Below are 115343 nucleotides of genomic sequence, written 5' to 3' on the forward strand. Positions count from 1 at the left end.
ATTTTCATAAGGAATAAGGAAAATAAAAGAGAAAGGCAGCGGAATTTTGCCTTTGTATTCAGTCTGATAGGATATACCGCATTATTGATTTATGGAGCTGTCTTTAAAGTCTCTTCTGATATGACGGCTATATCTCTTACCTACTTTTTAACAGTTGTTATACTAACCCTGTTCAATAAGATATTTAAAATTAAAGCAAGCGGACATGCAGCCAGTTGTACGTCGCCGCTTATATTTTTCATATATTTCTGGGGATGGCCTCTTATATTTCCATGCGGGATAGCGTTCACTGCAATTTTATGGTCATCATTGGAGTTAAAACGGCATTCCCTTAAAGAGTTTTTTATAGGTGCAGGAATCTGTATACTTTCAGTAGACCTGTCGTTGTTTGGTGTATGGTTTATTTGAAAGTGTATCATTTTTTGATTTCAGATCAAAATCAGTTGGCAGTTTTTATACCCAATTAAAAAAGAGGTAAGCTGTACCCCGTAAGTTTAACTTACGGGGTACAGCTTACCTCTATAAATATATTCTATGATTAGTAACAAGAACCGAAACTGCAATATTTTAATAGTTGTCTGCATAATTCGCTAAAGTGGCAAGAACTGAAGTGACATGAACTGAAGTTGAAACACATATTTGATATCCTCCTTATAAGTTGCTGTCTCTTAGGAACAAATAAATTGTAACACTTTTGTAACAAATATGTAATATATAAGCAGTGGAAATACAGGAGGTTTATGGAAATTAACCTTGCTTATATCTTATAGATAAATCCTGCTGAATCGAGAAAAATACCGTAATTTTATAGGAGAAAGAAGAGGTTTATACCTATTTATGAAATAATATTTCAAAAAATAATAAAAAATTAAAAATAAAATTACAAAAACTATTGACTTTCTCATAGAGATAAATTATTATATAGAAAGAAGATAAAAAACAAACGAATAAAAACAATAAATTGTGCAATATTACTAAATGCATAATGAAAGCGTAGGTACATAATGAATGAATACTTATCGAGTTTAACAACAGAGCAGGTGAATCAGAATACGAAAGATATTGATGAGTGCAGTACAGAGCAAATATTAGAGCTGATTAACTTTGAAGACAGTCAGGTAACGAATATTGTTAAAAATGAGATACCAAAGATTGCACAGGCTGTTGAAATGATTTGTAAGGCTCTTAGTAACGGAGGACGGATGTTCTATCTGGGCGCAGGAACCTCAGGGAGGCTGGGGGTATTGGACGCTTCCGAATGTCCGCCGACCTTTGGATCGGATCCCTCATTAATTCAAGGCTATATCGCAGGAGGGGATATTGCCCTTAGAACAGCGGTAGAGGGCTGTGAAGACAGCGAAGAAGAGGGAAGGAATCAGGTTATTCAATGTGAGGTAACAGAGAAGGATGTTGTTGTCGGAATTACCGCAAGCGGGGGCGCAGCTTATGTACTGGGGGCGATAAAGCAGGCAAGAGAGCTTTCGGCAGCTACTATCGGCATTGTGAATAATCACAATACGAAATTGGAAGCCGTATGTGATATTTGTATATCAGCGGTTGTCGGGCCGGAAGTTATTATCGGTTCCACAAGGATGAAAGCCGGAACCGCACAAAAACTGATTTTGAATATGCTGACAACCACAACGATGATTAAACTTGGTAAAGTATACGGCAATATGATGGTTGATTTGAAGGCATCCAATATCAAGCTGAATGAGAGAGCTGTCAGGATTATCCGGGCTGTCACCGGTGTAAATGAGGAAACTGCCAGGAGATATCTGGAGGAAGCCAATCACAGTTCCAAAGCAGCAATTATGATGATACTCTCCGGGTACTCACTTAAGGAAGCACAAGACACACTGGATGCGAACCAGGGATACTTAAAGAAAGCATTAAAACAAGTCCAAGGAAACGATTAAATTTTTAGGGATATATATTTGCATATGCAAATTTATATAAAATTATAGGAGGAAAAAAAGTATGAAAAAGGGTTTAGCATTACTATTAGTAATCGTAATGTCATTGTCTGCATTAGTTGGATGCAAGAATAATGCAGCAAACGATACGGCAAAAGAAAACACAAAAGACGGTCAGAATGTTACGAATGCACCGGGTGACCAGAGTGCAGGGGATGCAGAGGATACGATTACAGTATTATTACCCCCGGTCAGCCCGACCTACCAGGATTATTTTGATGAGTGGACCAAAGGATTTCATGATCAGTATCCGAATTTGACACTTAAAATTGAGGCAGCAAGCTGGGAAGATGTTACACAGAAGCTTGATGTACAGGTTCAGGCAGGTTCACCCCCGGATATTGCTTTCGTTGGAGCAGGAACCATTGCAAAATACATTGATACCGGATTATTATTGGATATCAGTAATATAGCAACGTCGGATATGCTGAATGATTTTGACCAGAATATATTAAACTACTATAGAAACGGCGATGGTTTGTATGGTATGCCTGCTTATGCCGAGGTTCATGGTATTGGCGGTAACAGGGAAATGTTAGAAGCAGCGGGAGTGGACTGGAAGAAAGTTCAAAAGGAAGGCTGGACCTTTGAAGAATTCAGAGAAGCAATCAAGGCAGGCGTAATAAAGGATGGCAATACAGTGAAGACCTACGGTTTCGTATTTGCCTGCTCCGGCGTTGCCGCTGCGGACTATCTGAATATCTTTGTTAAAAATGCAGGTATGCCCGATCCCTTCACTAAGGATTTAAAATATGCTTATACCAGCCAGAATTTCTTAAAGCTTCTGGAAGACATGAGAACTCTTATTGATGACGGCTCCATGCCCAAGGAACTTAGCTCCATTGATGCCGGAAAGCGTTGGAATATGTTCCTGACAGGACAGACCATGATTACAGGAAAAGGCTTATCCGTATTTGAACGTTCCGCAAAATTAAACAATGACAAGATTGATGCAAAGGACGGAAGTGCAGTAGAAGGAAGTATTAAGGCTGATTACATTATCCTTCCGGTTCCTACCTTCCTTGGAAATAAGATGCAGGCAGCTGGTGCGATTGACGGTTATGTAATGTTCAGAGGAAAAGAAGAGCCGACCAGCGAACATTTATCCAATGTGGCTAAAGCAATGTATTATCTGGCAAGCGGAAAAATTGCCGCAGTTACCTGTAACGATTTATATATCTCCCCTGTTTGTGAAACAGGAAGGCAGGCAATGGCAAATGTAGAACAGCCGGAAGGCAAGAATGAAAATAATACAGAAGCAGCACAATTACTTGCATCCCAGATTTCCGAAGCACGCACGGATATTACGCCGGAGCTTGGTGCTGCAGCACAGAAGATTTCGGATGAGGTAATGGTACCTAAATTCCAGGCATTACTTGCAAATGAAATCACACCAAAGGAAATGTATGATGCCGTAAAAGCAGCAGCAATCGAAGCTTTCGGAAAAGATGGTGTCGTAGTTGACTAAGGCTTCAGAAAGTAATTATTTTGTAAAATAAAGCAGAATATAAAGGGCTGCTGCAAACTATCCGACTATAACTTTGGAGAAGGTTATGGGGTAAAAATTTTGCAGCAGCTTTGTTAATCGGAGGATGCTATGAATAAAGTCAAAAATACATCATTACACACAAGAAAAAAGAGAAGGTTAACGAATGAAAGCATCTGGGGATATATTTTTATTCTGGCTCCTTTTTTGGTATTTGCACTCTTTACCCTATATCCCATAATCGATGCATTTATTATCAGCTTTCAGAAGTTCAAGCCGCTGAAAACAGAATGGGTTGGCCTGGACAATTATACAAAAACCTTTAAAAGTTCCTTGTTTTATCAATCATTGGTGAATACGGCCGTTTATACTGGTATTACCGTACCGCTTTCCATGATGATTTCTTTTGTTATATCAATATTAATTGTACCCCTGACAAAAAGAAAACAGAATTTTTTTAAAGCTGCCTACTATCTGCCTGCAATTGCATCCGGTGTAGCCCTTTCCTTTGTGTGGAAGTGGATTTATGACCCGTTGCCGTCAGGTTTACTTAATAGATTGGTTTTATTTTTTGGAGTGGATAATCAGAATTGGCTGGGAAGTTCAAGTACAGCAATGTTTTCTCTGATTTTTATGGCTATGCTGTCCAGCCATGGAACCACAATTATTATTTACATTGCAGCACTGCTTGGCATTGATAATTCCTATTACGAATCTGCAGATATTGACGGAGCTACCTTCTTTCAAAAGTTAAGGTATATCGTTCTTCCGCTTGTAAAGCCTACCACGGTATTCCTATTAATCACCAGTGTAATCGGTTCATTTCAGGTATTCCAGAACGCCTTTTTGATGACCGGCGGCGGACCGGATAATAAAACGACCATGGTCGGCCTTCTGATTTTCAATAATGCCTTCAAATATTTTGAATATGGTCAGGCATCGGCACAGGCACTGGTTTTAACAGCTATTATAGGTATATTTACATTTATACAATTTAAATTGACTGGCGATAATGTGGAATATTAGAAAGGCGGATACCGATGGCTCTATATAAAAATTACAGTAAAAATGAAAAAGGCAAGCAATACTTCCGCAATGGCAGTATTATGCTTCTGCTGGTTATTTTAGTATTGGCTACCCTGTTCCCAATCTATTACATGATTATGTCATCCTTTGGGGCTCCGGTGGAATCAGGCGCAGCCAGTTACTCTTTAATTATGAAAAAACCTACAATTGCATCTTATCAGTTTTTCTTTGAATACAGTAAATATTCTTTCCGTTGGATTTTTAACTCCTTTGTCGTAGCAGGAGCAGTCACGGCATCGAATGTTATCTTTGCTACCGCTGCAGGATATGCATTCAGCAAGCTCCGTTTTCCCGGAAACAAAGTTTTATTTTCTGTCTTACTGGTTTCAATGATGATACCCTATCAGGTAACCCAGGTTCCTCTGTATATCCTGATAGTAAATGTGCTGAAGATGGATAATAGCTATTCAGCATTAATTGCTCCCGGACTGGTATCTGCCTATAATGTATTCCTGGCAAAGCAGTTTATCGGCTCGCTGCCGACGGAGATTATTGAGGCTTCAAAGATAGAAGGCTGCAGCCAGTTCAAGCTGCTGACTAAGATTATTATGCCCTTATCGAAGACCGTTATGGCGGTTATGGCAATCAATACCTTTATGAATAACTGGAATACCTTCTTCTGGCCTTTCCTTGTTACCAAGACAGAGCAGATGCAGACAATTCAGGTAGGCCTTAAAAACTTCAGTTTTGCAAATACTACCTATTTTTCGCCCATGATGGCCGGAGCAACGATATCGGCATTACCAATGTTTATCCTGTTCTTTGCTTTGCAGAAATATTTCCTGGAAGGCGTTACGGTCGGTGCGGTAAAAGGTTAAGATTTAAACTTGAGGCGTATAGAGGAAGGAATGGCGGTTAAAATGGAATTATTTAAGAGAAAAGAAATCAGAAAAGTGGTCGGACTGATGTCAGGAACTTCCGTGGACGGAATTGACGCTGCCCTGGTGGAAATCACCGGTGATCCTTATGACGGAAAGGTGAATTTGCTGGAATTTGAGAATAAACCCTTCCCGGAGGAAATCAGAGCCAAAATATTTGATTTATTTGATACCGGGCATGCTGCCGTGGATAAGGTTGGTTATATGAATGTGCTCTTAGGTGAGCTTTATGCACAGGCGGCAGTTTCTGTTGTAAAGAAGGCAGGGCTTGAGATGGCAGAGATAGACTGCATCGGTTCCCATGGGCAGACCATTTATCATCATCCGCAAATCTGCAGGGAAGATGGCTATCCAATCCGGTATACCGTACAAATCGGGGAAGGTGCGGTAATCGCAAACCGGACCGGCATTCCCTGTGTCAGTGATTTTCGCGTGGCGGACATGGCAGCCGGAGGTCAGGGAGCACCCCTCGTTCCCTTTACGGAGTATCTGCTATACAGAAGTGATAGCAAAACAATATTACTTCAGAATATCGGCGGCATTGGAAATATTACCGTATTGCCGGCGGACTGTGGCGCCGGTGAGGTGTATGCTTTTGATACCGGACCCGGAAACATGATTATCGATGGACTGATGTCCCGTTTTACCGGTGGAAAGAAAAAGATGGATGAAGGCGGCCGTATTGCAGCCGGCGGAAAGATACATACTTCCTTATTAAAGGAGCTGTGCAGCCATGATTATTTTAATGAAAAACCTCCGAAATCCACCGGCAGGGAGCTGTTTGGAGATACTTATATAAACCGGCTGTATGATACCATTCACGATTACAATATATCCCTTGAAGATGCTATGGCAACAGTAACAGATTTTACGGCATGGGCGATAGAAGATTCTTATCAGAGATATATCCTGCCGCACCATCCCGCAGATCAATTGCTGATTGGGGGCGGAGGCAGTTACAATGGTATATTGGTGGACAGAATACGGAAAAGATTAAATCAGTACAATGTAGAAGTGTTACTCCAGGAGGACCTGGGATTTAACAGTGATGCAAAGGAGGCAATTGCCTTTGCCCTGTTGGCGGATTGTACGATGCAGGGCAGATGCAATACCATCCCTTCCGTTACAGGTGCGAACAGGCCGGTGGTGATGGGAAAGATATCCTTATAAGCAGCGGATTTTGGAAAGTTTGGCATAACTTAGGGAAAGGAGCCAGGGTGCATTAAGGGGAGCAGCCTGTGAATAATACCATGATAGATACGTATAAAGAGGAATATAGGGACGGTATCTTAAAACTCTGGAATACGGCAGCCGTAAAGACGGGGTATAAGGAATTGGATACGGACTCATTTTCGAGAATTTTCACTGGTAATAAATATTTTAATGCAGAACAGGCCTTTGTTATGCGAAAGAATGACAGTATCACCGGGTTTGCCTGCGGATGTATGGGAGAAGATCTTCCCCTGGGTAAAACCAGCGGTTACATTACCTGTGTCATATTGCGGGAGGATGCAGAGAATACAGAGAATTATGAACAGCTGCTAAAACTGCTGGAGGAAACCTTTCAAAAGGCTGGCAAAACCCAATCGGAAGTTTTGTTCTTCAATCCGATGCTGCTGCCCTGGTACATCAAGGATACGGATCGTCATGAGCATAATAATGCGCCGGGTGTTTTTAAAGACAGCAGGTTTTATGACGAGCTTTTGCAGAACGGATATATTTTGCGTACGACAGAACAGGCAATGTATTTAAATCTTAAGGAGTTTGATATTCCCCGGACAATTGTAGAAAAGCAAGAAAAAGCAGCCAAGGAAGGCTATGAGGTTGCTCTGTTTGATAAAACCAGACACCGCAATGTGGAGCAGATGCTTAAAAAACTGGAAAATCCATTGTGGGAAAGGGAAATCACTCAGTGTACGAAAGAAGGGACGCCTGTACTGGTTGCTGCCAAGGATGGAGAGGTAGTAGGATTTGCTGGCCCTATGATCCGGCAGAAAAACGGACGGGGATATTTTACCGGTATTGGCGTTGTGAAGGAGCATGAGGGACACGGGCTGGGGACCGTTTTATTTTATAAGCTATGTGAAGAAGAGAAGAAGGTTCAGGCATCGTATATGTCATTATATACCGGTGCAGAAAATCCGGCGGCCCGGATATACAGCCAGGCGGGCTTTCGAACCGTACAGGAATTTGCTGTTATGAGAAAGATGCTTTAATCAGGCTGCAAAAAGCAGCAGAATGGAGGAAACTATGAATGACGGAAAATTAACTATATTGGCAGTAGGCGGACACATCGGAGATATGGAGCTTACAGCCGGAATGGCTTTAGCAAAGCATGCTCTGGAAGGGGCACACATCGTAACTCTGGCGTTAACGGCAGGTGAAAAGGGAGCCCCGGCAGGAAGAGACATTGCAGATTATAGAAAGCAGAAGGTACAGGAGGCAGAGACCTTTGCAGAAATGTTAAACGGAGAGGCAATTGTATTCGATTATCCCGACGGTGAATTGTCGGATAATGATGAGGTACGTTTTCAGGTATGTGATGTAATCCGTAAGGTTAAACCGGATATTCTGATTACACATTACAAGAGCTCCATGCATAAGGATCACAATAATACACATAAAATCGTAAATGATGCCCGTTTTTATGCTTCCCTGCCGGGTTTTATAAGAGAAAATCCGCCGCATTTTGCAGGACGCTTTTACTATGCGGAAAACTGGGAGGATGCAGTGGATTTTAAGCCTTATCTGTTTGTTGATACTACAGAGGGGTATGAATTATGGAAGAAGGCAGTTGCTGCCCATTGGTTTGTGACGGGCAGTACCTCCTTTCCTTACCTGGAGTATTACGATCATTTAAGCAGAGTCAGAGGAATAGAAGCCAGAAAGGGAAGAGCGGAATGCTTTATGATCCCTGCGGAAACCTACCGTGTTATCCGGGAAGGCTTATAAAAACCATTTCACATCCGGCATTGAGTGGCCTCACGGCCAAATGTCCGTTAGGGAGGAAATTAACGTGAAGGAATGGAAGCTTAGGGATAAAATCGGACAGATGATTATGACAGGATTTCCGACTGCCGATATTACACCGGAACTGATTGAATTAATTGAAGAATATAAGGTAGCCAATATTATTCTATTCTCCTATAATCTTTGCTCTGTAGGGCAGGTACAAGATACATGCATGGACTTGCACTTAAGAATTGAGCAAAGTACCGGTCATCCTGCATTTATTGCCGTAGACCAGGAAGGCGGAGTGGTCACCCGCCTTCCCAAGGGAGCGTGCAACGTACCGGGAGCAATGCTGATTGCAGCCGCCGGTAAAGAGGAATATGCCTATCAGGCAGGGGTGATTACAGGGACACAATTAAAAAAACTGGGAATCAACGTAAATCTGGCTCCGGTCCTGGATGTAAATTCCAACCCGGATAATCCCGTCATTGGTGTCAGATCCTATTCGAACGATCCATACCGGGTGGAACGTTATGGAATCAATATGATGAAGGGGCTGTTGTCCGAAGGAGTTATGCCTGCAGTAAAGCACTTCCCGGGACATGGCAATACGGCAGTGGATTCCCATATGGGTCTTCCGGTGGTTGAAAAAGACTTAGCTGAATTAATGGATCATGAACTGATTCCTTTCTTAAGTGCAATTAAGCACGGGGCACCTTGTGTTATGACCTCGCATATTCTTTTTCCGAAGCTGGAGAAGGAAAAGAAGCCGGCAACCATGTCAAAGGCAATATTAACCGGCCTTCTAAGGGAACAATTAGGCTTTCAGGGAATCATTATTACAGATTGTCTGGAAATGGGAGCAATCCAGTCTTTCTACGGTACGGCCGAAGGGGCAGTGGAAGCAGTGAAGGCAGGAGCGGAGCTGCTCTGTATTTCCCATACGCCGGAACTGGTTAAGGAAGCAATTCAGAAAATTGAAGAGGCAGTTGCAGCCGGTGAGATTCCGGTAGAATACATTGACCGGGCGGTAAGCAACCTATTAAAATGGAAAGAGAAGTACCGGATTGAACCTGCACGAAAGGACACCTCCTGTATTGGCAGTACGGAGCAAAAGGAGGCTGTTGCTAAGATGGCGTTAGCGGGCATAACCAAGGTATCGCCGATGGAATTGCCGGAGGTCACGAAGGATACAGTTGTGATTGGCAGTTATGCCTACCGGTCTACCCTTGCCAGCAGCTCGGTGGATATGGAACTGCATTTTGCAAAATATATGGCTGAAAAGTTCGGCTGCAGATATCTTGAACTTCCGGTGAATCCGGGCGAGGATGAGATTACGGCAGCAATGTCACAGCTAAAAGATGCATCCTTTGTAATCTATGGCTTATACAATGGACATCTGAACAGGGGACAGATTGATCTGGCTAATAAAATCAGCCGGGAAGGGAAAGAACTGCTGGCAGTTACCTTAAGAAACCCTTATGATTTTTCCCTGCTGGATGACAAAATCCATAAGCTGGCAGCATTTGAATATAATACAGTTGTATTCGATGCCTTGGAAAAGGTTATAAGAAAACAGCATAAAGCATCGGGGAAGCTTCCGGTAACTTTAAAATAGACAGAGTACTAGTCTGCGTGCCAGCACACTAGCCTTGAATTCAGGAGGGACAGACAGTGGAAAGATATGTAATCGGAATGGACGGCGGAGGAACAAAGACCGCCGTCTTGCTTGCGGATACCAATGGAAAGATACTAGAGGAGTTCACCGGTGGGACGATGAATTATAACGGAAGCAGTAAGGAATTTATTGATTCCAACCTGCAGAGCATCTTTCATATAATCACAGAGAAGGGCTTTCAGGCACAAGGGTGTGCTGCAATTTGTGTGGGAGCTGCCGGCATCAGTAATCTGACCGTAAAAGAACAACTGCTGGATAATATCAGAAAGGCAGGATACCTGTGTCCGGTCAGCCTCGTGGGTGATGTTGATACGGCCTTTGCCGGTGCTTTAGAAAACCAGGAAGGAATCATACTCATATCCGGTACCGGCTCCATCTGTTTGGGAAAGGATAAAGAGGGAAATTCCTGCCGCACCGGTGGCTATGGGCATTTAATCGATGATGTCGGAAGCGGCTATGCAATTGCAAGAGAGATCCTTTCAGCCGTTGTAAAGTCCAGTGATGGACGAAGGAGGCCGACCCTGTTAAAGCAGCTGGTCTTTGAATACTTAAACATTAGCAGGATAGAAGAACTAATCTCCTATGTTTATGCGCCAAACCGCAATAAAAAGGAAATTGCGGAGCTTTCTGTTTTAATCGAAAAAGCGGCGGAATGCGAGGATGCGGCAGCGGAAAGGATTATCGAGGGTTGTGTATCTGATCTGGTGGAATTAGCTGCACCGGTAGTCGGACAGTGGAAAGAAGCGCCGGTCCTGGCAGTCTCAGGGAGCGTATTGCTTCATAATGCGTTAATCTATGATAAATTCTGTGTGAGTATGCAAAAAGCTTACCCGGGGATTACAGTAACGAAAGCAAAAAAAACGGCAGTATACGGCGCAGTGCTGCTGGCCCTTAAGCTATGGGAGAATAACAGGACGGCTTAAATTCAGATTGGAGGCGATTTTTAAGTATGGTAAGGACAGGAATAGAAAATACCGGGGAATGGGCGGACTTTCTTAAAGGAAAAAGGGTTGGATTGATTACAAATCCAACCGGGGTAGATTTAAGCTTAAGAAGCACAATTGATATACTAAAAGAAAAAACAGCTTTAGTACGGTTGTTTTCCCCAGAGCACGGCGTCAGAGGGGATATACAGGCAGGTGATATGGTTAACTTTTATGTTGATGAGAAAACCAGTCTGCCTGTTTTTTCATTGTATGGGAAGAATAAGAAGCCTTCGGAGGAGATGTTAAAGGATATCGATGTCCTGGCCTTTGATATTCAGGATGTGGGCTCAAGGCTATATACCTATCTGTATACCATGTCCTATTGCATGCAGAGCTGTGCGGATTATAAAAAGACCTTCCTTGTCTTTGACCGTCCCAATCCTATCGGGGGCAGCAAGGTGGAGGGCAATCTTGTTAAGCCAGGCTTTACTTCTTTTGTCGGTTTGCATCCCATCCCTTACAGATACGGCTTGACCATAGGGGAAGCTGCACTTTTATTTAACCAGGAGTTTCACATTTCCTGTGATTTAAAGGTAATTCCGATGACAGGGTGGGAGAGAACTATGTATTATGAAGACACGGGACTTCCCTGGATTATGCCGTCTCCGAATATGCCTACGGTAGAAACGGCAGTTGTATATAACAGTACCTGTATTTTGGAAGGAACTAATATTTCGGAAGGAAGGGGAACGGCAAAGCCCTTTGAAATTGCAGGAGCACCATGGCTGGAAGCAGAGACATTGGCGGAGAACATGAATAAGAAGGGGCTTGCAGGTATATTATTCCGGCCGGTCTACTTTACTCCGACCTTTTCAAAGCATGTCGGTGCGCTTTGCCGGGGAGTGCAGCTGCATGTGACCGACAGGAAGAGCTTTTGTGCGGTAGAAACAGGGCTGCACCTTTTAGAGGAAATAAAAAGGTTATCCGGTGAAAAATTCTCCTATAACGCACCCTATTCATCCTCCGGAAAGCCGATGATTGACTATAATACCGGAGATGATTTTATCCGGACACATGACTTTTCTGCTAAGGAAGTATATGAAATGTGGGCAGTGGAAGCAGAAGAATTTGCAAAGAGAAAACAAAAATACCATTTGTATTAATCAGCTGTCGTTGCGGTGGGAATGAGTTGCCTGATAGCTGCTTTCCAGCATACCGGTCACATTCGTATAATCCCTGTTTGCAATAGCGGTAAAGAGAATATCGGCGATAATAAGCTGGGCTATTCTTGAGCTCATGGCACCGCTTCTTTTATAAATCTCCGGCGAACTGGTGTAAAGTACATAATCGACGGATTGTGCCAGGCTGCTTTTCCCATACTTCGTGATTGCCAGGGTAATGGCACCGTTTTTCTTCGCGATATCCAGGGTCTCCAGAATTTCTTTTGTTTCGCCGGTATAGGAGATGAAGATAGCAACGTCTCCGGCTGTTATTGTAGAGGCATAGGTGAGGCTGATATGGGAATCATGGCAGTAGGAAACATTATATCCGATGCGCAGCAGTTTATAATATAAATCGTCGGCAACCAGGCCGGAAGCACCGACGCCAAAGATACGGATGGCTTTTGCATTTATTATTTTGTCAACGATACCTGATAACATAACTTCATCAAATAGTTTTAAGGTGGCGTCAATTGCCTGAATGCTGCTAAGGCACACATTTTCAGCCATGGATATATAGGTGGAATGATCCTTGATATCGGTAAACTGCAGCTGTGGAGTGGAATTCTCGTTTTCTGTTATGGTCTCATTCAGTTCAACAAAAAGAGACTTTTTCAAATCCTTCATTCCGTCAAAGCCGATGGATTTGCAGAAACGGACCCAGGCTCCCTGGCTTGTACCGGAGAGATTTGCCAATTCGGCCAAGGGGTAACGAAATATATTGTCTATATTTTGAAGAATATAATCAGCTACCTTTTTCTCGGTTTTATTTAATTGGGAATACATATTTTTGGTTCTTATCTCGACAGTAGTCATGTTTACCTTGCCTCCGTAGGTTTTATGTTATTATTATACATTAATATGGGTTTTGTTACAACAAGGTCTTTGGTTCCCGCCATGACGAATGCATGAAAGAGATTTTGGAAAACTGACGATGATTTTGGCTTATATTTTTCCATTTTCTTGTTCAGCGGTCCAAATTCCACTAAAACACCAGCAACTGTTCCTGACAGGTGAAATTATGCCAAAATTATCTGGCTATTTACAATCGGTTCTTTCATGCGTTCGCCGTGTGGTTTCCATAGAAGAAGCTGCCACTGCGAGGCAGACGGGAAAAATTACGAAAAAGGAGTTCTAAGTTATGAGTAACTATATCTCGATGGATATTGGGGGTACATTTATTAAATACGGGCTTATGAATAATGAATTTTGCGAAGAAAATCCTCTGGTGCTGCCGACGGAAAAGAATCCGGAACGGTTTTTAAATCAGCTGATACAAATAATCAATGAGAGAAAGGCTGAAGCAGACGGTGTTGCCATAAGCATCGGAGGCTTTATCAATCCGGTGACCGGGCATAATTCCGATTATAGTGTAGGGAATAATTTTAAAGCCTATAATTTGAAAGAAGAATTAGTGAAACATACAGGACTTCGCGTGGCAATCGAAAATGACAGCAATTGTGCGGCTCTGGCAGAAATGCAGCTTGGTGCCGGAAGGAATTGTTCGGATTTTTGCATGGTAACTCTGGGTACGGGAATCGGCGGAGCAATTATCCATAATCGTCAATTGCTGCGTGGCAGGAACTTTAAGGCTGGTGAATTCGGATTTACCATAATCGGGCGCGAAGGTCATAATCGGGCATATGATTATAAGGCGGCATCCGCTACCGCAGTACTGGCAAAGCGGGTGTCTGACCTGTTGGGTCAGAGTGTGGACGGCAATTATGTATTTGACCATCTGGAGGATATGAGAGTAAAGGAAATCTATGAGGAATGGCTTGAGGATCTGGCAATGGTAATCGGAAATATAGCCGTGAGCTTTGATCCGGAGAAGGTAATTATCGGAGGCGGAATCAGTACCAGAGAGAGCTTTATTACGGATTTACAAAGCAGAGTATATCATATCTTTAAGCATCTTAAAGAGTATGTGACAATCGAGGCCTGCAGGCTGGGTAATAATGCCGGTAAGATTGGTGCCCTGATTAATTTTATGGAACAATATGAAAATAGTGGAAAGGAAAGGTGTTCTAAATGAGCGAAGGGATTAAAATTGTAACTATCGGCGGGGGCTCCAGCTATACACCGGAGTTGGTGGATGGCTTTATAAAAAGATATGACAGGCTTCCGGTACGTGAATTATGGCTGGTTGATATTGAGGAAGGAAAGCATAAGCTGGAAATCGTCGGAAATCTTGCCAGGCGAATGGTAGAAAAAGCCGGAATACCAATGAAGATATATACGACGCTGGACCGAAGAGAGGCTTTAAAGGATGCCGATTTTGTAACCACGCAGCTTCGGGTGGGACTGCTGGAAGCCAGGATAAAGGATGAAAGAATCCCCTTAAGCCATGGAATGCTGGGACAGGAAACCAATGGGGCCGGCGGATTATTCAAGGGACTGCGCACGATTCCTGTCATCCTTGATATCTGTAAGGACATGGATGAATTATGCAAGGATGCATGGCTGATAAACTTTACAAATCCGGTGGGCATGATAATGGAGGCAGTTAGCCGTTATTCCGGCAGAAAGAAAGCGGTCGGTTTATGTAATGTTCCGATTGATATGCAGAAAGCCATTGCCAGGATGTTAAACCGTCCCCTGGAGGAGGTTTATATTACCTTTGGCGGTCTTAATCATATGGTATTTGTGACGGGAGTATACGTTGACGGTAAGGATGTAATAGATGAAGTGATTGACCTTTGGGGAAATCAAAGCGTAAAGAATATCAAAGGAATTGAATGGAACAAAGGATTCTTAAAGCAGCTGGGCGTAATCCCCTGCTCCTACCACCGGTATTATTTTATGGGAAAGGAATATTTGGAGGAGGCAATCGAGCACTACAAAGAAAACGGTACAAGAGCAGAGAAGGTAAAGAAGATTGAGGAAGAGCTTTTTGAGCTGTATAAGGATGAAAACCTGAAGGAAAAACCCAAGCAGCTGGAGCAGCGCGGAGGGGCTTATTACAGTGATGCGGCCTGCAACCTGATCTGTTCGATTTATAATGATGTCCGGGATATCCAGGTGGTGAATACGGTAAACCGGGGAGTACTTAATGAGCTGGAATATGACGAGGTAGCGGAGATGAACTGCATCATCACAAAGAACGGGCCTATCCCTGTGTCTGTCGGAAAGCTTCCCAAAGCAGTCAATGGACTGATACAACAGATTAAGTCCTTTGAGATAGCAGGTGCCGAAGCAGCAGTTACCGGTGATTATGATAAGGCGCTGCTGGCTATGATGATTAATCCGCTGGTTTTCTCACAGAGCCATGCCATCACGGTACTGGATGAGTTATTTGAAGCTCATAAGGAGTATCTGCCGCAGTTTTATAAGAAGACAATGCAATAAGAAAGCCTATCTGCTGCCTGATATTAACTCCTTATAAAGGAAAACAAATCAATGATAATTTTCCAGTTGTATTTTAAACAAAATCGGCGTATATTGGGTGTGAGTTATATTGTCAGCAAAATACAAAGAAGGAAGGCGTTAAAATGGAACTGGTTTGGTTATTATGCATAATTTTAGGCGCAGTACTCGTTCTTTACCTCTTGATTTTCGTGATTCTCGGTCTTAGGGTCATTTCCTCGGACCAGGTAGCCGTAGTCGAAAAATGGTGGAGTTTTAAGGGGTCCTTAAAGGATTCCATCATTGCATTAAATGGTGAAGCTGGTTATGCACCCATGCTGCTTCGTGGTGGCATTCATTTTAAAACGGCATTAATGTATAAAGTTCACAAATATCCGCTGATTACAATTCCCCAGGGACAGATTGCTTACATATTCGCCCGTGACGGTAAACCCTTAGAGCCGATTCAGACTTTGGGCAAAGTAATCCCGGAGGCAAATAATTTTCAGGATGTAACCGGATTTTTAAGAAACGGCGGTCAGAGAGGTCCCCAAAGAGGTATTTTAAGAGAGGGTACTTACGCAATTAATCTGGCCCAGTTTATTGTTATTACTCCCACGGATATTAAGGCAGTCTTTAACAGCTCAAAGAATGAGCGTATGGAGCTGACCACCATGCAGAAGACACTTTTGGACCGCAATGCTTTCAGTCCGGTAATCATTATGGGACAGAGTTCAGATGCAAGCGATATGATGGGAATTGTTACGGTACATGACGGTCCTTCCCTTCAGGAAGGGGAAATTATCGCTCCTTATGTGGGAGAAGCCCATGCCAGCTTTCAGGACCCTGAAAAATTCCTGGAACTGGGAGGCAGACGAGGTAAGCAGATTCAGGTTTTAACAGACGGTACCTACTACATCAACCGCTTGTTTTCAACGGTGGAATTCCGTTCGAAAACTGTCGTTCCCATCGGCTTTGTCGGAGTTGTAGTTTCCTTCTTCGGGAAGGAAGGCAAGGATACCACCGGCGACAATTACAGGCACGGGGAGCTGGTTGGCGCTGGCTGCAAGGGTGTGCTGGAGAAACCTCTGATGCCAGGCAAATATGCCTTTAATACGGATGCAGGAAAGGTGGTTCTTGTACCTACCACCAATATTATTTTAAAATGGAATAAATCCGAAGTTGGTTCCCACAAATATGATGAGAATCTGACGGAGGTGGATATTATTACAAAGGATGCTTTTGAGCCGTCCCTGCCCCTGTCAGTGGTAATGCATATTGATTACAAGCAGGCACCCTGGGTTATCCAGCGCTTCGGCGATATCAGCATGTTAGTCAACCAGTCTCTTGACCCTCTGGTAAGTGCATATTTTAAGGATGTTGCCCAGACGAAGACATTAATCGAACTCATCCAGGAACGAAGTGAGATCCGTGAAAGAGCACTGGGAGAGATGATGGATAAATTCCAGAAATATAACCTTCAGTTGGAGGAAGTACTGATTGGTACGCCGAAATCACCGACTTCGGATATACAGATTGAAAATATTCTTACCCAGCTTAGGGAAAGGCAGATTGCAGAAGAAAAGAAGGTCACCTACCAGAAGCAGCAATCTGCAGCAGAAAGTGAGAAATCCCTGCGCGAAGCCCAGGCAGTTGCAGAACAGCAGAGCTACCTGACAAAATCCAAGATTCAGATTGAAATTGAGCGCAATAACGGTGCTGCGTTAGCAAGTAAGGCCGAGCAGGAAGCAAACCAGATTATCGCTCTTGCCAAGGCGAATTCTTCCAGAATTACTCTGGAAGGTGAGGCGGAAGCGTCAAAGGAAAGCAATGTCGGTCTGGCAAAGGCCAGAGCAATCGATGCACAGGTTAAGGCTTACGGCGGTGCACAGTTCCGTGTTATCCAGGAAATTACCGATAAGCTCTCTGATGCCATCAAGAATGCCACGGTGGACATTGTGCCTAATACCGTAGTGAATATGGGAGCTGGAGATGGAAACGGAGGCAGTATCATAGATACCCTGTTAAAGTTTGTCACAATGGAGAAACTGGGGGTATCCGTTGGCAATACCGCAGAGAAAGAGAAGCCCTGGAAGGAAGACATGGACGATGCGGCGACTGCAAAAGAAGTGATTGAAAAGAATGCAGCAACGCAAGAGAATGGCGCAGAAAAGAAAGAACTGGAAAACGGCGGTACAGTATAAAATTGATATGGTTAAGTAAAGGGATACCGGGCAACTAAAAAGATAAGTTGCCGGTATCCCCTTCTTCAATCCCGTAAAATCCTCGTGTGAGGGGCGGGGATTCAATCTATAACTTTGTAAAGAGACAGAATCTTTCTTGGCATTTTCTCTTTAAATATCAAAAGCAGGAGCCCCAGTAATCCCAAGAAGGCAACTGATGCAAATCCACCGGCAGTAAATCCGGAAATAGCATTGCTTAGTATATTGTTAGAAATTGATCTTTCGATAATACCGGTTATCATTCCAAATATAAAAATCAACCAGTAAATTAACATAGGTAAAGTTACTATTCTGCTGGCTACATTTGATATTAACTGCCTGTTTATATCAATTCGGTCAAACCAGACAAATTTACCAATTAGGATTGCCGCCCATTTTATAGCATACTGTAAGAAGGTATCACAGCGTGATATTAAATACAGAATCATCAAAGTTGCAACGATTATTACAATCACTGCAGAACAGGAATGTAAATATTGATTGTAAATGAGCGTGCCCCTTTCATCCATATGTTTTTCTTTATCACGCTTATTTACTGTTTTAGGTTCTTCATATGTAGATATTCTTTTACTCATACACATAATAAACTTATATGTTCCAAAGCTTAATATTCCCATAAGCGATATAAGTATCAATCCGCTCTCATTCAAATGTTCCATAAACGAATACGGCCATTCGATAGTTCGGAGCCAGAAGAAGTCAATACAGCCAATAATGAGGATACCCAATAGAGGAAACCCAGTGATATAAAATTGTTCCATCCCTGTTAAATCAATTACTTTACTCAATTCTTTTTGTTTCTTTGTTTTATTAATGTTTCTGTCATGTCTTGTAACAAATATCCATACCAATAAATTAATGAAAGCAAAAGTAACTATTGCGGAAATAATTTTAATTAGCATATAAATAACCATGCCCTTTCCTGGTAATATTTATTTAGACCATCAAAAAACATTATATCCCATAATATTACATTTTTCAATAAATAAAATAATTTGGATGTTGTTTGCAGTACAATACAGTTTATGGTAAAATAAAGCCCATTGGAGTTAATTAAAGGAGCAATTTACTCCTTTATGAAAGAAACCATTTTAACAGGAAATCAAAGAGTTTTGGAGGGGTTTATGAAAACAGAGGATAGGAAATTAGTGTTAAAGAAGGATATTATCGAAGGACTTCGAAAGGTTGGAATCACAGAAGGAGATTCGGTGATGGTACATACATCATTGGGCCAGATGGGATTTGTATGCGGAGGACCCCAGATTGTAATAGAGGCATTGTTAGAAGCCGTAGGGACAGACGGCACCATAATGATGCCAACCCAGTCCTGGAAGAATCTTGATCCAAAAGCCGGCGTTCACTGGGAAGAACCCAAAGAGTGGTGGCAGACAATACGGGAAAACTGGCCGGCTTATGATAAGAGAATCACTCCGACTAACACAATGGGGGCGGTTGCGGAGATGTTTCGCAGCTGGCCGGGAGCTTTTAGAAGTGACCATCCTGCCCGCTCTGTGGCAGCAGCCGGAAAGAATGCCGAATATCTTACAAAGGAGCATGATTTAAGCAATATCTTCGGTATAGGTTCACCCATTGATAAATTATACAGGCTGGATGGGAAAGTATTGTTGATTGGAGTAGGTTACGATAAGAATACATCACTTCATTTGGCAGACGCCAAGGCTTCCTATCCTTCCAAACACAATTCCAAAGAGAGCAGTGCCATTTTGGAAGACGGAAAAAGAAAGTGGGTTACTTATGAAACCTTGTACGTGGACGGTGAAGACTTTGAAGAAATAGGGAAAGCCTTTGAAAAGTGCCATCAGATAAAGGAAACATTGATTGGCAATGCAGCCGTAAAATCTATGAACCAGAGGGAGCTTGTTGATTTTGCAACGGCCTGGATTGAAGAAAACAGAAGATAAAAACAAGGGGCTGTTTCAAACAGCCCCATTTTTACCTATTATTCCTCATAGGCTTTTACATACACAAAGTTTTCATTATTTCTATTCATTCGGTAGTCTTTATTCAATATGGAATTTAAAAATTCCTGTCCGCCGGATTCTGTAGGAATGAGCTCTATGTTAAGCTCTTTTTCTACTTCTTCTGCGGTGGTATCATCAAGAAATACATTTTCACCGGTTCTTAGCATGCTTGATGGAATGAGAAGACAGTCGCCTAAATCAGTTCCCTTATCCTTTAATTCTTTTAGCTGTTTCATGAGATCCTGTCCTGTAATCAGTCCTGCCACGGTTATTGTCTCACCAAAGAAATCGTTCCTGATGCATACTACGTTTATCTTTATATCTGGAAATGCCTGCATGATTTCTTCGGAAAAGGAGCGGACAGTCTTATAGGCAAGTTTTCCGGTAGCCATTGTAAGGTTTCTGTGCAGGGATAGCTTTAAGCTTTTGTACTCCTTCGATTCAATCGTATTTTTCAATGCTTCATGAAATTCATTGATAAAGAGTCTCATCATGCCAACACCGTTCTCTAACTGTATATAACCGTCATAACGCTCCTCCTCCGGGAAGTCACGTTCAGCGGTAATGTAGAATTCATCACTGGCATGAATGAAATGAAGTCCGAATTTATCATAATACTCCTGCTGATGGCACTCAATCATGTCGATTACCAAACCAGCCTCTTCTTTATTAAATAACTCCAGCGGATACAGTCCTTTCCGGTATTTTGTGATTCCGGCAGGTACTACGGAAACACTCCGCATAAACGGAAGATATTTTGACAGGTCATTTATAGACCTTTCAAGCTCCGGGCCGTCATTGACATGCTTGCATAATACAATCTGTCCATTCATTTCGATACAGCCTTCATACAGCTTATCAAGATTTTCTAAGGCTCGTCCGGCAAAACGGTTGTGAAGCATCTTGCAGCGCAGCTCGGGATTGGTGGTCTGAACGGATATATTAATGGGAGCAAGATTGAACCGGATTATCCGGTTAATATCTTTTTCAGACATATTCGTTAAGGTAATATAATTACCCTGAAGGAAAGACAGCCTTGAGTCATCATCCTTAAAATATAGAGTTTCACGCATGCCCTCTGGCATCTGGTCAATAAAACAGAAAATACATTTGTTGTGACAGGACCGGTAATCACTCATCAGGCCGTTTTCAAAATCAATGCCCAGGTCCTCGTCATATTCCTTATCTATTTCAAGAATCCATTCTTCTCCGTTGCTTTTTCTGATAAGAATTTCAATATATTCATCTTTGATAAGATACTGATAATCAAATACATCATCTATCTCTTCTTCATTGATAGCAATGAGATAATCGCCAGGTTCTATTCCCATTTCCACAGCGATAGAATCCGGCATTACCGTTTTTATCAGATGTCCGTTTGATTTCTTTTTCATTCTAATATCCATGCCTTTCCTGTACCTGCAAACTTTGGGCCGCAGGCACAAATTTGCGTGTGAAATGTCTTTTATTTCACACTACTCCCCATGCATATCGCAAGCTTGCTTGCGATACTGCTTAAATAGAAAGTGAAAAATGCTTTCTATTTTTCACACTACTCCTTCTTTCGTGAAGATCAAATCTTTGATTGAAAAAATCTATTTTTCGACTTTTATTAAAAGCTATAAGCAACACAGTGTTTTCCTGACTATACGAAGCGGCGTAGTCTCTTAGCAAGAATCTCCGCTTCTAATCGCATGATTATTATACACATACGGCATATGTTTGTAAATGGCAGCATACAATCATTTCAGAGTTTGGACAAAATAAGGGATATAATACGACATGAAAATGAAAGCCGCTTTGTGTTGCATATAATTTGAAAAAAAGTTATGATAGAATAAATGTAAAAAGCACAAGTAAAGGAGGCAAGGCGATAAATGACATTACAGCAATTGAAATATGTAGTAACAGTGGCAGAAAAAGGAACCATCAGCGATGCCGCAAAAGAATTATTTATTTCCCAGCCAAGCCTTACCACTGCTATTAAAGAACTGGAAAATGAAATGCAGATTACCATATTTAACCGAACCAATAAAGGGATAGTAGTATCAAATATTGGAGATGAGTTTCTTTCCTATGCCAGACAGGTTCTTGAACAGGCGAATCTCTTAGAAGAAAAGTTTCTAAGTGCGAAGAAACAAAGTCCGAGATTTTCAGTCTCCGCACAGCATTATTCCTTTGCAGTAAATGCTTTTGTCGATGTGATCCGTGAATTTGGCGGGGATCAATATGATTTTACTCTTAGAGAGACTCAGACCTATGAGATTATCGAGGATGTAAGCAGACTGAAAAGCGAAATAGGAATTCTGTATACCTCTTCAAAGAATGAGGAAGTCATTATGAAGCTCATAAAGCAAAATAGTTTGGAATTTGAAGAGCTTTTTGTGGCAAAACCCCATGTATTTATTAGTTCAAAGCATCCTCTTGCCAAAAGAGAGGTAATTACGTTGGAAGAATTGGACGAGTATCCGTACCTTTCTTTTGAGCAGGGAGATTATAATTCTTTTTATTTCTCGGAAGAGATTCTTAGTACCATTGACCGCAACAAAAATATTAAGGTGAGAGACAGGGCAACACTTTTTAATCTTGCGGTGGGGTTGAATGGATATACCGTCAGTACGGGAGTGATCAGCAAAGAGTTAAACGGTGAGAACATCATTGCCAGGCCGCTGATGGTACAGGAGTTTATGCGTGTGGGAACAATAAAGCAGAAGAATATGCCTCTTAGCAGGTATGGAAAGGCATACATGGAGGCATTAAAAGGACATGTGCTAAATTGTGCTTCCCAGTGATGAATTACACAGGATTAAACTGTTTTTTAAAGCGTTGAAATATAAAAGTATGCTTGCTATAGCTTAAAACTATAGCAAACATACTTTTATTTGTATTTTTCAAGGTTGTAAATGTAATTTATACTACTATCAGAAAGAATATTCGAAAGAACCATTAATTTGGAGGTTAACCGTGAAAAGTGCAGTAATAGGTTTCCCGAGAGTGGGAAAATTGAGAGAATTAAAGTTTGCATCCGAAAAGTATTTTCGTGGTGAGATAACAAAAGAAAACCTGGAGGAAACAGCAAAAGAATTAAGGAAAGAACATTGGGAATTGCAGCGAAATGCCGGAATTGAATATATATCATCCAATGATTTTTCTTTTTATGACGGTATGCTGGATATGACTGTTTTGCTGGGAGTGATTCCGGAAGAATACAAAAGGTTGGGACTGGATGAGCATGGCACCTATTTTGCCATGGCAAGAGGATATCAGGGAAAAGAAGGTGATGTGAAAGCATTTGCAATGAAAAAATGGTTTAATACCAATTATCATTATCTGGTGCCGGAACTTAATGATGGGTCACAGATTCATCTTTCCGGCAAAAAACCATTTGAAGAATATGAAGAGGCTAGGGCCTTAGGAATTGAAACAAAACCGGTCATTATTGGTGCATTTACCTTTTTAAAGCTTGCAAAATACAATGGCAGCAGAACGGCTCTTGATTTTGCAGAGCAGACAGCCAGGGCATACATACAAATCCTTGCTAAATTAAATGAACTTGGTACAAAGTGGGTTCAGTTTGATGAGCCTGCGCTGGTAACAGATTTATCAAAAGAAGACATTGAGCTGTTTGTGTCACTGTATAAGATAATTCTAAAACAGAAAAATAATGTAAAGGTGCTGTTACAGACATATTTCGGGGATATCAGGGATTGCTGTAAGGAGGTACTGGCATTAGAATTTGACGGAGCCGGCCTTGACTTTCTGGAAGGAAAAAAGACTTTGGAACTGCTGAAAGAAAACGGTTTTCCGAAGGATAAAATTCTCTTTGCCGGACTTGTCAACGGAAAGAATATCTGGAAATGTGATTATGCAAAAACACTTGATTTGTTTTCAAAAGTCAAAAAATACGCGCAGAATGTGATTTTGTCCACCTCCTGTTCCCTGCTTCATGTTCCGTATACTCTTGAAAATGAGACAAACCTTAAGAGTGAGGTAAAGAAGCATTTTGCATTTGCCAAGGAAAAACTTTTAGAACTCCATGAACTTTCCATCATTGCAGACAGCAGTGATTTTGAAGCTTTTTCAGAATATAAGAATAACAAAGTGATTTTTAATGCAGAGAGGTTATATGAGGATAAAGCTGTTCGGGAAAAGGTAGCTGCACTTTCAGAAGCTGATTTTAAAAGGAAAACAGACAGAAAAGAACGGGAACAGATTCAGAAAGCCAAGTTTGGACTTCCGTTGCTTCCCACCACCACTATCGGTTCTTTCCCTCAAACCCAGGAGGTTAAAAAGAACAGGAGCAGTTACCGGAAAGGTGAAATTGATAGGGAAACCTATGACAGGCAGGTCTTTGCATTTATAGAAGAGTGTATCAGAGAGCAGGAGAAATTAGGATTGGATGTCCTGGTACATGGAGAATATGAACGTAATGATATGGTGGAATTCTTTGGAGAAAATCTTGCAGGTTATGTTTTCACAGAGAAAGCCTGGGTACAGTCCTACGGAACAAGATGTGTGAAACCTCCGATTATTTTTGGTGATGTAAAACGTATCAGTCCAATTACGGTCAAATACTCTGAATACGCCCAGAGCCTTACAAAGAGGCCGGTAAAGGGAATGCTTACCGGGCCTGTTACAATACTCAACTGGTCATTTCCAAGAGAGGATATAAGCCTTCAGGAGATGGCCTATCAGATAGGAATTGCCATTCGCGAAGAGGTGTGTGATTTGGAAAAAGCGGGAATCAGAATTGTCCAGATTGATGAGGCTGCGCTAAAGGAAAAGCTTCCAATCAGGAAGAATGAATGGTACAGCGAGTACTTAGACTGGGCGATTCCCGCATTCCGTCTTTGCCACAGCAGGGTAAGACCGGAGACACAGATTCATACACATATGTGCTACAGTGAGTTTGAAGAGATTATAAGGGATATTGATAATATGGATGCGGATGTTATTTCCTTTGAAGCATCACGCTCTAAGCTTACCCTGATTGATGCTTTGAAGGCAAATGGGTTCGAAACAGAGGTAGGGCCCGGGGTATATGATATTCACTCCCCAAGAGTTCCGGCCGTAGAAGAAATCACCCAGGCATTGCTGAAAATGCTTGAAAAGATCGATAAGAATAAATTATGGGTGAACCCGGATTGTGGTTTGAAGACAAGAGGAATACCAGAGACAATAGCCAGCCTTAAGAATCTGGTGGAAGCAGCAAAAGTTGTAAGAAACTGATTAGATATTCGCGAAAGGAGTTAGGTTGAAAAAACAAAACCAGTTTTTTCAACTACATATTCAGGAATATCAAATCAAAGATTTAATATTCGCGAAAGGAGTTAAAATGAGTGAGAATAAGAATGCACCTTTTAAATATGACATTGTTGGAAGTTTTTTAAGGCCTGATTATTTAAAACAGGCAAGAAGTGAATATGCGGAAGGAAAAATCAGCAGAGAAGAACTAAAAGCGGTAGAAGATAGAGCAATTACAGACTTAATTGCAAAGCAGAAGGCAGCAGGACTTATAGCTATTACAGATGGAGAATTCAGAAGAAGTTCCTGGCATCTTGATTTTATGTGGGCCTTTAACGGTGTGGGACATGAAAAGACAAAGCACGGAATTCTGTTTCATGGAGAGCCGGCATTGATTGATGATACATTTCTTACCGGAAAAATATCTCTTGACAGCCATCCTTTTGTAGAACATTTTAAGTTTGTAAAACAATTCGAAGAGGAGAATACTGTTGCACGTCAGACCATACCTGCTCCGGCACAGTTCCTCTTTCAGATGATCATACCGGATAACCTTGAGAGCACCAAAGCCATTTATCCGAATGAAGAAGAGCTGATTCAGGATATTGCGGCGGGTTACAAAAAAATAATTAAGGATTTATATGAAGCGGGCTGTAAAAACATCCAGTTTGATGATTGTACATGGGGCGTGTGCGTTGACCCCAATGCCTGCTTTATCTTAGGAACGGATGAAGCAGGTTTACAGCAGACGATTGAGAAATTGATTCATATCAATAATCTTGCTATTGAAGGTAAGCCGGAAGATCTTGTAATTAATACGCATATCTGCCGTGGGAATTTCCATTCCACATGGGCTTGCCAGGGAGGATATGACAGGGTAGCAAAAGATCTTTTTGAAAAAGAAAATGTAAGTGCCTTTTATCTGGAATTTGATGATGAACGTTCCGGTGATTTTGAACCTCTTAAATACGTGGGCAAAGATAAGAAGGTTGTGTTAGGACTTATTACAACAAAATCACCTGTGCTGGAGAAGAAAGAGGATATCATCAGACGTATTAACGAAGCTGCGAAATACATTCCGCTGGAACGCTTATGTCTTAGCCCGCAGTGCGGATTTGCATCTACGGAAGAAGGAAACAAACTGACGGAAGAAGAGCAGTGGGCAAAATTGAAGCTCATTCAGGAAATAGCCAAAGAGGTATGGAAATAGAGGTTGGAATCAGAAAGAACCAATGCAAAGTCAATCATTTGCATTGGTTTTTTCTGATTCTGCCAGTGTTTGCAGTATAATACAGTTTATGGTAGAATAAGTTTATATCTTTAGCGGAAAATCGGATAGTGTAAGATTTTGTGAAAATGCTTTCAAATAAAGTTTAGGGAAGTATATCTTATAAAGGAGATAATATTAACTAATGAAAAGACCTATTTTAACAAAAGCGAATAACAGAACAATCCCAGCACAATATCATCCTTATTCAGGTTCGCCGGAAAATTGGTTAAGCTCTGGAATTTCTTTTGATTTTTTTATTAATTGGAAAACATATGCGGTTCAGAATGAAATATGGGTGAAAAGATTACTGGACAAAGATGAGATGCCACCTAAATTGAACATTTATAATTATTTGAAAGATAATGATGGTGATTTTCTGGACTTGTACAATTTTGCATCAGGACATGGGTTTGATTTACACTATATGTTATTTGATGATACTCAAAATTGGGGTGATGATGATTCTATTCTTTTTGATTTGCATTGTGCCAATGGTAATTGGATTAACGAAAGGGTAGATTTGACTAATATTAAATCTAGAATTTGTGAGCTATCCGGCGGTAAAATGAGAATAGGAGAAAAGGGACTGTTTTTAAGTACCAGTAATTTGGAGACTACCTTATCAAAGACGGATTATCCTTGGCCAGGGGATGTGGATGCTATTGTTTTGCACAAAGATAATAAAGTGCCATTAGTTATGTTAGAATACCGGAAACACACGAGAGAGTCGGATTTTGAAAGTGTTTCTAATTACTATATAAATAAAGCGGATAAGAGAAAATATGACAGGCTGCAATTATTAAAGAATGCAATAAATCCGCAGCTGTCATTAATAGTTGTTACATATCCAACATCCGTTAATATTCATAAAGTTCTGCTGGAAAGCATTAAAGTGGAAGGCGGAAAGATGTTAATTGAGGATAGCATAACCTGCCAGCTTCCAAATGGGATTAACCAAAGCATGGAATATAAAAAAGCAATATACTATATTATAAAGAAATAAGAACAAAGGATAACTTTATACAATTTTCCAATAAGCTGCACTATAGGGAGGAAGGCTGATTTCATTATGAAAGCTTTCCTCCCTTTCGTTTAATAAATCCATGGCATTGCCGGTATCAGGGTTAAAATGGGCGGTAAATGGTATGCCCTCGGCATTGATTGCTATTATGATACGCTCTCCTTCATAGGCACGCTCAAAGATATATTGCCGGTTAGTAAGCAGTAATTTCTTAAAAGTGCCGTAGCGAAGGGCTTTTTCCTGCTTAAAAAGGGCAGCACATTTTGCAATAAAAGCTGTCAGGTCATTGTTTACCGAAGTATTAAAACAAGGGCGAAGGGTATTATCTCCTTCTTCCTTACGACCGGTGGCACCCCATTCACTGCCATAGTAAATGCAGGGGCTTCCCGGAATGGCAAAGAGCAAAGCATAAATCAGCGGAAGATGCTTAGGATTAGAAAGGATACTGGCTATACGGCTAACATCATGGTTGTCAACAAAATTAAAGGGATGGCATCCTATATATTTCTGGCAGAAGTGCTGTTCCAGTGTGTAATTTATCTCAAACATGTTCATGTCGTTAAAGCTTGACCACATTCCTTTATAGACCTGGTAATTGGTAACGCTATGTAACATTTCATCATTCATCAGCTGACTGTAATCGCCATGCAGCATCTCGCCTAACAGGTAGAAATCCGGTTTCAGCGTATTGCAGAATATATGCAGACGTTTAAGAAAATCATGGGGGAGGCTGTAAGCAACATCCAGTCTTAAGCCGTCTATGTCAAACTCCTTCACCCAGCCTTTAATACTTGTAAATATATGCTGTACTACTTCTTTATTGCTAAGGTTTAACTTTACCAGCTCATAATGCCCTTCCCAGCCTTCATAGGAGAGACCGTCATGATATCCGTTATCACTGTTAAGGTTAAGTCCGGCAAACCATCCGCAATAGGGAGAACTCTCACGGTTATTAAGTACATCTTGAAATGCCCAGAAACCACGTCCGACATGGTTGAATACGCCATCTAATACAATACGGATACCTGCTGCGTGAAGTTCTTTGCAGACACTGGCAAAATCTGCGTTTTCACCAAGACGGCAGTCAATTTGCTGAAAATCCCTGGTGTCATAGCCATGGGAATCGGAGGAGAATACAGGGCAAAAGTAGACAGCATTTGCACCGGTATTTCGAATTTGCCCAATCCAATCCGCCACTTTAAGGATGCGGTTTACGGTAATGCCATCATTTTGTGATGGTGCTCCACAAAAACCCAGCGGATAAATCTGATAAAATACACTGTCATATGCCCACATACAGCCACCTCGTAAAATAATTTTTTCTTTTTGAATATGTTCATGATAGTATGTTAAAAATGCAATGTCAATAGATATTGATAAATATAATCATTAGCAGAGTTGACGTTTATGGGATAAAAGTATAATATAGCAGTGATATATATCACTGCTATATTATACTTTATAAAGAACATGCTTTGGAATATTCTAACATATCAAAGAAAAGAGAGGCCTTAAAACATGGTTGAGATATTTACAAAGGAAAAATTTTTAGAGGAAGGGAAAAAAGAATTCCTGGTAAAAGGCTATAAGGAGACTTCTTTACGGCAGATATGCAAGAATTTAGGGCTTACTCTTGGAGCCTTTTATGGTTACTTTAGCGGTAAAGAAGATTTATTTGATGCTATTGTCTCTAAGTCTGCAAAGGAACTCTTTGATTTTTACACAAGATGCCATAAAGATTATATGGAACAAGACCCTAAAGCCCAATTTGACCATATTGGTGATATTTCTTCTACTGAATTACAAACTATGGTTGACTATATGTACCGGTACTATGATGAGTTTAAGCTGGTATTTTGCCGTTCATCGGGGACAAAATACGAGTTTTATTTGGAGCAGTTTATAGTGATTGAAGTAGCAGCTACCAGACAATTTCTTGACCTGATGGAGGCAAATGGATTTATGACGGCAGAAATTGATGACCAGCTCAGCCATAATCTGGCTAGTATGCTGTTTAAAGGGCTTATTGAAATATTTGAGCATGATATGCCCTATGAGCAGGCTGCAAAATATGTCCATAAGCTTGGCTTATTTTATACGGCAGGCTGGATGAAATTATTTGAAGGGTAATTTTTTTATTTGCTGGTTAGTTACTACTAACCAATTACATATAAGCTAATGTATTATACATAACATGGAGGGATAAGAGGATGGACAAGAAAAAAAGTACGTTATCCTGGCTGATGGAATGGGCAAAGCCCTATAAAACCAACTATATTTATTCAGTGGTTTTTGCAATAGCCGGGGTATTTTGCGGAATTGCACCGTATTACGGAATTACAAAAATCATTATAGGACTGCTGAATAATAACAGGGAACTGAATTATTATTATTTCTGGATAGGAATATGTGCGGCTTTATGGGTGCTTCGTTACCTGTTTCATGGGATATCCACATCTTTATCCCACCGGTCGACATTTGCAGTAATAGCAGAGGTGAGAAAGCGTCTTGCTGCCAAGCTTGTTAAGCTGCCGATGGGGTATCTGATGGATACGCCATCCGGAACGGTGAAGAATATCATTGTCGAAAAGGTTGACAGTATTGAGACAACATTGGCGCATGTTCTTCCGGAGATGACTGCCAATCTGCTGGGGCCTGTCTGCATTATTATATATCTTTTTGCAGTTGATTGGCGAATGGCATTGATTTCACTTATAACGGTGCCGATTGGGCTGTTCTGTTACATGTTCATGATGAAGGATTACGAGGTGAAATTCAAGCATTATGTAGATTCCAATAAGCATTTGAATGCAACAGCCGTTGAGTATATTAATGGAATTGAGGTTATAAAGGCATTTAACCAAAGTGCGGCCTCTTATAAAAAGTTTACGGATGCTGCCAAGGAGGCATCCGGTTCGGCAATAAACTGGATGAGGGGGACCCTGCCATATTTTTCGGCTGCAATGTCAGTATTTCCTGCTGTTCTAGTGGGTGTCCTCCCACTGGGCTCCTACTTTTACATGAAAGGAAGCCTGACTGCGGAGACTTTTGTTCTGATAATTATCCTTTCTTTGGGAATTATGACTCCTTTAATTACTGTCATGTCCTATTCCGATGATTTGGGAAAGATAACTACGGTTGTAAATGACATTACCTCTATATTAACCGAGGATGACCTGATTCGTCCGGAAATGCCGGTTAAATTAAACAGTTATGATATAGAACTGAAAAATCTATCCTTTGCTTATAAGGATAAGACAGTACTGCACAATGTAAACCTGCTGCTTCAGGAAGATTCTGTAACTGCTTTTGTCGGACCGTCAGGAGGCGGCAAATCAACCATTGCAAAGCTGATAGCTTCCTTGTGGGAAGTGCCGGAAGGAACTGTTTTTATCGGAAAGACAGATATCAGAAATATTCCGTTAGAACAGCTCAACACTATGATTGCCTATGTATCCCAGGACAATTATCTCTTTAATGATACCGTCCGGAATAACATCCGTATGGGAAATATGGCTGCAACGGATAAAGAGGTAGAGGAGGCTGCAAAGCAAAGCGGATGCCATGAATTTATTATGAAGCTGGAAAACGGATATGAGACAGTAGCAGGGGGAGCCGGAGGACATCTATCAGGCGGAGAGCGGCAGAGAATTGCCATTGCAAGAGCTATGCTAAAGAATGCACCTGTTATAATTCTGGATGAAGCGACGGCCTATACAGATCCTGAAAATGAAGCAGTAATCCAAAGCGCAGTAGCAAAGCTGGTACAGGGAAAAACCTTGCTGGTAATTGCCCACAGACTCTCTACTATAACGGATTCTGATAAGATTGTGGTAGTGAATCAAGGTACAATTGAAGCCCAGGGCAAGCATGAACAGCTGCTTGATTCCTGCAGACTGTACCGGGATATGTGGAATGCACATATGGAAGCAAAGGATTCAGAGGGGGAGTGCCAATTATCGAATATTCAATCAAAGACTGAATATTCAGGAAAGAGGTTAGAATGATAAAAATATTTAAAAAGTTCTTCGATTTTTCAGGAAAGCAAAAAAAGCGGTTCTATGTCTCACTTATTTTTTCACTGCTTCACTCTATCTTTGAAGCCAGCCGGATTGTGGCTATTGCAGTTGTTTTGAAAGCAGTTATCAAGGATACTATGTCACCGTCAGTTATATGGACCAGTCTTCTCATTATGCTGGTAAGTATTGCCGGCTGCGCGTGGACCAGAAAGGTAACTACCATGCAGCAGACCATTGCCGGCTATACCATGTGTGCGGATAAACGCGTGGAGATCGGTGAACGGATGAAATATATGCCCATGGGGTATTTTAACAATAACAATCTGGGGCATATTGCTTCCATCACTACCAATACCTGCGAAAATCTTCAGGATATAGCAACCCGTGTTATCCTGATGTATTTGCAGGGAATGCTGACTACAACTGTAATATCCATTCTTTTACTGGTATTTGATGTCCGTATAGGAATTACGGCAGTACTTGGAATCCTGGCCTTTCTGCTTTTGAATCACCAGATGCAGAAGGTATCCATTAAGATTTCTCCGAAGAAAACCATAGCAGATATTGCTCTTGTGGATGCTGTTTTGGAATATGTGCAGGGGATTACGGTTGTAAAATCCTATAATCTTGGGAAACAGGCAAATAAGAAGGTTGACCGTAAGATTGATGAGGCGAATGATATTTGCTATACTTTGGAAAAAAAGTTTATCCCATTTATGTGCGGACAGACGGTGGTGTTTAAATTATTTGCACTTCTTATGATAACGCTGTCCGTCGTGTTTTGCCTGAATGGAAGCATGAGTCTGATTAATGCACTCTTAATGATTATATCTTCTTTTATTGTATATGGCCAATTGGAATCTGCCGGAATGTATTCAGCCCTGCTTCGCGTTGTCGATCAATCCGTGGACCATATTGCGGAAATCTTTGATACGCCGGTAATGGATGTCAATGGTGTTAAGGTGGAGCCAAAGAATCATGATATTCGGGCAGAGCATGTTACTTTTTCCTATGATGACAGGAAAATCATAGATGATGTGAGCTTTACAATTCCGGAGAAGACAACAACGGCCATTGTAGGACCTTCCGGAGGAGGAAAAACAACCATATGCAGCTTGATATCCAGATTCTGGGATGTTAATTCCGGTTCTATCACAATAGGCGGACGGAATGTAAAGGAATATACCTTAGACAGTCTTTTAAACAATATCAGCATGGTATTTCAGAATGTATACCTGTTTCACGATACCATAGAAAACAATATCAAATTCGGAAAGCCGGATGCCACAAGAGAACAGGTCATAGAAGCGGCAAAAAAAGCCTGCTGTCATGAATTTATTGAAAATCTGCCGGATGGTTATCAAACTGTTATCGGGGAAGCCGGGGCAACTATATCAGGAGGGGAAAAGCAAAGAATATCCATAGCCCGTGCCATATTAAAGGATGCACCCATTATTATTCTGGATGAAGCGACTGCCAATGTAGACCCTGAAAATGAAAAGCACCTGCAGGATGCTATAGCAGAGCTGACAAAGGATAAAACAATTATCATGATAGCCCACCGACTGAAAACGGTACGCAGTGCCAGCCAGATTCTTGTGCTTTCAGGAGGGAATATTCTTCAGAGAGGGAATCACGAACAACTAATGAAAGAAGGCGGCATTTACGCTGATTTTGTTAATATGAGAAGCAAATCAATAGGCTGGAAGTTAGGTTGATTACAGCTCCGGCATAGCACACAATTAGAACATTGGCCTAAAAAGGCAAGGGAAAATTTGTATACTTATAATGACAATGGAGCGTACATTTGGAAAGAAGATAGTAACTATAATAGCAACTAATGGGGGATATACATGAATACTAATTCTTCAAATCGTATTGTTGGAGCAGTGTTTTTATTGATTTCTTGTATACTGTATTCGACTGATAAAATCTGTTTGACCCTTTTTGTACTATCAACTGCTACGCTGGGAACCGTTTTGGATGTAGATCCTTTCAACAGCGCGGTGACAATAGGTTTATCTGTTGTTTCCCTGATACTTGGGGTAATATTCCTATTAAAGAAACAAGAATGATTTAACTCTGTAAATTTAAAAACCGGCATATACCTGATATAGACGAAGAGGCTGTTTCAAGACTGAGACAGCCTTTTTTGTGCAGTAGCTTATAGCATTCTTTGCAAATATTAAAAAAAATTTTAATTACTATATTGCATTAAATAATAGTTGGTGATAATATATAGCATGTAATGCAATAGAAATTCGGAATGTGATTTTAATAGCAGAAGTACATATCAGATATACAGAAAGGAGTTGGCATATGAATGCACAATTCAAAAAAGGCGCGCTGGAATTATGTGTGCTTTCAAAGTTAGCAGAAGCAGATCAATATGGATATGAGTTGACGGAAGCAATATCGAGGCAGATGGTAATTTCTACAGGGACTCTTTATCTGATTTTAAAGCGTTTGAAAGATGATGCTCTTGTAGAAACCTATTTGGTGGAGTCAGGAGAGGGCCCCGCCAGAAAATACTATCATCTGACGGAAAAAGGAAAGCTTCATCAGACAGTCCAGAAAAAAGAGTGGCAGGATTTTGTAAAAGTCGTACAGGATATTATAGATAGGAGGATGGATGCATGAATAAGACGGAATACTTAAATGCATTAAAAGAAGCATTAAAGGATACAGATGAAAGTGTAATGGAAGAAATCGTATCAGATTACGAAGAGCACTTTCAGGTTGGTATGGAATACGGGAAAAGTGAAGAACAAATCTGCGAAGAGCTGGGAGCAATCGATGATTTGGCGAAGGAAATCAGAGAAGTCTATAGCGGCGAGAGGAAAGATGATAAAAAAACAAAGGATACGAACCAGAATGCCGGGAAAAATAAATCTCACGAAGAAGATTTTAATATTCATCATATAGATGGTGAAAAGATTGGTGAGGCAATCAATAGTGCTTTGGACATGGCAGGGGATGCCATCAGTAAAATTGATGTAAATGAAATCGGGCGCACAGTAAAAAGCACATTGGATCAGGTGACTTCTTCCATTAGTAATTTTACCTATAATTATCTGAAGGACCAGGGAACCGGCACGGCAGATGCAGGTAAGCGGAACGGGGAAGGTTACAGGGAAAATGTAACAAAAAGTTATGATAATTCCACGAAGGCAGACGAAGAAAAAAGTGATAAGGAGATCACAGCAAATACATATGCAGGATTAAACTTAATTGTAGACGGCATATGTGCGGATATCAACGTACAAAAATCCACCGATGGGAAAATAAATATCCGATATGAAAACAATGGGAATGAACGGCAATGGCAGATGTATGAGTTTTACAGCTACCAGAAAGGAAATACCGTTTATGCAGGAATCCGCAGGATTGGAAAAGCCGTATTTTTATTTAACTATAAACAGAGTTCGATTAATATAAACATAGAAGTGCCGGAAGATATGGGTGATGTTAACCTGAAAACGGCAAGCGGCAGCATTCAGGTGTCTGATGTGACTGTAGAACGTATGCTGGCTGGTACAGCAAGCGGGGACTTAAAGGCAGAAGATGTTACAGCGAAATTTCTTTCATTGAAAAGCGCAAGCGGTGATATCGAGGCAAGAAATATAACCGCCGACATAATAGACAATAGCTCTTTAAGCGGTGATTTGGAGTGCGAAAATATTAAAACAAGTGAATGCAAAATCAGCAGTACAAGCGGTGATGTCGAAATCAATGAATTTGCCATGAATCATGCGGATATCAGCAGCCTAAGCGGTGATATAGAAATTCCACATGTGACCGGTGAAGACTTAAGAGTTAGCAGTATTAGCGGCAGCGTATCACTGGGAGTGAATGTAAATCGGTGCTATATAAGCTCAAAAAGCGGAGATATTGAAGTGAAATGCAATGGTGACCTTATACTTGAGTCCGGCAATATAAGCGGAGATATCAGAGTTCATTTGAAAAACCATAACAACGGATATTGTATCAAGTCCAAAACCACCTCCGGTAAGTTTGATATTGATTATGATGCAATGCACCATAGAAATCTGAAGACCGGGACATATTCCTATGGCGGCAAGGGGAGTGAACTTAGTTTAAGCACTGTAAGCGGTGATATCCGCCTGTATGATTAATAAAGCAATATTTGTCAGGAAGTAAAAACCCCTATAACTCTCTTTCAGACAGTGGATGAAGGAAAGTTATGGGGGTTTTTCGCTTATACCAATAATCGCAGGCAGGAGCAAAGCTGCCAGCACAGGAAACTTTATAAGAAAAGACTTTCTGAATAATCTTATTGTGCATGTAAGGTGAATGAAATATAATAAAGGGTAGTCGTATAAGCAGAATATATAAGTGATGTATGAGGCATACAAGGCAGATTATCAAAGTATTCTTATACAATGAGAATGGAACCTTTCAAAGCACAGTTGGGGTAGAAAACCATGAGAAATATAGAAAGCGTACAATACAAAAACGGAAGCAAGGAAGAATTATTGCCAGGCATTACACCGGATTTTCCCTATATTGCTTCTTATGTTGAACTCGATAAATTCATAGGCCGTCAAGCGCCGTGGCATTGGCATAAAGAAGTCGAGTTATTCTATATCAAACAAGGTGTGCTGGAATACTACACGCCTAAAGGGAAAATGATTTTTCCGGCTGGTTCCGGCGGCCTTGTCAACTCGAATGTGCTCCATATGACAAAACTGCAGGACGGAGCCGAGGATACAACGCAAATACTCCATATATTTGATACTGCTTTCATCAGCGGCCAACAAGGGAGCCTTATCGAGCGGAAATACGTACTCCCTCTTGTTACTGCCGGACAGGTAGAAATGATTGGATTGTACCCGGAAAACCCGGAACAGGCACAGCTACTACGACTGCTCTATCAATCCTTTCAATATTCTAAAATGGATTGCGCTTATGAAATCAAGTTAAGAGCTGCACTTTCGGAAATATGGTGCGGGATCTTGAATATTTCCGAACCGCTATGGAGCGTGAAGGGTTCTTACAACAAAACCAGCGATAAAATAAAGCTCATGCTGATTTATATCCATGAACATTATGCGGATAAGATCACAATAGCGGAAATAGCTGCCGCCGCTTATATCAGTGAGCGTGAATGTTTCCGTGTATTTCATGACAGTTTGCGTATGACCCCTGTGGAATACCTGAAAAGCTACCGTATACAGAAAGCCTGTCACTTGTTGGCGGAAAGCAACGAATCACTTACCTATATCTGCAACGCCTGCGGGTTGGGAAGCAGCAGTTATTTTGGAAAGACATTCCGCGACTGTATGGGGTGTACCCCTATGGAGTATCGCAGCAAATGGCAGGATAGTGATATAAACAGGCAGAAATAATATATTTTTTAAAAAACGATTGCACTATAATGACATTTATAAAGTTGATTGTGCAATCAATAAACAAAGCTGGCAGTCATCTTTAACAGGTGGCTGCTTTTTGTATTTGAAGATGTCATTTCGGGTATTCAGTCGGCTTACAGCGCTGGTATCAGGAAAATAATTACGAGTTTGACCAAAATATATGTTTGCGAAAAGGAGAGAAAAGTAATGATTAAACTTAACATCCTCAACATGGAAGGATTCTTGCAAGTTGTAAACAGTTGTAAAGATGCTGTAAATATCATCCAACCGGACGGGAGAAAGGAAGACATCAACAAGAAATACGATATTCAACGGGGACTGCAAAACAGGTACCACGAAAATCGGGGCAGACTGCCGCTCTCACTTGACATTCCAAACTCCAAAGACTATCTAAGGATTGTCTACTATTCCATAGACGAGCGTTAAATACGCTTTACCTGTAAAGCTGTTTACAGCAAAGTAGCCCGGCCGTTTTCGGTCGGGCTACTTTGCTTGGAAAAGAAAGCAAAAGGAATTTAGCTCTCAATAGCTTATCTTTTTATTATTTCTTGGATTTCTTGTTAGTTAAGAACAAAGTTGGAATGAGCAATACCAAACTAAGGACTAATGCTAACATGAAACCATTATGGTAAGTAGTGGTCATGAGAGGAGTCGTTGGGACTTTACCTTGGACCCCAAGGCTAACAACCGTTGCAAGCACTGCTGAACCAAACGCACCACCAATATTTTGCATGAGTCTGGTTCCGACACTGGCTTGCGCAATTTCTTGTTTGACCATACCAGTGTATGCATCAGTCATCATTGGAATGGTGATACCACCGATACCGATACCGCGAACAAACAAGACAACACTCACAACAATGAGTGAAGATGCCTCACCAAAGAAGACAAATGGAATCGTGCCAACGATGGCTAATGTCAAACTTACCAAGACAACATTACGCGCACCCAATTTATCAGTTAGCTTACCAATCAACGGACGAGCAACTAACATACCGATACCTTGTGGAATCAAGATCAATCCAGCGCTCAAAACTGAGAAGCCCTTAATGTTTTGGAAAAACAAAGGTAATAACAACATGGGACCGTTGGTGGCAATCCCTGCAAGGAACAAGCCAACCATGACGGCGCTGAAATTTTTCATCTTAAACAAGTGTAATGGGAGAATTGCCTGTTCCTTTTTGATAGCAGCGTAAATCAGGTAGATGGCTAAAATTGCGATCCCAGAGGCAACATAACCAATAGTCGTGCTGTTGTTAAATGTAGCATTCTTCGCTGCTTTCGTAATCCCATAAATCAAGGCGGCCGAACTGGCACCCAATAAAATGATACCAATGAAGTCGAATTTGGCTTTCATATTAGCCGGCGTGAAGTTAGGCAACTTCATAGTCATCAAAGTGATGGCAAGAATACCAATTGGAATGTTGACAAAGAAAATGTAACGCCATGACAAGAATTGGACAATCACAGCCCCAATAACCGGGCCAAGGATTGGGCCCAAGACAGTTGGGATACCAATGGTCGAGATCATACGTCCCATTCGGTCCCTTCCAGCGACTTCAACACACAAAGTAGTCACCAATGTCATAATAAAGCCGGCACTGAAACCTTGAACAATCCGGAAAATAATCATTGAATTGATACTCCAGCTAAGTCCCGCAGCAATTGAAGCTGCTAAGAATAATACATTAGCACCAATCATTAACCATTTACCATTGAAACGTTGGACCGCCCAACCAGCAAGTGGCACTGAGATTGCCATAGATAACACATAACCCGTAATTACCCATTGAATTAAATCAAGTCCGATACTGAAATCACTACTCAAATGCTTTATGGCAATGTTTACCATTGTGGAATCAAGCAGTGGCATAATTGCTCCAAGTACTAAAATCCAGGCAATGTTCATGATGCTCTTTGGAATCGGCTCAAGTTCCGGAGCTTTTTTATTCTTACTCATCATAAATGAATCCTCCTCATTATGTGCAGCGTTTTTGTTCATAGTTTTTTACTTTACAAAACGCCGTTCTTTGTTTACAATAAGGTATAATCTATCACGTGACGTTCGAGTCAAGCGTTTTTCAAAAAAATATTAAAAACTTTTTTTGAGGAGAAAAAGGCAATGAAAAGTGTAAATGAAGTGAGTAAGCTCTCCGGCGTAAGTCGCCGTACCTTGCAATATTATGATGAAATCGGATTGTTACCGCCCAGCGCGGTGAAAAAGTCGGGCTACCGCCAATATGATGACGAGAGCCTGCGCCGACTGTGGAGTATTTTGTTTTATAAAGAGCTTGGCATTTCCCTTGATGACATTCGGTTGCTGCTTGAGAGTCCAAAGGAAATGGAAAAAGAGATCATGCGGCAGCATAAACAAATTCTCTTGGAAAAACAATCTGGGATACAAAAAATGATACTGTCAGTTGACCGGATATTGAATAACGATTTTGATATTTCAATGCTGCGGGATTTTGATAAAAATAGAATTGAAACAATGAAGAAAACATATGCAAATGAAATCCGAGTATTAATGGAAAGCGGTTTTTTTCTTCCGGTAGTGAGAAGCGGCATACTTTCGGGCAACATGTCCATTATGGAAAATGCTTCGAAAATAATGCACATGGATTTTGGTAAGATCATTGCTCTTGGCGAGGAAGTCTTCCAAAAATTTTGCAATGCCATGAAGGATGGCTCGGACAGCTTGGCGGCAAAAGATGCGGTCAATGCTTATATGCAATTTATAAATATATTTATTCCCTGTGATGATACAGCTTTTCGTAAAATCGGACAGGCGTATTTGAAGCATAAAGAAGAATTGGACAAAAAGACACCGGGGCTTGCGGAGTTTGTAAGTGCGGCAATTATGCATGTGTATCCATAATCAGGATATTAAAACGCGTGCGGTACAGTTTTGCCCGGTGCATTCTGCCGTAAGCGTCCTAACAGCCTCGTTTATATTGAACAAATGGTAAATCAATAATTGAATGGAATCAAAATACATGAAGGGTAAAGAAAAATAGAATGAAAAAATTGTTCGGAAAATTCCAATATAATTCACCGGTAACTTTGACTTTTGCTTTTGCTTCGCTGGCAGTGCTGCTGTCAGGCTATGTGACGGGAGGACTGTCTACGCACTTGCTATTTAGTGTATACCGTTCCTCTTTGGCAGACCCTTTGAGCTATTTCAGAGTGTTTGGCCATGTTCTTGGTCATGCAAATTGGAGCCATTACTCTGGCAATATGGTCTTGTTTTTGGTATTAGGGCCAATTCTGGAAGAAAAATACAAATCAAAGGATTTTCTTTTAATGCTTGCCATTACTGCGCTTGCATCGGGATTATTTTACGTTATTCTATATCCCGGTAATGTATTATTAGGGGCAAGCGGTATTGTATTTATGATGATAGTCCTATCGTCTGCGGCTGGCATGAAGGATGGGAAAATTCCTCTTACTCTGATATTGGTTGTAATAGTTTACCTTGGAGGCGAGGTATTAAGTATCGGAGCAAAAGATGGAGTAGCCCATGCAGCCCATATTATAGGGGGAATCTGTGGAGCAGGTTTTGGTTTGGTTCGCAGGCGCACATAGACCAGCCTTAAGCGGAAACGATTATTTATAGAAAATATAGAAGTCTTGTAAGTTGATTTAAGAGAAGTAAATAATACCCTGCGGCCTTTGACTGGCTGCAGGGTATTTGGGTTATAGAAAGCAGAAATGTTTTGAAATTTATTTATGCCTGTTCTATAATAGTAAATAATAACTGTAATAAACAGTAAAATAGCATACAAAAAATAATTACATTCGGAGGAAATTTTTTGTGGGGAATATAAGAAATGAATTTATCGGATGGATGAGAAAACAAATAAAAAGGACAGGAGAACCGTACAAAGTTAACACAATAAATCAATATACCTCTGCTTTAAGACATACGACAGCTAAACTTAAGGACCTGGATATTGAAAGTGCCGATTTATTCCAATACGATACCTATGAAAAATTCATTAAGGTATATCAGATTCTTATAAGGCATCCCATGATGAGAGAAATAGAACTGGCTGACGGGAATAAAGCATATTCCAATGGGATGAAAATGTATCTCAAATTCTTACAGGAAAGAACCGGTAAGGCAGTTGCGGATGAGGCGGAAAAGGTGGATTTTAGCTGGACAGGCTTTTATTCTAAATTGGCAGATTCTCTATTGTTATATAAAAATAACAGAAAACAACTATTAAAAATATTGTATCAGATATTTGATACAACAGAAATTAAAAATAGTTTAATTTATAAAGGGGAAGCTCTAAAGGATGTTTGCCCTTTTACCATATTTGGAATTTTTAATAAAGGCTCTAATGCTAACCGAACGAAACTGCTTGGACAATTTGCAGTTGAATTTGGTATAGAGGAGAAGGTGCCTGTAACTTTTGAGGGGATACCGGTACTTAATCCTATGATGGCATGGCTTTTTGCCGGAAATGAAGCGGCAGATAACGGAGATATCGATAATTTATGGGAGTTGTTTGAAGCTGCAATTAAATATGCAGATGGTAATACCGGAAGAAGGAATGATGTAATAAATTATTATAATAAGGTCATTAAGCAGAAATGTGCAAAGTGGAATGTATCGATGGGATTGTATTGGATACGCCCGTGGAATTACCTGCCTTTGGATGACAGAACCCGTAGGTATTGCATAAAATATAATATTTATTCACCGTTAGGAAATATAATCGGGAGTTGGAAGCAGCCGCCGGAAGGTGAGAGCTATCTTCAAGTGGTAGAGGAACTTAAAAATACTTTTATGCCAGAGGAAAGAGAAGGTGTTCATAGCTTTCCTGAATTATCATTGGCCGCATGGCTTGATGGGCAATCGGATTCTGCTTCCATTAACAGTAAAGAAGAAATCAGTGAATCTGACGCGGCGGATACAGAGAATGAGGAAGAAACGAATAAGAATTTCTGGTGGCTGAATGCCAATCCGAAACTTTGGAATTTTGCAGAGATTGGAGTTGGAGAGGAAGTTGAGTGGACACTATATAGCGATAATGGTAATAAGAGAAGAATATTTCAGAATTTCCTGGATGCGAAAGCAGGAGATGTGGTAATCGGCTATGAATCAACACCAGTTAAGCAGATTGTTGCGTTAGGCAAAGTAAGCCGTGAGAATGACGGAGAATTTATTTATATTAGAAAGACCGAGAGTTTGACGAATCCCATTCCTCTCTCTGACATAAAATACCTGGACGAATTGCAGAACATGGAGTGTTTTGTGAACACACAGGGGAGCTTTTTTAAGCTTGCGAGGCATGAATATGATATCTTGCTTGAAATAATAAGAGAGCAGAATCCGCTGCCAAAAGAGGTTTCTGCAGATACATATACGAAAGATGATTTTCTTAGAGAAGTATTTATGCCGGCAATGGAATATGACGCACTGGTTTCATTAGTAAACAGAAAAAAGAATGTCATATTGCAAGGAGCTCCGGGAGTAGGGAAGACATTTGCCGCAAAGCGTCTGGCCTATTCTATTATGGGGTGCAAAGATGAGAGCAGAATCTGTTCTGTTCAATTCCATCAGAGCTATTCCTATGAAGATTTCATCATGGGGTATAGGCCGTGCGAAGAGGGCTTTAGGCTCGAGTATGGCATATTCTATAATTTTTGCAAGAAAGCGGAAAATAAACCGAAAGAGCCGTTCTTCTTTATTATAGATGAAATTAACAGGGGAAATTTAAGTAAGATATTTGGGGAATTGCTCATGCTGATTGAGAATGATAAAAGAGGACAGAAAATGGTATTGGCCTATAACGGTTTACCTTTTGCAGTTCCGGATAATATACATATAATCGGAATGATGAATACAGCGGACAGAAGCCTGGCAATGATTGATTATGCGCTGCGCAGGCGTTTTAGTTTCTTTCACGTAAGACCTGCTTTTAAGAGCAGTGGATTTATGGAATACCAAAGGAACTTAAACAATCATAATTTTGATAGACTGATTATGGTTATTGAAGAGCTAAATGAGGCTATTATAAATGACGCTTCCCTTGGGGAAGGATTTGTTATCGGGCACAGTTATTTCTGTGAAGGAGAACAGTTCCAGGAACAGTGGCTGCATGAAATAGTGGAATATGATATTGTACCCATCCTTGAAGAATACTGGTATGACGATAAAGCTAAGGCAAAATCATGGTCCGACCGGTTATATGGTGCGCTAAATGAATAAGAAAGATCAAATGTATATAAAAAATATTTACTATATGCTTTCTTACGCCTATCAAACTTTACAGCAGCAGGATGCGGTTGATGTAGAGGCAGAAGCATTTGACAACATATATGATTTATTTGCTGCAATATTAGCAAAAGGTATTGGCAATCAGGTCAAAAGGGGACTTAGTAAGGAATATATCGAAAAAGCAGATGAGCTTAGTATTTTAAGGGGCAAAATTGATTTGACCAGTTCTATAAGAATGCGGACAATAAATAATAAAAGGTTAGTATGTATTTATGATGAGTTCTCGGAAGATATCTACGTGAACCGAATATTAAAGTCGGTTTCCTATGCGTTGATATGCAGGACTGATGTGAAAAGAGAAAATAAAGCGGCTTTGAAGCGTTTAATGTTTAGCTTTTCAGAAGTAGAGAAGATTGGTCTTTCGGAAATTACATGGAGTAAACTTAGGTATTACAGAAACAATGTATCATATAGGATGTTAATGAATATATGCTATTTAACGGTACAAGGCCTGTTGCTGACGAAGGATAACGGGAATTACAGGCTTGCTTCCTTTGAAGATGAACAGCAGATGCACCGGTTATATGAAAAATTTATTTTGGAATATTACAGGAAGTGGTTTCCCATGTATAAACCAGCATCGAAGCAGATACCCTGGGCAGTTGAGGGAGAAGAGGATTTTTTACCGGTTATGCAATCGGATATCATGCTTACAGATGGTGATAAGACTTTAATTATTGATGCTAAATATTACTCAAAAGTAATGCAGAAGCGATATGACAAACAAACCTTGCATTCAAATAATATGTATCAGATATTCACCTACGTTAAAAACCAAGACAGGAATATGACTGGTAAGGCTGCTGGTATGCTGTTGTATGCAAAACTGGAGGAAGATATATATCTTCATAAGGATTACCGTATAAGCGGAAATAAAATCAGTGTAAGGACATTGGATTTGGGAACGGAGTTTAAAATCATAGCAGAACAGCTTGATAAGATTGTAATTGATTATTTTGAATAAAACCGTTCCATTTTATAAAAGCAACGGAATGCAGCAGGAACAAATACATCATTTCACAGAGAACAGGAGAGGTCAGAATGGATACGAATGTGCAGATAAAACCACCGGTAGAAGTGGAATATGAAGGGGAACTTAGGGCCATACGGGCAAATGATAAGGCAAAAAAGCCTTTAAACTGGCAGATGTCACCACAGGCAGTAAAGACCTTTATTTTGGGAAGTAAGAATCCCATTGTTTTTGAAGGGAAGGAATATCATATACAAAAGAAATACTTAGGGAACGATGCACTGGTGGAGCGCTGTATCGTGACCTTAGCCGGAAACAGAGGACTGATGTTAGTAGGAGAGCCGGGGACCGCAAAAACTATGTTGTCAGAGCTTTTGTCGGCGGGCATCAGCGGAGTAAGCACTAATACCATTCAGGGAACGGCCGGAACAACGGAAGATATGATCAAGTATTCCTGGAATTATGCGCTGCTCCTGGCAAAGGGACCGGCCAGGGAGGCTTTGGTGCCTTCTCCCCTCTATATTGGTATGGAAAAAGGGATTATCACAAGGTTTGAGGAGATTACCAGAACTCCGGCGGAAATACAGGACAGCTTAATCAGTGTTTTAAGTGATAAGGTGTTAAATGTGCCGGAACTTAGGGAAGAAGGTTTCTTATTTGCCAGACAGGGCTTTAATGTTATCGGAACGGCCAATACCAGAGATAAGGGTGTCAATGAAATGAGCAGCGCCCTAAAGCGAAGATTTAATTTTGAGACGGTATTTCCCATAAGGGAAGCTGCTTTGGAAAAGCAGATTATTATCAATGAAGTCAATAAGCTGGCAAAGGAAAGCAGCATAGAAAAAACAGCGGATGAAGATATTGCGGAATTACTGGCCTCTACCTATCATGAACTTAGGGAAGGGATATCCAGTATGGGGCATCAGATTGACAGGCCCTCTGCGGTTATGAGCACGGCGGAAGCAGTTTCTGTGTATTATCAGACCATGCTGACCGGCTATTATTACGGAGACGGAACTCTTAGCACAGACTGCCTGGTTCAGAATCTGCTCGGAGCTGTTGCAAAGGAGAGCAGAGAGGATATTGAGAAGATAAAGGGATACTTTAATACGGTTATCCGGGATAAAGGAAATAAAGAGGGCGGAATATGGATGAAATACTACGAAGCGAGGAAATGGATCAAATAGAGGAAGTATTTGCAGGAGCTTTTTCCTATGACGGCCGGGCAGTGTATTTTCCAGTCAGACACCACAGCCCTGCCTGTGCTTACCATCTAAAAAAGGTCATAGAAGGATACGATCCGGACTGCATTCTGGTGGAAGGACCGGTAAATGCAAATGAACTTCTTGAGATTATGACACAGGAAGATACCAGGGCCCCCATAGCCATTTATTATTCCTACAGGGATACAAAGGGCTATGTAAGTGAGGAGAAGGAAGACTACAAATGTTATTATCCTTTTCTGGATTATTCCCCGGAGCTTGTGGCGGTAAGAGAGGGGATGAAAAGAGGGGTGCCGGTGGAATTTATCGACCTTCCTTACCGTGAGATGCTAATAGCCTCCGAAAAGGGACGAGGGCTCTTAAAGCCAGAGGAAAAAAATAATTACAACGATGATTATCTGTTATCAAGGAATAAATATATAGAGCAGCTTGTAGCCAAAGCAGGTCTTAGAAGCTTTGATGAATTATGGGAAAAATACTTTGAAATAAACGGAATGCAGGAGAGCAGCAGCCAGTTTGTGAGACATATGCTGGCGTATTGCGTTCTTTCAAGGCACCATTCCAAAGAGGCGGACCTGGAAGCGGAAGGGTGCTTAAGCCGGGAAGCATATATGGCGGAAAGAATTCGGAAAAAGGAGAAAGAGTATAAAAAGCTTCTGATTGTAACAGGAGGCTTTCATACGCCAGCTCTTGTAAAGCTCTCCAGGGATAAGAATTCTCCTAAGGAATATCCCCTCCATGCAGTAGAAAAAGGGTCTGAGGGCACTTATCTGATGGCTTATTCCATGGAAGCCTGCGACAGCTTAAACGGTTATGCCAGCGGTATGCCCTATCCGGGATATTATCAGGATATTTATGAAGAGGCAGAAAAGCAAAATCCAAAGGCCTTTGAGGAAACGGCCTTAAAGTACCTTGTTGCAACCGGCGGTGCAATAAGAAAAAAAGAAGGAGGACTGTCTGCCTACGATGAAATCTGTGCCTATTCCATGCTTATGGGGTTAGCTTCCCTGCGGGGAAAAGAGACACCGGGTATCTATGAGCTTTTTGACAGTGTGCTGTCCTGCTTTGTGAAAGGGGAATATGGCCCTTCTACAGAGATGCCTCTCCGGATTCTGAAGGAGAAGCTGACTGGAAACGGCGTTGGCAGTCTGTGCAAAAATGCCGGTACTCCTCCTATTGTGCAGGATTTTGAAAAACGGTGTCAGGAGTTTAAGCTAAATATTCGTCAGACTCTGCCTTCGGAAGTAACCCTTGAGATATTTGCATCGGATAGACACCGTGCCATTAGTAAATTCTTTTACCAGATGGAATTTCTGAATACGGGGTTCGCAGTTAAAACGAAGGGGCCCAATCTTCGGACCAAGAGAGATAAGAATCTGATTCGGGAAATATGGAAATATAAATGGAGCAGTCAGGTAGTGGCGGCTCTTATTGACGTATCCGTATCCGGAGCCAGTATAGCGGAAGCCTGTACGACCATTGCCGTGAAGAAGATGAAGGAGGAAATGAACAGCAGGGAAGGAACTCTTCTTTTGACACAGATGTATGAAATGGGCATGAAGGAGCAGCTTCCCGGGATTTTATACCGGATGGAGGGTATCCTCTGTAACGATGGGGACTTCTTTTCTTTAGTAGAGGCTTTGTCAGGGCTTATTATGCTGGAAGAGCAGAATAGACTGTACCGGACGGAGTTTGAATTTAAAGGACTTATTGGCAGTGCAGGTGACAGGATAATCTTTCTTCTTCCCCTTATGTCAGGATTAAAGGAAGAGGATATACTACCTGCAATGACGGCACTGAAAACACTGTATCAGCTGATACAAAGGGAAGAATATAGGGAGAGACAGGAGCTGTTTTATGAAGCACTTAAGAAGCTGTTGCAGGAAGAGGTACAGGCTGGACTGGAGGGCTGTATCAGAGGGATTCTTTACGGCAGCGGACTTAGTGAAGTTTCAGAAATTGAGAGGGTCTGCTATGGCTATATGGCAGGGACTCATGAGAAGCTTATATCAGGAGCAAAGCTGTTTAGGGGATTATTCTTTACTGCCAGAGATTTGGTGTTTGTGGGAGATTCCTTTATTACAATGATAGATTCCTTTTTGGAAAAACTTTCAGAGGAAGACTTTATGGCAATCCTGCCGGAACTTCGCATGGCATTTGGTTATTTTACACCGAGGGAAATTGATGAGATTGCAAGGAAAGCAGCAGTGCATCATGGAATAGAAGGAAAGGAACTGTTAGCTTTACAGGAAATCTCACCTTTCATTTATAAATATGGCAAAGAGCTTAATGATACCATATTAGAGAAAATGTAACAGCTTGTTAGGGCGTAAAGGCAGGTGAAATGATGGCAGACCATACGGGACAATTGAACAAATGGCGGCTTCTTTTGGGAAAGTATGCCAAAGAACATATTTCTTTTGAAGGGGCAGACCTTCATTATATGGATATGGAGGAATTGCTGGATTATCTATATGAAAGGGAATATGGGGAAGATTCGGGAGTTCGCAAAGAAGGCGGCAGCGGAGACAGTAATTTAACGGTATCTGACTGGCTGAACAAGATCAGAGAGTTATTTCCAAAGGAAACGGTTGAAATCCTGGAACGCCATGCTCTGGAAAATTACGGGATGTCCGAGCTGTTAACCGACAAAGAAGTATTGGAAAAGCTGGAACCCAATCGGGAATTGTTAAAAACCATCCTTCAGTTAAAGTCTCTGATGAAGGGGGAGGTTCTTGAGACAGCGCGTAGAATTGTGAAAAAAGTAGCGGATGAGCTAATGAAGAAATTGGAACAGGATATGAAAAAAAGCCTGCTTGGAAGGCTGGACCGCTCAAAGGCCAGCCATGTGCCATCCATCCGTAATCTCGATATCAAAAAAACTATATCTGCAAATCTAAAGAATTATGACATGGAAAGTAAACAGCTGGTGCTTAAGAGGATTTATTTTAATTCCAGAGTAAAGAAATACCACACCTGGCGGATTATTCTGGCTGTGGATGAGAGCGGCTCCATGCTGGATTCGGTGATTCACAGTGCGGTGATGGCAGGTATCTTTGCCAGGCTTCCCATGCTGGATACCAGACTGGTTATCTTTGATACCAATGTGGTGGATTTAAGCGGCTATATTGAAGACCCTGTGGAAACGCTTATGAGTGTCCAACTGGGTGGCGGAACCGATATTGCGGGGGCACTGGCTTATTGTGAAGGGTTGATTGATAACCCCAGCCGGACAATGGTAGTACTCATATCGGACCTCTATGAAGGAGGAGGCTACCAAAGGCTTTATTCTGTAGGTAAAGGGATAATTGAAGCCGGTGCAAAGTTAATTGCGCTTACTTCTCTTGATATGGAGGCTAACCCCAACTATGACCGGAATGCGGCGGCTCATCTGGCAAGTCTTGGTGCCCATGTTGCAGCCATGACTCCGGAAGGGCTTGCAGACTGGGTGGGGAGGATAATCGGATGAGTGAATGGAAGAAATTATTGCAGGGTGTCAGTGAAGAATATCTGACAGGGCTGACCAATAAAGGGATTGTAAAAAGGGCCTTAAAGGATTTAGAGCAAGCCAAATTAAGCCTGAAGGAGGAAGAAAACTGCCTTACGGTACAGGTGGAGGATGCTGTCTGCACTCTGGTATTTCCCTTAGGAGAGAGTAAATGCAGCTGCCCGTCCAGAAGTATATGCAAGCATATCATAATGGCTGCCTTATTTGCTAAGAATCAGTATGCTAAGAAGCAATATTCCGGTGAAGAAGATGAAAAAGAGGAAGCAGAAGAAGGCTTAGCCTCTGTTTTAGAGTATCCTCTGGCAAAACTAAAAAGAACTATAGGAGATAAAAGGCTGCAAAGCCTGTACCATGCTTTTAGCCAGGGAACGGGGCCGGAGATTGCAGAAGGCGATATTGTTACGGTTTCCTTTGCGGATACCGGAATAACGGTCCGCCTGCTGGAGCCGGTAGAATATTCGTCTTGCAGCTGCCATAAAAAGGACTTTTGCCAGCATAAAGCAGAAGCCGTTCTTTCATACCAAATACATGCCGGAAAATTAACAGTAGAGGATCTGCTGCCGGAGTTAGAGGAGAATAATACCCTTTGCGGGGATGAAATAAAGGAATTCGGTAAAGATTTAAAGAATTTTCTGGGAGAGCAGTTGAGTGCCGGGCTTGCAAGAAGTTCGGCTGCGGTAATGGATTCCCTGGAGCGGCTGGCTATTATCAGCCATAACTATAAGCTGCCGGACTTTGAAAGGGATTTAAGGGCGCTGGGCGGAGAATACCAGCTGTATTTTAAGCGGACAGCTTCCTTTCAGATAAGCTGGCTGCTGCACAAGCTATGCAGCCTGTACCGGAAAGCAGAAGCACTGGAAATGGCCCGGACAAAGGAAGAAATGGCAGGGCTTGCAGGAGAATTCCGTACGGAATATCTCCCATGTCCGCCCATGAAGCTGTCTGGAATGGGACAAAGGGAATTTGTCAGCAAGGCAGGCTATGAGGGAGAAATTTACTATTTTCTAAACGAAGATACTTTGGTATGGTACACCTATACCAATGCAAGACCGGTTTTTTATGAAAATGAAAAAAGAAGGGTACCTACTGAGAGTTCAAAAGCTCCCTGGGGACTTTTCTGCAAGCTGGAGGAGTTTGCAGAGGCCAGACTTCTTTTATATGACGGAAAGACTTCCAAAGACCACAGACTGTCTGCCACAGCACAGGCAAAAGCAGAGTATCTGGGAAAACGCAGGCTGATAAAAGAAAATCTAAAGGGCCAGTATTTTGAGGATTTTAAGCAGCTGTTTGAAGAGCGCCTGGCAGATTCCTGGCAGCAGGAGAACGAAGAGGAGAAACTTGTTCTCATAAAACCGGCTTATATAAAAAATACATCCTTTGACAGTATTAATCAGCAATATTCCATGGAGCTGTACGACAGGGAAAATCAGAGAATTATCCTGGAAGTTTCCTATTCAAAAACAGAACATTATACCATACGCTTTCTGGAGCGCCTGGCAAAAAGAATCGGCCAGGGGGATATGGCAGTTCCCTGTTTCTTTGGTTCGCTTTATGTAAAGGATGCTGCTATGAGGCTGTATCCCATCAATTATTATGAAGATATGGAGTAGAAAAGACAGAGGAATAGTCAAGACAGGAGGAATTAAGTGGAGGAAAAGGAATACTTAATGAGAGTTATTAGGGAGGTTGGCAGGCTGCTTTCGGAAGTTTTTACCAGTGGATTCATATCCGCTCATGAAGGAACCATAGCGGAAATGGAGAAGCTGTCAAAAACCTGCGTACAGTGCGGACTTACCTTTGCAGGAGAGAGACTGAAGGAACTGGCGGAAGAAATAGAGGCGAACAGGCACCGGATGTCTGCGGAGCCTGACCGGGCGGCGGATATATTCTGCAGTCTGGAGCAGTATATATCACTATGTGAGAAGAAGCTGGCACTGGATTGTATGGCTATATAAAATACTGACAGGAGGAAGGAAATTGAAAAATCAGAATGAATTGCAGTTGGAAAAAATGCTTGAGGTACTAAGAGGGTTTGGTCTAAGTTCCGATTTGGTTGATACGGCAGAAAAATACCTGTCAGAGGGAAAGAAGGAACTTTTGCGCGGATTTCCCAAGCAGGATTTATCAAAGATTAAAAAAGAAGAGCAAGAGGCTTCCAGGCAGATGTTTTCAGGACTGCTTAAAAGGAACAGGATGGAGGAAGCTCTGCGGCTTTTTCATATTGTCTTCCAGATAGGAGGTTCTACCAGCTCCTATGTATTTCCGATTCTGGAAATACGCTATAATTTCATAGAAAATGAATTTATAAAGCAGATCGAGGCTTATCAGGCAGTGACGCTGTATGCAGAGGGAATTGCCTATGAAGTCTATCAGCTTAGAAGATTGACAGTTGAAAACATCTTAAAACTTGCCGGTAACCGAAAGGAAGTACTTGTAGAGGCTATTGACAAGTGGCAGAGCCAGTACGATAACGGCAAAATGGTGGTATATACCGCATATTTTTCCCTGTTGAAGAAAGAAGAGCCAAAGAGCGAAGAGAAAAAGGGTATCTTAAAAGGATTGGCTGATGCTCTTTTGGGAAAGGGAAGCGGATATGTGTATGCACCCGAAACAGGTAAGTATGTTCAGGATTTCGAAAAGAGCGTTCTGGCAAGCAGCGGCAGTCTGCTGTCCGTCGGTGAGGCAGAGATGAAAGAGATACTAGACTACATTGCAGCGGATAAGGATGGAAGCCGTTCCCTTTCAGAGAATGCAGCCCTGCTCTTTCAAAAGCATCCCATGGATAAATATCTGTTAAAGCTGTTAGCTGGGGGAATTAATATCCATTATGATTTGTCCCGCCGTTTGCAGAGCTTTTTGAAATTATGTGCCTTTGGAAATACAGAGGACACTTTGAATGCGGTATACGAGTTTATGGATAAAGAGAATGGAGAGTATTGGAATGGGAAGCTTAAGGCGGATTTGAAGCTTGAGACCGTTCCCTATATTATCTGGTGCGGCGGTAAAAAAATAAAAGCGGCCCTGTATTATGAAATTGAGAATGATTTTGAAGCCTATGGCAAGGCAGTGGAACAGGCTCCCTTAGAAGTTCAGGCGGAACTCTTGGAGGCTATCAAAATACGGTACCCAAAACAGTATGAAAAGCTATCCTCCGGCTCGGAATCAGAACTGCAAAGAAAAATTGCAGAGAGTATTCTTCCGCAGGGCAATGCAAGAGCTGCAGTTAAGGGTTTTCTTATGGAAAATGAAGCGGTTGAAAGTCTGTACGCTTATGCAAAGGAATTACAAAATCAAAGAAGTTATTATTCCCGTGTGGGAAAGACTATAGAGCAATACAGGAAGGCAAAGGGGTGTGACAGCTTTTATAAACGCTGCATGACATATCTGTCCTTTACAGAGATGGGATACTTTTTCTTTCAGGGTTTTACAGCGGATGAAGGGGAAGGGTACCGCCAAAAGGAGATAGCAGAGCTGTTTCAGATATGGGAGGAGACAGGGCTCGGTGTTTTATACCAGCTGAATGCGGCAGAGGTCATTTATGAGGGCATTTATACTGAAAATAAAACAGCATCCTTTTTAGAACATGTGGTTTCTGTTTTTACAAAGTATTTGGAACTAAAAGAAGAGGAAACCCTAAAAGCATTCGAAATGGCAGGCTCTACCGGAAGGTTTATAGGAATCTGTACCTTGGGAGCAAATGGCAAGCGCTATAAGGATAATCTTATGAAAGCATTTTCGGATACCTCCAAGCTGGTGACAGACCGCTTGGTTGAGATTGTGGCAGCCCATGAGGAATGGGAAGAGGAAGTACTTGGTAAATTAAAATCCAAAAAATCGGCGGAAAGAGAAGCAGCACTTCTTGTCCTTACAAGATGGGAAAAGGACTATAAGACGGTTCTGGAAGAAGCACTGGCAGCCGAAAAAAGTAAAAAACTGCAGGATATGCTTAAAAGCCTTTTAAGCCTGGAAGGAAATATAAGGGAAACAGGTCCCGCTACGGCAGAAGCCTATATCAAGGAAGTGCATAAGGGCGGCAGAAAAAAGGGAATCCAATGGGCTTATGAGACACCTTTTACAGCAGTGCATATGGAAGAGGGAACAGAAGTGGCGGAAGAATATATGCAGGCGATTCTGCTTGCCTACTATTGTTTAGCTGTTCCTGGAGTAAACAAGGAAGTACTGATTTTAACAGAGCCCCTAAACAAGAAGGAGCTTGCCCTTTATGTAAATGAATTGTTTGATAAATGGATGGAAGCCGGAGCGGAGGCGAAGAAGAAATGGGTTCTTTATGCGGCGGCCATTCACGGCGGTTCCGAAATTGTCTATAAACTTCAGCATAATATTAACCAGTGGCCTGTGAACGCAAGAGGCGCTATTGCGGCAGAAGCAGTGAAAGCTCTGGCTTTAAATGATACCCCTTCGGCCCTGCTGGTTGTTGACAGTATATCAAGAAAATTCAAATTCAAGCAGATTAAGACAGCGGCGATGGAAGCTCTTGACTTTGCTGCACAGCAGCTTGGACTTACCACAGAGGAACTGGCGGATAGAATCGTACCGGACCTTGGATTTAACGAAGAGATGCAGAGAATCTTTGATTATGGGGAAAGACGCTTTTTTGTATACATTACACCGGCATTGGAGATTGAGATACGGGATGAAAATGACAAAAAACTTAAAAATATTCCTTCCCCCGGTAAAAAGGATGATGAAGCAAAGGCACAGGCAGCTCTGGAAGAATTCAAGTTACTAAAGAAACAGATGAAAGCAGCAGTTGCAAACCAGAAGCTTCGTTTGGATTTAGCGTTATCCGTTGAAAGAAAGTGGGATATAGCAGGCTGGAAAAATCTTTTTGTAAAAAATCCCATTATGCACCAATTCGCTATCGGTTTGATCTGGGGATACTATCAGGAGGATAAGCTTCTTAATACCTTCCGCTATATGGAGGATGGAAGCTTTAATACAGAGGATGAAGAGGAATTTCTGCTTCCGGAAGAAGGGAAAATCGGCCTGGTTCATCCAATTGAATTAAGGGCGGAAAATATTGAAAAATGGAAAGAACAGCTTTCAGATTATGAAGTAGAGCAGCCTATTGAGCAGCTGACAAGAAAAGTATTCCCCTTAACGGAGGAAGAAAAGGAAAAGAAATCCCTGGAACGTTTCGGGGGGATGATACTTAACCCTATGTCCCTTTCAGGTAAGCTGCTTGGGATGGGATGGTACCGTGGGTCCGTACAGGATGCGGGGGGATATTATACCTTTTACAGAGAAGATTCTCTCCTTTCCCTGGGGGTAGAGCTTCATTTTTCCGGGTCTTTTGTAGGCTATGAAACGGAGGATGTCACTGTCTATGCAGCCAGGTTCTACGATGCGGGTACGATTAAGCGAGGAAGCTATGAATATGATGAGGTAACAGAAGAAAAGGCCATAGCCCTTAATCAGGTACCGGCAAGATACTTTAGTGAAATCGTCTACCAGTTGGAAAAGGCAACGGTCTCCAGTCAGGAAAGGGATGAGAACTGGCGGCAAAAGGCATAGAAATAAAGAGATATATTAGCGCCAAAGATAAAAACGGCAGATGGGGGAAGAAAAGTATATGAAATGGTCTTTATTTAAGAAAATCCGGAAAGATGGCAGTGAGACGGCGAAAGGTGCTGAAAACCTGAATCAGCAGAGTGAAAAAAATAACAGTGAAAGAGCGGATGAAATATTTCTGGAAAAGGTTAACGAAAGACGGCAGGAGGATCCGCTTGTGGGAGCCAAAATTGGTGCTAAGGAGCTTGTAGGCAACCTGATAAATGGCATGAAAGACTCAAAGGGCGTCCATATAGAATCCCTGATTAGCATACTTGGTTCTTTGGCGGGTTATGCCTGCCAGGCAAGTTTACGCAAAGAGTATATAGAAAACAGAGGATTACAGGAAAATCAGGTATTTGTCATATTGGAAGGTGCAAATGGAAGCAGGTATTATTTTGGGGATATGATTAATAAACCCCTTGCAGAGGATCAAATGTCGGTCTGGTCCCTGGCTGCCGGTATGGCACACCATTTAGGATGCAGCCAGTTTCCTGATCTTGATGATATTTTTAAACATGTAACCAGTACAGTAGGCCAGGACAGTTATGGTATTCCGAGAATTCCCGAGGAGCATAAGCCAGGCGATATTCCTTATGAATATGTCGCTAATTTGTGGCCTATGTTTCTTCGGACAGCAGAAAGGTATTGTGCTTCTCCTCTTGAGTGGCCGGTTATGGGAGGTATGGCTTTACAGGAGGTTATTCAGTGGGGCAAAGATGTTCTTAATCCGCAGCTGGCACTTTCTATTGCCATGGAATGTGCCATACCCATGGCAAAAGCAGATATAAAGATCAAATTAGAGGTATAAATAATTGTAATAACAAACTAAGCTTTGCAATAAAATAACAGCTATAGAGAGGTAAGAAAATGTTGAACCGGTTTAAGGCAAAAACGAAATATCTTATAATTATAGGTATTCTGGCATTTATAGCTGCTATGGGAACCTTAGTTTATGCGGGTGCCATGGCACCCAGCAGACCAAAAATAAACAGCCGGAATATTAGTTCTGATAATAAGCCAATTGATAGTATGGTACTTTTAAACAATACTTACAAAAGTAAGGGTACTTTGGAGCAATCGCCTAATGGAGAAATAACTGCAAAGATTGTGACAAAGGACGGGTTAAAATATGATACGGTTATTTTTAAAGGAAAAGACACCATAAAGGCATTAGACCTGGTGGATATTTTTTATACCAGTATTGAAAGTACCGGCTGGATTGATGATACACGTTATGCCATATGCGGGCACATTAATCCATCACTTCAGATTTACGTAGTCTTAGATGCAAGTAGAAATGAAATTATCGGTGAATATTATGGGGTAGGTTTCACCTGGAATCAAAAGAAGGATAGGCTGTATTACGTTGAAACCAGTCCGCATTTTACGGCAGAAAAGTCAAGTGATAAGATTATGGATTCAGAAGGTAATATTTATTATGTGTCAGAACCGGGAATATCCTTATCAGATAAACTTGCAGTTTCAGAGGATGAGAAAATGTTTGCTTTTTTTGTAAATGATGGCAGCAGCGAGCTTACAAGGCTTTATACTGGAAAATTGGACAATAACCAAAAGATTGAAATAAAGTCAAAAACGGATGCAGCCATTGGGGATATAAAGATAAAAGATGAAAAATCTGTAGAGATAGAAAATAGAGTCGGTAAAACATCCATTTATATACAGTAAAAGAGTTTAAATATGAGGGAATATATGGTATTCTATTCTTATATTACTGTAAGATGAAAGGGATTATATATGGGACTATTTGATAAGATGAAAGAGCCGGTTTTTTTAAAAGAAAGCAGTGAGGCAGAAATGCAATTAGAAAAATTGTCGGAACTGGAACCATTATTGAATCCAGAAGGACAGGCCAAAATCAGACAGGACATAAAATGTCTTGAGTATGGTATAGCAGGAGAGAAGAATATAGCCTTTGAACTAAAAAATAGCCATATGCCGATGTATATCCTCCATGATATCTATTTAGAATGCGGTGATTTAAGCGCTCAGATTGACTATCTTGTGTTTACTAGAAAAATATGCTTTGTTATTGAATGCAAGAATCTTTACGGGGACATTGAAATCAATAATACAGGAGACTTTGTCAGAACAATAGAGATAGGCGGAAAAAAGAAGAAAGAAGGTATTTATTCTCCAATTACACAGAACCAGCGCCACTTAGAGCTTATGAAGAAAGTCAAAGTGGACAAGAAAAATAATATACTTACTAAATTTATGCTGGAGAGATATTTTGATGATTTTTATAAGTCTGTAGTTGTATTGGCAAATCCCAAAACCGTTCTTAATGCGAAGTATGCTAAAAAGGAAGTAAAAGAGAAAGTTATACGTACAGATCAATTAGTAAGTTATATAAAGGAGATGTATAAGCAATCCAAGGAATCTGGTGAGTCGGATGAGAGGCTGCTTTCCTGGGCAAATTCCTATTTGGAATTACATAAAGAGGTTGAAAAAAATTATATAAATAAATATGATTCGTACAAGATAGGCGAGAATCTCTTAAAACCAATCGAAGCCGAGGCTGTAACAGAGGCAGCCGTGGCCATCTCTGCTGGTAGTATAGAAGATTCGGAAATCTTTCAGGAACTAAAAGCTTATCGTTTAATGAAAAGCCGCGAAGAGAAGATTAAGCCATATTATATCTATAATGATAATCAGTTAAAAGATTTAATAATAAAGATGCCAAGAAAGAAGGAAGAATTAACGTCAGTAGCCGGTTTTGGAGAAGCAAAAGTGAACAAGTATGGTGACGATATTCTTAAAATCCTAGGAAAATATTAAGGGTTTTATTGAATGAAAACGAAATAATTCATAGCAGAGGGATAAGGTATTTTCCACTTTTAAGAATGCAGGTTTTAAACTCTGTGACTGGTTGACACTTTATCTTATGGGTATTATACTTATCGATAAGCAAATACTGATATAAATGAGGGGTAAGCTTATGAATGAATGTAATCAGCAGGTGATTACAATACAGGCATTGCAGAGAATGCCTTACTATATTCAACAGCTAAAGATACTTAAAGAGAATAAGGTTGAGACAGTTTCTGCGCCAAGAATCGCTGAACTGCTGAAGCTGAATGAAGTCCAGGTCCGTAAGGATTTTGCTGCCGTTTATACGGCAAAGGGAAAACCCAAAACCGGATTTCCTGTAACAGAGCTTCTCAATAATATGGAGGAGCTTTTGGGGTATCATAATATCAATGAAGCAGTCATTGTGGGAAGTGGTTCACTTGCCCGGGCTATTATAACAGATGAAAGCTTGCAGAATTTTGGACTTGAAATTGTAGCGGCCTTTGACTTAAATCCCGCAGATGCGGAAAGTTGTGGGGTTAAGATTCTGGCCTCGGATAAAATCAGTAATTTGTGCCGCCGAATGAAGATTCATATCGGAATTATTACCGTTCCGGCCGCTCAGGCGCAGGTTGTGTGTGATCAATTGGTAGCCGGCGGCATCCTGGCTGTCTGGAATTTTACACCGGTCCGTTTATCTGTACCGGAGTATATTCTGGTTCGGAATGAAAATTTGGCAGCTTCTTTTGCCATATTGTCCAATCATCTAAAGAAAACCCTGTAATAGCCGGACACAAATATACTCATGCATATCGCAAGTTTGCTTGAGGTACTGCCTGAATATTACTTTGAATAAGAAAGTTGGAGAAGTAATGAATACATTGCATTTAAAATACGCCATCGAAGTGGAGAGGACAAGCTCCATCTCACAGGCAGCAGAGAACCTGTTTATGGGGCAGCCAAGTCTAAGCAAGGCAATAAAGGAATTGGAGGATACCCTTGGTTTTACAATCTTTGAACGTACTTCCAAGGGAGTTACCCCTACAAGGAAGGGAATCAAATTTCTCTCTTATGCCAGAAATGTCCTGCACCAGATTGAGCAAATGGAGGCTTTATCAGATTCCCTGGATGCAGGTATGCAGACCTTTAACATTTCTATCCCACGGGGAAGCTACATTGCGGATGCGGTTACGAGCCTTGTGTCGGAGTTGGACCGGAACGAGGGTATGAATGTTAATGTCCAGGAAACCAATTCTGTCCAGGTAGTTAACAATATTATTGACGGGCCATTTAATCTCGGTGTTATAAGGTTTCAGACAGAATACGAGAATTACTTCAAAGATTATCTGACAGAAAAGCAGTTAAAATTTGAAACCGTTTGGGAATTTGAATACCTGGTGCTGATGTCGGAAAAGCATCCGCTGGCAAATGCCGGTAAAGTGGATTATCAGGAATTAAGGAAGTACACAGAGATTACCCACGGCGATACGGCAATTCCGTATATTATGCCAAACAGCAGTGCAAGTGTGGAACTGCCCTCGAAGACATCAAAGAGCATCTATGTTTATGAACGCTGCAGCCAGTATGATTTACTTTCCTCAATTCCTACTACCTACATGTGGGTTTCGCCCATACCGGAGAAATGGTTACAGCGTTATCAACTGGTGCAGAGGAAGTGCAAGACACTGGGAAATATTTACAAGGATGTTTTAATCTATCCGAAGGATTATAAATTTACGGAATTGGACCGAAGGTTTGTTAATAAACTATTTGAAGCCAAAAATGATGTAACCTTTTGTGAATACAGATAATGAAATGTGAAGAAAGAAGAGTCTTTGGGACATTCCTGAAGCTCTTCTTTTTTGCAGTTAGAAGCATTGGCTATATCAGTATTTGAATATCGATATTCCGGGAGCGAATTACCGGACATAACGAATCTGCTTAAATAGAGTACAGATTACTGTAAATCGGTCCGCATATTAGTGTTTTTTCAGTGAGAGAAGATACTTGTAAAAGGCATGGATACCAGCCTAGGCAGGGGTTACCCCGGTGGAAGCTATAGAAAAGCCTGGGGTCAAAGTAAGATAGGATAAAGGATTTTGCAATATATCGATAATGGAATATCGATATATTGCAATTGAATTTCACATTTCGAGAAAACATTGTTAAAATATAAACAAGCAAACGGTAAGAAACGTTGCAAAAAGAAAAAATAGTTTCACATAAAATATAATTTGAAAAGGAGATAACAGCAATGGCAAGATTTACACTTCCAAGAGATCTTTATCATGGCAAGGGATGCCTTGATGCTTTAAAAACTTTAAAAGGAAAGAAAGCATTTGTAGTTGTTGGCGGCGGAAGTATGAAACGCTTCGGCTTTTTGGATAAGGTAGAGAACTACTTAAAAGAAGCCGGAATGGAAGTTCAATTATTTGAAGGCGTTGAACCCGACCCTTCCGTAGAGACAGTAATGAAGGGAGCTAAAGCAATGCAGAGCTTCCAGCCGGATTGGATTGTTTCCATTGGCGGTGGTTCTCCTATAGATGCTGCCAAGGCAATGTGGACATTTTATGAATATCCGGATACTACCTTTGAAGATCTTTGCATTCCCTTCAATTTCCCGGCTCTTCGTACGAAAGCAAAGTTCTGTGCAATTCCTTCTACCTCCGGTACCGCTACAGAGGTAACAGCATTTTCCGTTATTACTGATTATGCAAAGGGTATCAAGTATCCATTAGCTGACTTTAATATTACTCCGGATGTTGCTATTGTAGACCCTGAACTTGCAGAGACAATGCCTGCAAAGCTTACGGCACACACGGGTATGGATGCCATTACTCATGCTATTGAAGCTTATGTTTCAACCCTTAACTGTGATTACACAGACCCTCTTGCTCTCCATGCAATCAAGATGGTCAGCGAAAACTTAATTAAATCCTATAACGGAGATATGGATGCCCGCGGGAAAATGCACAACGCACAATGTCTTGCCGGTATGGCATTTTCCAATGCATTACTTGGTATTGTTCATTCCATGGCACATAAGACCGGAGCAGCTTACAGCGGCGGACATATTGTTCATGGCTGTGCAAACGCAATGTATCTTCCTAAGGTTATCAAATATAATGCAAAGGATGAAACAGCAGCCGCAAGATATGCACAAATCGCTGCCTCCCTTGGATTAGAACCCAATGCAGATGCATTAATTAAGCATATCAAAGAAATGAACAAAGCTTTGAATATTCCTTCTTCTATTAAGGAGTATGAAGGCGGTATTATTGACGAAAAGGAATTCTTAGAGAAACTTCCTAAGGTTGCAGAGCTTGCAGTAGGGGATGCATGTACCGGTTCTAACCCGAGAACTATTACCCCGGAAGTTATGGAAAAATTATTATATTGCTGCTACTACGATACGGAAGTAACATTCTAGAAACATTGCTAATTATATAGATTACATGGTTAAGGTGTCAAAGGTCCGCTGATATAGAAATTGGACTTTTGGCACTCTAATCATTCTATGCAGTAAAAAGGTCGCAGCACACGCAACTTTGTGCCTGCGGTCCAAATTTTGCAGATATAGGAAAGGGCATGGTTATTTTTATGTATAAAATATTGAAAAAGCAAGTGCTGAACGAGACAGTGACTTTGATGGAAATAGATGCACCTATGGTTGCTAAAAAAGCAGAACCTGGTCAGTTTATCATCCTGCGGACGGATGAAAATGGGGAAAGAATACCGTTAACCATAGCTGATTACAACCGTGAGAAAGGCACGGTAACCATTATCTTTCAGATTGTCGGAGCTACAACGGAAGCCCTGAACCAACTGGAGGAGGGAAATTGTCTTCATGACTTTGTCGGACCTCTTGGGAAGGCTACACAGACAGAAGGAAAGAAAAAGGTTGCTGTCGTCGGGGGAGGCGTAGGTTGTGCCATTGCCTATCCGGTAGTAAAGAAATTCCATGAGCAGGGCACAGAAGTGCATACAATTGTTGGTTTCCGGAATAAAGACCTTGTTATTCTGGAAGATGAATTCAAGGCCAATAGCAGCAGGATGTTTTTGATGTCTGACGACGGAAGCTGCGGAGAAAAGGGACTGGTAACGGATGCCTTAAAGAAACTGATTGAATCCGGAGAAAAATATGATGAGGTTATTACCATCGGTCCCCTTATAATGATGAAGTTCGTCAGCAAATTAACAAAGGAATACGGTATAAAGACAGTTGCCAGTATGAACCCGATTATGATTGACGGAACAGGTATGTGCGGCGGCTGCCGCCTAAGCGTGGGAGGCAAAACAAAGTTTGCCTGCGTGGATGGACCGGAATTTGATGCCCATGAGATAGATTTTGATGAAGCAATGGAAAGAGGTACTATGTACCGTTCCTTTGAACGCAAAGCCCATGAGGAAACCTGCAACCTGTTCAGTAAGGAGGTAAAGTAATGGCTGTTAATATGTCTTTGTTGAAGAATGAGATGCCTGCACAAAGTGCAGAAGTAAGAAATAAGAATTTCCTTGAGGTTACTTTAGGATATACGAAAGAACAGGCAGTGGATGAGGCAAAGCGCTGTCTAAACTGCAAGAACCGCCCCTGTGTTACAGGATGTCCTGTACAGATCGATATTCCGGAGTTTATAAAAGAGGTTGCTGAGGGTAATTTTGAAGAGGCCTTTCAGGTTATCAGCCGTTCCAGTTCCCTGCCGGCCGTATGCGGAAGAGTATGTCCCCAGGAATCTCAATGTGAAGCAAAATGTGTGAGGGGCATTAAGGGTGAACCTGTAGCAATCGGCAGACTGGAACGCTTTGTAGCCGATTACCACAATGCAAACAGTAAGACAAAAGTACAAAAACCCGTATCCAACGGTCATAAGGCTGCTGTAATAGGATCAGGGCCCTCCGGTCTTGCCTGTGCCGGAGACCTGGCACGTAAGGGCTATGAGGTCACTATATTTGAGGCTTTGCATCTTGCCGGAGGTGTTTTAGTATATGGAATTCCGGAATTCAGACTTCCCAAAGCCATTGTTCAAAAGGAGATCAATGCGCTAAAGGATATGGGAGTTACAATACAAACCAATGTGGTAATCGGAAAAACCCTTTCTATTGATGAGCTGATGGAGGACTATGGTTTTGAAGCGGTCTTTGTCGGTTCCGGTGCCGGGCTGCCCAATTTTATGAATATTAAGGGTGAGAATTTAAAAGGTGTATATTCGGCAAATGAATTCCTTACCAGAATCAATCTTATGAAGGCATATAAAGAGAATGCCATGACTCCGATTCAAAGGGGAAGTAAGGTCACAGTTGTAGGCGGAGGCAATGTGGCAATGGATGCAGCCAGGTGCGCAAAGCGTCTTGGAGCAGAAGTAAGTATCGTTTACCGCCGTACCGAGAAGGAATTACCGGCACGTCTGGAAGAAGTGGAGCATGCCAAGGAAGAAGGGATTCAATTTTCCTTCCTGACAAATCCCCTGGAAGTTAAGGGCAGCGAAGACGGATGGGTGAAGGGCCTTGTATGCCAGAAGATGGAACTTGGCGAACCGGATGCATCGGGAAGACAAAGGCCGGTTGCGATACCGGGAAGTGAGTTCATCGTGGATGCGGATTGTGTAATCATATCCATCGGTACTTCTCCCAATCCTCTGATTAAAGCTACCACAAAAGGGTTAGAGACCCAGAAATGGGGAGGTATCATTGCAGAAGAAGGAACCGGATTAACTTCCAGAACCGGAGTCTATGCAGGCGGAGATGCCGTAACCGGTGCAGCAACTGTTATTTTAGCTATGGGAGCCGGTAAAAATGCGGCAGCAGCCATTGATGAATATATTCTTGGCAAAGAGAAATAGAAAATTTGAAAAATGCAACGCATTTTTCAAATTAAGTATGCTGCTATCAGCGGCAGAATGAGAGGTATATACGTTGCAAAAAACAATATCCATCCAGACTTTACGGCGTTTACCGGCTTATCTGCATTACCTTCGGGTACTTAAAGGCAGAGGAACTGCCAATGTATCGGCAACTATGATTGCCGGTGAGCTGAAGCTAAATGATGTTCAGGTAAGAAAGGATTTGGCAGTTGTCAGCGGCAGCGGCCGTCCGAAGACGGGGTATGAGATTGAGAAGCTGATTTCTGATATTGAGTGCTGTCTGGGCTGTGGAAATGCGGATACTGCAGTAATCATAGGAGCAGGGAAGCTTGGATGTGCTTTACTTACCTATAAAGGATTTTTGGAGTATGGGATTGATATTGTTGCTGCATTTGATATTGACCGGAATATCATTGATACTACAGTGAATGGAAAGCAGGTCTTTTCCGTGGAAAAGCTTCCTGCTTTCTGTTCCGAATTTAAGATAAATATCGGTATTATTACCGTTGGGGCAAATGATGCCCAGAAAGCCTGCAATATGCTTATAGAAAACGGGGTAACGGCAATATGGAATTTTGCACCGGTGCATCTGGCAGTACCAAGCCATGTTCTGGTGCAGGATGAAAACCTGGGCAGTTCCCTTGCTATCTTATCAAAACATCTGGCGGTGAAGTCTGTATCCGATAAAAAGTCCTGACAAAAGCTACTCCCATTCCAGGCTTGTATTCAGCTCGTTATACCGGTCTATGAGGAAGGAAAGCCTTAGGAGGAAAAGGGTATTAATATCGATGAGGTCAATATTGCATATTTCAGTGATACGGTCTAAGCGGTAAACCAGTGAATTCCGGTGAATAAAGAGACTTTCGGAAGTCAATTTAATATTGCAGCCCTTTTCAATATAGACACACAGGGTTTTATACAGCTTAGAGTTGTTTTCATGGTCATACTGCCTAAGAGCTGCCAGTGCCGGATGGCAGTAACGGCCTAAATTTTCGGGATTCTTTACTTGTGAGAGTAAATCAAAAAACTGATAATCCTGATAAAAGCACAGCATTTCATCGGTTTTTAATTTCTGTCCCAGCTCTAAGGCTGCATAGGCCTGGTCAAAATGGCTTACAAAGCCTTCAATGTTCGTAAAGGAGTGGCTGATTCCGATTTTTACATATTCCTTTTTAGAAAAGTCTGCTAATATTTCTGATAGCTCTGCCGTTATATCAGAATCTTTCTCCAGGGGAATTACTGCAGCCATACCGTTTTTGTGGTAAGTAACATGAGTACCGGGGATTCTTAGTTTTAGATTCTTGCAGGTATTGTTTTTCAGATACTGCTGGCCCAGATATCTTGTAGGGCGAAGAAAAAGCACCAGCATTTTTGAAGGAAAATGAAGCTCCGTAAGGCGGGGAGTAATATCCTTTACAGGTGCGCCAATCAGCATATCATACAATAATTCATTATAACGGCTGTTTTCTTCAAATAACTCTGGCGTATAGTAAGCGATGGTATAGCTGATGACATGGCTTATGGTGCTTAACATTTCAAAGTGGGAGGGCAGGATATGGTTTTCCCCTTCAATCATCAAAAGGAACCCAATCTGTACCTTGTTATGAAAGACCTTGCTGCTCAATTTGCGGTAGGGGGACTGGCTGCAGGTTACTTCTACGGCAGCTGTAGTCTGGGAAGCGTTTCTTATGGAGTTTAGTTCTTTTACTCCGCTTATGAACTCATAACAGCAATATCCCTGGACAGTATTTTCTTTCCAAAGAGGGTCCAGGACAGGGATTGACACAGAGCTGGCGATGATTTTAAAGTTCATGTCACAAAAGACAAGAAAATTCCCAAGTCTTACAGAAGCGGCATCTATAACAGCCTCAATGCTGCGGGTTTCATTTGCCAGAGCAGTAAGCTCTTCAAAAATTCCTTCGCTGCGGGTTGTTTCAATTAAGGTTTTTGCTGTATTGAATATGGAAAAGAGAGAATCCTCTGTTACCAAAGCAGCATTGCCTGTGCCCATTACAGGAGTGTCTCTTGAATCCGTGCGGGCAAGAATGCATTGTGATGGAATGACAGCATTTCTTGTTTGTTTATCATAACCAAAATAAAGGGTATTCTTAAGAGCATTGTCATGTTTGTTATCAATCAAAGCGACGTCTTGTATTTCAATGTCTTCTCCCTGAGATAGGATATCTATCGTATATTCTTCTGCGATTTTCCCTATCAGTTTTTCAAATGTCATAGTTTGCCTCATTTCTGAATTTAAGAATAATGTCATAATTCTATTTTAGTGCATGATAAACAAATTGTCAAAGTTTTATCATTCATGATACACGTTGTGAAATGATTCTGTATCATGTATTCTTATAACATCAGCAATGTTAATTTTTTAACAACAACAGGTGGAGGTAAAGAATGTATAACAAATTATTTGAAGCGGGAAGTATTGGGAAAGTAACAATAAAAAACCGCCTGGTCATGTCTCCTATGGGCTGCGGCCTGGCTAATCTTGACGGAACACCCTCGGAGGATATGATTGCCTTTTATGAGGCAAGAGCAATTGGCGGTGCAGGACTCATCATACCTGAGATTACCCGTATCAATGATGTCAACGGAGCAGGGCTTTTAAGGCAGTTGTCCGTCACAAAGGACAGGCATATTGAACCCCTCTCTAAGCTGGCAGAAGCAGTCCATAAGCATGGCAGCAAGATATTTATACAGCTGCATCATCCGGGAAGGGAGACAGTATCCGCTCTTCTTGGCGGGCAGCCGGTAGTTGCACCCTCTGCGATTCCCTGTAAGTTATTGAATCAGGAAACCCGCGCCCTGACGGCAGAGGAAATCAAGCAATTGATTAAACAATACATTGATGGTGCCGTAAGAGTACAAAAAGCAGGCTGTGACGGGGTGGAATTGCATGCAGCCCACGGATATCTGCTGCATCAGTTTTTATCTCCCTATACGAATAAGAGGGAAGATGAATACGGCGGAAGCTTTGAAAATCGTTTAAGGATGCTTATGGAAATTATTAAAGGCATCCGTAAAGAGTGCGGACCTGATTTTCCTATAGGGGTTCGTTTAAGCATTGAAGAATTTCTTGACAAGACAGGAGTAACCGAAGAATATATCCATGTTCAGGACGGTGTGAAAATTGCCATGGCACTGGAGCAGGCAGGCATTGATTTTATTGATCCCAGCTGCGGCTTATATGAAACCGGAATGACTTGTATTGAGCCGATTTCCTTCCCGCAGGGGTGGAGGCGTGATATGCTTTTGGCAGTTAAAAGCCATGTGAAGATTCCTGTAATCGGTGTTTCTGTAATAAGAGAGCCTGCTGCTGCAGAGAAGTTTTTGGAAGACGGGGTAGTTGACTTTATTTCCATGGGACGTTCCTGGAATGCAGATGAAGAATGGGGCAAAAAAGTACAGGAAGGAAGAGAGAAAGAATTACGCAAATGTATTTCCTGCCTGCGCTGCTTTGAGAGCTTAAACGAGTATAATGCTGCCGGACTGCCTCCCGAATGTGCCTTGAACCCGAGATATGCAAGGGAACGCAAATACGGAAATCTGGTTCGCGACACCAAGGGACACAGGGCAGTTGTTGTAGGCGCCGGTCCTGCCGGAATGAGTGCCGCACAGACACTGGCGCTTCGCGGTGTAAAGGTAACTCTTATCGACAGGCAGAGTGAGCTTGGGGGAACTGTCAATCTGGCAAAGAAGCCTCCCTTAAAGGAACGCATGCAGTGGATAGCAGATTACTACAGCAATGAATTCAAGCGGCTTGGAGTAGAAGTTTTGTTAAATACAGAAGCAAGTGCAGACAGCATTATGGCTTATAAACCTGATGCAGTGCTTCTTGCTACAGGTTCTGCTTCGATTATACCTGAAAAGATTCCGGGGGTTGACGGTGAAAGCATATATACGGTTGAGGAAGTATTGTCAGGAAAAGCAGCATTAAAAGACAAAAAGGTTGCGGTTATCGGTGCAGGACTTACAGGACTTGAAACAGCGGAATTTTTGTGCGAAGAAGGAAACCAGGTTACGGTTATTGATATGCTTGATAAACCGGCACCCAATGCAAACCATACCAATGTAGCCGATGTTTGCGGACGCTTGGCAAAAGCAGGTGTAAAATATCTGTTAGGACATTCCTTAAAAGAAATTCAGACAGACTCTGTTGTATTGGAAGATTTAGAAAATCATGAAGAAGTAAAGACTTTAGCAGATGCAGTAGTTCTTTCTCTTGGTTTTAGACCGGATAGGTCTCTGGTTTCTGAATTAGCGGCAGAGGGTGTTAAGGTGGAGCTGATTGGAAGTGCCATAAAAGACGGAACTATTGCACCGGCAAGCCGCACCGGTTATGAGGCAGGATGTAAGTTGTTTAAGGAAGAAGAAAAGACGGCGAGCTTTAAGGTTCCCAAAGAAAGCATACCGAATTTTGGTAAGGTATCTCTTATGGATAACCAGGAAGGTATTTATATCAGCTATCTGACCGATCCCGCAGCTGTTGCAAGGATACTCCCGCCGCCTCTTAAACCATTTTTCATGCCAGTGGTTACCCTGTCTGTCTGCCATGTAAATAATCCTACCTTTGCGGATGATTACTATGAAGCAATCCTTGGTGTCTATGCAACCTATGGCAAGTCACTTGGCCTGTATACCATGGGGCTGGTACTTGGCGGACCGGGAGCTGAAATGGCGGTACAGTGCGGCCGTGATAACGGAAGTATTCCCAAGAAACTGGGAGCGGAATTTGTCATCCGAAGAAACGGTGATACGGTAACAGCCGGAGTAACCAGAAGAGGCACACAACTTGTGGAAGCAACTCTTAAATTAGGAGAATACAACAGCCCTATGACAGCAGCTCTTTATCAATTCCCGGCAGCAGGAAAGCAGACCTTTGGAGGCGGTTTCTATTTCCACTTTGACCGCGAACCGGATGAAAATGGAGTATCCCATTTCATGAATGGAGCCCTGCTTATGAACCAGTGCGAATATAATTACCAGTCCTGGGAACCGGGCTTTGTGTCATTGGATTTAAAGTCCAGTATAGATGACCCTTGGGCAGAGCTTCCGATCAATACTATAATTGGAGGGGCTTATTCTAAAAACAGCTTGTTAGTGCATAAATTAAATTTGGTGGAAAAGCTGGAGGCCGATGAGGTGATTCCTTATTTATTAACCGGACGCTATGACCGTACAGCATTTATGGAAACCGGACGCATTTAATTAAAAAAGTAAAAAAGAAAGGATGAATAGTAAAATGGAGAATTTATTTGATTTAACAGGAAAAGTAGCAGTAGTAACAGGAGCAAGTTCAGGGATTGGAGCAGACGCCGCACTTGCCTATGCAAAGGCAGGAGCAGACGTAGCCCTGTTAGCAAGACGTTTGGAAAAACTTAATGAAGTAAAGGCAGCTATTGAGAGTACAGGACGCAAGGCCATTGCTGTAGTGTGTGATGTTACAAAAGAGGAAAGTGTAAAGGCGGCAATGGAAACAGTGTTAAGTACCTTTGGACATATTGATATCTTATTGAATAATGCAGGTATTGCCGTCCGCGGAGGTGTCGACAGCATGTCAGAGGAAGATTGGAACAAGTCCTTTGATATCAATGTTAAGGGCATCTTTTTAACCAGCAAATATGTGGTTCCCCATATGAAAGAAAGAGGCTATGGAAAGATTGTAAACATTGCCTCTGTCAATGCAGTAGTTGCTGATAAACATGATACGTTTATCAGACATTCCTATAATGCCTCCAAATCAGCCGTTCTTGGGCTCACGAAAGGAATGGCAGCATCCTATGCAAAACATGGCATTACCGTTAATGCAATCGGACCTGCACTTTTTGAATCGGAGATGACAGCAGAAACTTTATTCAAATCAGAGCAGTTCCTAAATGCCTATAATGCTGCGAACCCTGCAGGCCGTCCGGGAAATAAAGGAGAATTAAACGGTACGATCCTTTATCTTTCCTGCGATACTTCCAGCTATGTGCAAGGCCAGTTTATCATTGTAGACGGCGGCGGTGCCCTGGTATAGAACCTGATATAGTAAAATCACTCTTTTAATAATTTTTTAAACACGTTCAATGCAGAGGCAGTACCTGGCGTTGGACGTGTTTTGCTGTGTTAAATATGTTAGAAAGTATTGACTTTATATTTTTAAAGGAATAAAATAATTAAAAATTGGTGTTACCAATTTGAGTTTGATTTTAGTATTACATAAATAATCAATATCATACCGGAAAGGATAAAATCGAGAACTTCGACGACGGGCAAAAGATACTATTATGAGATATTTAAAACAGTTTGGAATTATTCTATTTTTCACCTTTCTGGGTGAAGTCTGCAAGTACTTTATCCATCTTCCGATACCGGCGGGTATCTATGGTCTGGTACTGCTTTTGATTGCACTTATGACGAGGGTAATTGAATTGGAACAGGTGAAAGAGGCTTCTGCTTTTTTAATTGAGATTATGCCCCTGATGTTTATCCCGGCTTCCGTTGGAATCCTGAACTCATGGGGAATCTTAAAAAATATCTGTATTCCGGTTATCATTGTTACAGTTCTTACAACGGTAATTGTAATGGCGGTTACGGGAAGAGTCACACAATTTGTCATCAGAAGGGATAAGAGGAGAAAAACATGAGACATTTACTGGCAGAATCCACTTTCTTCGGGGTATTAATCAGCATAATCGGATATGAGCTTGGCCTGTTTTTAAAGAGAAAATTAAAGCTGGCCATATTCAATCCGCTTCTTATTTCCATCGTATTTGTTATAGCAGTTTTGCTGATAACCCATGTGGGTTACGGCAGCTATAACAAAGGAGCCAAATATCTTAGCTATCTGCTGACACCTGCCACCATATGCCTTGCCATTCCTCTTTATGAGCAGATGGACTTGCTGAAGAGTAATCTAAAGGCGATACTTACAGGAATTATATCAGGTGTAATAGCAAGCCTTGGCAGCGTTCTTATCTTTTCTCTTTTGTTCCATTTCTCCCATGCAGAATATGCTACCCTGCTTCCTAAATCAATTACAACGGCTATTGGGATGGGCATTTCGGAAGAGCTGGGCGGGATTGTTACGATTACTGTCACGGTTATTATTGTTACAGGAGTGGTTGGAAATATTATTGCAGAGAAAGTTTGTAAAGTATTTCGTATCAAAGATCCCATTGCAAAGGGTGTCGCCCTCGGCACCGCAGCACATGCCATTGGTACAGCGAAGGCCATGGAAATGGGAGAAGTAGAGGGAGCTATGAGCAGTCTGGCGATTGCCGTTGCAGGGCTTATTACTGTCATTGGAGCTTCTGTATTTGTGAATTTCTTATAAATAAAGCCAAATGGAGGTTGCCTTATGATTATTACAATTGGGAGAGAATACGGAAGCGGCGGTCATGAGATTGGGAAAAGACTGGCTGAACAATATAAGATACCGCTTTATGACAAAGAAGCTCTGGTTAAGCTGGCAAAGGAAAAAGGGGTTTATGATGAAATCATCTCCTTTTATGAGGAGAAACCGGTAAACAGTCTCTTATATGCCATCGCCATGAATGCCTATTCAGAGAATATCGGCAAGATGCAATTTGACCTTATTCGAAGTATTACACAGAACAAAGCCTGCGTTCTCATTGGAAGATGCGGAAATTATATTTTCAAAGATACTCCTGATACGGTAAGCGTATTTATTCATGCTGATTTAAGAGCACGAATCCAGCGTGTAAGGGATGTATACGGAGTTAATGATAAGAATCTTAAGGCAGTCATTGAAAAGACAGATAAGCAGAGGGCTTCCTTCCACAAGTTTTATACGGACCAGGAATGGCAGGATGCAAGGAATTATCATCTTACAATTAACAGTACAGAGATTGGAATTGATTCCTGTGTTGAATTGATTTCTGAATTTATCGAAAAAAAGAAAGGGAACTGCATACATTAATTTATGGAAAACAGAGAATATAAGAAAGTTATCACATATGTCAAAGAATGGATTGCCGGCGGGGAATTGCATTCCGGCGATAAGTTGCCAACAGAAAGAGAATTGGCTGATGTCCTCTGTGTAGGCCGTTATTCTATCCGTGAGGCACTTAGAATTATGGATGCGTTGGGAATGATAGAGAGCAGACAGGGTTCGGGTAATTATCTGGTCACTAACATTGAGAAGAATCTCACGGAATCCATGGAGCTGATGCTTTTAATCAAAGAAATTGATTATAGCCAGATTAGCAAACTGCGCCGTGCAATCGAGCTCTATGCTTATGGATGTGCCCTTTCCCATTTGACCGGTTCCCAGTTAGAAGAGTTAGCAAAAATCACAGAAGACATGAAGCAAACGGCCGAACATGAAAAAGCCATACTGGATAAGAAGTTTCATGATATGATAATTGCAGGCAGTGATAATGCCTTAATCATCAGTATTATGGGCTCCTTGTCCAACGTATGCAGTAATTTGATAGAAGAAGTGGTCATCGGGTCTGCGCCTGAAACGGAGCGTATTCTTATGGATATTCACGAAAATATGCTAAAGGGGCTTATGGAAAAAGATCTTTTACTTGGCATGCAGGCCATTAACCAGCACTATGACCTGATAGATTCACAAGTTTCCAAACCGTGAAATTTGGATAAGATATTAAAATAATATTATATTTAATGGCAGCAGTGCAAATAAAAGGTATTGGGAGTAAAATCCTGATACCTTTATTGTTTGATGACTTCCAGAAAGAAGACGGCGAGGAGAGAAGGAATAAGCGGGAGGAGTTTGCAGTTGACAATTATCAACTGCTGCCTGGTGGCAAATTACATCATTTCTGTTATAATAGCAGCAGGAGGTGTGAGAGATGACACTGGGAAATAATAGAATGAAGCAGAATAAATACGATGATGAAATATTTTTTGAGAAATACAGCAAAATGGACCGGTCTGTAAAAGGTCTCACAGGGGCAGGTGAGTGGGAAACTCTTAAAAGGCTTCTTCCTGATTTTCAGGATAAACGTGTATTGGATTTAGGCTGTGGATATGGATGGCACTGTCAGTATGCCTTGGAGCATGGAGCCCGAAAAGTTACCGGAGTTGATATATCTGCAAAGATGCTGGAGAAAGCCAGGGAGAAAACGGATTCTAAGATTACCTATATCCAAATGCCAATAGAAGATATATCCTTTGAAGAAAATACTTATGATATCGTTATAAGTTCCCTGGCTTTTCACTACATTGAATCTTTTGATTTGATTCTGGAAAAGGTCGCAGGATGTCTGGTATACAGAGGGGATTTCATCTTTTCGGTGGAGCATCCGGTCTTTACAGCTTATGGCAGCCAGGACTGGTACTATGACGAGAAGGGAGAGATTCTTCATTTCCCGGTAGATAATTACTTTTTGGAAGGAGAAAGAGTGGCTGACTTTCTCGGGGAAAAAGTAGTTAAATATCACAAAACTCTTACAACCTATCTAAATGGATTAATAAAGAAAGGTTTTGAAGTGATTGAGGTTGTAGAACCCCAACCCACTGAACAGATGCTGCATACAGTCGCTGGAATGAAAGATGAGCTTCGAAGGCCTATGATGCTGATTATCTCCTCTAAGAAAAAATAGTTCCTTGTATTCATAAATTAAATTTTGTATAATGAATTTATGCAAGTTTATGAAGGATTATGTGGCTTTGAATAAGGAGGAGAATTCGTGACAGATGAAGTGATCAAAATAGTGCGTGAGGCCGGAAAGATATTACAGAATAGAAACTTTGAAGTTCAAAGCAAAGGAACTGTATCAAATAATGTGACAACAACTGATATTGCAGTACAGGCATATTTGAAGGAACAATTAAGCAAACTCCTTGATGATTCCTCTTTTGTCGGAGAAGAAGGCGAAGAAATGGAATACGGAAAGCAGTTTCGCTATCAATGGATGGTAGATCCTATTGACGGTACGGCTAATTTTATCCGTGATATGGGACTTAGTGCTATTTCGGTCGGTCTTCTTGACAATGGAAAGCCGGTATTGGGTGTAGTTTATAATCCGTACAGAGATGAAATGTTTTATGCTGCAGAAGGAAAAGGTTCTTTTCTGAATGGTATTCCCATAAAGGTATCAGACAGGGATTTTGCCCATTCTGCTTTTTGTACGGCTATGAGTCTGTACAATAAGGATTACGCAAAGCCCTGTTTTAATATTATAGAAAAAGTCTATAAAGAATGTGATGATATCCGCCGTTTGGGGTCCGCCGCTTTGGAACTTGTTTATCTGGCCTGCGGACGTGTAGATATCTATTTTGAAATCAGGGTGTTTCCATGGGATTTTGCCGCAGCGGAGATAATCATTCGGGAGGCTGGCGGTTATGTGGGTACAGTAGGATTTGAAAATACGGTATTTGACCGTCCGATACCGCTTATTTGTGCAAATACAAAGGAAAATTATGAGCGGTTAAAGAAGATAGTTAAAGAGGAGATTCCATCTGTTCCATATACCAGGTAATGGGAAAACTACGGAGGATAAAGCATGGCAAATTACATGAATTATAAAATAGATAAGGATTCCTATCATGAGAATAAGGATCTGCGTTTAGAAAAAGTATATGAAATGTGCGTTCAGGAATTAGGTCTCCAGCAGTCCAAAAGAGATCAGATTATTGCTTTCTACATTGCTATCATCAGCTTTGTAATACCGGCAATTATTGGCCTGGATGTGAACCGGTATGCAAAGGGAGCGGGGTTTTTTGCACTTTATATATTGGGAAGCATGTTAGCCAAGGTTGTGGTGCGTTACCGTATATATAAAGAAGTATACTGGATAACCTGCCGTACTGTCACACAGCTTTATAATTTTAAAGAGGAAAAGATAAACAAGCTTTTGGTTCAGTCCATTTTTTATAATACTCTGGCGAAGAACAGAAAGACAGTAATAGTCTTTCAAGATGAAAAAGGAAAAACAGGAAAAAATGAGAAAAGAGTAGAAGAGAAAGGAAAAGTAGATAAATGGAAAACTTATATAAAAATCCGCAACAGTTCGGAAACCATTTTGTATGAGGTACTGATTCTTTTGTCTTCCCTGGTGCTTTGGATTGGAATTTTTATTCTGTGTTCCTCCGGCCTTTACGGAGGAATTGCAGCAGCGGTTATCATTATCGGAAACTACATCTATTGGAATATTTATTATTATAAGAGCCTTATGGATGTTTATGGCATACTGACAGATGGGAAGGATGAGTCTTTTAATTTTGCCTATTCAAAAGCCTGGTTTTTACACGGATTTTATTCGGAAGATTGATATACATAAAAACAAGCCATTCCCGGCATGAGGTGCTAACGGAATGGCTTGTTTTTCGCAATAGTTCTTTAATCACACACGATTTCTTTGATAATCATGTCATCACCCTCTAAAATTTCCATGTCCTTACCGCCACAGTCAGGGCAGCTCAAATCACTGTATACGGCATTGAATACCCTGCCGCAGCTTTTGCATTTGACGATACCGGGAATGACGATAAGCTCCAGCTCTGTATTTTCCATAAATGTCTTATAGGAGGCAGCAGGCCAGCTCTGCTCTAAATATCTGGGTACGATACCGGAGAGCTCACCTACTTCGATAACAAGCTTGTGGACTTTTGTTACATTCTGTTCTTTTACGATGCGTTCAATGGTATGCACCATGGAGTTTAGTACACCAAGCTCATGCATAATCAGCCCTTTCTGCCAACTCCCTCTTTGAGAGTGGTAGCGGCAATCTTTCCGGTACGTACGATTGCATTGGCAGCAATTTTTACCGGAAGCTTTTCGTAGGTGTCGGGAACCGTGTTATAAGTACGCTCCAGATGGATAGCGTCAAATTTACATTTGGTGGTGCACATACCGCAGCCGATACACATATAGCTGTCAATTTCTACAGCACCGCAGCCAAGGCAGCGTTCCGTTTCTTTCTTTAGCTGTTCTTCGGTAAAGGTCATACGGTCATCATAGAAGCTGCCCTTTTTCTCGGGAGAATGTCCTGGCTTTTGGCGGGAAGTGGTATCAAAGTCCTGTACGCCCACAGCAACATTATTCTTATCAAAGGAATGGTATTCACGGCGGTCACGGCCAAAGACGAGGGACTGTCCCGGCTGTACATAACGGTGGATGGAGATGGCACCTTCTTTTCCGGCGGCTATGGCGTGTATTGCAAACTTCGGTCCGGTAAAGCAGTCACCGCCTACGAAAACATCAGGCTCTAAAGTCTGTAAGGTCAGGCTGTCTGCCTTGGCAGTATTGCCGCGTCCAAGCTCAATCTTGCTATCAGAAAGTAATCCGCCCCACTGGATGGACTGGCCGATGGAAAGCAATACCGTATCAGCTTCTACTATGATGGTATCTGTTTCATCGTATTTGGGAGCAAAGCGGTGTTCGGCATCGAATACACTGATGCAGCGTTTGAATTCAACACCGGTTACCTTTCCGTTTTCCGTTAGTATCCGGTTAGGACCCCAGCCATTGTTAAAGGATACCTTATCTTCCTCTGCCTCTGTGATTTCATCAGGTAATGCGGGCATTTCTTCACGGCTTTCCAGGCAGTAAAGATTAACGGCGGCAGCACCCTGGCGGGTTGCGGTACGGGCTACATCAATAGCAACATTTCCGCCGCCGATAACAACTACATTACCGGAGAGTTCTGCTTTTCTTCCAAGGTTTACGGTACGAAGAAAATCAACGCCGGCTACAACACCTTCTGCATCCTCGCCTTCAATGCCAAGGCTTCTTCCGCCCTGTGCACCGATTGCCAGATAAAAGGCCTCATAGCCCTCTTTGCGAAGCTGGTTAAGAGTAATATCTTTTCCAACCTCCACACCGGTCTTAAAGGTTACGCCCATTTCACGCAGTACATTGATTTCTGCATTGAGTACTTCTTTTTCCAGACGGAAGGAGGGGATTCCAAGGGTAAGCATACCGCCAAGCTTTTCTTCTTTTTCAAATACGGTTACCTGATATCCGTCGATTGCCAGGTAATAAGCGCAGGAGAGACCGGAAGGACCGGAACCGACCACTGCGATTTTATTTCCAAGATGGTAGCGCATAGGCGGGACATAACGGATAGAACCGTCCAACTCTTTATCGGCAATAAATTTCTTGATTTCATCAATGGAAACCGGCTCATCAATATCACCGCGGGTACATTCGCTTTCACAGCCATGAGGGCAGATACGTCCGCAGACAGCAGGGAAGGGATTTTCCTTCTTGATAAGTTCCAGAGCTTCGTGGTAGCGTCCCTGGGCGGCAAGCTTTATGTAACCTTGTACGGATATATGGGCAGGACAGGCAGTCTTACAAGGAGAGGTGCCTTCTTCTGTAACGTCCTTGCGGTTCTCGCGGTAATCCACATTCCAGTTGCTTTCTTTCCAGACATGGTCACGTGCAGTGGGTTCTGCCTTTACTGCAACAGGAGTCTTGGAACAGAGTTTCTGACCGAGCTTTAAGGCATTGACAGGACAGTTTTCAACGCACTGTCCGCAGGCCACACAGTTTTCCTTCTTTACTTTGGCTGTAAAGTTGGAACGGATGGCATCCGGCGTATTAAACAGCGTTGCAAGACGTAAGGAGAAACAGGAGCAGCCGCAGCAGTTACAGATAGCAGCTGATTCACCAAGACCGTCGGTATGGGGCATTTCATGCATCAGGCCGTTATTTTCTGCAAATTGTAAGATTTCCTTTGCTTCTTCACGGGTAATCTCGCGGCCTCTGCCGGTCCTTATATAGTATTCGGCACCTTCACCCATCTGGATACAGATGTCTTTTTCCAGATGTCCGCAACCTTCGTCCAGTACACGGCGGGACTGGCGGCAGGAACAGTCAGACACCGTGAAGGTATCATATTTATCAAGGTAGTAAGAGAGACGTTCCCAGGGCTGTGTGCCGGGGATATCTTTAATGGATTCTTCTACGGGAATAACACGCATCATTGCCATACCCTGGGGGAATTTTGCCGCCATAGGTGCAAGACGCAGTCTGGTATATTCTTCAAAGGCTTTACCGATTTCAGGATGAGCTGCCAGCTGTTCGCGGTTATTTACCATCATTTCCAGCATACCGGGAGCAAAAATATTCACAAAATACCGGTCTTTGTTATCTTCTTTATCCTTCCATACCTTAGCGACACCCGTATAGGTCAACTGTTCCAGGAGAGCTTTGGTTTCCTTTTTGCTCTTGCCGGAGCGCTTTGCCACATATTCAAAAGTTCTGGGCTTACGAAGCCCCATAATCATGGCAATATCAGCCATATCATCTGTTACAACACAATTTAGGGAATAGTATTCGGGAGAATTCTCATCAATTTTATTCATAGCACCGGCAATACCGCCTACCATTTTTGCCAGTTTTAGGATTTTAGGTCTTAATTCACTCATAGATTCCTTTCTTGCGCAAACTTTGCGCATGCGCAGATCTTGCGCATTTGAAGTCCAAGCTTAAGGTTTATTTACCGTTCCAGGATTTTACTTCACTGCCTAGCCAGTCGGTCCATTCCTTTAGCCCCTCACCTGTAAGGGCACTGATGGGAATGATTTTAGCATTGGGATTGCGAAGCTTGATATTCGCCTTGCATTTTTCCATGTCGAAATTAAAATAGGGCATTACATCCACCTTATTTATCAGTACTACATCGCAAATGGAAAACATTAATGGATACTTTAGGGGCTTATCGTCTCCTTCCGGTACAGAGAGAATCATGGCATTTTTAATGGCGCCGGTATCGAATTCGGCAGGACAGACCAGATTACCTACATTTTCTAAGATTACCAGGTCAAGGCCGTCTGTATCAAGACCCTCTAAGCCCTGACGGGTCATTTCTGCATCCAGATGGCACATACCGCCCGTATGCAGCTGTATTGCTTTTGCACCTGTCTGCTGGATAGTACGGGCATCTACATCGGAATCAATATCTGCTTCCATAACACCGATTTTTAAGTCATTCTTTAGTGCGTCAATAGTACGGGTTAAGGTAGTGGTCTTACCGGCACCGGGACTGGACATCAGGTTCAGAAGAAAGACGTTCTTCTCCTTTAATTCCGCACGAAGCTTTCCGGCCTGTATGTTGTTGTCAGCAAAGACACTTGTTTTTATCTCAAGAACTTTAAATTCTTCCATGTGTCACGCTCCTTTCTTATTACATTCTGTTACTGGTTCAGCCAATCAATCAGCTCGTATATTTTTTAACAATATCATTATAAAATATTCCGGGGATACTAGCAATAATGTTAAAAAAATTTGTCACTTTTACATATTTCTTTGTTGGATTTTAGTAAGAATGTATGATAAAATAATATTAATTTCTGGTATGACCAGAGCCAGGAAAGAGGGTAAGTGTGATGGAATTTCAAAAGCTTAGCGCTTTGAGCTTAAAAGAGATGTTTATTTGCCAGATTCGAGATATGATTTTGTCAGGAAAGCTTCCGGTTGGAAGCAAATTGCCTCCTGAGAGAGAGATTGCGGAGCAGATGCAGGTCAGCCGGGCGGTAGTTAACAGCGGATTTGCAGAGCTTGAGAAACAGGGTTTTTTGGAAGTGCATTCAAGGCAGGGAGTATTTGTAGCAGATTACGGTAAGAATGGAAATATCAGTACCTTAAATGCTATTATGGAGTATCACGGTGACAGCCTTGGACAGTCAGAAATTTACTCAATACTGGAGGTACGCCGTGCACTGGAACATCTGGCAACGGATTCGGTAATTAAGAATGCATCAGATGAGGATATTTTAGGACTTGAGGGGCTATTAGAGGAAGTTGCAGGAGGGAAATCCATTCAGGATACGGTTTCGGCTACTTTCTCCTTTCACCACAGGCTTTCCGTAATTAGCGGGAATAGTATTATGCCGTTAATTTATATCTCCTTTAAACCCGTTGTGACACAGCTTTGGAAGCGTTTCTGCCTGCGTTACGGGAAGGAAGCGTTGTATGACAGCGTGCTTTGTTTATACAAATGTATCAAAGAGCGTGATGCAGAAGCGGCAAGAAGGTGTACGGACAAGCGGCTGGATGACGCGCTGGAAGGCGGGCATCAAATATTTTAAGGGAATATAATGAGATAGTAAAAAAATACTGGAAAAAATACTTTATTTATAATATAATAGCTTATTGAAAATTAAATACGTTTAAGGTGTCAGAAAAGCATATGCTTGGTTCTGATGAAAAGGGAAACAGGTGCAAATCCTGTACGAACTCGTCACTGTGATAAGGGAGTTTGCGGCAAATAAGTCACTGATATTAATTGGGAAGGCTGCCGTAAATGATAATCTTTCAGCCAGGAGACCTGCCTTAAATGAAATTTGTACAGCCACGAGTAACTGGTTTGGAATGGATAAGACAGGTCGAACTATGTCTCGGAATATGTCTATTTATACCTCCATGCCCCTTACGTGGCAATGGAGGTTTTTTTATGTCTAAAGTGCTAATGATCCAGGGTACCATGTCTAACGCAGGGAAAAGCCTGCTGGTAGCAGGCTTGTGCAGAATCTTTAAACAGGACGGTTACCGTGTGGCTCCTTTTAAATCTCAAAATATGGCATTAAACTCCTACATTACAGAAGAAGGCCTGGAAATGGGACGGGCTCAGGTAATGCAGGCAGAAGCGGCAGGAATAAAGCCTTCGGTATTAATGAATCCAATCCTGTTAAAGCCAACCAATGATATCGGTTCTCAGGTGATTGTAAACGGCGAAGTAATCGGAAATATGAAGGCGAAGGATTACTTTGCCTATAAGAAAAAGCTGGTACCGGACATCAAAAGAGCATTTCATGCCCTGGAAGAACAGGCGGATATTATTGTGGTGGAAGGGGCGGGAAGCCCGGCGGAGATTAACTTGAAAGAAAATGATATTGTCAACATGGGACTGGCAGAAATTCTTGATGCACCGGTCCTTTTGGTGGGTGATATTGACCGGGGAGGCGTTTTTGCCCAGCTGATCGGAACCTTAATGCTGTTGGAAGAGAAGGAAAGGGCAAGGGTCAAAGGCCTTATTATTAATAAATTCCGAGGAGATAAATCAATTCTGGACCCCGGCGTTACTATGCTGGAAGAAAGGGGAAAGGTTCCGGTAGTCGGTGTGGTGCCCTATATGAACATTTCCTTAGAAGATGAAGACAGCCTTACCTGCCGCTTTGATAAGAGAGAAGAAGCACAGATAGACATTGCGGTTATCAGGTTCCCCAGGATTTCAAATTTCACTGATTTTATGGTCTTTGAGCAGATAGAGGGGGTATCTGTAAGATATGTGGACTCTGTTTTGCAATTGCATCATCCCGATATGATTATCCTGCCGGGAAGCAAAAATACCATGGGTGATTTGAAATGGATGAGGCAGAACGGACTGGAAGCGGCAGTGAAAAAGCAAAAAGAAGAGTGTGTTATCTTTGGAATCTGCGGAGGCTTTCAGATGTTAGGAGAGACAATATCTGACCCTTGCGGTATGGAAGAAGGCGGGGAGCTTAATGGTATGGGCTTCTTTTCAATGGATACTGTACTGGAGAAAGAAAAGGTGCGTACACAGGTACAGGGAACTTTTGGGGAAATACCCGGGATTTTTTCCGTACTGTCAGGGAGGAAGCTAAAAGGTTATGAGATACATATGGGAAGAAGTACAGTAAAGGAACAAAACTTTAAACCATTATGCAGTCTGACAAACCAGTTGGACGGGCAAAGTAAGGCGGATGGAATATCAGAGGAAAATGTTTATGGCACATATGTCCATGGCATATTTGACGAAGGGGAAATTGCACCGGTTATTATAAAGGAACTTGCAAAGAGGAAGGGTCTGTCTCTGGAGGACAACCTGATGATGGATTACGGCGCTTTTAAAGAGACTCAATACGATAAGCTGGCAGCTACCTTAAGAGAATATTTGGATATGGATGAAATTTATAAATTGATCAGGTGATTTTAAATCTGTCACCTAAAACCTAAGAGGCTGAACATGACACAGAAAAGAGGAAGAGTATGACGAAAGAATCGTTAAAAGAACTGAAAATAAATAAACCAAGCAAAGAGCAGAGGCAAAGGGTAAAAGCTGTCTGGGATGGAATTGCAAAGCCTGTTAACGGACTTGGGCAATTTGAAGGTATTATTGCACAGATTGGGGCAATAGCAGAAACTACCGAGGTCGACATTTCTAAAAGAGCAGTAATTGTTATGTGTGCCGACAATGGAGTCGTGGAAGAAGGAATAAGCCATTATGGATATGAGATGACGGCAATTATTGCCGGTGAATTGGTAAAGGGGACCACTTCTGTCAGCAGGATGGCGTTAAGAGCCAATGCAGATGTACTGCCGGTAAATATCGGAATCCATCAGGAGGAAGAGATAACCGGGCTGATTCAGCGAAGAGTTGCCTTTGGAACGAAGAATTTCAGACAGGAACCTGCCATGTCGGAGGAGGAAGCTCTAAAGGCCATAGAGATTGGGATTGAAACTGTAAGGGAATGTAAGGAGAGAGGATACTCTATTCTGGCAACCGGTGAATTAGGCATGGGTAATACCACAACCAGCAGTGCCATGGCAGCGGCGCTCCTTGGATGTCTGGCAGAAGACGTCACCGGTGTGGGAGCAGGACTTAGCAAGGAAGCCTTTGTACATAAACATGAAGTGATAAAGGAAGCCTTGGAAAAGTACCAGTTTCAGAAAGAAGAAACTCTTAGGACTCTTAAGACGGTAGGAGGACTTGATATTGCAGGGCTTGCAGGAGTCTTTATCGGCGGGGCCTTATATCATATCCCGGTTGTGATAGACGGAGTTATCAGTGCCGTGGCAGCCTTAACAGCAGAGCGCCTGGTTCCGGGAGCAAAGGAATATATGATACCTTCCCATTTAAGTAAAGAACCCGCTGCAAAAAAATTATTGGAAGAACTTGACCTTCATCCGGTTATTGATGCCTCTCTGGCACTTGGAGAAGGCACGGGGGCTGTGCTGATGTTTTCTCTGCTGGATACGGTACTTTCCGTATACGAGGGCAGCTCCACCTTTGATGATATTAACAGCAGCCTATGATGGTACTTATTACAGGCGGAAGCGGGAGCGGAAAGTCCGCTTATGCAGAAAAGGCATCTGTTACCCTGGCAGGGGAAGGTACTCTTTATTATCTTGCTACCATGCAGGTTTATGATGAGGAAGGCCGAAAGAAGATAGAAAGGCATCAGCGTTTGAGAGCCGGTAAGGGTTTTCAGACTATAGAGCAGCCTGTTAATATCACAGAGGTTGCAGCAAAAATGGAGGACAGCAGGAAAACAGTATTGTTAGAGTGTATGTCAAATCTGACTGCCAATGAGATGTTTTCATTTAGTGAAATAAAGCAGCCTGATGAGGTTGTTGAAAAGATCTATAAGGGAATAGGTCTTCTAAAAGAGAAGACAGACCATCTGTTGATTGTTACTAACAACGTATTTGAGGATGGTATTACCTATGATACTGCGACTACAGACTACCTGCAGGCACTTGGGAAAATAAATGAGAAGCTGGCAGAGTTCGCTGATGTCGTAACAGAAGTTGTAGTTGGGATTCCGGTTCCGGTAAAGGGATGTCCGGTAGCTTGAGGGGAGTAAGGTTATGTCAGTTATAAAATCATTCTTTATATCATTTTCCATTTATTCTAAAATACCGGTTCCGCAGTTTGAATGGAAAGATGAGGACATGAAATATGTACTTTGCTTTTTTCCGTGGGTTGGTGCCGTGATTGGGATTTTAACGTATCTTTGGGGGATTATCTGTAAGGATTTTCAGCTGGGAAAGCTTTTATTTGCGGCCATAGGAACAGCCATTCCCCTTCTGGTATCGGGAGGATTTCATGTGGATGGCTTTATGGATACCATGGATGCCCTCCATTCCTACCAGACAAGGGAAAGGAAGCTTGAAATTTTAAAGGATTCCCACATTGGGGCCTTTTCTGTAATACAGATAATATTCTACTATTTGATATTTACAGGGGCCTATTCTGAAATTGATGGTCTTAGAGCAATGGCAGCTGTGGGAGCAGGTTATTTCCTTTCCCGTACCATAAGCGGGATTGGGGTAGTGACACTAAAGTGCGCCAAGAAAGAAGGGCTGCTGTACCTCTTTTCCAGCAAAGCTCATGAAAAGACAGTTAAGATTTCTCTCTCTATTCAGCTCTTTTTATGTGTGCTTTTCCTGCTTTACCTGTCTGTCTTAACAGGAATTGCGGTTACGGCAGGAGCTATCCTGGCCTTTCTCTATTACCGTTACCGCTGCTACAAGGAATTTGGCGGAATAACAGGAGATACCGCAGGGTACTTAGTGACGCTTTGTGAGGCGGTTACGGTGGTGATTGTCTCGGTCTGCTGTATTGCAAAGCTGATTTAACTGTTAAAAGGAAGGGATAAAGTATGGAGTTGTATATTGGCGGATACGCCCAGGGAAAGTTAAATTATGTATTAAAACAGACAGGGATCCCTATGGATAAGGTAATAGATGCTTTGGTACTGGCAGAAAGAGGTATAAGTGAAGAAATAGGAATTGTGAACCATTTTCACCTGTTTGTAAGAAACTGCTTAAGGGAGGGCAAAAGTCCCGAGGATTTGGTGGAAGCAATTATAGCGGGAAATCCGCAACTGATTATTATCAGTGACGAAGTGGGAAATGGAATAGTGCCCATGGAAGCAGAAGAGAGAGAATACCGGGAAAGGCTTGGCCGTATTCTGTGCGGACTGGCAGAGAAAGCACTTAAGGTGGAGAGGATTATATGCGGAATTGGACAGAGAATCAAATAAATCTGATATTGATACGGCATGGAGAGACCCCCTCCAATACACTTAAAAGATACCTCGGAAAGACGGATGAAGATTTGTCGGAGGCAGGAATTGAAAAGCTTCTTTTAGAGAAAGAAAAGGGAAAATATCCGAAGGCAGATATTCTCTTTTCAAGCCCTATGAAACGGTGCATTCAGACAGCAGAAATCCTTTATGGGTGTAAGAAACCGGTTATTATTGAGGAGTGGAGAGAGATTGACTTTGGCCGCTTTGAAGGAAAAAACTACAAGGAGCTTAACGGGGATGCAGACTATCAGGCATGGATAGACAGTAACGGAGAGCTGCCTTTCCCGGAAGGGGAAAGCAGAGAAGAATTCTTGCAAAGATGCCAAAAAGGCTTGCAAAAAGCAGTGGCGGGACTGGTAAGGGAAGAAAGAGAAACACCGGTAACTGCTGCCGCGGTGGTACACGGCGGAAATATTATGGCACTCCTAAGCGCCTGTCACGGAGGAAATTACTATGATTACCAGTGTAAAAACGCAGAAGGATATATGTGTAGTTTGAAATTTCTTAACAAATCGGAGTTATCAATAGAAATAATACGAAAGTTATAGAGGGTTAGAGATGATATACCATATCGCAGGCTTCTTTGCCGGGTTTGTGCTGGATCTTATATTTGGGGATCCCTACTGGCTTCCCCATCCGGTCAGATGGATTGGTAGCCTGATTTCAAAGCTGGATCATGGACTGTTTACAGAAAAAGAGGAACTTAAAAGGGATAGCAAGAGAGAGTTTCACAGAGGAATACTCTTAGTGGTCCTGGTATTGGCTATTACGGTATTGGCTGCCTTTCTTATCCTGTATGCAGCATATAAAGTGTCTCCTTACCTGGGATTAGCAGTTGAAAGCGTTATGACCTATCAGATTCTTGCGACGAAATGCTTAAAGAAAGAGAGCATGAAGGTATATAAGAAGTTAAAGGAAAATGACCTCAATGGAGCCAGAAAGGCAGTCTCCATGATTGTAGGAAGGGATACCGATTGCCTGGATGAAGAGGGTGTTGCAAAGGCGGCCATTGAGACAGTAGCAGAAAACACCTCCGACGGCGTGATTGCACCAATGCTTTATTTGGCAATCGGGGGGCCTGTGCTTGGCTTTTTCTACAAGGCAGTCAATACCCTGGATTCCATGGTGGGATATAAGAATGACAGATATCTTCACTTTGGACGAGCGGCAGCAAAACTTGATGATGCGCTGAATTTTATTCCCGCCAGAATCAGTGCCATTCTTATGGTAATTTCCTGCTGTCTGGCAGGAAAAGAATACAACGGAAAAGATGCCCTAAGGATTTATAAAAGGGATAGAAGGAATCATGCCAGCCCCAATTCCGCCCATACAGAAGCTGCCTGTGCAGGAGCACTGGGCATACGTCTTGCGGGGGATGCCAGTTATTTTGGAAAGGTACACCATAAACCATTTATCGGGGATGAAAAAAGAACAGTAGAGTGCGAGGACATCGCCCGGGCAAACCGGCTCTTATATATAACGGCAGGGATTTGTCAGGGAATCTGTCTGATTGGACTTTTGCTGGCAGCATTTGCAGCTGCTTGTATGTAATTAGAAGAACAAAGAAATGAGAGGATTTGCAGTATGCAGCATGGCGGGGACATATACCGAAATAAAGTGAATATTGATTTTTCCGTAAATATAAATCCACTTGGAATACCGGATTCTGTGAAGAGGGCATTATTAAAAGCCGTAGGAGAGTGCGATAAATATCCGGATATTAAGGCAGAAGAGCTTATGGAAAGCATATCCAAAATGGCAGGAATTAAAAAGGATTCCATCTTACTTGGGAATGGTGCATCAGAATTATTCATGGCAGTTGTACATGCTGTTCATCCAAAACGGATTGTGATACCGGTACCCTCCTTTTATGGCTATGAAAGGACGGCGGCCTCAACCGGAGCAGAAGTTATCTATTATGAAATGAAAGAAAAATTTAATTTTTGTCTGGATGAGGGCATCAAAGAATTTCTTACGGAAGGAACAGATTTACTGTTCTTAGCAAATCCCAACAATCCGGTGGGAAATATGATAGAAGATTCACTGTTAGAGCAGATTGCTAAGGAATGTAAGAAAAAACAGATTCTTATTGTGCTGGATGAATGTTTTTTGGAATTTACCGGAGAGGAAGAAAAACGCAGCTTTAAAAACAAACTGAAAGAGTACCCAAATGTCGTTGTTGTCCGTGCCTTTACCAAGATATTTGCCATACCCGGGGTAAGACTTGGATACCTCTTTTGTGAAAATCAGGAGCTAAGGGATGCAATCAGGAAGCAGATTCCGGAATGGAACCTGTCTGTTTTTGCACAAACTGCCGGCAGGGTAGCTTGTGAAGAGGCGGATTATATGAAAAGGACTGTTCATTTGGTAAAGGAGGAACGGGAATACCTAACGAGTGAGTTGGAGCAAATAGATATAAAAGTATATCCTTCCCATGCAGATTATCTTTTGCTAAAGACAGAGCTGCCGCTTTATGAAATGCTTCTCGGCAAAGAGATACTGATCAGGGATTGCCGTAATTTCAGAGGCCTGGAAAAGGGTTATTACCGGATTGCAGTAAAAAATCATGCCGAAAATGAACAATTGATAAATACGATAAAAAGAATTAAAAAATTTGAAGCTACAGAAAAGACAGAAGAGATAGAATTTGTACTCCCGGAGGAGATTGAAAAGAGAAGCTTTGAAATTATATCGGAAGAATTAAAAGAGAAAAATATCGAATTAAAACCGGAGCAGGAGATGGTTACGAAGCGGGTCATCCATACCAGTGCGGATTTTGATTATGCAGATACACTTACCTTTTCAAAAGGAGCGGTAGAAAAAGCAAAGGAATTAATAAAGAACGGTGCCGATATCGTAACGGATACCAATATGGCCCTGGCAGGAATCAATAAGACAATATTAGCGCACTATGGCGGACAGGCTCATTGCTTTATGGCAGAGAAAGAAGTAAGTGAACTGGCAAAACAAAATCATTCAACCAGAGCTGCAGTCAGCATGGAAATGGCGGCTAAAATAGAAAAGCCGGTGATATTCGCTATTGGAAATGCACCTACTGCACTGCTTAAGCTGCATGAAATGATAGAAAAGGGAACCTGCTATCCGGCCTTTATTATCGGGGTACCGGTCGGTTTCGTTAATGTGGTGCCGGCAAAGGAATTAATAATAACTACGGATATACCATTTATCATAAACCGTGGCAGAAAAGGCGGAAGCAATGTGGCGGCGGCAATCGTAAATGCCATTCTCTATGAGATGGAAAGAGAAGGGGCTGCAAAATAATCCGTATTTTGTGCTGCGCACAAAGTCCCCAGACTTTGAAAGGAGCATGGGTGTAAATATGAGATACGGCTTTACAACCGGAAGCTGTGCGGCGGCGGCAGCAAAAGCAGCCGCGTATATGCTGTTAACAGGGAAAGAGAAGAAGACAATTACAATTGATACCCCCAAAGGGATACCTTTTCAGGCAAAGATAGAAGAGATAACGAGAACTGAAACCATAGTAAGCTGTGCCGTCAGAAAGGACAGCGGAGATGATCCCGATGTTACCAATGGGACACTGGTTTTTGCCGCAGTCTCTCTGACTGATAAACCGGAAGAGACTGGAGAGCTAAGCATAATAATTGACGGCGGTTTTGGAGTAGGCAGAGTGACAAAGCCGGGGCTGGACCAGCCGGTTGGCAGTGCGGCTATCAATCACGTACCAAGAGAGATGATTGCAAAAGAAGTAGCAGAAATCTGCGGGCTTACGGATTACAAAGGCACTGTAAAGATATTGATATCCGTCCCTGCCGGGGAGAAGCTGGCAGAACAGACCTTTAACCCCAGACTTGGAATAGCAGGCGGTATTTCTATTCTTGGCACCACCGGGATTGTAGAACCAATGAGCAGCAGGGCATTGCTTGATACTATACGGGTAGAACTAAATGTAAAAAGGGCGGAAGGCTGTAAGGCCATTGCGGCGGCGCCGGGAAATTATGGACAGGCTTTTATGAAGGAAACATATGGGTATGAGCTTGACAGGAGTGTCAAGTGCAGTAATTTCATCGGAGATACCATTGATATGGCAATAGAAACAGGCTTTGAAGAGATGCTCTTAACCGGCCATATTGGGAAGTTAGTTAAGCTTTCCGGCGGAATGATGAATACCCATTCGAAGGAAGGAGACTGCCGGTTGGAGCTTATGGCCGCCGCCGGAATACAGGCCGGAATAGAGGCAGAAGCCGCAAGAGCAATTCTTGGCTGTGTTACAACAGAAGAAGCAGTCAGAGTATTAGAAATGAGCGGATGCTTAAAGGAAGCCATGGATATGATTATGGGAAAAGCCTGCTTTTACCTGAATAAACGGGCAGCCGGAAAGCTTCACATAGAATGTATCATGTATGCAAATGAATTTGGAGAACTGGCAAGAAGCAGCGGAGCAGGGGAACTATTACAAAGAATCAGGAAGGCAGGGGAATAAAGATGGTCTATTTTGTAGGAGCCGGTACCGGGGCGGTGGATTTAATTACTGTGAGAGGAAAGAAACTCTTAGAAATGGCAGATGTGGTTATCTATGCAGGGTCTCTTGTCAACACAGAGCTCTTAGAATATACCGGAAAGACTTGCAGGATTCACAACAGCGCAAAGATGACACTGGAGGAAGTAATAGAGGTGGTAAAGCAGGCGGAGGCAGAAGGAAAGACAACTGTACGCCTTCATACGGGGGATCCCAGTGTTTACGGAGCTGTGAGAGAGCAGATGGATATTTTGGAAGAGCTTGGAATAGCTTATGAGAGCTGTCCTGGAGTCAGTGCCTGTTTTGGAGCTGCTGCTTCTTTAAATATTGAATACACCCTGCCGGGAATTTCACAAAGCCTGATTATTACCAGAATGGAAGGAAAGACTTCCGTGCCGGAGGCAGAGAGTATTGAAAGCCTGGCAGCACATAAGGCTTCCATGGCTATTTATCTAAGTACAGGCATGCTTAAGGAACTAAGCGAAAGGCTGATAAAGGGAGGGTATCTTCCCGGTACGCCGGCGGCCATTGTCTATAAGGCCACCTGGACAGAGGAGGAAGCATACCTTTGTACCGTTGAAACTCTGGCTGAAACAGCAAAGGCCCATAATATAACAAAGACAGCCTTGGTTTTAGCAGGGGATGCCATAGCCCATCAGAATTATAAGCGTTCCAGATTATATGCACCGGACTTTGAAACGGAATTCCGGGAGAAAAAGATATGAAGATTAGTATAATCAGCTTTACAAAAAGGGGAATGGCGCTTTCCCTTAAATTAAAGGAAGTTCTAAAAGAGGAAAGAGAAATAGCGTTATTTACAAAGCATGGAGCTTCTATCAATAAAGTGTCTGATTATCCGGGAATAATACACATAACAGAAAGCCTGGGACAGTGGACAAAAGGGCAGTTTGAAGCAAATAGTGCATTGTTATTTATCGGAGCCTGCGCAATAGCTGTCCGTGCCATTGCCCCCTTTGTAAAGGATAAGCTCTCCGATCCGCCGGTGCTGGTAATGGATGAAGCAGGAAGATTTGTAATTCCTGTATTATCCGGGCATTACGGAGGGGCTAACGAACTGGCAGAAGAAATTGCAGAAGCTTTAAGTGCCACGGCAGTAATTACGACAGCCACGGATGTAAACGGTCTTTTTGCGGTGGATGTATTTGCAAGAAAGAATAATCTTGCCATCTGTGGCCGAAGCGGAATCGAGAAAGTGTCTTCTGCGGTTTTAAATGGGGAAAGGGTAACAGTGGCGGTTGCGGAGGAATATACTGGACAGGTGCCAAAGGAGCTGACTTTTGTCTCTTATCCGACCGAAGGGAAAGTATCGGTTGTCATCTCTCCTTTTATAGAGAATTCAGAAAGAGCAGACTTACAGCTATGCCCAAAAGCCTATGTAATAGGAGTTGGCTGCAAGCGCGGCAAATCTTTTAAAGAGATAGAGAAAATAATCAATAAGCAGTTAGAACGTGCTGGGTTACGGATAGAAGCAGTAGCAGCCCTTGCTTCCATTGACCGCAAGAAGGAAGAGGCTGGATTGCTTCAATATGCAAAGGAGTATAAGCTTCCCTTTCTGACCTTTTCCGGTGAGTTATTAAGCGGCACCCGGGGGGAATTTACCTCTTCTTCCTTTGTGAAAGAGCAGGTGGGAGTTGATAATGTTTGTGAACGCTCTGCTATGGCAGCCTGCGGCGAAGACGGAGAGATTATATTACCCAAATATGCAGAAAACGGAATTACAATTTCAATAGCAAAGAAGAAATGGAGTGTAGCCTTTGATGGAACATAATATCTACGTAGTCGGAATGGGGCCGGGAGCCGAGGAAATGATGACCTTTCAGGCTGTCAAAGCATTAGAAGACAGTGATGTCATTATTGGCTACCCTGTGTACTTAAGTCTGTTAGGAGAGCGCTTTACAGGAAAGGAATTCTTATCCACACCCATGAAAAAGGAAGTCGAGCGCTGCAGGATGTGCTTTGAAGAAGCGGAGAAAGGGAAAAAGGTAGCAATGCTTTGCAGCGGGGATGCGGGAGTTTACGGAATGGCTTCCTTGCTGTATGAAATCGGTAAGGAGTACCCAGAGTGCGAGCTTACCGTTATTCCCGGAATAACCGCTGCCAATAGCGGCGCAGCCTTACTTGGAGCTCCTTTAAATCATGATTATTGTGTTATAAGCCTAAGTGATTTATTAACGCCCTGGGAACAGATTGAAAAGAGACTTAAAGCTGCGGCAAGCGGGGATTTTGGTATTGCATTGTATAACCCCTCCAGCCATAAAAGGGCGGATTATTTAAAAAAAGCCTGTGAGATTTTATTAGAGCAGATAGAAGAAGAGAGGGCTTGCGGGTTTGCAGAGAACATAGGAAGAGAAGGAACAAGAATAGTTACCTGTACCTTAAAAGAACTAAAGGATATGCAGGTAAATATGTTCACAACAGTATTCATCGGTAATTCCAGGACAGAACTTATAGATGGAAAACTGGTGGCAAAAAGAGGATATCATCTATGAAGCAGATACTGATTTTTTCAGGTACAACAGAAGGACGGAGACTGGCAGAGGTTTTGTGCAAAAGCGGCATTCTCTGCACAGTCTGTGTAGCCACGGAATATGGGGAAATGGTCATGGAAAAGCTTGAAGGGCTTACGGTCTGCCAGGGCAGAATGACTGCTATGGAGATGAAGTCTTTCATTACAGAAGGGGACTATCTTGCAGTGGTAGATGCCACCCATCCCTTTGCAACGGTTGTTTCTGAAAATATCAGGATCAGTATGGCAGAGGGCACGATACCTTATCTGCGCTTAAAGCGGGATACGAAAAGCAAACTGCCGGAGGAAAAGAACATATTCTATTATTCGGACAGTCATGAATGTGCACAAGCTTTAAGAGAGACTGCCGGGAATATTCTTCTCACTACAGGAAGCAAGGATTTAAGCATATACAGCCGTATAACAGATCTTAAGGGCCGTTTGTATGTAAGGGTGCTGCCGGAGCCCCATAGTGTTTCCCTTTGCTATGAGAATGAAATATCCGGAAAACAGATAATTGCCATGCAGGGCCCTTTTTCTGTGGAAATGAATGAAGCAGTCATAAAGCAGTATAACATTAGCTGCCTGGTAACGAAGGAAAGCGGAAACACCGGTGGATTCCTTCAAAAAATACAGGCAGCGGAGAACACCGGTATTAAGGTAATGGTAATCGGAAATCCCGAAGGGACAGAAGGTTTAACTGCCAAAGAAGTCTGCAAAGAATTAGAGAAGCTGACCGGTAAAACACTCATGGGAGAAGAGGAAATGCAGATTGCTCTCATCGGTATGGGAATGGGAAACCTAAAACTTTTGACAGGGGAAGCAGAAGAGAGGATAACAAAAGCAGAGGTAATCATGGGGGCGGAGAGACTTCTCAAAGAGATTCCCTGGCAGAAAGAAAAGGTCCCTTACTACCTGGCAAAGGATATTATTCCATATTTAAAAGAGAACAGGGTTAATCATGCAGCCATTCTTTTTTCGGGAGATACCGGTTTTTACAGCGGGGCGGAAAAGCTTTATGAGGAATTAAAGAAAGAAATAGGAGGGGGAGGGCTAAAGGCAGAAGTAAGTATTTATCCCGGAATTTCCTCCGTATCCTATCTTGCAGCAAGACTTGGGACAAGCTGGCAGGATGCAAAAGTTTTAAGTATCCATGGGAGAGAAGCCAATGTGTCAGAGGCTGTCAGGGCAAACCGGAAGACCTTCCTGCTGGTATCGGGGGTCACGGATATGAGGACACTTGGTTCAATGTTTATAACAGCAGGCATGGAAGATATAAGGATATCGGCAGGATATCAGCTTTCTTATCCAGAGGAGAAGGTTATGGACCTTTCCCCTGCTGACTGTCTTACATTGGAAAAGGAAGGGCTTTATGCCTGTCTGATTGAGAATAAAGATGCAGGAAAAATAAGTGTAACCCATGGACTGCCGGATACATCCTTCATAAGGGGAAAGGTCCCTATGACCAAGGAGGAAGTAAGGGAAGTATCCATCTGTAAGCTTGGTTTGACAAAAGAAGCCATCCTTTATGATGTGGGAAGCGGTACCGGCTCCATTGCAGCGGAATGCGCAAGGTTATCGGAGAGTATACAGGTCTTTGCCATTGAAAAGAAAGAAGAAGCGGCAGAGCTTACCCGCGAAAACCGTACCCGGTTTGGTCTTTCCAACATAACGGTGGTAAAGGGAGAAGCACCGGAGGCACTTAAGGGGCTGCCGCCTCCAACTCATGTATTTATTGGGGGCAGCAGTGGAAATATGAAGGAAATTCTTAACTGTTTGTATCAGAAGAACCCTAAGGCACGAATTGTTATCAATGCCATAACCTTAGAAACTATCAGTGAGGTAACAAATCTCCTTAAAACCCTGCCCGTGGAAAAAGAAGAGATTGTCCAGCTACAGGTAAGCCGGGCCGGCATAACAGGCAGCTATCACCTGATGCAGGCAGAGAACCCGGTCTATATCATATCCTTTTTCTTTACAGAGGACAGAAGGGGTGAGAAGGAATGAAAGCACCAAGAATCATGATTGCCGCAACGGGAAGCGGCAGCGGAAAGACACTTCTTACCTGCGCACTGTTACAGGTCATGGCAGACATGGGAAAAAGAACCGCTGCCTTTAAATGCGGGCCGGATTATATTGATCCCATGTTTCATGAGAAGGTAATCGGAGTGCCGTCAAAGAATCTGGATACTTTTTTTACCGATGAAAATACCACCAGATATTTATTGTTAGAGGGGGCAAAGGAAAAGGATATATCCATTATTGAAGGCGTTATGGGGCTTTATGACGGGCTGGGCGGTATAAAAGAAGAAGCCTCTTCTTATCATCTGGCAAGAGCAACGAAAACTCCTGTTATTTTGGCCATTGATGCCCATGGCATGGGAAGGTCGGTAATTCCCTTAATCAGCGGATTTTTGCAGTATGATACGCAACATCTGATAAAGGGCGTGCTGTTAAACGGAATTACAGGGATGTTTTATGAGCTTATAAAACCGGAGATTGAAAAGCAGCTGCCGGTAACGGTACTTGGATATTTCCCAAGGCAAAAGGATGTAAAGCTGGAAAGCCGCCATCTGGGACTGAAAATGCCGGGGGAGATAGAAGGCTTAAAGGAAGAGGTAAAACGGCTGGCAGCTGTTATGGCTGGGGCTGTTGATATAAGAAAAATAGTAACCATTGCCAGAGAGGCAGATGACCTTAAGGCAGAGGAGATAGTAATCTCTCCGGGAAGTACAAAGGTACGGATTGGAATAGCAAAGGATGAGGCCTTTTGCTTCTACTATGAAGATAACTTAAGGCTGCTGCAAAAGTATAATGCAGAGTTGGTTTTCTTCTCGCCGCTATGGGATAAGGAGCTTCCTAAGAATCTGCAAGGCATTATTTTAGGAGGCGGGTACCCGGAGCTTTACGCAAAGCCTTTAGCTGAAAATGAAGGGATGAAAGAAAGCATCAAAGCAGCTATAAGTCAGGGGATGCCCTCTATTGCAGAGTGCGGGGGCTTTCTGTATCTGCATGAAACCTTAAAGAATGCAGAAGGAGAAGTCTTTCCGATGGTTGGTGCGGTAAAGGGAACCTGTCATTATACCGGAAAGCTGGTACGCTTTGGATATATCGAGATTACTGCAGGCACAGAAAGCTATCTGGGTGAGAATACAAAAATCAGGGGACATGAATTTCATTACTTTGACAGTACGGATAACGGAGCCTCCTGTGTGGCACAAAAACCTGTGACAGAAAGAAACTGGCAGTGTGTCCATGCAGGAAAGAATCACTGGTGGGGGTTTCCACACTTATATTATTACTCCAATACGGAATATGTCAGCCGGTTTTTAGAGAGGGCAGGTAACTATGAAGAAAACGCACAGCCATGTATCGATTGATTATTATGCCTATATATCGGGTTTAGGTAACTGGAATACGGTTTATAAGGTGATTTTTTCACTGGGAGCACTGATAACAGTGATAGCCGCTAACTCGGTTTTCATTTCTGCTGCAACCATAATCTTTATGTTGTATTTAAACGTTGTTATTGGAAAAATACATGGAATGGATTATCTTAGGTTGCTGTGGGTTCCGGCGGCGTTTATCCTGCTTGGGGGAATCGCAATTATGATTCAGTTTGGAAGCGGAGCGGGCAGCTTGTTTTCTATCCGTTTTTTCTGGACGAGACTATATATCACAACGGATAATCTAAGGCTGTCATTAAATACAGCCTTAAAGGCCTTTGCAGCAATCAGTGCTTTTTATATGGTAACTCTTTCTACCCCCATGGGAGAAATTATCTCGGTGTTTCGAAAGGTACGGGTACCGGGACTGATATTGGAGCTGATGCACCTGATCTACCGCTACATATTTATCCTTTCTGATACAAACCGGGCGCAGAAAGAAGCGGCAAAATCCAGAAACGGATACTGTGACCTAAAGACTTCCTTTCGTACCTTTAGCGGGGAAATTGCCAATCTTTTCGTTATGTCCATGAAAAAGGCGGATATGTACTATGATGCTATGGAAGCCAGAGGCTATGAAGGAGACTGTGATTTCTGGGAAGAGAAAAAGGCACTGACAGGAGGACAGCTGGTATATGGTTTCTTGTACGGGGCACTGCTGATACTGATTTTTTTCATAGAAAGGAGGAGTTAAAATGAAAGAGAAAATTCTGGAGGTCAGCGGGCTAACCTTTGCTTATGATAAGAGCCGGAATGCCTTAGAGGATATTAATGTTACGATTTATCAGAATGAAAAAATAGCAGTACTTGGTGCCAATGGGGCAGGAAAGTCCACCTTCTTTCTCAATCTGAACGGAGTCAGGGAGCCAATGCAGGGTGAAATCCGTTACCGTGGTGAAGTTATAGGCAAGAAGGATAAGGTTAAGTTAAGAAGGCATGTAGGAATTATATTTCAGGATCCGGACAGCCAGATTATTGCGTCTACGGTTAAGGCAGAGGTAGCCTTTGGCCCCATGAACATGAAGCTTGACAGGGATGAAGTAGAGAAAAGGACCATGGCTGCCATCAAAGAAATGAATCTTGAGAGTTATACGATGAGGCCGCCCCATTATTTAAGCGGCGGAGAGAAGAAGAGGGTCAGTATTGCGGATATTCTGGCAATGGACTGTGAAGTGATGATTTTTGATGAGCCGACAGCCTCCTTAGATCCGGTAAATGCCCAGATGTTAGAGGATGTATTAAATAGAATGGAGGAGGAAGGCAGAACAATCCTTCTCTCTACCCATGACGTGGATTTTGCTTACCGCTTTGCAGAACGGGTACTGGTTTTTTTCGATGGGAAGCTGATAGGGGATGACACACCGCAGAAAATTTTTCAGAATGAAGAACTGTTAAAGCTGGCAAATCTGAAAAAGCCTGTTTTCTTAGAGCTATACGAATTATTAAGGGAAAAGGGAAAAGTAAAGGAAACATCAGCCTATCCAAGGCAGTTGGCAGAGCTTGATTTGCTCTTATGATTTGCTTTTAAAAGTAAAGGCAGCAAATTTTATATTTGTTCCAAATAAATTTATGAAAAGAGGTAGTAAAAATGTCAAAGAAACAAAAAAAACTGATTGCAGTTCTTGCAGTCCTGTCGGTAATCTTTAGTATTACCCCAAATGCTTATGCAATGCACATAATGGAGGGTTATCTTCCGCCGAAGTACTGTATTGCATGGGGAATCCTGTGCATTCCGTTTTTAGTAGCGGGCTTTTTATCCATTAAGAAGAAATTACAGGATAACAGAAAGAATATTACCCTGCTTGCCATGGCCGGAGCCTTTATTTTCGTGATTTCTTCCTTGAAAATCCCTTCTGTAACAGGAAGCTGTTCCCATATGACGGGAACAGGCCTTGGAGCTATCCTTTTCGGATTTAGTACGGTTAGTATCCTTGGTATTATCGTACTGCTCTTCCAGGCAATTCTTCTTGCCCACGGAGGACTTACGACTCTTGGGGCCAATACTTTTTCCATGGCAATTGCAGGTCCCCTTTTAAGCTACGGAATTTATAAGCTATGTAAAAAATTAAAGGTAAACCGTATGGTTTCTATCTTTTTAGCAGCATTCCTTGGTGATATCTTTACCTACAGTGTAACCAGCTTCCAGCTTGCCTTAAGCTATCCTTCAACCGAAGGCGGAGTAATGGCTTCTGTTGGAAAATTCCTTGGCGTATTTGCACCGACACAGCTTCCCCTTGCGGTACTGGAAGGAATTCTGACAGTTCTTATCATTATGGCACTGGAGAATTACGCACAGCCGGAATTAAAGGCAATCAATTTTATCAAAGAGGGAGAGTAGTTGAAATGAAAAAGTCAAAAAAAACCGTTATTATATTAATTCTTATTGCAGTCCTGATTGCAATGATACCGCTTTTCGCATTAAAGGGAGCGGAATTCGGAGGTTCTGACGATGCAGGCAGCGTGATGATCGACCAGATTACCGGAGGGTATCAGCCCTGGTTTACACCGGTCTTAGAAACACTCATACACGGTGAACTTCCGGGGGAAGTAGAGAGCCTTTTCTTCTGTCTTCAGACCGGTATCGGGGTGGGCATTATAGCTTTTATTATGGGACGCTTCGTAGAGCGTAAAAGGTGGACTGCCGGTAAGGCGGATAAAGCATGAAAAAAGGCATTCTGATTGTAAGCTTTGGAACTACATATAGAGAAACCAGAGAAAAAAATATTGAAAGAATGGTAACAGCAGTCCGGGAAGCTTTCCCGGACTGGCAGGTCTGCCAGGCATATTCCAGTAATACTGTAAGAAATATCTTAAAAAAGAGGGATAACCTGATTATCCCCGAACCCAGGGAAGCACTGCTTCAGATGAAAGAGGATGGGATTACCCAGGCTGCCATACTTCCTACCCATATTATTGATGGTATTGAAAATAACCGGATGAAGCAGACGATTAGAGAATGCCGTGACTTATTTACTAAGATTACGACAGCCAGCGTTCTTTTAGATAGGGAAGAAGACTACAAGGCCGTAGCAAAAGAGCTATGGGAAGAGGTCAAAACTACTGCAAAAGATACTCCCGTAATTTTTATGGGGCATGGCTCACTGCATGAAGCAGATAAAAGTTATGAAAAGCTGGAAAAAGAGCTAAGAAGCTATTCCCGAAAAGAAATTTATATTGCCACAGTGGAAGGCAGTATTACCATTGAGCCAGTAATAGAACGGCTGAAAGCTCTTAAGAGAAAAGAAAAAAACGTCCTTTTGATGCCCTTTATGCTGGTAGCAGGAGACCATGCAACCAATGATATGGCAGGAGAGAGTGATTCCTTTGCATCAAGGTTAAGGGCAGAGGGTTATGAAGCAAGATGTATATTAAAAGGGCTTGGTGAGTATAAGAGTATCCGTAATATTTACATTGAGCATTTGAAAGAAGTCTTAGAGTAAGATATTAATTTTGGAAAGGCTGTAACATAAATGAGAAGTATTTTATATGGAATAGGGGTGGGGCCGGGAGATCCGGAACTGCTGACATTAAAAGCATTACGGTGTATCAAAGAAAGCGATGTTATCATTCTGCCTTCACAGCCGAAGGAGGAATGCTATGCCTATAACATTGTCAAAAAAGTATATCCGCAGATTGATGAAAAAGAAATTGTATGCCTGCCTTTTCCTATGATAAAAGAGAAAGAAAAGCTTAAAAAAGCCCATGATGAGATTTATGGCAGGATAGCGGAATACCTGGCAGAGCAAAAAGCGGTAGCTTTCCTGACTATTGGAGATCCTTGTGTGTATTCCACCTACAGCTACATTCATACCCGAGTGACAGAGGACGGAGGAAATGCAGTTATTATAAATGGAGTCCCATCCTTTTGCGCAGTTTCCGGGGCACTTGGTATTTCTTTGGGGGATAATAAGGATGAGATACATATCATCCCTGCCTCTTATGATATCATGGATACACTCAATCTAAAGGGGACCAGAATCTATATGAAGTCCGGGGAGAAGCTAAAAGATCTGAAAGAAGCCCTTCTTAAGCATGGGCCTGAAAAATACGAGGTTTATGCGGTCTCAAACTGCGGTATGGAGAATGAGAAGATAAGGATAGGACTTAATAGCCTGGATGAAAAAAGCGGTTATCTGACAGTGGTAATTGTGAAAGAAAAGAAAGCTTTGACTATCTCCTAAAACAAATGTACAATAAATATCGTACAATTATGAACGGACAGAAAGAAGCGGACAAAATGCAGCAGTTAATAAATCTTCAGTTTACCATGTTTAGTATGATAGCTGCGGGAGTAATCCTGAAAAAAATTGGAATCATCGGAGAGGAAGGACAGAAGAACCTGACAGATTTGGTAATCTATCTGATACTGCCCTGTAATATCATAAAATCCTTTATGGTTGAATTTTCAACGAATATATTAGTTACCTTTGCAGGGGTTCTGATAATATCTGTACTGATACAGATAGGCTGTACCATACTTGGACATGTTCTGTATAATAGAATTGAACTGCCCAAGAAGAAATGCCTGCAATACGGTACCATCTGTTCCAATGCGGGCTTTTTGGGAAATCCGGTAGCAGAAGGAGTCTTTGGAACTATGGGACTTACCTTGGCATCCATTTATCTCATTCCCCAGAGAATTGTTATGTGGTCTGCCGGGATTTCCGTATTCACAGAATCTCCCGATAAAAAGACACTGGTAAAAAAGGTGCTTACACATCCATGTATTATAGCCTGTATAGCTGGAATTCTGCTTATGGTAAGCCAGTATAAGCTGCCGGGCTTTTTGGTATCCTCCATACAGACTCTTAGCAATTGCAATACAGCTCTTTCCATGATGGTAATCGGCATGATACTTGCCGATATTAATATAAAGCAAATGTTAGACTGGAAGGTTTGCTACTATACGGTAATCCGGCTGATATTAATCCCATTGGTTATTTACATACCCTGCAGAATTCTTAATCTGGATCCATTGGTAACCGGAGTCTGTGTATTGCTGGCAGCAATGCCTGCCGGTGCAACCACAAGTATTCTTGCATCAAAATATAACGGAGATGCTGCTTTTGCAACCAATCTGGTCATCTTTTCGACACTGGTATCCCTGATTACAACACCGGTATGGAGTGCCATCCTTCTAGTGTGAAAAAGACAATTTATTCAATGTGAAGTTAATGTTAGTAGTGTCCACCGGAATATAATGCTTCGTTACAATAAAAGGTATTTTTCTGTCATCTGACAGCGTTTCCTGTATCATTAAGAAATGTCCTTTTTCAGATAAGGTATATTTCTGGGCGGTGAAGTTGCCGGCACCGGAAAAACGTATGTTAATACGTGTATTATCTGATTTCTCATAAACGGCTTTTTGAATAAAATTCAGAAAGCTTATGTTATCTTTTAAATCAATATCATATTTCGTAATAGTCTCAACAGGCAGAAAAGAAAGTGAATAGGCAAATACCCGGTCCTCATTTTTATACCACCTGTCAGCAATCACAACAACAGGTGTTTTCTGCTGAAGGGTCCTTGCTATAGATTCGGAAGGCGGTTCAATCCGAAATTCCAGCTCCGTCTTATCCGGGGTAATGGAGCACCAGTTGTAAACGGGATGGCCTGTAAATGGGTGTTCAAAAGAGACCGTATTTTTCTCATCCATAATAAAGGTTCCTTTTCCTCTGATGTTATTGATTAAACCGTCTTCTTTTAACAGGGAAAGGGCCTGGCGAAGGGTCATCCTGCTTACGCCCATCATTCTGGCAAGTTCGGGTTCACTTGGAAGCTGGCTTCCCGGCTGGAATTCACCATGAATAATTTTAAGATAAAGAGCATCGTATATCTTAACATATTTCAGCTTCTTCTGTTTTTCTTCTGAAATATTTGTTTCTAATCTGTTGTTATCCTCTATATTCATACTGTCTCCTTTGTCTAGACAAGTTGCTTGACGAATATCTAACTATTCCAAGTATACCCTAATTAATATGGCATGTCAAATGCTATAAAAGCACAACAAGCTAAAGTAAAAGATAGAATATTATAGTAATAATGTACAAATAATATAATGATATAATAAGGTATTGGGAATGATTTTACTGAAAGCCATGTGAATAAACAGTTGACAATATGGTAATATAAATGGTATTATACATGTATAAATTAATAGACATACTTGTCTAAAACAATCAGCTAAGTGAAGAGCAAATTTCAATTATATGTTTAGGAATATCAAATCAAAGATTGGTATTCACGAAAGGAGTCAATATGAAATACGCAGAAGAAGGAATGCAGTATCATCTTGCCATTAAAAAGGGAGATGTAGGAAGGTATGTGATTCTCCCGGGAGATCCCAAGAGATGCTCTATGATTGCCCAATATTTTGATGATGCCAAGTTAGTGGCAGACAGCAGGGAGTTTGTTACTTATACGGGATATCTGGAAGGAGAAAAGGTAAGTGTTACTTCTACCGGTATTGGCGGACCTTCTGCCTCCATAGCCATGGAAGAGCTTGTAAAGAGCGGTGCGGATACCTTTATCCGTGTTGGAACCTGCGGCGGCATGGACAAGGAAGTAAAAGGCGGAGATATTGTAGTTGCTACCGGTGCCATTCGTATGGAAGGTACCAGCAAAGAATATGCTCCTATTGAGTTCCCGGCAGTAGCTGATATTGAGGTTACCAATGCTTTAATACAGGCATCCAAGAACCTGGGAAATACCTACCATGCAGGAATAGTAGAATGCAAGGATGCATTTTACGGACAGCACGAGCCTGAAACAAAGCCCGTAAGCTATGAATTAATGAGTAAATGGGAAGCCTGGCTCCGTTTGGGCTGCAAAGCTTCTGAAATGGAATCGGCAGCACTGTTTGTTGTAGCGAATTATTTGAGAGTTCGCTGCGGCTCTAATTTCCTGGTAGTTGCAAATCAGGAGAGAGAGAAGGCAGGCCTTGATAATCCGATAGTTCATGATACGGATGCAGCAGTTAAGGTTGGTGTAGAAGCACTTAGAATATTAATTAAACAGGACCGTTTAAATAAATAAGGTTAAAAATTAATGAAGCTGCGGATATCCGGATTGGTGTTAAGAATTCGGTTATCCGCAGCTTCTTTCATTTGTCTCAATAGGTTTCATTAAAAAGTTTCATTAAAAAGTTTCATTAAAAAGTTATATCAATAAGTTGTATCCGTAAGTTTGTTCAGAGATTTGCTTTATAATCTCTGGTATACAGGAACACCGTCTACAAATGTCAAGTCTACCCTTACACGGCGGACGTCTTCTAAGGCAGTCTTAAAAATGTTTTCGCTTAATACTGTAATATCTGCCTTTTTACCTTCTTCCAACGTACCCAGAATATCTTCACAGGATAAATTATAGGAACCGCCCCTGGTCCATGCCGTTAACAGCTCTGATACCGTAAGGGTGTTTTCCTTGTTATAAGGTTCTCCGCCTTCCGGGAACCAGCCGCCGCAGGCGTGGTAGATGGATTCTGGAATATTGTCAATCAGTAAGGGAAGATCTGTTGCGCAGGATATGGTAACATTGCTGTCGGCCATCTTTCTGCGGTTCCAGTAATAACGTCCCCGTTCTTTGCCGATTTTCTCTTCGATCATGGCAAGCTTACTGCTTCTTTTGGCTATTGACTGGATCTGCGGATAGATTTCTGCTATGATGCCAAGTTCTCCCATACGCGCTAAATCCACCGGATCACTGAATTCCAGATCCGTAATACTGTGGCGGTTTAACAGCTTTCCGTCGGGTTTCTTCTGGCATTTATCCAATATTTCGATTGCCTTATGAATGGCAGCGTCTCCCTGTGCATGAAGCGAGAAACGAAAGCCAAGCTTATCGGCTGCAAGTACTTCCTGTTCAATCTTTTCATAATCGATTTCCTGATTGCAGTAAAGTTCCGGAGCACAGGTGTAGGGTTCCTTTAAGTCAGCGCATAACTGGCTGACAGAACCGTCCGTCATTTTGTTAAATCCTAAGAAGCGGACAAACTCCCCGTGAAAATGGTCTCTCATTTCCAGGGCATACCCTATATTGGCATCGGCACCAACAGGTTGGCTCATGAAATTAACACGAAGAGTCAACTGTGAGGTCTTCTCCAATTCTTCTAAAATATCAGTAAAGCCATAGAAATCATCAAAACCCATCTCTTTTACAGAGGTAACACCCCTGCTGTTTAACATTGCCATATAGTCTTTAAAGGCAGATATGATAAATTCCCGGTTGCTTAATACCTCTTTTAACAGCCTCCAATAGCTTTCAGGATAGCAGGAGGCGGGTGTGAACTGGTATAGGTCCATTGCAGACTTATTTATGATGCAGGTCTCACCGTTTCTTTCAAATAATATAACGGGAGTGGAGCCAAAGGCATCTTCGATTGCCTGTAAGGTGTTGCTGTCATTTGGAAAAGCTTCCATATTCCATCCGTGTCCCAGAACAAGAGTACCGTTAAACAGAGGGGATTCTTTCAGAAGCAGGATAGCTTCTAAGGCAGTAGCCGCCTTACTGATATCAACACCTGCAGAACCTGTTACAAATCCGGTAAAAAAGCAGTGAACATCAGAAAAACCAGGACAGATTACCTTATCACCCAAGTCATAGATTTTAGTATTTTGGGAAATGAATTCGCAGCCGTCACCGGTACCTGCAGAGAGTATTTTGTTACCCGATACAGCTACATAGCCATTTATAAGGGGAGTGTCCGAGGCTGTGAATATTGCAGTAGAACGCAGTAAAATATCTGCGGTTTGTTTATTTGACATAATATGCTCCTTTCAATTTTAAATGACATGCTTTGGATGCGGTTTCCAAAACAGTCTGGTTGAAAGGTTATATATGAGTGATGGATAAATATATACCAATTAATAATATACCACAGAGAAGGAAAAGAATCAATATTCTATTTTCAACGGGTATTGACTCCCGCAGAAAGTAGTGGTATAGTTAAATTGTAAATTGGTATAGAAACACATGAATCATATCTATGCCATATCAACTTTCCATACACACTTTGCAGACAGGAACCAACGGATGGAAATTGATAATGAAGGAGATAATATATGCTTAAATTCGATGAAGAAAAACAGAGAAACGGTATAAATGGTGCGTTGGCACTTAGAGACAGAATTAATGAAGTTGCAGACAGGATTTGTGAGGAAGGCTATCGAAATATCTGCTGGTTAGGTATTGGCGGCACGTATGCCTCCTGCATGCAGACACTGGTTCACATGAATGAATTCACAGAAATTGATACATTTGTCGAAAATGCCGCGGAATACTGCGCGACAGGTAACAGGCGGATTGGCAAGGGCAGTATTGTAATCATCTCATCTGTCACCGGAAGTACGGAAGAAATGGTACGCGGCGTAGAGAAAGCACAGGAAGCAGGTGCGAAAGTATTTGGTTTTATTGATGTTGAGACAGCGGCCCTGGCACAGATGGTGGATTATGAGATTGCCTATCCTGCCAATGAGCAGTTAAAGTTCTTTATGGCGGCAGACCGTTTTATGTTCAACAAAAGAGAATTCCCGGAATATAACCGTTTCTACGAAGAAATGGATGCCCACCTGGCAAGTGCTTTAATAGAGGCAGAAAAGGAAGCGGACGAATTCGGCAGAGAGTTTGCTAAAAAGCATAAAGATGATGCAATCCATTACTTTGTCGGTGCCGGAAACCAGTGGGGGGCTGCCTATTCCTATGCTATGTGCTACTGGGAAGAACAGCACTGGATCCGTACAAAGTCCATCCATGCAGCAGAATTTTTCCATGGTATGCTGGAGATTGTTGAACGGGATACGCCGGTGACGGTATTTGTAGGAGAAGATTCCCAGCGTGAATTGGCAGAGAGAGTAGCAAAATTCCTGCCCCGTATCTGCGGTAACTACACTGTTATTGATACAAAGGACTATGCCTTGACAGGATTCAGCGAAGAATTCAGAGGCTATATCTCTCATCTTGTAATGCGTGCCGTTACCCAGAGGATTGATGTTTATATTGAACAGCTTAACTGTCATCCGATGGAAATCCGCCGTTATTACAGACGTCTGGATTATTAGAAAAATACGGCTGCCTGTAAAATGTGATGTTATATTCAAATTATATCGTTATAAAAAGGTATCACCGGAGTGTTTGGTGATACCTTTTTTGCGGCTGTGAATTAGTAAATCCGGTGATATATAAGTGAGTGGAAATGCAGCCTGGTATATTTGCAGGGGAGAAGGAGAAAAATGCAATTGTATTCCAGACTCTTTCCTTTATATAAATGATGAATTGGTAATGAAATTATGATTAGATATATAATATATCTGAAATGAAAATATTTATAAAAGATAACTACAGTTTGTAAATATTGAGAAATAGGAAAAATACCATATCATTTCTTTGTATCTATGAGATATATTGTATAAAATAACAATAAAAATTTATGCATAATGACAAATATATAAAAAGCAACTATATAAGTACTATATTTTTATTGACCACTTTATAAAAAAGTGGTATATTAAAGATGCAAAGTGGTATGGAAACGATAGAAGGTTATATATTGGGTGTAAAACTGTGAAAAGCAAAAACATATGGACTAAAAGGCGGTTTTTAGTTCACCACTAAATGGGAGGAAACAGTATGTCAAACAAACCAAAGGAAGAACTTGGACGTAAGCTTGGACTTGGTGCGGCAATTGCATTAAGTGTAGGTACAGCAGTTGGATCGGGAATATTCTCTTCAATCGGTGAGGTTGCAGGTGCAGCCGGCTGCGGTATCATTGTAATATTATCATTTTTAATCGGTGGCTTGATTAACCTGCCGGCTAATCTGTGCTATGCGGAGTTAGCGACTGCTTATCCGGAAGACGGCGGACAGTATATTTATTTCCGTGAAGCGGGCTCCAGACCTCTTGCTTTCCTTTGCGGCTGGATCAGCTTCTGGGCAACAGATCCCCCGTCAATTTCTATTATGGCTCTTGCCATTGCAAACTATCTGGCATTCTTTACCGGCTTTAGTACTCTGACAGTTAAGCTTGTTGCTGTTGCCATGGTACTTGTGTTCATGTTAATCCACCTTCGTTCCGTTGAAGGCGGCAGTAAATTTCAGACCCTGATTACAGCGTTTAAGATTATACCTTTTGCATTGTTAATCGGGATAGGCATTTTCTATATAAAAGGTGACATCCTGACAGCACCTGCAATTATAGGAGCACCTGTTGGTATCGCAGCTTTACTGGCGGGCATTTCTGCTACAACCTGGTCCTTTGACGGCATGGGCGCTGTGTGCTATATGTGCGGTGAAATTAAAGAACCCAAGAAAACCATGCCAAGGGCATTAATCCTTTCCGTAGCTGTTGTAACTTTACTTTATGTTGGCTTAAGCTTTGTTGTAACCGGTCTCCTGCCTTTTGATAAATTGACACAATCCAGTGCTCCTATTGCAGAAGCAGCAGCAAAAATCCCCTTAATCGGAGGAGCGGCCGGAACCTTAACAGCAATTGTTGCTATTATAGTAATCATTGGCTCCTTATCAAGCTGTATCATGTTCCAGCCCCGTATTGAATATGCAATGGCAAAAGACGGTCTGTTTTTTAAATCTTTTGCCAAGGTTCATCCGAAGTGGGAGACACCTTATTTTTCAATACTTGTACAGTGTGCTGTAGCTATCGTATTAATATTTGCAAGTTCTCTATCTTCTCTTTTGGGATATTTTACTTTAGTGGCATTAATCAAGAACTTTATGACCTTTGGTACCGTATTTGTATTAAGAAAGAAACAGGGCTATAACCCTTTATGGAAAATGCCCGCCGGCTATCTGATGGCAGGTGTCGCAATGTTTATGACAGGTACTTTAATTGTATCCACTTTCTTTTGGGCTCCCATTCCCGGCATCATCTGTGCAGTAGTGGCAGTTGCAACAGGACTTCCGGTATATTATTACTGGGAGAAGAAGAATAAAAAGAATGTCTCACCTGCTGCCCGGTGATGATTAAAATGAATGGGCTGAAATAAGGAGTAATAATAAACAAAAATTTGGAAGAAAAAAGGTGTCATAAGCATTTCAATGTGGTATAATCATCTCTATAAGTTATATACCAATATCGAAAGAGGTGATGTGTTGTGTTACAGGAATACCGCAATCGGCCCAGAGATGAGGCAGCAGAAAAAATTGAGGGCTATCTAGCACAGCATAATCTAAAACCGGGAGATAAACTTCCCAGTGAGCGCGACATGAGCGAAATGTGGGGAATTAACCGAATGACCCTTCGCGGTGCGATTCAGGGGATGATTTTTGAAGGGAAATTATATAACCGGAAAGGTTCAGGAACCTTTGTTGCATACCCGAAGCTGAACAGGAACCTGCAGGATTTAAAGCCATTTTCTGCTGCTGTGAAGGAAGAAGGAAAGACCTTACAGACTATTCTTCTTAGCAGGGAAGTAATTGAGAGCAACAAGCAGTTATCCAAGCAGCTATGTATTAAACTTGGCCATCCGGTGCTGGTTATTACAAGAAAGCGTATTGTGGATGATGAACCGGTTATGATTGAAACCACACACATGGATTATGATAGGTTTCCGAAGCTGATGGAGCACGACTTGGAAAAGGAATCCCTGTACCATGTAATTGAAAATGTTTATGGCACCCTTATAACAGAAGGAACAGAAAAGTTGAGTGTTACATTTGCCACGGAAAGTGAAGCGGGTCTTTTAGAGATTGAGGAAGGAATACCGTTATTTAATCTTTCCGGTGTAGTAAAAGATGCAGATGGAATACCAATTGAATACTTTAAGTCGGTCGCCAGAGTGGATAAAATCCGTTTTTCCAGTGTTCTGACCAGGTGACCGCCTAATAAGGAGACGAGCCATGAGCGAGGAAAAGCTATTAAAAATTGCTGCGGTTGGAGACAACTGCATTGACGCATATCAGAACTTGAACCAGGCATTTCCCGGAGGAAATCCGGTTAATGTGGCAGTCTATTCCGTAAGACTGGGAGGGAATGCCTCCTATACGGGAGTAGTCGGAGACGACGAATATGGACAGATTATGATTAATGCCCTGAAGGAAAAAGGGGTGGATACCTCCCATATCCGGGTACTGCCTGGCAAAACAGCAGTAACCCAGGTGGAACTGGTGAATGGGGAACGTATCTTTGGAGATTATGACGAGGGTGTTCTTGCGGATTTTAAATTAACCCAAGAAGATATTGAATTTCTTTGCAGCCATGATATTGTTGTGTCCGGTTTATGGGGTATGATTGAGAATGATTTATATAAAATAAAAGCAAAAGGCACTCCCATTGCTTTTGACTTTGCTACGAAATTCGAGGATCCGGTGGTAGAAAAGGCGGTTCCCTGGGTGGATTATGCATTCTTTGCCTCCGATGACAAAGATACGAAGGAAAACCGTGACTTTTTAAAAGAGATGTATAAAAAGGGACCAAAACTTGTAGTTATGACTCTTGGAGAGCAGGGAAGCATTGCCTATGACGGAAATAGCTTTTATCAGTTTGGAATTATCAAGTGTGAGGTTAAAGATACCATGGGTGCCGGAGACAGCTATATTGCAGGCTTTCTAAGGGGACTCCTCCTTGGTAAATCAATAGAGGAATGTATGGAGGCGGGCGCAGGAAACAGCAGTGTAACCTTACAGTATACAGGCGCCTGGTAGAATATATCAGTAAAGGAAATGATGAAACGATGAGTAAAATCGATTATCAGTCACCCATTTATTTGCAGCTTCGGGAAGTGGTGAGAAACAAAATCGAAGAGGGAGAATATCTGCCGGGTACAGCAATTCCTTCCGAGAATGCGCTGGCAAAAACCTACGGAATCAACCGGCTGACGGTGCGAAATGCCATTGATGCCCTGGTGCAGGAAGGGTTGTTAATCCGCGTGCAGGGTAAAGGTATCTTTGTTGTCGGAGATAAGATGGACCGGGATTTGGATTATCTGGGCGGTTTTAATCAGACCATGAGGGATAAGAACAAGATTCCAAAGACAAAGATTGTTTCCAAGTCCATGCGTAAGGCGGAGGATAAATATTCCCGGATTTTTGGAATTAAACCGGAGGAGGATGTTTATTATGTAAAGCGTATCTGTTACGCAGATAATGAAACCATGTCCTTAGAGGAGGTTTATATTCCCCATTATATCGTACCAAAGCTTGCGGGGATTGATTTATCGGTTTTTACAATCTATGAAGTCTATGATTTTTACGGAATTAAACTAAAGCAGGCAAATCAGACCCTGGATATCGCAAAACTAAACCAGAATGATGCCAGGATGCTTGGAATTGATATGACCCAGCCGGTATTTCTATTTGAATGTATCAGCTACGATGATAAAAATCGGGTGATTGAGTTTGCACGTACTTATACCCGGTGCGATAAGTGTGATTTTACAGTCCGGTTCCATAAATAAATAAGAAAAACAGGTGCTGCTGCAAGAGCAATTTAAATGCAGCAGCACCTGTTTTTTTATTTGTCTTCCGGTAAATCTTTATATAATTCCATCAGCTGGCCTTTTTTTGTAACATTTGTTTTTTGATAAATATTGTGGACATGGGTTTTTACCGTTCCAAGGGAAATGTATAGGATATCGCTGATTTCCTGCGTACTTTTACCGTCTAAAAGATACTTTAGGATATCCTGTTCTCTTGTGGTGAGATTATATGTTTTGATAAATTGATAGAAATGGCCATGTTCCATGGGAATGGTTGTTTCTGTATTATACGGGGGCTCTTCAAGGGCAGGTGCCTGAACGGGAGTATATCCCTGCAATTCCTTTGATAAATGATAAATAAAGAATACCGCATAAATAATACTTAATATATCTTCCGTGATGCTTCTGTTATTAATTCTCACGGTAAGAGTTTTATATACATCAAAATTGAATATCACTATTGTATCTTCAATTACAATGAAGAACGAAAACAGAAGAGTACACAGGAGTATTTTCTTATAATGCTTCAGGAAGGGTATTTCTTCTGTTATTTTTTTGTCCTTTTTTATGGTCAGCAGACCAACTGTACTTAAATATAAGGTAAAAAGCTGGTATGGAAGGTAGTAAAGCCATACCATAAGGGCACTGTCCGGGAGCAGCGGAACAAACAGGTCCCATAAACTTAACAGGATGATTACAGCATGGTCCGTTGTTGATAAGGATTTCCTGAATATAAGATTGTTTGCTCTCAAAAGGCAATAGGATGTCACGATTACGATAACCGTTTTAAAAGCCGGGACTGTCATAAAAGAAGCATCGTATTCTACAGAGAAGTCATGCAGAAATTCAGTCATGTAGATTACCGTATTATCAAAGATATAGAACAAAAAAAGGATCGTTAAGTATAGACAGAATGGATACTTTTTCAGACGGAAAACGATGAAGCTGTAAAACATCGCTACTCCATAAAGTAAAAGTAATGCTACGTTGTATAAAAAAATTATGATGTCCATTCAACATGTACCTCTCCGTTAATGTATGAGCCTAGTATAGCGAAAGGGGGAGAAAATTGCAAGGTCCAATCCATGAAAAAAGCCTCAAAATTTGTGCAAAAAGCATAAAAGTTTAGGGAAGTTTATGTGGAAAATAGTCAAAAGATATAAAAAAATCTACCTTTTCAACGTGGATAAACGGGGAGTATGGTCTAGATATCCGGTTGGGACAGACAGAGAATCTAAGTGAGCCGCTAAGACACTTGCTGTCGACCGGAAAAAATTTAACCCCAGATTAATTAAGAGTTCATAAAGAGAAGGAGAAGTTAACGTATGGAAAAATTCAAAAAAGATTTTATCGACACAAATGACTTTACAAAAGAAGAACTGATGGAAATTATCAATCTTTCTTTAAAGATTAAGAGATGTGTGAAGGCTGGCTATTATCCTCAATTGTTAAAAAATAAAACCTTAGGTATGATTTTTCAGCAGTCTTCCACAAGAACAAGAATTTCTTTTGAAACAGCAATGGGACAGCTTGGCGGACATGCCCAGTACTTAGCTCCCGGACAGATACAGTTAGGCGGACATGAGACCATTGAGGATACAAGCAGAGTAATATCCAGATTGGTAGATATTGTAATGGCACGTGTGGACAGACATAAGAGCGTGGTTGACCTTGCAGTAAATGCAACCATTCCCGTAATTAACGGAATGTCCGATTATAACCATCCGACACAGGAGTTAGGGGATGTTTGTACGATGTTAGAGCACCTTCCTGCCGGCAAGAAGCTAGAAGACTGTAAAGTGGTTTTCGTTGGTGATGCTACACAGGTTTGTGCTTCTTTAATGTTTATCACAACAAAGTTAGGCATGAAGTTCGTTCAGTTCGGACCAGAAGGATATCAGTTAAGGAAAAACCACTTAAAGATTGCCGAGGAAAACTGCAAGGTATCCGGCGGAAGTTACCTGATTACAGAAAATGAAGAAGAAGCCTTAAAGGATGCAGATTTTGTTTATACCGATGTTTGGTATGGTTTATATGATGCAGAGCTTTCCGAAGAAGAGAGAATGGCTATCTTCTATCCGAAATATCAGGTTACGGATGCCATGATGAAAAAGGCAGCGCCCCATGTTAAATTCATGCATTGCCTGCCTGCAAGCAGAGGAGAGGAAGTTTTAGACGAAGTAATCGATTCGGAATATTCCGTTTGCTTTGATGAAGCAGAGAACAGATTAACAGCAATGAGAGGTTTACTGGTTTATTTCTTAGGAAAGGCAAGCAAACCCGTGGATGAAGAAGAACAGGCAAAGGCAAAAGCAGATTTAGAAGTGTTTCTTAAAAAAGCACTCTAATTCCTAGGGAAGGGAGAATACTGATGTCAGAAATTGACGGAAAGAAAAAATTTAGATTGTTTGATGCTATATTAGCCGTAATATGCGTGGTATTCGTAGCAGAGGCGGCAGCTCCGGTTGCAGCAATAGGAAATTCCCAGTATTTCTGGTGGATATTCCTGATCATAACTTTCCTGCTGCCATATGGCTTAATTGCTTCCGAGCTTGGAACCACCTATAACAGCGAAGGCGGATTATATGATTGGATAAAGAAAGCTTTTGGAGCAAAGTGGGGGGGCAGAGCTTCCTGGTATTACTGGATTAATTTCCCTTTATGGATGGCTTCCCTGGCAGTTATGTTCCCGGAAATCATCGGGATAGTATTGGGACAGAAAATAGGCTTGGTACCCAGCCTTTTAATAGAACTTGTCTTTATCTGGATTATTGTATTCATAAGCTTTTTCCCGGTATGTGACAGTGTATGGATTTTAAACGGTGCAGCAATCATAAAAGTCCTTTTAGCTTTGGTTGTAGGAGGCTTTGGAATATACGGGGCAGTTACAAAAGGTGTTGCCAATGAATATACGTTTGCATCTTTATTGCCGTCCTTTGACCTTAAAAGTTTATCTTTTATTTCTGTTATTTTATTTAATTTTCTGGGCTTTGAAGTAGTATGTACCTTTGCTGACACTATGAAAAATCCCAAGAAGCAGATACCCCAGTCCATTATTGTCGGAGGAATTATTATAGCAGCAATCTATATTTTTTCAGCTTTTGGTATTGGTGTTGCTATTCCTACACAAGAGGTTAGTACCAGCAGCGGACTCATTGAAAGCCTTCAGCTTTTAACCGGAAAAACAACAGGCATATTTATCGGTGTTATGTCAGTTTTATTTCTTTTAACGTTATTTGGAAACATGGTTTCATGGTCTTTGGGTGTTAATAACGTTGCCAGCTATGCGGCTTTAAATGGCGATATGCCGGCGGTTTTTGCAAAGAGAAGCAGGAAAAACGACATGCCGGCAGGCGCGTCCATTATGAACGGAATTGTAGCCTCTCTTATTGTTGTGTTATCTCCGCTGCTGCCTAACCAGGATTTGTTCTGGAGCTTCTTTGCACTTAACTTAGTAATGTTTTTAATGGCCTATCTGCCAATCTTCCCGGCTTTTTTAAAGCTTCGAAAGGTTGACCCCGATACAGAAAGACCCTTTAAGGTTAGCGGAAACAATGCATTTTTAAGGGTTCTGGCAATCACCCCGATGGTTTTAATCATCATTGCTTTAGTCTTTTTGGCATTGCCATTAAGCTTTGATGCACAAGCCTTAGAGGGAACACTGCCCATTACCATTGGTTCTATTGTATGTATCATGATCGGAGAAATCATTATCCGGTTAAACAAGAAAAATAAGTAGATTTGTAAGATAGAAGGAGAGGGTTTGCATGAAAACATTATTGACGACTCCAAAGAAAGATGGATTTCGAATGCCGGGAGAATTTGAACCCCATGACGGCTGTTGGATCATATGGCCGGAACGCACAGATAACTGGAGGCTTGGGGGTAAGCCGGCTCAAAAGGTTTTTGCCGAGGTTGCTAAGGCAATCAGTGAGTTTGAATCTGTGACCGTATGCGTAAGCAATATGCAATATGATAATGCAAGGCATATGCTGCCGGAATGTGTAAGATTGATAGAGATATCAAATGACGATTCCTGGATTCGTGACTGCGGTCCGACGTTTGTAACAAATGGCAGGGAAATAAGAGGTGTAGACTGGACCTTTAATGCATGGGGCGGATTGGTGGACGGATTATATTTCCCCTGGGCCAATGATGACCATGTTGCACGTAAGGTTTGTGAGATAGAGCATAAGGACAGATACCGTTTAGATGATTTCGTACTGGAGGGCGGCTCCATTCACGTAGATGGTGAAGGCACTTTAATCACAACGGAGGAATGCCTTCTAAGTGAAGGGAGAAATGCTGGACTTACGAAGGAAGAGATTGAAAATACGTTAAAAGAATATCTGAATCTGGAAAAGATAATCTGGCTGCCCTATGGAATTTACCATGATGAAACCAATGGCCATGTCGATAACATCTTACATTATGTTGCACCGGGCAAAGTTGTTCTGGCATGGACAGAGGATAAGGATGATCCGCAGTATGAAATCTGTCAGAAGGCTTATGAAGTATTAAGTAATGAAACAGATGCCAGGGGAAGAAAGTTAGAAATTATTAAACTGCTTCTTCCGTCTAACATCCTGATATCAAAAGAGGAAAGCGAAGGGGTAGATGCCATTGACGGAACCCTTCCCCGCCAGGAAGGAGACAGGCTTGCCGCCTCTTATGCTAACTTTTATATTGCAAACGGCGGAGTGGTATTCCCCTGCTTTCATGATCCCAATGATGAAAAAGCCAGGGAGACACTTATGAAATGCTTCCCGGACCGAAAGGTAGTGGGTGTTTATGCCAGGGAAATTCTTCTTGGCGGAGGAAATATCCATTGTATTACCCAGCAGCAACCCTGTGTGAAATGAAAGGCATTTCACACAAGGAGAGCTAAGGTAAATATGTAAGAAAACAGGAGAAGAATATATGTCAAGAATCGTAATTGCACTAGGTGGAAATGCTCTTGGCAATTCCCCCAAAGAGCAGCAGAAAATGATTGAAAATGCAGCGGCTCCGCTGGTGGGTTTAATCACACAGGGACACGAAATTATTATCAGCCATGGAAGCGGTCCCCAGGTTGGTATGATTCAGCTTGCTTTTGACTTTGCATCTGAAAGAAATCCAAGAGTAGCAAAAATGAAGCTTCCCGAATGCACCGCAATGAGCCAGGGATATATTGGTTACCATTTGCAGAAGGGAATAAAGAAGGAATTGCATAATCAGGGGATGCCCTGGCAGGTGGTAACAGTCGTTACCCAGATGATCGTTGATAAGAAGGATCCTGCCTTTTTAAATCCAGGGAAACCAATCGGCAGCTTTTATTCCGAACAGGAAGCAAAGGAAATCATGGAAAAGGATCCGAGTATACTCATGAAAGAGGATTCCGGAAGAGGTTACCGTCAGATGGTTGCTTCTCCTAAGCCTATCGATATTGTAGAAAGAGATTCTATCGTAAAATTACTGGACCATGAATTTATTGTTATTGCCTGCGGAAGCGGCGGAATCCCCGTTATTTTGGATGAGAACGGGGATTATGAAAGCGTTCCGGCAGTAATAGATAAAGATTATACCTCTGCCAAGCTTGCCGAACTGGTGGAGGCAGACTATCTGTTCATCTTAACAGCGGTTGATTATGTTGCAATTAATTTCGGAACGCCGGAACAAATAGATTTAATGGAAATGACCTGTGAAGAAGCAAAAAGATACTGCAAGGAGGGGCAGTTCGGAGCAGGAAGCATGCGTCCGAAGGTTGAAGCTGCTATTTCCTTTGTAGAAAGTAAGAAGGGAAGGACAGCAGTAATTGCATCCTTAGATAAGGCACCTCTTGCCATGATAGGAAAAAGCGGTACGAGAATAGTCTAGATAACTATAAAAGAGGCTGTCGCAACATAGAATTTATATACCATATATTGCACTAGTAAACTGCAATTTTTCCAACTGGTGGTATATATCTCGTATTTCGCGATAGCCTCTTTTTTTATTACGTCATCTCTTTACCAGGAGATGGATACTGAACCGGTGCCGGAAGCCGGAACCGTGTAGGTCTTGTTTGAACCGCTTTGCCATACCACATTTCCGCTACCATCCTTCTTTATTGCCTTGAATTCGATGCTTTTCCCGGCAGGAAGAGATACGGTAAGCTTCCAGGTGGGGTAATTAGGACAGGAAGCCGGACCGGCGGCATTGGCAGGAGCCCAGTTGCCAAGTTCTGTTATATTACCGGCAATGTATACATTTTGGCCCAAGGCAGTGGTGGCATTATTGACGGTAAAGGTAACAGGGATTAAGGAGGACGACGGTTTGGTATCATTCATAACCCCATCTTTAATCCAGCAGTTCTTGGTTACCAGGTAGCCTGGCTGGCCGGAGGCGGGGATTTGTACGCTTCCGCTGTTAAATATAACATAAGCTTTATTCCAGCCGGAGATAGTATAGGAATACCAGCCGTCCCCTTCAGAAGTCATGGCAGTTCCCGGCCAGGCGGCGCCTTCCTTCTTTGGTGTTACGGTTTCGTCATAATAGTATATGTTAGGAGTACCCCAGGAGGATGGTTTGTAATAGTGGACAGTAAAGCCGCTTGCCGCTGATTTTACATAGGTGCAGACTTTTGTGGTGCTGCCGGTGATGTTAGAAGCGGTTACCGTTAAAGTATAGCTGGTACCGTATGCATCACCGCTGCCAATCTGAATGGAGGTCCCAGAAGAAAAGGACACAGGTGTACCGTTGTT

At 41.9% G+C, this 115343-nt stretch carries 99 protein-coding genes and 1 riboswitch (2 of these 100 only partly in view); of the genes, 86 read left to right on the plus strand and 13 right to left on the minus strand.

Annotated features, from left to right (window positions below):
• From BUF11_RS02080 to BUF11_RS02130, 11 genes are all read left to right on the plus strand, one after another.
• Positions 1-408 carry the 3' portion of a hypothetical protein gene (locus BUF11_RS02080; protein WP_073587139.1) on the plus strand. The gene continues 183 nt to the left of window position 1, outside the view, so the window shows 408 of its 591 coding nt (coding positions 184-591); its start codon lies beyond the left edge, outside the window; its stop codon occupies positions 406-408.
• Between the two features lie 596 nt (positions 409-1004).
• A complete protein-coding gene (murQ, locus tag BUF11_RS02085) occupies positions 1005-1919 on the plus strand; it encodes an N-acetylmuramic acid 6-phosphate etherase (RefSeq protein WP_073587140.1) in 915 nt (304 codons plus the stop codon).
• 61 nt (positions 1920-1980) lie between these two features.
• Positions 1981-3444, plus strand: a complete 1464-nt coding sequence (locus BUF11_RS02090; protein WP_073587141.1) for an ABC transporter substrate-binding protein — start codon at positions 1981-1983, stop codon at positions 3442-3444.
• Positions 3445-3573: 129 nt separating this feature from the next.
• Positions 3574-4488 carry a carbohydrate ABC transporter permease gene (locus tag BUF11_RS02095; protein ID WP_073587142.1) on the plus strand — a complete coding sequence of 305 codons (915 nt, stop codon included), beginning with the start codon at positions 3574-3576 and terminating at the stop codon, positions 4486-4488.
• A gap of 14 nt (positions 4489-4502) precedes the next feature.
• On the plus strand, positions 4503-5366 hold the full coding sequence (locus tag BUF11_RS02100) for a carbohydrate ABC transporter permease (protein ID WP_073587143.1): 864 nt from the start codon (positions 4503-4505) through the stop codon (positions 5364-5366).
• 30 nt (positions 5367-5396) lie between these two features.
• A complete protein-coding gene (locus tag BUF11_RS02105) occupies positions 5397-6596 on the plus strand; it encodes an anhydro-N-acetylmuramic acid kinase (protein ID WP_207665462.1) in 1200 nt (399 codons plus the stop codon).
• Between the two features lie 68 nt (positions 6597-6664).
• Positions 6665-7642 carry a GNAT family N-acetyltransferase gene (locus tag BUF11_RS02110; protein WP_242952293.1) on the plus strand — a complete coding sequence of 326 codons (978 nt, stop codon included), beginning with the start codon at positions 6665-6667 and terminating at the stop codon, positions 7640-7642.
• 34 nt (positions 7643-7676) lie between these two features.
• Positions 7677-8378: a PIG-L deacetylase family protein gene (locus BUF11_RS02115; protein WP_073587144.1), complete on the plus strand. Its 702-nt coding sequence runs from the start codon at positions 7677-7679 to the stop codon at positions 8376-8378.
• A gap of 64 nt (positions 8379-8442) precedes the next feature.
• Positions 8443-9996 carry a glycoside hydrolase family 3 protein gene (locus BUF11_RS02120; protein ID WP_242952294.1) on the plus strand — a complete coding sequence of 518 codons (1554 nt, stop codon included), beginning with the start codon at positions 8443-8445 and terminating at the stop codon, positions 9994-9996.
• Positions 9997-10052: 56 nt separating this feature from the next.
• A complete protein-coding gene (locus BUF11_RS02125; RefSeq protein WP_084558408.1) occupies positions 10053-10979 on the plus strand; it encodes a BadF/BadG/BcrA/BcrD ATPase family protein in 927 nt (308 codons plus the stop codon).
• Positions 10980-11005: 26 nt separating this feature from the next.
• The gene (locus BUF11_RS02130) at positions 11006-12145 is read left to right on the plus strand and encodes an exo-beta-N-acetylmuramidase NamZ family protein (RefSeq protein ID WP_073587145.1); all 1140 of its coding nucleotides are present in this window, start codon (positions 11006-11008) and stop codon (positions 12143-12145) included.
• Here the strand turns inward: BUF11_RS02130 and BUF11_RS02135 are convergent, their stop codons facing one another.
• Positions 12146-13018, minus strand: coding sequence for a MurR/RpiR family transcriptional regulator (locus BUF11_RS02135; protein ID WP_073587146.1), 873 nt, complete (start codon positions 13016-13018; stop codon positions 12146-12148). It lies immediately after the preceding gene.
• A gap of 325 nt (positions 13019-13343) precedes the next feature.
• Here BUF11_RS02135 and BUF11_RS02145 point away from each other — a divergent pair, with 325 nt between their 5' ends.
• The 3 genes from BUF11_RS02145 (at position 13344) to BUF11_RS02155 (ending at position 17751) form a co-directional block, all read left to right on the plus strand.
• Positions 13344-14237, plus strand: coding sequence for an ROK family protein (locus BUF11_RS02145; protein ID WP_073587148.1), 894 nt, complete (start codon positions 13344-13346; stop codon positions 14235-14237).
• On the plus strand, positions 14234-15550 hold the full coding sequence (locus tag BUF11_RS02150; RefSeq protein WP_073587149.1) for a 6-phospho-beta-glucosidase: 1317 nt from the start codon (positions 14234-14236) through the stop codon (positions 15548-15550). Before BUF11_RS02145 ends, BUF11_RS02150 begins: the two co-directional genes overlap by 4 nt.
• Before the next feature lie 143 nt (positions 15551-15693).
• A complete protein-coding gene (locus BUF11_RS02155; protein WP_073587150.1) occupies positions 15694-17751 on the plus strand; it encodes an SPFH domain-containing protein in 2058 nt (685 codons plus the stop codon).
• A gap of 101 nt (positions 17752-17852) precedes the next feature.
• Here BUF11_RS02155 and BUF11_RS02160 read toward each other — a convergent pair whose 3' ends face one another.
• Positions 17853-18704: a hypothetical protein gene (locus BUF11_RS02160; protein WP_073587151.1), complete on the minus strand. Its 852-nt coding sequence runs from the start codon at positions 18702-18704 to the stop codon at positions 17853-17855.
• Between the two features lie 210 nt (positions 18705-18914).
• On the opposite strand from BUF11_RS02160, the gene BUF11_RS02165 reads away from it, so the two are divergent.
• On the plus strand, positions 18915-19712 hold the full coding sequence (locus BUF11_RS02165) for an aminoglycoside N(3)-acetyltransferase (protein ID WP_073587875.1): 798 nt from the start codon (positions 18915-18917) through the stop codon (positions 19710-19712).
• A gap of 38 nt (positions 19713-19750) precedes the next feature.
• Here BUF11_RS02165 and BUF11_RS02170 read toward each other — a convergent pair whose 3' ends face one another.
• A complete protein-coding gene (locus BUF11_RS02170; RefSeq protein WP_073587876.1) occupies positions 19751-21166 on the minus strand; it encodes a DUF512 domain-containing protein in 1416 nt (471 codons plus the stop codon).
• A gap of 483 nt (positions 21167-21649) precedes the next feature.
• Between BUF11_RS02170 and BUF11_RS02175 the strand changes: the two genes are divergently transcribed.
• From BUF11_RS02175 to BUF11_RS02190, 4 genes are all read left to right on the plus strand, one after another.
• Complete coding sequence (locus BUF11_RS02175) at positions 21650-22564, plus strand: LysR family transcriptional regulator (protein ID WP_073587152.1); 915 nt, start codon at positions 21650-21652, stop codon at positions 22562-22564.
• A 172-nt stretch (positions 22565-22736) separates the two neighbouring features.
• Entirely contained in the window at positions 22737-25001 is a 2265-nt protein-coding gene (metE, locus tag BUF11_RS02180; RefSeq protein WP_073587153.1) for a 5-methyltetrahydropteroyltriglutamate--homocysteine S-methyltransferase, read from the plus strand.
• A 106-nt stretch (positions 25002-25107) separates the two neighbouring features.
• A complete protein-coding gene (locus BUF11_RS02185; protein WP_073587154.1) occupies positions 25108-26226 on the plus strand; it encodes a 5-methyltetrahydropteroyltriglutamate--homocysteine S-methyltransferase in 1119 nt (372 codons plus the stop codon).
• 202 nt (positions 26227-26428) lie between these two features.
• Positions 26429-27289: a hypothetical protein gene (locus BUF11_RS02190; RefSeq protein WP_073587155.1), complete on the plus strand. Its 861-nt coding sequence runs from the start codon at positions 26429-26431 to the stop codon at positions 27287-27289.
• A gap of 15 nt (positions 27290-27304) precedes the next feature.
• On the opposite strand, the gene BUF11_RS02195 is transcribed toward BUF11_RS02190, so the two are convergent.
• The gene (locus BUF11_RS02195; protein ID WP_073587156.1) at positions 27305-28603 is read right to left on the minus strand and encodes an alpha-amylase family glycosyl hydrolase; all 1299 of its coding nucleotides are present in this window, start codon (positions 28601-28603) and stop codon (positions 27305-27307) included.
• A 222-nt stretch (positions 28604-28825) separates the two neighbouring features.
• Between BUF11_RS02195 and BUF11_RS02200 the strand changes: the two genes are divergently transcribed.
• The 7 genes from BUF11_RS02200 (at position 28826) to BUF11_RS02235 (ending at position 37145) form a co-directional block, all read left to right on the plus strand.
• Positions 28826-29437: a TetR/AcrR family transcriptional regulator gene (locus BUF11_RS02200; RefSeq protein ID WP_073587157.1), complete on the plus strand. Its 612-nt coding sequence runs from the start codon at positions 28826-28828 to the stop codon at positions 29435-29437.
• A gap of 80 nt (positions 29438-29517) precedes the next feature.
• Entirely contained in the window at positions 29518-31314 is a 1797-nt protein-coding gene (locus tag BUF11_RS02205; protein WP_073587158.1) for an ABC transporter ATP-binding protein, read from the plus strand.
• Positions 31311-33044: an ABC transporter ATP-binding protein gene (locus BUF11_RS02210; protein ID WP_073587159.1), complete on the plus strand. Its 1734-nt coding sequence runs from the start codon at positions 31311-31313 to the stop codon at positions 33042-33044. The genes BUF11_RS02205 and BUF11_RS02210 overlap by 4 nt, the downstream gene beginning before the upstream one ends.
• Before the next feature lie 601 nt (positions 33045-33645).
• Positions 33646-33966: a PadR family transcriptional regulator gene (locus BUF11_RS02220; RefSeq protein ID WP_073587161.1), complete on the plus strand. Its 321-nt coding sequence runs from the start codon at positions 33646-33648 to the stop codon at positions 33964-33966.
• Positions 33963-35462, plus strand: coding sequence for a DUF4097 family beta strand repeat-containing protein (locus BUF11_RS02225; protein ID WP_073587162.1), 1500 nt, complete (start codon positions 33963-33965; stop codon positions 35460-35462). The genes BUF11_RS02220 and BUF11_RS02225 overlap by 4 nt, the downstream gene beginning before the upstream one ends.
• A gap of 309 nt (positions 35463-35771) precedes the next feature.
• Positions 35772-36695: a helix-turn-helix domain-containing protein gene (locus BUF11_RS02230; protein WP_073587163.1), complete on the plus strand. Its 924-nt coding sequence runs from the start codon at positions 35772-35774 to the stop codon at positions 36693-36695.
• Positions 36696-36941: 246 nt separating this feature from the next.
• Entirely contained in the window at positions 36942-37145 is a 204-nt protein-coding gene (locus tag BUF11_RS02235; RefSeq protein WP_242952295.1) for a hypothetical protein, read from the plus strand.
• Between the two features lie 115 nt (positions 37146-37260).
• On the opposite strand, the gene BUF11_RS02240 is transcribed toward BUF11_RS02235, so the two are convergent.
• Positions 37261-38682: an MDR family MFS transporter gene (locus BUF11_RS02240; protein ID WP_073587165.1), complete on the minus strand. Its 1422-nt coding sequence runs from the start codon at positions 38680-38682 to the stop codon at positions 37261-37263.
• Positions 38683-38841: 159 nt separating this feature from the next.
• On the opposite strand from BUF11_RS02240, the gene BUF11_RS02245 reads away from it, so the two are divergent.
• The 19 genes from BUF11_RS02245 (at position 38842) to BUF11_RS02335 (ending at position 63652) form a co-directional block, all read left to right on the plus strand.
• Positions 38842-39597 carry a MerR family transcriptional regulator gene (locus BUF11_RS02245; protein ID WP_073587166.1) on the plus strand — a complete coding sequence of 252 codons (756 nt, stop codon included), beginning with the start codon at positions 38842-38844 and terminating at the stop codon, positions 39595-39597.
• A gap of 140 nt (positions 39598-39737) precedes the next feature.
• Complete coding sequence (locus BUF11_RS02250) at positions 39738-40304, plus strand: rhomboid family intramembrane serine protease (protein WP_073587167.1); 567 nt, start codon at positions 39738-39740, stop codon at positions 40302-40304.
• Positions 40305-40533: 229 nt separating this feature from the next.
• Positions 40534-42939, plus strand: coding sequence for an AAA family ATPase (locus BUF11_RS02255; RefSeq protein ID WP_242952296.1), 2406 nt, complete (start codon positions 40534-40536; stop codon positions 42937-42939).
• On the plus strand, positions 42932-43972 hold the full coding sequence (gene mcrC / locus BUF11_RS02260) for a 5-methylcytosine-specific restriction endonuclease system specificity protein McrC (RefSeq protein WP_073587168.1): 1041 nt from the start codon (positions 42932-42934) through the stop codon (positions 43970-43972). Before BUF11_RS02255 ends, mcrC begins: the two co-directional genes overlap by 8 nt.
• 77 nt (positions 43973-44049) lie before the next feature.
• Entirely contained in the window at positions 44050-45165 is a 1116-nt protein-coding gene (locus BUF11_RS02265) for an AAA family ATPase (RefSeq protein ID WP_073587169.1), read from the plus strand.
• Positions 45126-47516: a DUF5682 family protein gene (locus BUF11_RS02270; protein ID WP_073587170.1), complete on the plus strand. Its 2391-nt coding sequence runs from the start codon at positions 45126-45128 to the stop codon at positions 47514-47516. Before BUF11_RS02265 ends, BUF11_RS02270 begins: the two co-directional genes overlap by 40 nt.
• A gap of 29 nt (positions 47517-47545) precedes the next feature.
• The gene (locus BUF11_RS02275) at positions 47546-48670 is read left to right on the plus strand and encodes a VWA domain-containing protein (protein ID WP_073587171.1); all 1125 of its coding nucleotides are present in this window, start codon (positions 47546-47548) and stop codon (positions 48668-48670) included.
• Positions 48667-50319 (plus strand): SWIM zinc finger family protein, encoded by a 1653-nt coding sequence (locus tag BUF11_RS02280; protein WP_073587172.1) that lies wholly within the window; start codon positions 48667-48669, stop codon positions 50317-50319. Before BUF11_RS02275 ends, BUF11_RS02280 begins: the two co-directional genes overlap by 4 nt.
• A gap of 36 nt (positions 50320-50355) precedes the next feature.
• A complete protein-coding gene (locus BUF11_RS02285) occupies positions 50356-50664 on the plus strand; it encodes a hypothetical protein (protein WP_073587173.1) in 309 nt (102 codons plus the stop codon).
• Between the two features lie 22 nt (positions 50665-50686).
• Positions 50687-54244 (plus strand): DUF4132 domain-containing protein, encoded by a 3558-nt coding sequence (locus BUF11_RS02290; RefSeq protein WP_073587174.1) that lies wholly within the window; start codon positions 50687-50689, stop codon positions 54242-54244.
• A 58-nt stretch (positions 54245-54302) separates the two neighbouring features.
• The gene (locus BUF11_RS02295; protein WP_242952297.1) at positions 54303-55091 is read left to right on the plus strand and encodes a hypothetical protein; all 789 of its coding nucleotides are present in this window, start codon (positions 54303-54305) and stop codon (positions 55089-55091) included.
• 59 nt (positions 55092-55150) lie between these two features.
• Complete coding sequence (locus BUF11_RS02300) at positions 55151-55969, plus strand: hypothetical protein (RefSeq protein ID WP_073587175.1); 819 nt, start codon at positions 55151-55153, stop codon at positions 55967-55969.
• A 69-nt stretch (positions 55970-56038) separates the two neighbouring features.
• Positions 56039-57082, plus strand: coding sequence for an HRDC domain-containing protein (locus BUF11_RS02305; RefSeq protein ID WP_073587176.1), 1044 nt, complete (start codon positions 56039-56041; stop codon positions 57080-57082).
• A 160-nt stretch (positions 57083-57242) separates the two neighbouring features.
• On the plus strand, positions 57243-57878 hold the full coding sequence (locus tag BUF11_RS02310) for a redox-sensing transcriptional repressor Rex (protein ID WP_073587177.1): 636 nt from the start codon (positions 57243-57245) through the stop codon (positions 57876-57878).
• Between the two features lie 88 nt (positions 57879-57966).
• Positions 57967-58905 (plus strand): LysR family transcriptional regulator, encoded by a 939-nt coding sequence (locus tag BUF11_RS02315; RefSeq protein WP_073587178.1) that lies wholly within the window; start codon positions 57967-57969, stop codon positions 58903-58905.
• 443 nt (positions 58906-59348) lie between these two features.
• On the plus strand, positions 59349-60524 hold the full coding sequence (locus BUF11_RS02320) for an iron-containing alcohol dehydrogenase (RefSeq protein ID WP_073587179.1): 1176 nt from the start codon (positions 59349-59351) through the stop codon (positions 60522-60524).
• Positions 60525-60694: 170 nt separating this feature from the next.
• Positions 60695-61537 carry a sulfide/dihydroorotate dehydrogenase-like FAD/NAD-binding protein gene (locus BUF11_RS02325; RefSeq protein ID WP_073587879.1) on the plus strand — a complete coding sequence of 281 codons (843 nt, stop codon included), beginning with the start codon at positions 60695-60697 and terminating at the stop codon, positions 61535-61537.
• The gene (gltA, locus tag BUF11_RS02330; protein WP_073587180.1) at positions 61537-62934 is read left to right on the plus strand and encodes an NADPH-dependent glutamate synthase; all 1398 of its coding nucleotides are present in this window, start codon (positions 61537-61539) and stop codon (positions 62932-62934) included. Before BUF11_RS02325 ends, gltA begins: the two co-directional genes overlap by 1 nt.
• A gap of 73 nt (positions 62935-63007) precedes the next feature.
• On the plus strand, positions 63008-63652 hold the full coding sequence (locus BUF11_RS02335) for a redox-sensing transcriptional repressor Rex (protein ID WP_073587181.1): 645 nt from the start codon (positions 63008-63010) through the stop codon (positions 63650-63652).
• Positions 63653-63658: 6 nt separating this feature from the next.
• Here BUF11_RS02335 and BUF11_RS02340 read toward each other — a convergent pair whose 3' ends face one another.
• The gene (locus tag BUF11_RS02340; protein WP_073587182.1) at positions 63659-65188 is read right to left on the minus strand and encodes a PucR family transcriptional regulator; all 1530 of its coding nucleotides are present in this window, start codon (positions 65186-65188) and stop codon (positions 63659-63661) included.
• Between the two features lie 173 nt (positions 65189-65361).
• Here BUF11_RS02340 and BUF11_RS02345 point away from each other — a divergent pair, with 173 nt between their 5' ends.
• The 9 genes from BUF11_RS02345 to BUF11_RS02390 all read left to right on the plus strand — a co-directional run bounded on the left by BUF11_RS02345 (position 65362) and on the right by BUF11_RS02390 (position 74213).
• Complete coding sequence (locus BUF11_RS02345; RefSeq protein ID WP_073587183.1) at positions 65362-68175, plus strand: oxidoreductase; 2814 nt, start codon at positions 65362-65364, stop codon at positions 68173-68175.
• 34 nt (positions 68176-68209) lie between these two features.
• Complete coding sequence (locus BUF11_RS02350) at positions 68210-68986, plus strand: SDR family NAD(P)-dependent oxidoreductase (protein ID WP_073587184.1); 777 nt, start codon at positions 68210-68212, stop codon at positions 68984-68986.
• 250 nt (positions 68987-69236) lie between these two features.
• The gene (locus tag BUF11_RS02355) at positions 69237-69596 is read left to right on the plus strand and encodes a CidA/LrgA family protein (protein ID WP_073587185.1); all 360 of its coding nucleotides are present in this window, start codon (positions 69237-69239) and stop codon (positions 69594-69596) included.
• Positions 69593-70285 (plus strand): LrgB family protein, encoded by a 693-nt coding sequence (locus tag BUF11_RS02360; protein ID WP_073587186.1) that lies wholly within the window; start codon positions 69593-69595, stop codon positions 70283-70285. Before BUF11_RS02355 ends, BUF11_RS02360 begins: the two co-directional genes overlap by 4 nt.
• A gap of 24 nt (positions 70286-70309) precedes the next feature.
• Positions 70310-70891 carry a cytidylate kinase-like family protein gene (locus BUF11_RS02365; protein ID WP_073587187.1) on the plus strand — a complete coding sequence of 194 codons (582 nt, stop codon included), beginning with the start codon at positions 70310-70312 and terminating at the stop codon, positions 70889-70891.
• A gap of 3 nt (positions 70892-70894) precedes the next feature.
• The gene (locus BUF11_RS02370; protein ID WP_073587188.1) at positions 70895-71566 is read left to right on the plus strand and encodes a FadR/GntR family transcriptional regulator; all 672 of its coding nucleotides are present in this window, start codon (positions 70895-70897) and stop codon (positions 71564-71566) included.
• 244 nt (positions 71567-71810) lie between these two features.
• Entirely contained in the window at positions 71811-72542 is a 732-nt protein-coding gene (locus BUF11_RS02380) for a class I SAM-dependent methyltransferase (RefSeq protein WP_073587880.1), read from the plus strand.
• Between the two features lie 87 nt (positions 72543-72629).
• Positions 72630-73421 (plus strand): inositol monophosphatase family protein, encoded by a 792-nt coding sequence (locus BUF11_RS02385; protein ID WP_073587190.1) that lies wholly within the window; start codon positions 72630-72632, stop codon positions 73419-73421.
• 24 nt (positions 73422-73445) lie between these two features.
• Positions 73446-74213, plus strand: a complete 768-nt coding sequence (locus tag BUF11_RS02390; RefSeq protein WP_073587191.1) for a hypothetical protein — start codon at positions 73446-73448, stop codon at positions 74211-74213.
• A gap of 68 nt (positions 74214-74281) precedes the next feature.
• Here BUF11_RS02390 and BUF11_RS02395 read toward each other — a convergent pair whose 3' ends face one another.
• The 3 genes from BUF11_RS02395 to hypB all read right to left on the minus strand — a co-directional run bounded on the left by BUF11_RS02395 (position 74282) and on the right by hypB (position 78055).
• Entirely contained in the window at positions 74282-74623 is a 342-nt protein-coding gene (locus BUF11_RS02395; RefSeq protein ID WP_073587192.1) for a hydrogenase maturation nickel metallochaperone HypA/HybF, read from the minus strand.
• Positions 74624-74625: 2 nt separating this feature from the next.
• Positions 74626-77316 (minus strand): FAD-dependent oxidoreductase, encoded by a 2691-nt coding sequence (locus tag BUF11_RS02400; RefSeq protein ID WP_242952298.1) that lies wholly within the window; start codon positions 77314-77316, stop codon positions 74626-74628.
• 67 nt (positions 77317-77383) lie between these two features.
• On the minus strand, positions 77384-78055 hold the full coding sequence (hypB, locus tag BUF11_RS02405) for a hydrogenase nickel incorporation protein HypB (RefSeq protein WP_073587194.1): 672 nt from the start codon (positions 78053-78055) through the stop codon (positions 77384-77386).
• A gap of 221 nt (positions 78056-78276) precedes the next feature.
• Here hypB and BUF11_RS02410 point away from each other — a divergent pair, with 221 nt between their 5' ends.
• From BUF11_RS02410 to BUF11_RS02515, 22 genes are all read left to right on the plus strand, one after another.
• Positions 78277-78978 (plus strand): FadR/GntR family transcriptional regulator, encoded by a 702-nt coding sequence (locus BUF11_RS02410; protein WP_073587195.1) that lies wholly within the window; start codon positions 78277-78279, stop codon positions 78976-78978.
• A gap of 67 nt (positions 78979-79045) precedes the next feature.
• A riboswitch (cobalamin riboswitch) is annotated at positions 79046-79239 on the plus strand.
• Positions 79240-79343: 104 nt separating this feature from the next.
• Positions 79344-80840 (plus strand): cobyric acid synthase, encoded by a 1497-nt coding sequence (locus tag BUF11_RS02415; RefSeq protein WP_073587196.1) that lies wholly within the window; start codon positions 79344-79346, stop codon positions 80838-80840.
• Between the two features lie 59 nt (positions 80841-80899).
• On the plus strand, positions 80900-81946 hold the full coding sequence (cobT, locus tag BUF11_RS02420) for a nicotinate-nucleotide--dimethylbenzimidazole phosphoribosyltransferase (RefSeq protein ID WP_073587197.1): 1047 nt from the start codon (positions 80900-80902) through the stop codon (positions 81944-81946).
• The gene (locus BUF11_RS02425; protein ID WP_073587198.1) at positions 81943-82488 is read left to right on the plus strand and encodes a bifunctional adenosylcobinamide kinase/adenosylcobinamide-phosphate guanylyltransferase; all 546 of its coding nucleotides are present in this window, start codon (positions 81943-81945) and stop codon (positions 82486-82488) included. The genes cobT and BUF11_RS02425 overlap by 4 nt, the downstream gene beginning before the upstream one ends.
• A 13-nt stretch (positions 82489-82501) precedes the next feature.
• Positions 82502-83272: an adenosylcobinamide-GDP ribazoletransferase gene (locus tag BUF11_RS02430; RefSeq protein ID WP_073587199.1), complete on the plus strand. Its 771-nt coding sequence runs from the start codon at positions 82502-82504 to the stop codon at positions 83270-83272.
• Between the two features lie 23 nt (positions 83273-83295).
• Positions 83296-83679 carry a bifunctional adenosylcobinamide kinase/adenosylcobinamide-phosphate guanylyltransferase gene (locus BUF11_RS02435; protein ID WP_073587200.1) on the plus strand — a complete coding sequence of 128 codons (384 nt, stop codon included), beginning with the start codon at positions 83296-83298 and terminating at the stop codon, positions 83677-83679.
• Positions 83652-84272: a histidine phosphatase family protein gene (locus tag BUF11_RS02440; RefSeq protein WP_073587201.1), complete on the plus strand. Its 621-nt coding sequence runs from the start codon at positions 83652-83654 to the stop codon at positions 84270-84272. Before BUF11_RS02435 ends, BUF11_RS02440 begins: the two co-directional genes overlap by 28 nt.
• 10 nt (positions 84273-84282) lie before the next feature.
• The gene (gene cbiB, locus BUF11_RS02445) at positions 84283-85275 is read left to right on the plus strand and encodes an adenosylcobinamide-phosphate synthase CbiB (RefSeq protein ID WP_073587202.1); all 993 of its coding nucleotides are present in this window, start codon (positions 84283-84285) and stop codon (positions 85273-85275) included.
• Positions 85276-85308: 33 nt separating this feature from the next.
• The gene (locus BUF11_RS25015; RefSeq protein WP_073587203.1) at positions 85309-87006 is read left to right on the plus strand and encodes a precorrin-8X methylmutase; all 1698 of its coding nucleotides are present in this window, start codon (positions 85309-85311) and stop codon (positions 87004-87006) included.
• 58 nt (positions 87007-87064) lie between these two features.
• Positions 87065-88186, plus strand: a complete 1122-nt coding sequence (gene cbiD, locus BUF11_RS02455) for a cobalt-precorrin-5B (C(1))-methyltransferase CbiD (RefSeq protein ID WP_073587881.1) — start codon at positions 87065-87067, stop codon at positions 88184-88186.
• A 2-nt stretch (positions 88187-88188) separates the two neighbouring features.
• Positions 88189-88947: a precorrin-4 C(11)-methyltransferase gene (gene cobM / locus BUF11_RS02460; RefSeq protein WP_073587204.1), complete on the plus strand. Its 759-nt coding sequence runs from the start codon at positions 88189-88191 to the stop codon at positions 88945-88947.
• Positions 88944-90011, plus strand: coding sequence for a cobalt-precorrin 5A hydrolase (locus tag BUF11_RS02465; RefSeq protein WP_073587205.1), 1068 nt, complete (start codon positions 88944-88946; stop codon positions 90009-90011). Before cobM ends, BUF11_RS02465 begins: the two co-directional genes overlap by 4 nt.
• Complete coding sequence (gene cobJ / locus BUF11_RS02470; RefSeq protein WP_073587206.1) at positions 90001-90732, plus strand: precorrin-3B C(17)-methyltransferase; 732 nt, start codon at positions 90001-90003, stop codon at positions 90730-90732. Before BUF11_RS02465 ends, cobJ begins: the two co-directional genes overlap by 11 nt.
• Positions 90729-92756 (plus strand): precorrin-6A reductase, encoded by a 2028-nt coding sequence (cobK, locus tag BUF11_RS02475; protein ID WP_073587207.1) that lies wholly within the window; start codon positions 90729-90731, stop codon positions 92754-92756. Before cobJ ends, cobK begins: the two co-directional genes overlap by 4 nt.
• A complete protein-coding gene (locus BUF11_RS02480) occupies positions 92753-94129 on the plus strand; it encodes a cobyrinate a,c-diamide synthase (RefSeq protein ID WP_073587208.1) in 1377 nt (458 codons plus the stop codon). The genes cobK and BUF11_RS02480 overlap by 4 nt, the downstream gene beginning before the upstream one ends.
• Positions 94098-94889, plus strand: coding sequence for a cobalt ECF transporter T component CbiQ (cbiQ, locus tag BUF11_RS02485; protein WP_073587209.1), 792 nt, complete (start codon positions 94098-94100; stop codon positions 94887-94889). Before BUF11_RS02480 ends, cbiQ begins: the two co-directional genes overlap by 32 nt.
• A 1-nt stretch (position 94890) precedes the next feature.
• A complete protein-coding gene (locus tag BUF11_RS02490; protein WP_073587210.1) occupies positions 94891-95712 on the plus strand; it encodes an energy-coupling factor ABC transporter ATP-binding protein in 822 nt (273 codons plus the stop codon).
• 71 nt (positions 95713-95783) lie between these two features.
• Positions 95784-96533, plus strand: a complete 750-nt coding sequence (locus tag BUF11_RS02495) for an energy-coupling factor ABC transporter permease (RefSeq protein ID WP_073587211.1) — start codon at positions 95784-95786, stop codon at positions 96531-96533.
• Between the two features lie 5 nt (positions 96534-96538).
• Positions 96539-96859 carry an energy-coupling factor ABC transporter substrate-binding protein gene (locus tag BUF11_RS02500; protein ID WP_073587212.1) on the plus strand — a complete coding sequence of 107 codons (321 nt, stop codon included), beginning with the start codon at positions 96539-96541 and terminating at the stop codon, positions 96857-96859.
• Positions 96856-97635 (plus strand): sirohydrochlorin cobaltochelatase, encoded by a 780-nt coding sequence (locus BUF11_RS02505; RefSeq protein ID WP_073587213.1) that lies wholly within the window; start codon positions 96856-96858, stop codon positions 97633-97635. Before BUF11_RS02500 ends, BUF11_RS02505 begins: the two co-directional genes overlap by 4 nt.
• Before the next feature lie 30 nt (positions 97636-97665).
• Positions 97666-98376, plus strand: a complete 711-nt coding sequence (cobI, locus tag BUF11_RS02510; RefSeq protein ID WP_073587214.1) for a precorrin-2 C(20)-methyltransferase — start codon at positions 97666-97668, stop codon at positions 98374-98376.
• Between the two features lie 56 nt (positions 98377-98432).
• Entirely contained in the window at positions 98433-99341 is a 909-nt protein-coding gene (locus tag BUF11_RS02515) for an AEC family transporter (RefSeq protein ID WP_073587215.1), read from the plus strand.
• On the opposite strand, the gene BUF11_RS02520 is transcribed toward BUF11_RS02515, so the two are convergent.
• Positions 99333-100106: a GntR family transcriptional regulator gene (locus BUF11_RS02520; RefSeq protein ID WP_073587216.1), complete on the minus strand. Its 774-nt coding sequence runs from the start codon at positions 100104-100106 to the stop codon at positions 99333-99335. The two genes, BUF11_RS02515 and BUF11_RS02520, sit on opposite strands and share 9 nt — an antisense overlap.
• 347 nt (positions 100107-100453) lie before the next feature.
• Here BUF11_RS02520 and udp point away from each other — a divergent pair, with 347 nt between their 5' ends.
• Entirely contained in the window at positions 100454-101230 is a 777-nt protein-coding gene (gene udp / locus BUF11_RS02525) for a uridine phosphorylase (protein WP_073587217.1), read from the plus strand.
• 167 nt (positions 101231-101397) lie between these two features.
• Here udp and BUF11_RS02530 read toward each other — a convergent pair whose 3' ends face one another.
• Positions 101398-102957 carry an amidohydrolase gene (locus tag BUF11_RS02530; protein WP_073587218.1) on the minus strand — a complete coding sequence of 520 codons (1560 nt, stop codon included), beginning with the start codon at positions 102955-102957 and terminating at the stop codon, positions 101398-101400.
• Positions 102958-103254: 297 nt separating this feature from the next.
• Between BUF11_RS02530 and BUF11_RS02535 the strand changes: the two genes are divergently transcribed.
• The 5 genes from BUF11_RS02535 to BUF11_RS02555 all read left to right on the plus strand — a co-directional run bounded on the left by BUF11_RS02535 (position 103255) and on the right by BUF11_RS02555 (position 108600).
• Positions 103255-104250: an SIS domain-containing protein gene (locus BUF11_RS02535; RefSeq protein ID WP_073587219.1), complete on the plus strand. Its 996-nt coding sequence runs from the start codon at positions 103255-103257 to the stop codon at positions 104248-104250.
• Between the two features lie 568 nt (positions 104251-104818).
• Complete coding sequence (locus BUF11_RS02540; RefSeq protein WP_073587220.1) at positions 104819-106165, plus strand: amino acid permease; 1347 nt, start codon at positions 104819-104821, stop codon at positions 106163-106165.
• Positions 106166-106299: 134 nt separating this feature from the next.
• Complete coding sequence (locus BUF11_RS02545) at positions 106300-107022, plus strand: GntR family transcriptional regulator (protein ID WP_073587221.1); 723 nt, start codon at positions 106300-106302, stop codon at positions 107020-107022.
• 22 nt (positions 107023-107044) lie between these two features.
• On the plus strand, positions 107045-107848 hold the full coding sequence (frlD, locus tag BUF11_RS02550; RefSeq protein WP_073587222.1) for a fructoselysine 6-kinase: 804 nt from the start codon (positions 107045-107047) through the stop codon (positions 107846-107848).
• Positions 107849-107877: 29 nt separating this feature from the next.
• On the plus strand, positions 107878-108600 hold the full coding sequence (locus BUF11_RS02555) for a GntR family transcriptional regulator (protein ID WP_073587223.1): 723 nt from the start codon (positions 107878-107880) through the stop codon (positions 108598-108600).
• A 56-nt stretch (positions 108601-108656) separates the two neighbouring features.
• Here the strand turns inward: BUF11_RS02555 and BUF11_RS02560 are convergent, their stop codons facing one another.
• Positions 108657-109634: a helix-turn-helix transcriptional regulator gene (locus BUF11_RS02560; protein ID WP_073587224.1), complete on the minus strand. Its 978-nt coding sequence runs from the start codon at positions 109632-109634 to the stop codon at positions 108657-108659.
• Between the two features lie 312 nt (positions 109635-109946).
• Between BUF11_RS02560 and ptcA the strand changes: the two genes are divergently transcribed.
• From ptcA to arcC, 4 genes are read left to right on the plus strand one after another with little or no spacing between them, the layout of a single operon-like run.
• The gene (gene ptcA / locus BUF11_RS02565; protein ID WP_073587225.1) at positions 109947-110969 is read left to right on the plus strand and encodes a putrescine carbamoyltransferase; all 1023 of its coding nucleotides are present in this window, start codon (positions 109947-109949) and stop codon (positions 110967-110969) included.
• Between the two features lie 23 nt (positions 110970-110992).
• A complete protein-coding gene (locus BUF11_RS02570) occupies positions 110993-112360 on the plus strand; it encodes an APC family permease (RefSeq protein WP_139243243.1) in 1368 nt (455 codons plus the stop codon).
• 28 nt (positions 112361-112388) lie between these two features.
• Complete coding sequence (aguA, locus tag BUF11_RS02575) at positions 112389-113483, plus strand: agmatine deiminase (RefSeq protein ID WP_073587226.1); 1095 nt, start codon at positions 112389-112391, stop codon at positions 113481-113483.
• A gap of 58 nt (positions 113484-113541) precedes the next feature.
• A complete protein-coding gene (gene arcC / locus BUF11_RS02580) occupies positions 113542-114477 on the plus strand; it encodes a carbamate kinase (protein WP_073587227.1) in 936 nt (311 codons plus the stop codon).
• A 131-nt stretch (positions 114478-114608) separates the two neighbouring features.
• Here arcC and BUF11_RS02585 read toward each other — a convergent pair whose 3' ends face one another.
• On the minus strand, positions 114609-115343 hold the final stretch of the coding sequence (locus BUF11_RS02585; RefSeq protein WP_073587228.1) for a carbohydrate-binding module family 20 domain-containing protein. The gene runs 1578 nt beyond the window's last position; 735 of the gene's 2313 nt are visible here — the last part of the coding sequence; its start codon lies beyond the right edge, outside the window; its stop codon occupies positions 114609-114611.

The organism is Anaerocolumna xylanovorans DSM 12503 (assembly GCF_900143645.1).
Lineage (GTDB): Bacteria > Bacillota > Clostridia > Lachnospirales > Lachnospiraceae > Anaerocolumna > Anaerocolumna xylanovorans.

Excerpts from the sequence above, each read along its gene's own strand:
- murQ (WP_073587140.1), top strand. The coding sequence starts at position 1,005 with ATGAATGAATACTTATCGAGTTTAACAACAGAGCAGGTGAATCAGAAT.
- BUF11_RS02090 (WP_073587141.1), top strand. The coding sequence starts at position 1,981 with ATGAAAAAGGGTTTAGCATTACTATTAGTAATCGTAATGTCATTGTCT.
- BUF11_RS02095 (WP_073587142.1), top strand. The coding sequence starts at position 3,574 with ATGAATAAAGTCAAAAATACATCATTACACACAAGAAAAAAGAGAAGG.
- BUF11_RS02100 (WP_073587143.1), top strand. The coding sequence starts at position 4,503 with ATGGCTCTATATAAAAATTACAGTAAAAATGAAAAAGGCAAGCAATAC.
- BUF11_RS02105 (WP_207665462.1), top strand. The coding sequence starts at position 5,397 with ATGGCGGTTAAAATGGAATTATTTAAGAGAAAAGAAATCAGAAAAGTG.
- BUF11_RS02115 (WP_073587144.1), top strand. The coding sequence starts at position 7,677 with ATGAATGACGGAAAATTAACTATATTGGCAGTAGGCGGACACATCGGA.
- BUF11_RS02130 (WP_073587145.1), top strand. The coding sequence starts at position 11,006 with ATGGTAAGGACAGGAATAGAAAATACCGGGGAATGGGCGGACTTTCTT.
- BUF11_RS02135 (WP_073587146.1), bottom strand. The coding sequence starts at position 13,018 with ATGACTACTGTCGAGATAAGAACCAAAAATATGTATTCCCAATTAAAT.
- BUF11_RS02145 (WP_073587148.1), top strand. The coding sequence starts at position 13,344 with ATGAGTAACTATATCTCGATGGATATTGGGGGTACATTTATTAAATAC.
- BUF11_RS02150 (WP_073587149.1), top strand. The coding sequence starts at position 14,234 with ATGAGCGAAGGGATTAAAATTGTAACTATCGGCGGGGGCTCCAGCTAT.
- BUF11_RS02155 (WP_073587150.1), top strand. The coding sequence starts at position 15,694 with ATGGAACTGGTTTGGTTATTATGCATAATTTTAGGCGCAGTACTCGTT.
- BUF11_RS02160 (WP_073587151.1), bottom strand. The coding sequence starts at position 18,704 with ATGGTTATTTATATGCTAATTAAAATTATTTCCGCAATAGTTACTTTT.
- BUF11_RS02165 (WP_073587875.1), top strand. The coding sequence starts at position 18,915 with ATGAAAACAGAGGATAGGAAATTAGTGTTAAAGAAGGATATTATCGAA.
- BUF11_RS02170 (WP_073587876.1), bottom strand. The coding sequence starts at position 21,166 with ATGAAAAAGAAATCAAACGGACATCTGATAAAAACGGTAATGCCGGAT.
- BUF11_RS02175 (WP_073587152.1), top strand. The coding sequence starts at position 21,650 with ATGACATTACAGCAATTGAAATATGTAGTAACAGTGGCAGAAAAAGGA.
- BUF11_RS02185 (WP_073587154.1), top strand. The coding sequence starts at position 25,108 with ATGAGTGAGAATAAGAATGCACCTTTTAAATATGACATTGTTGGAAGT.
- BUF11_RS02190 (WP_073587155.1), top strand. The coding sequence starts at position 26,429 with ATGAAAAGACCTATTTTAACAAAAGCGAATAACAGAACAATCCCAGCA.
- BUF11_RS02195 (WP_073587156.1), bottom strand. The coding sequence starts at position 28,603 with ATGTGGGCATATGACAGTGTATTTTATCAGATTTATCCGCTGGGTTTT.
- BUF11_RS02200 (WP_073587157.1), top strand. The coding sequence starts at position 28,826 with ATGGTTGAGATATTTACAAAGGAAAAATTTTTAGAGGAAGGGAAAAAA.
- BUF11_RS02205 (WP_073587158.1), top strand. The coding sequence starts at position 29,518 with ATGGACAAGAAAAAAAGTACGTTATCCTGGCTGATGGAATGGGCAAAG.
- BUF11_RS02210 (WP_073587159.1), top strand. The coding sequence starts at position 31,311 with ATGATAAAAATATTTAAAAAGTTCTTCGATTTTTCAGGAAAGCAAAAA.
- BUF11_RS02220 (WP_073587161.1), top strand. The coding sequence starts at position 33,646 with ATGAATGCACAATTCAAAAAAGGCGCGCTGGAATTATGTGTGCTTTCA.
- BUF11_RS02225 (WP_073587162.1), top strand. The coding sequence starts at position 33,963 with ATGAATAAGACGGAATACTTAAATGCATTAAAAGAAGCATTAAAGGAT.
- BUF11_RS02230 (WP_073587163.1), top strand. The coding sequence starts at position 35,772 with ATGAGAAATATAGAAAGCGTACAATACAAAAACGGAAGCAAGGAAGAA.
- BUF11_RS02240 (WP_073587165.1), bottom strand. The coding sequence starts at position 38,682 with ATGATGAGTAAGAATAAAAAAGCTCCGGAACTTGAGCCGATTCCAAAG.
- BUF11_RS02245 (WP_073587166.1), top strand. The coding sequence starts at position 38,842 with ATGAAAAGTGTAAATGAAGTGAGTAAGCTCTCCGGCGTAAGTCGCCGT.
- BUF11_RS02250 (WP_073587167.1), top strand. The coding sequence starts at position 39,738 with ATGAAAAAATTGTTCGGAAAATTCCAATATAATTCACCGGTAACTTTG.
- mcrC (WP_073587168.1), top strand. The coding sequence starts at position 42,932 with ATGAATAAGAAAGATCAAATGTATATAAAAAATATTTACTATATGCTT.
- BUF11_RS02265 (WP_073587169.1), top strand. The coding sequence starts at position 44,050 with ATGGATACGAATGTGCAGATAAAACCACCGGTAGAAGTGGAATATGAA.
- BUF11_RS02270 (WP_073587170.1), top strand. The coding sequence starts at position 45,126 with ATGGATGAAATACTACGAAGCGAGGAAATGGATCAAATAGAGGAAGTA.
- BUF11_RS02275 (WP_073587171.1), top strand. The coding sequence starts at position 47,546 with ATGATGGCAGACCATACGGGACAATTGAACAAATGGCGGCTTCTTTTG.
- BUF11_RS02280 (WP_073587172.1), top strand. The coding sequence starts at position 48,667 with ATGAGTGAATGGAAGAAATTATTGCAGGGTGTCAGTGAAGAATATCTG.
- BUF11_RS02295 (WP_242952297.1), top strand. The coding sequence starts at position 54,303 with ATGAAATGGTCTTTATTTAAGAAAATCCGGAAAGATGGCAGTGAGACG.
- BUF11_RS02300 (WP_073587175.1), top strand. The coding sequence starts at position 55,151 with ATGTTGAACCGGTTTAAGGCAAAAACGAAATATCTTATAATTATAGGT.
- BUF11_RS02305 (WP_073587176.1), top strand. The coding sequence starts at position 56,039 with ATGGGACTATTTGATAAGATGAAAGAGCCGGTTTTTTTAAAAGAAAGC.
- BUF11_RS02310 (WP_073587177.1), top strand. The coding sequence starts at position 57,243 with ATGAATGAATGTAATCAGCAGGTGATTACAATACAGGCATTGCAGAGA.
- BUF11_RS02315 (WP_073587178.1), top strand. The coding sequence starts at position 57,967 with ATGAATACATTGCATTTAAAATACGCCATCGAAGTGGAGAGGACAAGC.
- BUF11_RS02320 (WP_073587179.1), top strand. The coding sequence starts at position 59,349 with ATGGCAAGATTTACACTTCCAAGAGATCTTTATCATGGCAAGGGATGC.
- BUF11_RS02325 (WP_073587879.1), top strand. The coding sequence starts at position 60,695 with ATGTATAAAATATTGAAAAAGCAAGTGCTGAACGAGACAGTGACTTTG.
- gltA (WP_073587180.1), top strand. The coding sequence starts at position 61,537 with ATGGCTGTTAATATGTCTTTGTTGAAGAATGAGATGCCTGCACAAAGT.
- BUF11_RS02340 (WP_073587182.1), bottom strand. The coding sequence starts at position 65,188 with ATGACATTTGAAAAACTGATAGGGAAAATCGCAGAAGAATATACGATA.
- BUF11_RS02345 (WP_073587183.1), top strand. The coding sequence starts at position 65,362 with ATGTATAACAAATTATTTGAAGCGGGAAGTATTGGGAAAGTAACAATA.
- BUF11_RS02350 (WP_073587184.1), top strand. The coding sequence starts at position 68,210 with ATGGAGAATTTATTTGATTTAACAGGAAAAGTAGCAGTAGTAACAGGA.
- BUF11_RS02355 (WP_073587185.1), top strand. The coding sequence starts at position 69,237 with ATGAGATATTTAAAACAGTTTGGAATTATTCTATTTTTCACCTTTCTG.
- BUF11_RS02360 (WP_073587186.1), top strand. The coding sequence starts at position 69,593 with ATGAGACATTTACTGGCAGAATCCACTTTCTTCGGGGTATTAATCAGC.
- BUF11_RS02365 (WP_073587187.1), top strand. The coding sequence starts at position 70,310 with ATGATTATTACAATTGGGAGAGAATACGGAAGCGGCGGTCATGAGATT.
- BUF11_RS02370 (WP_073587188.1), top strand. The coding sequence starts at position 70,895 with ATGGAAAACAGAGAATATAAGAAAGTTATCACATATGTCAAAGAATGG.
- BUF11_RS02380 (WP_073587880.1), top strand. The coding sequence starts at position 71,811 with ATGAAGCAGAATAAATACGATGATGAAATATTTTTTGAGAAATACAGC.
- BUF11_RS02390 (WP_073587191.1), top strand. The coding sequence starts at position 73,446 with ATGGCAAATTACATGAATTATAAAATAGATAAGGATTCCTATCATGAG.
- BUF11_RS02395 (WP_073587192.1), bottom strand. The coding sequence starts at position 74,623 with ATGCATGAGCTTGGTGTACTAAACTCCATGGTGCATACCATTGAACGC.
- BUF11_RS02400 (WP_242952298.1), bottom strand. The coding sequence starts at position 77,316 with ATGAGTGAATTAAGACCTAAAATCCTAAAACTGGCAAAAATGGTAGGC.
- hypB (WP_073587194.1), bottom strand. The coding sequence starts at position 78,055 with ATGGAAGAATTTAAAGTTCTTGAGATAAAAACAAGTGTCTTTGCTGAC.
- BUF11_RS02410 (WP_073587195.1), top strand. The coding sequence starts at position 78,277 with ATGGAATTTCAAAAGCTTAGCGCTTTGAGCTTAAAAGAGATGTTTATT.
- BUF11_RS02415 (WP_073587196.1), top strand. The coding sequence starts at position 79,344 with ATGTCTAAAGTGCTAATGATCCAGGGTACCATGTCTAACGCAGGGAAA.
- cobT (WP_073587197.1), top strand. The coding sequence starts at position 80,900 with ATGACGAAAGAATCGTTAAAAGAACTGAAAATAAATAAACCAAGCAAA.
- BUF11_RS02425 (WP_073587198.1), top strand. The coding sequence starts at position 81,943 with ATGATGGTACTTATTACAGGCGGAAGCGGGAGCGGAAAGTCCGCTTAT.
- BUF11_RS02430 (WP_073587199.1), top strand. The coding sequence starts at position 82,502 with ATGTCAGTTATAAAATCATTCTTTATATCATTTTCCATTTATTCTAAA.
- BUF11_RS02435 (WP_073587200.1), top strand. The coding sequence starts at position 83,296 with ATGGAGTTGTATATTGGCGGATACGCCCAGGGAAAGTTAAATTATGTA.
- BUF11_RS02440 (WP_073587201.1), top strand. The coding sequence starts at position 83,652 with ATGCGGAATTGGACAGAGAATCAAATAAATCTGATATTGATACGGCAT.
- cbiB (WP_073587202.1), top strand. The coding sequence starts at position 84,283 with ATGATATACCATATCGCAGGCTTCTTTGCCGGGTTTGTGCTGGATCTT.
- BUF11_RS25015 (WP_073587203.1), top strand. The coding sequence starts at position 85,309 with ATGCAGCATGGCGGGGACATATACCGAAATAAAGTGAATATTGATTTT.
- cbiD (WP_073587881.1), top strand. The coding sequence starts at position 87,065 with ATGAGATACGGCTTTACAACCGGAAGCTGTGCGGCGGCGGCAGCAAAA.
- cobM (WP_073587204.1), top strand. The coding sequence starts at position 88,189 with ATGGTCTATTTTGTAGGAGCCGGTACCGGGGCGGTGGATTTAATTACT.
- BUF11_RS02465 (WP_073587205.1), top strand. The coding sequence starts at position 88,944 with ATGAAGATTAGTATAATCAGCTTTACAAAAAGGGGAATGGCGCTTTCC.
- cobJ (WP_073587206.1), top strand. The coding sequence starts at position 90,001 with ATGGAACATAATATCTACGTAGTCGGAATGGGGCCGGGAGCCGAGGAA.
- cobK (WP_073587207.1), top strand. The coding sequence starts at position 90,729 with ATGAAGCAGATACTGATTTTTTCAGGTACAACAGAAGGACGGAGACTG.
- BUF11_RS02480 (WP_073587208.1), top strand. The coding sequence starts at position 92,753 with ATGAAAGCACCAAGAATCATGATTGCCGCAACGGGAAGCGGCAGCGGA.
- cbiQ (WP_073587209.1), top strand. The coding sequence starts at position 94,098 with ATGAAGAAAACGCACAGCCATGTATCGATTGATTATTATGCCTATATA.
- BUF11_RS02490 (WP_073587210.1), top strand. The coding sequence starts at position 94,891 with ATGAAAGAGAAAATTCTGGAGGTCAGCGGGCTAACCTTTGCTTATGAT.
- BUF11_RS02495 (WP_073587211.1), top strand. The coding sequence starts at position 95,784 with ATGTCAAAGAAACAAAAAAAACTGATTGCAGTTCTTGCAGTCCTGTCG.
- BUF11_RS02500 (WP_073587212.1), top strand. The coding sequence starts at position 96,539 with ATGAAAAAGTCAAAAAAAACCGTTATTATATTAATTCTTATTGCAGTC.
- BUF11_RS02505 (WP_073587213.1), top strand. The coding sequence starts at position 96,856 with ATGAAAAAAGGCATTCTGATTGTAAGCTTTGGAACTACATATAGAGAA.
- cobI (WP_073587214.1), top strand. The coding sequence starts at position 97,666 with ATGAGAAGTATTTTATATGGAATAGGGGTGGGGCCGGGAGATCCGGAA.
- BUF11_RS02515 (WP_073587215.1), top strand. The coding sequence starts at position 98,433 with ATGCAGCAGTTAATAAATCTTCAGTTTACCATGTTTAGTATGATAGCT.
- BUF11_RS02520 (WP_073587216.1), bottom strand. The coding sequence starts at position 100,106 with ATGAATATAGAGGATAACAACAGATTAGAAACAAATATTTCAGAAGAA.
- udp (WP_073587217.1), top strand. The coding sequence starts at position 100,454 with ATGAAATACGCAGAAGAAGGAATGCAGTATCATCTTGCCATTAAAAAG.
- BUF11_RS02530 (WP_073587218.1), bottom strand. The coding sequence starts at position 102,957 with ATGTCAAATAAACAAACCGCAGATATTTTACTGCGTTCTACTGCAATA.
- BUF11_RS02535 (WP_073587219.1), top strand. The coding sequence starts at position 103,255 with ATGCTTAAATTCGATGAAGAAAAACAGAGAAACGGTATAAATGGTGCG.
- BUF11_RS02540 (WP_073587220.1), top strand. The coding sequence starts at position 104,819 with ATGTCAAACAAACCAAAGGAAGAACTTGGACGTAAGCTTGGACTTGGT.
- frlD (WP_073587222.1), top strand. The coding sequence starts at position 107,045 with ATGAGCGAGGAAAAGCTATTAAAAATTGCTGCGGTTGGAGACAACTGC.
- BUF11_RS02555 (WP_073587223.1), top strand. The coding sequence starts at position 107,878 with ATGAGTAAAATCGATTATCAGTCACCCATTTATTTGCAGCTTCGGGAA.
- BUF11_RS02560 (WP_073587224.1), bottom strand. The coding sequence starts at position 109,634 with ATGGACATCATAATTTTTTTATACAACGTAGCATTACTTTTACTTTAT.
- ptcA (WP_073587225.1), top strand. The coding sequence starts at position 109,947 with ATGGAAAAATTCAAAAAAGATTTTATCGACACAAATGACTTTACAAAA.
- BUF11_RS02570 (WP_139243243.1), top strand. The coding sequence starts at position 110,993 with ATGTCAGAAATTGACGGAAAGAAAAAATTTAGATTGTTTGATGCTATA.
- aguA (WP_073587226.1), top strand. The coding sequence starts at position 112,389 with ATGAAAACATTATTGACGACTCCAAAGAAAGATGGATTTCGAATGCCG.
- arcC (WP_073587227.1), top strand. The coding sequence starts at position 113,542 with ATGTCAAGAATCGTAATTGCACTAGGTGGAAATGCTCTTGGCAATTCC.